Raw genomic sequence first — 114,244 nt, forward strand, 5'->3', positions numbered from 1 at the left:
CAACGACCGGGCCGACGCCCTCGACGACGCCGCGGACGACGGGCTGCTCTCCGCTCACCGGGTCCCCCGCGCCAAGCCGGTCCGGCGGCGCGACGGGCGGCTCACGGATGAGGAGGCCGAGGACGCGCTCTTCGACTGAGCCCGCCCTCCGCCTCGGCGGCCCGCGCACTCAGGCGAGGGTGATGAGGTCCCTGTAGTCGTCGTTCCAGAGGTCCTCGACCCCGTCCGGCAGCAGCACCACGCGCTCGGGGTCGAGCGCCTCGACGGCGCCCTCGTCGTGGGTCACGAGCACCACGGCGCCCTCGTACTGCTGCAGCGCGTTCAGGATCTCCTCGCGGCTGGCGGGGTCGAGGTTGTTCGTGGGCTCGTCCAGCAGCAGCACGTTCGCGCTCGAGGCCACGAGCGTGGCCAGCGCCAGGCGGGTCTTCTCGCCACCGGAGAGGACGCGGGCGGGCTTGTCGACGTCGTCGCCCTGGAAGAGGAACGATCCGAGCAGCGTGCGCGCCTGGGTGTCGCCGAGCTGCGGGGCGGCGTGGCGCATGTTGTCCAGGACCGACGCGTCCTGGTCCAGGGTGTCGTGCTCCTGGGCGAAGTAGCCCAGCTTGAGCCCGTGGCCCGCCTGGACCTCGCCGGTGTCCGGGGTCTCCTCCCCGGCGAGCATGCGCAGCAGCGTCGTCTTGCCGGCGCCGTTGTAGCCCAGGATCACCACGCGCGAGCCGCGGTCGATCGCCAGGTCCACTCCCGTGAAGATCTCGAGCGAGCCGTAGGACTTGGAGAGGTTCTCGGCGCGCAGCGGCGTCTTGCCGGAGGCCTGCGGGGTGGGGAAGCGGATCGCGGCCACGCGGTCGACCGCGCGCTCGCCCTCGACGCCGCGCATGAGCCGCTCGGCGCGCTTGATCATGTTCTGCGCGGCGGTGGCCTTGGTCGCCTTGGCACGCATCTTCTCGGCCTGGGCCATGAGGGCCGAGGCCTTCTTCTCCGCGTTGGCGAACTCCCGGCGGCGGCGCGCCTCGTCCTGCTGGCGCTGGGCGAGGTAGTTCTTCCACGTCATGTTGTAGACGTCCATGGTCTGCCGGTTCGCGTCCAGGTAGAGGACCTTGTTCACGGTCATCTCCATGAGCTCCACGTCGTGCGAGATCATCAGGAGGCCGCCGGAGTAGGTCTTCAGGTAGTCGCGCAGCCACACGATCGAGTCGTGGTCGAGGTGGTTGGTGGGCTCGTCCAGCAGCATGATGTCCGCGTCGGAGAAGAGGATGCGGGCGAGCTCCACGCGGCGGCGCTGGCCGCCGGAGAGGGTGTGCAGCGGCTGGTCCAGCACGCGGTCCGGCAGGCCGAGGTTGGACGTGATCCGGGCGGCCTCGGACTCGGCCGCGTAGCCGCCGCGGGCCTCGAACTCCGCCTCCAGGCGGGAGTAGCGGTTCATCGCCCGCTCCCGCTCGGCGTCGTCGACGGCGGCCATCCCGGCCTCGGCCTCGCGCATGCGCCGGATGGTCTGGTCCAGGTCGCGGGCGGAGAGGATGCGGTCGCGGCCGGACTGGTCCATGTCCTCGACCTTGGGGTCCTGGGGCAGATAGCCGATGCGCCCGGTCCGGGTCACGGTGCCCGCCGTGGGCTGCCCGCCGCCGGCCAACACCTTGGTCAGCGTCGTCTTGCCGGCGCCGTTGCGCCCCACGAGGCCGACCTTGTCCCCCTTGTCCACGCGGAAGTTCACCTCGTCCATGAGGAGACGGGCGCCCACGCGCAGTTCGACATCGGTGACGGTCAGCATGGGGGTGTCAGACTCCAAGGGTCGAGGGGGGAACAGGGGTGCATCGGCGGGGCCCGGCCGATCTCGACGGGCGGGGGCCAGCGCGGTGCCGGGCCAGTCTAGTCCGTCTACACTCTGGCCCCATGAGCTTCAACGAGAACGTGCAGATCGACGCCGGCCGGGCCCGATCGGGCGGTGGCGGCGGGCTGGGGGGCCGGGGCATCGCCATCGGCGGTGGCGGCGGCCTGCTCGCGGTGCTGCTCGCGATCTTCGCCCCCGGGCTGGCCGAGCAGCTCGGGATCGACACGGGTGGCGGGTCCGTCGGCCAGAGCCAGTACCAGCAGCAGACGGGCTCGGGCGGCCAGAGCCAGCCCCTCTCGGACGAGGAGTGCGCCAGCGGTGCGGACGCCAACCAGAACACCGACTGCCGCGTCGTCGCGACCACCGAGGCCGCGGACGAGTTCTGGGGCGAGTACCTCGCGCAGTTCTCGGACATCCAGTGGCGCCAGCCGCAGCTCACCCTGTTCCAGGGCGGCGTGAGCACCGGCTGCGGCAGCGCCTCCTCGGCCACGGGCCCGTTCTACTGCCCGGCGGACGAGTCCATGTACTTCGACACCGCGTTCTTCGAGACGCTGCAGACCGACTTCGGCGCCGAGGGCGGACCGCTGGCGGAGGAGTACATCGTGGCGCACGAGTACGGCCACCACGTCCAGCAGGTGACCGGCTACCTGCAGCACTCGAAGGACGGGACCACCGGCCCCACCTCCGGCGCCGTGCGCGCGGAGCTGCAGGCCGACTGCTTCGCCGGCATGTGGGCCGGGCACGCCGCCTCCACCGTGGACCCCGAGTCCGGTGCGCCGTTCCTGAAGCCGATCTCGCAGGGCCAGCTGCGCCAGGCCATCGACGCGGCCTCCGCCGTGGGCGATGACCGCATCCAGTCCACCCACACCGGCCGGGTGGACCCCGAGGCGTTCACGCACGGCACCTCGGAGCAGCGCATGGCCTGGTTCATGCGCGGCTACCAGAGCTCCCAGCAGGAGCCCGACATCCGCCAGTGCGACACCTTCCGGGCCTCCTCCCTGGACATCTGAGCCGGGAGCGCCGGGGCGCCTGCCGGCCCGTCCGCACTCCCCCACCACGACGGCGGCCCGTCACCTTCTGCGCGAAGGTGACGGGCCGCCGTCGTGGTCCGGGCCGGATCAGATGTTGAAGCCGAGGGCGCGCATCTGGTCGCGACCGTCCTCGGTGATCCGCTCGGGGCCCCACGGGGGCATCCAGACCCAGTTCAGCCGCCACTCGTCCACCATGGTGCCGATCGCGCGGGAGACCTGGTCCTCGATCTCGTCCGTGAGCGGGCAGGCCGCGGTGGTCAGGGTCATGTCCACGAGCAGCGCGCCGTCGTCGGCGTAGTGCAGCCCGTAGAGCAGGCCCAGGTCCACGACGTTGACGCCCAGCTCCGGGTCGATCACGTCCTTGAGGGCCTCACGGATGTCCTCCGTGGGCGCCTGGTTCGTGGTCTCCGTCATCTCAGGCCCCCGCCGCGGCCTTCTCGAAGCGGGCGTAGCCCTCGGCCTCGAGCTGCTCGGCGAGCTCCGGGCCGCCGGACTCGGCGACGCGGCCGTCCACCAGCACGTGCACGTGGTCCGGCTTGATGTAGTTGAGGATCCGCGTGTAGTGGGTGATCAGCAGGGTGCCCATCTCGTTCTGCGCCTGGGCGCGGTTGACGCCCTCGGAGACGATGCGCAGCGCGTCGACGTCGAGGCCGGAGTCGGTCTCGTCGAGGATCGCGAACTTGGGCTTGAACAGCTCGAGCTGGAGGATCTCGGCGCGCTTCTTCTCGCCGCCGGAGAAGCCCTCGTTGACGTTGCGGTTCATGAACGCCGGGTCGATCTGCAGGGCCTCGAAGGCGCCCTTGACGTCCTTGGTCCAGGTGCGCAGCGAGGGGGCCTGGCCGTCGAGCGCGGTCTTGGCGGTGCGCAGGAAGTTGGTCATGGTGACGCCCGGGATCTCCACGGGGTACTGCATGGCCAGGAAGAGGCCGGCCTGGGCGCGCTCGTCGACGCCCATCTCCAGGACGTCCTCACCGTCGAGGGTGATGGAGCCGGAGGTGACCTCGTAGCGCGGGTGGCCGGCGATGGTCGAGGCCAGGGTGGACTTGCCGGAGCCGTTCGGGCCCATGATCGCGTGGGTCTCGCCCGTCTCGATGGTCAGGGAGAGGCCCTTCAGGATCTCCTTGGGGCCGTTCTCGGTCGCGATCTGCACGTGCAGGTCGGTGATCTGCAGGGTTGCCATGGTGGTTCTCCTCGGGTGGAAGGCGGTGGGGTCTGCGGGGCGTCGGTCAGAGCTGCGCGATGCGGAGCTCGTCCTCCATGACGGCGGTCAGCTCGTCCTCGACGTCGCCGACACCGATCTTCTGGATGATCTCGTTGAGGAAGCCGCGCACGATCAGGCGGCGGGCCTCGGTCTCGGGGATGCCGCGGGCCATCAGGTAGAACAGCTGGGTCTCGTCGAAGCGGCCGGTCGCGGACGCGTGGCCCGCCCCCTCGATCACGCCGGTCTCGATCTCCAGGTTCGGCACCGAGTCCGCGCGCGCCCCGTCGGAGAGCAGCAGGTTCTGGTTCTTCTCGTACGTGTCCGTGCCCTCGGCCTCCTTGCGGATCAGCACGTCGCCCACCCACACGGTGCGCGCGTCCGTGCCCTGCAGGGCGCCCTTGTAGAGCACGTTCGAGACGCAGTCCGGCTGGTTGTGGTCCACGAACAGGCGGTTCTCGAGGTGCTGCCCGGCGTCGGCGAAGTACAGGCCGTACATCTCGGCCTCACCGCGCTCGGCGGCGAACCGCGCGGTCGGGGTCAGCCGCACCACGCCGCCGCCGTAGGACACGGCCACGTGCTTGAAGTGCGCGTTCGTGGCGACCGAGGCCTGCTGGGCCGAGACGTGCACGGCATCGCCCTCCCAGGCCTGCAGCGCGACCACGTTCAGGCGGGCGTCGCGGCGCACGTCGAACTCGACGTTCTGGGCCAGCACGGCGGTGCCGCGGTGGGCGATCACGACGTCGGCCTGCGCGTTCTCCTCCACGAGCACGGTCAGGTGCATCGCGGCCGGGTCGGCGGAGGAGCCGACGACGTCGATGCGCACCGGCTCGGCGACCTCGCCGGAGATCGTGACGACGGTGGCCTCGGAGACCGAGTTCCAGGCCGCGGCGGACACGCGGTCGTCGGGGGTCAGGACGGAGCCGACGCGGGCGTCGTCGCGGGCCACGGTCTCCACCGTGACGCCGGCCTGCTCGGCCACGGCCACGGCGGGCGCGGCACCGGTCAGGCGCGCGTCGTCGCCCTCGGGCAGGTGCAGCCCGCCCAGGCGCTTGAGCGGGGTGAAGCGCCAGTCCTCCTCGCGCCCCGTGAGCACGGGGAAGTCGGACAGCTCGAAGGAGCTGAGGCGATCGGCGCGCGAGCCCGCGGCGTTGCGCTCCCGGCCCCCGGCCCGGGCGGCCGGGTTCTGCGCGACGGTGAGCTTCTCGCCCTCCTCGCCCATGCCCGGGATCATGGTCCGCTGGGTGTTCTCCACGGTGTCGGTCATGTCAGCCCACCGATCCTTCCATCTGCAGTTCGATCAGCTTGTTGAGCTCGAGCGCGTACTCCATGGGCAGCTCGCGGGCGATCGGCTCGATGAAGCCGCGCACGATCATGGCCATGGCCTCGTCCTCGGACATGCCGCGGCTCATGAGGTAGAAGAGCTGCTCCTCGGACACCTTCGAGACGGTCGCCTCGTGGCCGAGGGTCACGTCGTCCTCGCGGATGTCGATGTACGGGTACGTGTCGGAGCGGGAGACCGTGTCCACGAGCAGGGCGTCGCACACCACCGAGTTCGCGGAGCCGTTCGCGCCCTCGGCGATCTGCACCAGGCCGCGATAGGCGGCGCGGCCGCCGCTGCGGGCCACGGACTTGGACACGATCGAGGAGTTCGTGTGCGGGGCCATGTGCACCATCTTGGAGCCGGTGTCCTGGTGCTGGTCCTTGCCCGCGAACGCGACGGAGAGGGTCTCGCCGGTGGCGTGCTCGCCGGTCAGGTACACGGCCGGGTACTTCATGGTCACCTTGGAGCCGATGTTGCCGTCGATCCACTCCATGGTGCCGCCGGCCTCGACCACGGCGCGCTTGGTCACGAGGTTGTACACGTTCGTGGACCAGTTCTGGATGGTGGTGTAGCGCACGCGGGCGTTCTTCTTCACCACGATCTCCACGACGGCCGAGTGCAGCGAGTCGGACTGGTAGATCGGGGCGGTGCAGCCCTCGATGTAGTGCACGTACGAGTCCTCGTCCGCGATGATCAGCGTCCGCTCGAACTGGCCCATGTTCTCCGTGTTGATGCGGAAGTAGGCCTGCAGCGGGATCTCCACGTGCACGCCCTTGGGCACGTACACGAAGGAGCCGCCGGACCACACGGCCGTGTTCAGGGAGGCGAACTTGTTGTCGCCGACCGGGATCACGGTGCCGAAGTACTCCTCGAAGATCTCCGGGTGCTCCTTGAGCGCGGTGTCGGTGTCGAGGAACACGACGCCCTGCTCCTCCAGGTCCTCGCGGATCTGGTGGTAGACGACCTCGGACTCGTACTGGGCGGCGACGCCGGCCACGAGACGCTCGCGCTCGGCCTCGGGGATGCCCAGGCGCTCGTAGGTGTTGCGGATGTCCTCGGGCAGGTCCTCCCAGGTCTTGGCCTGGCCCTCGGTGGAGCGCACGAAGTACTTGATGTTGTCGAAGTCGATGCCGGACAGGTCCGGGCCCCACGCCGGCATCGGCTTGCGCTCGAAGTACTTGAGGGCCTTGAGGCGCAGGTCGCGCATCCACTCCGGCTCGTCCTTCTTGCCGGAGATGTCGCGCACGACGTCCTCGTTCAGACCGCGGACGGCCTTCTCGCCGGCCGCGTCGGAGTCGGCCCAGCCGTACTGGTAGGCGCCGATGGCGTTGAGCTCGGGGTTCTTGTCGAGGATCTCCTGGATCACGCCGGGGTCGGCGGTCTCCGCGGAGTCCCGCTGGACGATCTGGTCGGTCATCTCAGCCTCTCTCACTAGTCACTGCGGTCGGGGTCGGTCGGGTGGTCGGCGGGAGCCGGGGCGTGGCCCGCGCGGCTCAGTCGCGGCCCAGCGGCACGTGTGTGGTGCACACGTGGGCGCCGGCGGCGAGGGTCGAGAGCCGGCGCACGTCCACCTCGAGCAGGCGGGCGAACAGCGCGGTCTCCTCTTCACAGAACTCCGGATGGCGGGCGGGAATTCCCTGGAACGGGCAGTGCCCCTGGCAGACCTGGTCCGCGCGGAGGGTGGGCGCCAGGCCCGCGCCGAAGTGGCGCAGCGTGCCGGCGTAGCCGGCCTCGTCGAGGACCCGCGCGAGGATCCGGGTGCGGTCCTGCAGCGCGGTCTCCCGGCCGTCGACGGCGGCCGTGAAGCGCTCCTCGATCTCCCGGAAGGCGTGGCGCGCGGTGCGGCGCACCTCCTCCTCCCCGCCGAGCTCCTCGAGGCGGGCCAGGGTGTCCAGGGCGACGGCGAGGTGGTCCTTGGGCAGGTGCTCCTGCGCGTGCGAGGTGACCACGTAGCGGCGGGAAGGCCGTCCCGCGCCGCGGGCCGCGGTGACCCGCTTGACCTCGACGAGCGAGTCCTCCTCGAGCGCGTCCAGATGGCGGCGCACGGCGGCCGCGGTCAGCTCCAGCTCGCGGCCGATCTCGGCCGCGCTCACGGGTCCACGCGTCAGGACCAGCTGCAGCACACGCTCGCGCGTGCCCTCGGCCGGGGCCGGAGCGGGGGGCGACGCAGACTGATCCGAATACACCACGCCATCATGACCTATTGATCTGGAACGGTTCAAGTGAGGCTCACCTGGCTTGATGACGCCCGCGGCGGAACCCGCCGCAGGCCCGGGCACCCCCGGCCCCACGAGCCGGGGTCGCAGGGCCCGAGGACTAGACTGGCACAGTGCCCCGACCTCCCCTGACCCCGGATCCCGTGCCGCGCGACGAGCCCGTCCTGCGCCTGAGCGACGTCCACCGGAGCCTCGGCCGCGGCCGGTCCCGCACCCCCGTCCTGCGGGGCGTCGACCTCACCGCCCGTGCCGGCGCCGTCACGGTGCTGCTCGGCCCCAACGGGGCCGGCAAGTCCACCACCCTCGGCCTCTGCCACGGCATGGACCGGCCCGACGCCGGCACCGTGCGCGTCTTCGGCGCAGACCCGTGGCGGGCCTCCGCCGACCTGCGCGCCCGCATCGGCGTGATGTGGCAGGAGGGCGGCCTGCCGCCCGCGATCCCCGCCCGCCGCTTCGTCGGCCACGTGGCGTCCCTGTACCGCGACCCGCTGCCCGTCGAGCCGCTGCTGGAGCGCCTGCTGATCGCCGAGGTCGCCGGCCGCCCCCTGCGCCGCCTCTCCGGCGGCCAGCGCCAGCGCGTCGCGCTCGCGGCCGCCCTCGTCGGCCGGCCGGACATGCTGTTCCTCGACGAGCCCACCGCGGGCCTCGACCCGGAGACCCGGCCCGTCGTGCACGACGTCGTGCGGGAACAGACCGACCGCGGCGCCGCCGTGCTGCTGACCACGCACCTGCTCGACGACGCCGAGCGGCTCGCGGACGACGTCGCCATCCTGCGCGCCGGCCGCGTGGTGCGCTCCGGCCCGCTGTCCGAGCTCACGCGCGTGGCCGAGGGCGACGTCGTCGACGTGGACTTCGGCGACGCCTCCCCCGACGCCGTCCGCGCCTGGGCGGACACCCTGCCCGCGCCGCTGCGCGCGGCCGGCCTCGGCGAGTCCGCCCGCCTGCGCGTGGCCGGCGTCCGCGGCCCGGACGACCTGGCCGTCCTCGCGGCGAGCTGGCGGGAGCACGCCCTGATGCCCACCCGATTCGAGCGCGCCGGACTGCGCCTCGAGCAGATCCTCCGGGAGACCGCCGCATGAGCACGCCCGTCGTCGACCACCGCGCCCCGGCCGGCACCGGAGCCCACGCGGGCGCCGCCCCGCTGGCCGCCCGCGTCCTGCGTCAGGCCGGCTACGAGACCGGCACCGCGCTGCGCAACGGCGAGCAGCTGCTCGTGACCGTGGTGCTGCCCCTGCTCGCGCTCGTGGGCGTGCACGTCACCGGCCTGCTCGACGCCCCGGGCCGATCGGGCCTGGACGTGGCCGTGCCCGGCGTGCTCGCCCTGGCCGTGATCAGCTCCGCGTTCACGGCCACCGCGATCGCCACGGGCTTCGAGCGTCGCTACGACGTGCTCGCCGCCCTGGCCACCACCCCGCTGGGCACGCTCGGCCTCGTCGCCGGCAAGGCCCTGGCGGTGGTGGCCCTCCTGCTGGTGCAGGTGAGCGTGATCGGCGGCGTCGGCCTGGCGCTCGGGTGGCGTCCGGACCCCGAGGGGATCCTGCCGGCCCTGGTCGCCCTCGCACTGGGGGCCGCCGCCTTCACGGCCCTCGGGCTGCTGCTCGCCGGCACGGCCCGGCCGGAGGCGACCCTCGCCGTCGCCAACCTGCTGTGGGTGCTGTTCGGCGCCGTCGGCGGCACGGTGTTCCCCGCCCGGGTCCCCGGCGTGGGCCTGCTCCCTTCCGGCGCGCTGGGCACGGCCCTGCGGGCCGCCCTCCTGGACGGGGCCTGGTCGCCCGTCCCCCTGCTCGTGCTCACCCTGTGGGGCGCCGTGGCCGTCGCGGCCGCGCTCCGCTGGTTCCGCTGGCGGCCCTGAGCCGTTCCCCGTCCCCCTGCATCGAACGATCGGAAGGACACCGTGTCCACCACCACCCCCGCGGCCCGGACCGCCCCGGCCGGACTCGCCGCCCGTCTGCCGCAGCGCCTCTCGAAGGCCACCATGGCCCTCGCCGTGGCGTCACTGGCGTCCGAGATCGGCATCATCGTCACCGGCGGCGCCGTGCGCCTCACCGGCTCCGGCCTGGGCTGCCCCACGTGGCCCAAGTGCTCGCCCGAGTCCCTCACCAACACCCCGGAGATGGGCATCCACGGCTACATCGAATTCGGCAACCGGACGCTGACGTTCGTCCTGGTGGTCATCGCCGCCGCCATGTTCCTGTCCCTGTGGAACCTGCGCGGCACCCACCGGAGCCCCTTCTGGCTCTCCGTGGGCCTGCTGGCCGGCATTCCCGCGCAGGCCCTCGTGGGCGGCGTCGTGGTCCTGACGAATCTGAACCCGTGGTGGGTGGCCGGCCACTTCATCGTGTCCTCGATCATGGTGGCCGTGGCGACCCTGCTCGTGGTGCGCATCGCCGCCGAGCGCCGTGCCGGCCGGGCGGGGGTGCCCCTCGTGGACGGCGCCACCACCGGCCGGTCCCGTGCCGCCGCCTGGGCGGCGTTCGCGCTGACGTGGGCCGCCGTGTACCTGGGCACCGTGGTGACCGGCACGGGCCCGCACTCCGGCGACCCCGGCTCGCCGCGCCACGAGTTCGACCCGCTGCTGGTCACGCGTGCCCACGTGGTCCCGGTGTACCTGCTCCTGGCGGCCGCCCTGGTCCTGTTCTTCACGGTGCGCCGCGCGGCCGGCGCCTCCCGCCTGCAGCGCGCCGCCGTGCTGCGGCTCCTGCTCGCCCTCGTGTTCCAGGCCGCCGTGGGCTACACCCAGCACTTCACGGGCCTGCCGATCGGTGTGGTCCTGCTGCACATGCTCGGCTCGGCACTGCTCGTGGCGTCGGCGACGGAGGCCTGGGACCGGCAGGTCGCCCGCTACGTCACGGCCGGACCCGGTGCCGCGGTCGAGACCGCCACGCCCGCGCGCACCGTCGCTGCGGGCTGACACCCCGCGCACGCGAACGGCCCCGCACCGGCTGGTGCGGGGCCGTCGTCGTCTGCGTCCCGGGGAGCGCCCGGGGCGGACCCGAGGTCAGGCGCCGAAGTGCATCAGCGGCGCACCCACGAACGGGTCCACGGCCAGGGCGATGAACAGCAGCGTCAGATAGGTGATGGAGAGGTGGAAGACCTTCATGGCCTTGCGGTCCTCGAAGTCCTCGCGCTGGGCCTGCACCTGCAGCACGTGGGACTCCCAGATGAACCAGCCTCCGACGACGAGCGCGACCGCGGTGTAGACGATGCCGGCCCAGCCCATCGGCACGAGCAGGAGGGAGCACGCCACGGTGGCCCACGCGTAGAGCACGACCTGGTTGGAGACGTGGCGCGCGGAGGCGATGGCGCCGAGCATCGGCACGTCGGCCTGCTGGTAGTCGCGCTTGTACTTCATGGACAGCGGCCAGTAGTGCGGGGGCGTCCACAGGAAGACCACGAGGAACAGCACGATGGCCGGCCACTCGACGGTCTCGCGCACGGCCGCCCAGCCGATCAGCACGGGGAAGCAGCCGGCGATGCCGCCCCACACGATGTTCTGCTCCGTGCGGCGCTTGAGCACGAGCGAGTACACGACCACGTAGAAGAAGATGGCGGCCACGCCCAGGCCGGCCGCCAGCCAGTTGGCGCCGAACCCGAGGATCAGGATGGACACGACCGTCTGCACCCACGCGAACACGAGGGCCTCGCGCGGGGTGACCTCGCCGGTGACGAGCGGCCGGTTCTCGGTGCGCTTCATGACCCGGTCGATGTCCCGGTCGATGTAGCAGTTGAAGGTGCCGGAGGCGCCGGCGGCGAGCGCACCGCCGACGAGCGTGGCGATCATGGTGAGCACGTCCGGGAAGCCGCGCTGCGCGAAGATCATGGTCGGCAGCGTGGTCACCAGCAGCAGCTCGATCACCCGGGGCTTCGTCAGCTCGACGTACGCCCGCACCTTGCGGCGCAGGGGCAGCGGGGACCGGTCGACGACGCCGGGCTCGGCGGCGGCGACGCGGGCGGCGGACGGCGACTCCAGGGAGGATGACATCTGCTTCTCACGGTGAGGGGACGGTGGGCGTGCCCGTCCCGGGGTTCGGATCGGCCACTCGGGCGGTCCGCCTGCGGTCAGGCCTTGACCCAGTCTACTCGTGTCAACGGCTGTTCGCCCGGGGGCGAAGCATGTCATGAGGCGCCCGGTCGGGCCCGCCCCGCCGTCGCGCGGCTAGGCTGGGACGACGGCCCCGCGCCGCGACGCCCCGGCGTCGGCCGGGGCCGCACCCCGACGCTCCCGATCCGCCAGGAGAGAACCCGTGACCGACGCCGCGCAGCCGTCCACCCCCCCGACCCTGGACCGGGTGGCCCCGGCCCGCGGGTTCGTCTACTCGGAGCAGGACCGCCGGATGGTGGACACGCTCAAGGCGCTCTCGGCGGACGCCGTGGAGAAGGCCGGGCACGGCCACCCCGGCACCGCGATCTCGCTGGCCCCCGTGGCGTGGCAGCTGTACCAGAACGTCATGCACCTGGACCCCACGGACGACCGCTGGGAGGGCCGGGATCGCTTCATCCTCTCCGCGGGCCACGCCTCGCTCATCCAGTACCTGCAGCTGTTCGCCGCGGGCGCCGGGCTCGAGATCGAGGACATCCAGGGGCTGCGCACCGAGGGATCCAGGACCCCGGGCCACCCGGAGTACGGCCACACCCACGGCGTCGAGGTGACCACGGGTCCGCTGGGCCAGGGCCTGGCGATGGGCGTCGGCTTCGCGTACGAGCAGCGCCGCGTGCGCGGGCTGATGGACCCCGACGCCGCCCCCGGCACCTCCCCGTTCGACCATCACGTGTTCGTGCTCGCCTCCGACGGGGACATCCAGGAGGGCGTCGCCGCCGAGGCCTCCTCGCTGGCCGGGCACCAGGAGCTCGGGAGCCTGGTCGTCGTCTACGACGCGAACCGCATCTCGATCGAGGACGACACGGACATCGCGTTCACCGAGGACGTGGTCCGCCGCTACGAGGCCTACGGCTGGCACGTGCAGGAGGTCGACTGGACCAACGGCGCCCAGGGCCACGCCGTGACCGAGTACACGGAGGACGTGGAGGCCCTGTACGACGCCCTCGTCGCGGCCAAGGCCGAGACCGGCCGGCCCTCGCTGATCAAGCTGCGCACCGTGATCGGCTGGCCCTCCCCCACGAAGCAGAACACCGGCGGCATCCACGGCTCCAAGCTCGGCACGGACGAGGTCGCCGGCCTCAAGGAGAGCCTCGGGCTGGACCCGACCAAGACCTTCGACGTCGACCCCGAGCTCCTGGCCCGCGCCCGGTCCATCACCGAGCGCTCGGCAGAGTACCGCCGCGGCTGGGAGGCGGCGTTCCAGGCCTGGCGCGAGGCGAACCCGGAGAACGCGCGGCTGTACGACCGACTGGCCGGACGAGAGCTGCCCGCTGGCTTCGCGGACGCGTTCCCGTCCTGGGACGCGGACGAGAAGGGCCTGGCCACGCGCGCGGCCTCCGGAGAGGTGCTCACGGCCCTCGCGCCGGTCATGCCCGAGCTCTGGGGCGGCTCGGCCGACCTCGCCGGGTCGAACAACACCACCATGAAGGGCGAGCCCTCCTTCATCCCGGCCCGCCGCTCCACCGCCACGTGGCAGGGCCACGAGTACGGCCGCACCCTGCACTTCGGCGTCCGCGAGTTCGCGGCCGGGGGGATCGTCAACGGCATCACGATCGGCGGCCTGACCCGTGCCTACATGGGCACGTTCCTGACGTTCTCCGACTACATGCGCCCCGCCGTCCGCCTGGCCGCCCTCATGGGCACCCCGAGCACGTACGTGTGGACGCACGACTCCATCGGCCTCGGCGAGGACGGCCCCACGCACCAGCCGGTGGAGCACCTGGCCGCCCTGCGGGCCATCCCCGGGCTCGACGTCGTCCGCCCGGCCGACGCCAACGAGACCGCGTGGGCGTGGCGGACGGTGCTCGAGCACCGGGACCGCCCGGCCGGACTCGTCCTGTCCCGGCAGAGCCTGCCCGTGCTCCCCCGGGACACGGACGGCTTCGCCCCCGCCTCGGGCGTGGCCCGCGGCGCCTACGTCCTCATCGACGCCACGGATGCCGACGGCGCGCCGACGCCGGCCCGCGCGCTGCTGATCGCGACCGGCTCCGAGGTCTCCGTGGCCGTGCGGGCCCGCGCGCTGCTGCAGGCCGACGGCGTCCCGACCCGCGTCGTCTCCGCCCCCTGCCTCGAGTGGTTCGCCGAGCAGGACGAGGCCTACCGGGCCGAGGTCCTGCCCGACGGCCCCGACGCCCCGGTCCGCGTCTCCGTCGAGGCCGGCATCGCGATGCCGTGGTTCGAGCACACGGTGACGGCCTCCTCCCCGGGCGCCCGCGTGAGCCTCGAGCACTACGGCGAGTCGGCCGACGGCGCCCGCCTGATGGAGAAGTACGGATTCACCGGTGAGCACGTCGCCGAGGTGACCCGCGGCCTCCTCTGAGGCCCGGCGCCCACGGCGCCCCGAGCACGTCCACCCCGAAGGGAAGGCACCCGCAGACCATGAGCACCCCGCAGAACCCGAACACCGCCGCGCTGGCCCAGGCCGGTGTGTCGATCTGGCTCGACGACCTCTCCCGCACGCGGCTGGACGAGGGCACGCTCGAAGAGCTGATCGCCACCCGCTCGGTCACCGGCGTCACCACGAACCCGTCCATCTTCGCGGTCGCCCTCGCGGACGCGGGCGCCTACCAGGGACAGCTGCGCGAACTCGCCGCGGCCGGCGCCTCGGTGGACGAGGCCGTCGTCGCCCTGACGACCGAGGACGTGCGCCGCGCCGCCGACGTGCTCGCGCCCGTCCACGAGCGCACCGGCGGGGCGGACGGCTTCGTCTCCCTTGAGGTCGATCCGCGCCTGGCCCGCGACGCCGCCGGCACCGTGGCGCAGGCCCGCGAGCTGGCGGCGGCCGTCGACCGTCCCAACCTCATGGTGAAGATCCCCGCGACCGTGGAGGGCCTGTCCGCCATCGCGGACGTGCTCGGCGCGGGCATCAGCGTGAACGTGACCCTGATCTTCTCCCTGCCCCGCTACCGCCGGGTGCTCAACGCCTGGCTCACCGGCCTGGAGAAGGCCCGGGCGAACGGGCACGACGTCCGCCGCCTCCACTCGGTGGCCTCCTTCTTCGTCTCCCGTGTGGACACGGAGGTCGACGCGCGGCTGCGCGCGATCGGCACCCCCGAGGCCGAGGCGCTGACCGGCCGGGCCGCCGTCGCCAACGCGCGCCTGGCCTACCGAGCCTTCGAGCAGGCCCTGGACTCGGAGCGCTGGCGCCTGCTCGAGGCGGCCGGCGCCCCCGTGCAGCGGCCCCTGTGGGCCTCCACCGGCGTCAAGGACCCCGCCCTGCCGGACACGCTGTACGTCACCGAACTCGTGGCACCGCACACCGTGACCACCCTGCCGGAGAAGACCCTCGAGGCGGTCGCCGACCACGGGGTGATCGCGGCGGACACCGTCACGGGCGCCTACGCCGAGGCCGATGCCCTGCTCGACGCGGTCGGCGCGGCAGGCGTGTCCTACCAGGACGTCGTGGACGTGCTGGAGACTGAGGGCCTGGAGAAGTTCGAGGCCGCGTGGGACGAGCTGCTCGGCTCGGTCCGCTCCGGGCTCGACGCCCATCGCTGACCGCACCCGCCCCCCGACCCCGCCGCCCGCTCGCCACGCGCACGGAAGGACCCCCCATGAGCACCCTCGGCCTCACCGCCACCGGAGCCGCCCTCGAGGCGATCGACCGCCATCTGCCCGCCCTCCTCCAGGACCGCGTCGCCTCCCGCCTCGGGGCGCAGGACGCCGACCTGTGGGGGGCGCCGGCCCGCGACGAGGCCGCCAAGCGGCTCGGCTGGATCGACCTGTTCGAGGACTCCCGCGCCCTCGTCCCGCACATCGCCCAGCTGACCCGGGAGCTGCGCGCCGAGGGCGTGGACCGCGTGCTCCTGGCGGGCATGGGCGGTTCGTCCCTGGCCCCCGAGGTGATCGCGGCGACGGCCGGCGTCGAGCTCGAGGTCCTGGACTCCACGGACCCGTTCCAGGTCTCCCGTGCCCTCGAGCGCGACCTCGAGCGGACCGTGCTGGTGGTCTCCTCCAAGTCCGGCTCCACCGTGGAGACCGACTCGCAGCGCCGCGTCGTCGAGGCCGCGTTCCGCGACGCCGGGATCGACCCCCGCACCCGCCTGGTCGCCGTCACGGACCCGGGCTCGCCGCTGCACGCCGCGTGCGAGTCCGCCGGCTGGCGCGCCGTCTTCACCGCGGACCCGACCGTGGGCGGGCGTTTCTCGGCCCTCACCGCGTTCGGCCTGGTCCCCACCGGCCTGGCCGGCGTGGACGTCGCGGCCCTGCTGGACGACGCGGAGGCCGTGCTCGACCTGCTGATCGCCGACGACGAGGACAACCCGGGCCTGCAGCTCGGCGCGGCCCTGGGCGGCACCCGCCCGCTGCGCGACAAGCTCGTCTTCGCCGACCACGGGTCCGGCATCGCCGGACTGCCGGCCTGGATCGAGCAGCTGATCGCCGAGTCCACGGGCAAGGACGGCACCGGGCTGCTGCCCGTCGTCGTCGCCCCCGGCGACCCCGAGACCGTGTGGGACGCCCCCGACCTGCTGCAGGTGCAGCTCGTCGGCGAGGACGACGTCGCGGCCCCGGGCCACGGCGTGCAGGTCGCCGGCTCGCTCGGCGCCCAGCTGCTGCTGTGGGAGGTGGCCACCGCGGTGGCCGGCCGGCTGCTCGGGATCAACCCCTTCGACCAGCCGGACGTGGAGGCCGCCAAGGCCGCCGCCCGCACCCTGCTGGACGGCCCCGCCGCCGAGCGGCCGGCCGACGGCGAGGTGGAGGGTGTCGAGGTCTCCGGCCCGGCGTCCGTGACCTCTGCCCCGGACCTGGCCGGCGTGCTGCGCGCCACGGCGGCACTGGTGCCCGAGGGCGGCTACCTGGCGGTCCACGCCTACCTCTCCCGTCATGACGACGCCGAGCTCGAGGAGCTGCGCGCGGACCTGGCGGACCTGGTCGGCCGCCCGGTCACGTTCGGCTGGGGTCCGCGGTTCCTGCACTCCACCGGACAGTTCCACAAGGGCGGCCCGGCCGTCGGCGTGTTCCTGCAGATCACCGGCGACGCCGGCCTGGACCTCGAGGTGCCCGGCCGCCCGTTCTCCCTGGGCAGGCTCATCGCCGCGCAGGCAGCGGGCGACGCCCGGGTGCTGGGCGATCTCGGCCGCCCCGTGGTCACCCTGCACCTGCGCCGCCGCGACGCGGGCATCGAGGCCCTGAGGAGCGCCGTCCGTGGCCGGTGAGTCCCGGACCGCCCCCCGCAACCCGCTGCGCGACCCCCGTGACCGGCGCCTGACCCGCATCGCGGGCCCGTCGGCGCTCGTGCTGTTCGGCGTGACGGGCGACCTGGCGAAGAAGAAGCTCCTGCCGGCCATGTACGACCTGGCCCAACGCGGCCTGCTGCCGCCGGCGTTCTCCCTCGTCGGCTTCGGTCGCCGCAGCTGGTCCGACGAGGAGTTCGCCGACTACGTGCGCGCCGCCGTCGAGGCCTCCTCCCGGACCACGTTCGACGAGACCGTGTGGGACCAGTTCCAGGGCGGTCTGCGCTTCGTCTCCGGCGCGTTCGACGACGAGGCGGCCTACGTCCGTCTCGACGAGGTGCTCGCCGAGCTCGAGACCTCACGCGGCACGCGCGGGAACACGGCGTTCTACCTCTCCATCCCGCCGGACTGGTTCGAGGCCGTCTCCCGCCACCTGGCCGACCAGGGCCTGGCCGACCGGTCGCAGCCGGCCGAGGGCCCGTGGCGCCGCGTGGTCATCGAGAAGCCCTTCGGCCACGACCTGGCCAGCGCGCAGGAGCTCAATGCTGTGATCGAGCGCGTCTTCCCCTCGGACGCGGTGTTCCGCATCGACCACTACCTCGGCAAGGAGACGGTGCAGAACATCCTCGCGTTCCGGTTCGCCAACCGGATGTTCGAGCCGCTCTGGAACGCGGAGCACGTGGACCACGTCCAGATCACGATGGCCGAGGACATCGGCATCGGTGGACGGGCGAGCTACTACGACGGCGTGGGCGCGGCGCGCGACGTCATCCAGAACCACCTCCTGCAGCTGCTCGCGTTCACCGCGATGGAGGAGCCGATCTCGTTCGACGCGGACCATCTGCGCGCGGAGAAGGAGAAGGTCCTCGAGGCCGTGACCGTCCCGGACACGCCCGAGGGACTCGCGGCGGCCTCCGCCCGCGGCCAGTACACCTCCGGCTGGCAGGGCGGCGAGCGGGTCACGGGATTCCTCGACGAGGAGGGCTTCAACCCGGCGTCCGTCACGGAGACGTACGCCGCGCTCAAGGTGGGCATCCGCACGCGGCGCTGGCAGGGCGTGCCGTTCTACCTGCGGGCCGGCAAACGCCTCGGCCGGCGGGTGACGGAGATCGCCGTCGTCTTCAAGAAGCCCCCGCACCTGCTGTTCCCCGTCCACGACGGGGACGAGTTCGGGCAGAACATCATCGTCATCCGGGTGCAGCCGGACGAGGGCGTCACCATCCGCTTCGCGTCCAAGGTGCCCGGCACGCAGACCGAGATCCGCGACGTCACGATGGACTTCGGCTACGGCCACGCCTTCACCGAGGACTCCCCCGAGGCGTACGAGCGTCTCATCCTCGACGTGCTCCTCGGGGAGCCGCCGCTGTTCCCGCGCCAGGCCGAGGTGGAGCTGTCCTGGCGGATCGTGGACCCGTTCGAGGAGCACTGGGCGAGCCTGGGCACCCAGCCCGAGCCCTACGCCCCGGGCACGTGGGGACCGCCCTCGGCCGACGCCCTCATGGCCCGCGACGGACGAAGCTGGAGGCGCCCGTGAAGATCCGCATGCACGACACCACCACCTCCCAGGTGGCCAAGCGCATCACGCAGCTGCGCGAGAAGAGCGGGGTCGTGGCCCTCGGCCGCGTCCTCACGCTCGTGATCAGCACGGACGACGCCGGCATCGAGTCCGCCGTTCAGGCCGCCAACGCGGCCTCGCTCGAACACCCGTGCCGCATCGTCGTCCTGGCCCTGGGCGACCCCGCGGCCCCCACCCGCCTGGACGCCGAGATCCGGGTCGGGGGCGACGCCGGCGCCTCCGACGTCGTGGTGCTGTGGTGCGCCGGGGAGAACGCCCACGCCGACGAGTCGCTCGTCTCCGGGCTGCTCCTGCCCGATGCGCCCATCGTCGTGTGGTGGCCCGGGGTGCCACCCGGGGTCCCCTCGGCGACGGCGCTCGGTCGCCTGGCCCACCGCCGGATCACGGACACGGCCTCGGCGTCCGCGGCCGAGCCCGCCCTGTGGGCTCTGCGCGCGGGCCACCATGAGGGGGACACCGACCTGGCCTGGACGCGCCTGACGCTGTGGCGGATCCAGGTGGCCGGGATCTTCGACACGCTCGACGTGGCCACCCTGCGCTCGGTGACGGTGGACGGGGCGCCGGACTCCCCCAGCACCATGCTGCTCGCGGCGTGGCTCACCCTGACCCTGAAGGTGCCCGTGACGATCGCGCACTCGAAGGTCGGCCACGGGATCCGTGCGGTGCGCCTGCGGTGCACGGACGGGGACGTGGTGCTCTCCCGCTCGCAGTCGCAGGTGGCCCGGCTCTATCAGCAGGGCCGGCCGGTGCAGCGCATCTCCCTGCCACGCCGGACGATCCAGGACTGCCTGGCCGAGGAGCTGCGCCGCCTGGACCCGGACGAGGTCTTCGGCGCCGTGCTCCACCAGGGCCTGCCGCGCACGGACCTCTCCCCCGTGCAGGCCTCCGAACGCTGAGGGGCCCCCGGCGCCCCACCGGTCCGGGACGCGCGAACGCCCCGCACGGATCTTCCGTGCGGGGCGTTCGCGTCGGGGCCCGGCGGGGCGGCCTCAGGACTCCATGGTCAGACGCGGCAGGACGCCGAGCAGGGCGATCACGACACCCCAGGCGACCACGGAGCCGACGGTCAGGCGGGTGAGCAGACGCTGGGCGGAGCCCGAGGAGCTCATCGAGCTGGTCACGCCGCCGCCGAACATGTCCGAGACGCCGCCGCCGCGGCCCTTGTGCAGCAGGATGAGCAGCACGATGACCACGCTGAGCACGACCACGAGGATCTGCAGGGCCAGGGTCAGGACGTCCACGGGAGGGCTCCTCGGGTCGAGGTGCGGCCCCGGCGCGCGCCGGGGCCGTCACGGAGAATGCGGTCGGTCGGGCCGGACGGATCAGGCCTGGTCGAACCGGACGATCTTAGCAAACTCGTCCGCGTCGAGGCTGGCGCCGCCCACGAGGGCGCCGTCCACGTCTGGCTGCGCCAGCAGCGCCGGCGCGCTGGAGGACTTCACGGAGCCGCCGTAGAGGATCCGCAGTCCGGCGGCGACGTCGTCGCCGTGCAGTGCGGCCACGCGGGCGCGCAGGGCCGCGCACATCTGCTGCGCGTCCTCGGGGCCGGCGACCTCGCCCGTGCCGATCGCCCACACGGGCTCGTAGGCGACGACGACGCCGGCCACGTCCTGCGCCGACAGGCCCGCGATCGAGCCCTCCAGCTGGGCGAGCGTGTGCTCGACGTGCCGGCCGGCCTGGCGCACCTCCAGGCCCTCGCCCACGCAGATCACCGGGGTGAGGCCGTGGCGCAGGGCCGCGGCGGCCTTGCGCGCGACGAGCGCGTCGTCCTCCCCGTGGAGGGTGCGACGCTCGGAGTGGCCCACGATCGCGTAGCGGCACCCCAGCGCGGCCAGGAACGCGCCGGAGACGTCGCCCGTGTAGGCGCCGGCGTCCTCGGGCGAGAGGTCCTGCGCGCCGTAGGCGAGGTCCAGGCGGTCGCCGGTGACGAGCGTCTGCACGGCCCGCAGGCCCGTGAAGGGCGGGAACACCGCGACCTCCACGGCCTCCTGGTCATGGTCCGCGTCCGTGAGGAGCCACGTGAGGCGCTGCACCAGGGTGACGGCCTCGAGGTGGTCCAGGTTCATCTTCCAGTTGCCCGCGATCAGCGGCACGCGTGTGGTCTGCTCCGCCATGCTCACGCCCGCCCCTCGCCGGCCAGGGCGGTGACGCCCGGGAGCTCCTTGCCCTCGAGGTATTCGAGGGAGGCGCCGCCGCCGGTGGAGATGTGGCCGAACGCGTCGTCGGCGAAGCCGAGCGTGCGCACGGCCGCCGCGGAGTCGCCGCCGCCGACCACCGACAGGCCGCCGGCCGCGGAGGCCTCGGTGAGGGCCCGGGCCACCGCCCGGGTGCCCTCCGCGAAGGCCGGGAACTCGAACACGCCCATGGGGCCGTTCCAGAACACGGTCTGGGCGCCGCGGATCTGCTCCGCGAACGCCCGGGCCGTCTCGGGGCCGATGTCCAAGCCCATGGCGGACGCGCCGTGCGCGCCCGAGGTGAGGGCGTCCACGGCCAGGACCTCGTGCTCGGCGTCGGCCGCGAAGCCGGAGGCCATGACGATGTCCGTGGGGAGCACGATGCGGGCGGCCCCGGCCTCGGAGCGGCGCAGGTACTCGCGGACGGTGTCGAGCTGGTCCTCCTCGAGCAGGGAGGCGCCCACCTCGTGGCCCTGCGCCTTGAGGAACGTGAAGAGCATGCCGCCGCCGATCAGCAGCGTGTCGGCCTTGTCCAGCAGGTTGTCGATCACGGCCAGCTTGTCCGAGACCTTCGACCCGCCCAGCACGACGACGTAAGGCCGCTCCGGGGACTCGGTCAGACGGGTGAGCACCTCGAGCTCGGCGGCGACCAGCGGGCCCTGGTGGGCCGGCAGCTGTGCCGCGACGTCGAACACGGAGGCGTGCTTGCGGTGGACCGCGCCGAAGGCGTCGCCCACGTAGGCGCCGTCGTCGCCGGCCAGCGCCGCCATCTCGCCGGCCAGTGCGGCGCGCTCGGCATCGTCCTTGGAGGTCTCGCGGGCGTCGAAGCGCACGTTCTCCAGCAGCAGCACCTGGCCGTCCTGCAGGGCGGCGGCCTTCGCGCGCGCGTCGTCCCCGGTCACGTCCGCGGCCAGGGCGACGTCGGCGCCCAGCAGCTCGGCCATGCGCGCGGCGACCGGACGGAGGGAGTACGCGGGGTCCGGCTCACCCTTGGGGCGGCCCAGGTGGGCCATGACGATCACGCGCGCACCGGCCTCGGCCAGGTCCCGGATCGCGGGCAGCGAGGCCCGGATGCGGCCGTCGTCGGTGACGGTGTCCCCGTCCAGCGGGACGTTCAGGTCGGACCGGATGAGCACGGTGCGGCCGGCGACGCCGGCCTCGAGCAGATCGGTGAGGGTCGGTGCGGGCATGATGCCTCCTGGGGTGCCGGAGCGGGGTCGGTTCACGGTGCAGTCTAGGCGGACGGCCCGGGCCGACGGAGGAACCGTCGGCCCGGGCCGTCGGGCGCCGTGCGGGCTCAGAGCTTCGAGCCGATGAGGTCTGCGAAGTCCATGAGCTGGGAGGTGTAGCCGTACTCGTTGTCGTACCAGCCGATGATCTTCACGGTCTGGCCGATGGACTTGGTCAGCGGGGCGTCGAAGGTGCACGCCGCCGGGGAGGTGATGATGTCCGAAGACACGATCGGGTCCTCCGAGTAGACCAGGCGGCCCTGCAGCGGACCGGACTCCGCGGCCTTCTTGAACGCCGCGTTGATCTCCTCGACCTCCACGTGGCGCGTCAGCTCCACGGTCAGGTCGGTGGCCGAGCCGGTGATGGTGGGCACCCGCATGGCGAAGCCGTCGAGCTTGCCCTTCAGCTCCGGGATGACCTCGCCGATGGCCTTGGCCGCGCCCGTGGAGGTGGGCACCATGTTCTGGGCGGCGGCGCGCGCCCGACGGCGATCCTTCTTGTGCACGTTGTCGTGCAGGTTCTGGTCGCCGGTGTACGCGTGGATCGTGGTCATGATGCCGTCCACGATGCCGAACTCGTCGTTGAGGACCTTCGCCATCGGGGCCAGGCAGTTCGTGGTGCACGAGGCGTTCGAGACGATGTGCATCGTCTCCGCGTCGTAGGTGTGCTCGTTCACACCCATCACGAAGGTGCCGTCGACCTCCTTGGCGGGAGCGGAGATGAGGACCTTCTTGGCCCCGGCGTCGAGGTGGGCCTGCGCCTTGGGGCCGGTCGTGAAGATGCCGGTGCACTCGATGACCAGGTCCACGCCGAGCTCACCCCACGGCAGCTTCGTCGGGTCGGCCTCCTGGAAGAACGCGACGTCGCGGCCGTCGATGCGGAACCCCTTCTCGGTCCGCTCCAGCTCGCCCGGGTAGCGGCCCAGGATGGTGTCGTACTGGGTCAGCCAGAACAGGTCCTCGGGGTCGGCGAGGTCGTTCACCGCGACCAGCTCGAGGTTCTCGTGGCCGCGGTCCCTGAGCACGCGCACGATGTTGCGTCCGATGCGGCCGTAGCCGTTGATGGCGATCTTGGTCATGGTGGTCTCTCTCATTAGTTCGCGTTGCGTGGTCCCCGTGGCGGTGGGTCCGGGGCGGTACGGTCGAGCGGTCGCGCCCGGTCCGGGCGCGCGGTGGGGACAGGGCCGGAGCGCCGAGCCCCTCCCCGCATCGGGGCGCTGACGTCGTGGGGCCACGACGTCAGCGCCCCGGTGCGCGGTGTGGATCAGGCCGGGAGGATCAGGCCGGAGGCGCCGGCGCGGGCGGCCTCGAAGCGGGCCTGCACGTCGGCCCAGTTCACGATGTTCCAGATCGCCTTGACGTAGTCCGCCTTGACGTTCTGGTAGTCGAGGTAGAAGGCGTGCTCCCACATGTCCAGCTGGAACAGCGGGATGGTGGCGACCGGCACGCCGTTCTGCTGGTCGTAGAACTGCTCGATCACCAGGTTGCCGCCGATGGGCTCGTAGGCCAGCACGGCCCAGCCGGAGCCCTGGATGCCGAGGGCGGCGGCGGTGAAGTGGGCCTGGAACTGGTCGAACGAGCCGAAGTACTCGTCGATGGCGGCGGCCAGCTCGCCGGTCGGCTTGTCGCCGCCCTCCGGCGAGAGGTTCTTCCAGAAGATCGAGTGGTTCGTGTGCCCGCCCAGGTTGAAGGCGAGGTCCTTCGACAGCTGGTTCACGGAGCCGAAGTCGCCGGCCTCACGCGCGGCGGCCAGCTTCTCCAGGGCGGTGTTCGCGCCCTTGACGTACGTGGCGTGGTGCTTGGAGTGGTGCAGCTCCATGATGCGGGCCGAGATGTGCGGCTCCAGCGCGGCGTAGTCGTAGTCCAGCTCCGGAAGGGTGTATTCGGTCATGCTTCCTCCTTGGTCAGGCGAGGCTGCGGGCAGGACGCCCTCGGCCTCCACCTCGGGCAACCTCGCGTCTCGGCGGCGTATTCCGTCCGTCTCCATTGTGATCGGGGGCGGAGCGCCGGGGCCAGATCCCGTCGACGGTGATCCCGCGCTCAGCCTTCGGAGGCCGCGTCCGTCCCGGGGATGCCCCGCTCGGCGGCCCGCTTGTCCGCCATGGCCAGTAGCCGGCGGATGCGCCCGGCGACGGCGTCCTTGGTCATCGGCGGGTCCGCGAGGCGGCCGAGCTCGTCGAGGGAGGCCTGCTTGTGCTCGAGGCGCAGCCGTCCCGCGTAGCGAAGGTGGTCGGGCACCTCGTCCCCGAGGATCTCGAGGGCCCGCTCCACCTTCGCCCCGGCCGTGACAGCGGCCTGGGCGGAACGGCGCAGGTTGGCGTCGTCGAAGTTCGCCAGGCGGTTGGCGGTGGCCCGGACCTCTTTGCGCTCGCGCCGCTCGCGCCAGAGGGTCGCGGTCTGCTCCGCGCCGACGGCGGCGAGCAGCGTGGCGATCGCCTCGCCGTCGCGGACCACGACGCGGTCCGACTGACGCACCTCGCGCGCCTTCGCCGCCACGCGGAGCCGACGCGCGGCCCCCACCAGCGCGAGCGCGGCCTCCGGGCCCGGCGTGGTCACCTCGAGGGCCGCCGAGCGGCCGGGCTCGGTGAGGGAGCCGTGGGCCAGCAGGGCCCCGCGCCACACGGCGGCGGTGGCCGCCGTCGTCCCGCTGACGAGGACCGGCGCGAGGCCACGCACGGGCCGTCCCCGCTGGTCGATGAGCCCGGTCTGCCGGGCGAGGTCCTCTCCCCCGCGCACGACCCGGAGCACGTACCGCTGACCACGGCGCAGGTTGCCGCCGGAGACCACCACGATCTCCGGGGCCAGGCCGTACAGCTCGGTGATGGCGGCGCGCAGGCGGCGCGCACTGGCGCCGTGGTCCAGTTCAACCTCCACGACGACGCGGCCGGCCACGAGGTGCAACCCCCCGGCGAACCGCAGCATCGCCGCGGTCTCCGCCCGCCGCTCCGGGGTCGCGGCGACCGGCACACGGGCCAGCTCCTCCTTGAGGGTCATGGTCAGCGCCATGCTCGTGCTCCTTCTCGGCGAGGTGCGCGCGTCAGTGGGTCATCGCCTCGTCGATCGCGACGGCCAGGCGCAGCGGGTCGTGGACCTGGGGATCCTGGGCACTGCTCACTCTACTGAACGCCACGCGCGCGCCCATCCGGGCCGCCTCGGCCTCCACCGCCGCCCGGTCGGTGACCGCGTCCACGTCGGCGATCACCACGTCCAGCCGGAGGTCCGGCGCATAGGAGCGCAGCACCTTGAGGTGGTCGGCGTGGGTGAGGCCGGTGGTCTCCTGGTCTCCCGTGCGCAGGTTCAGCACCATGAGGCGCCGGGCGGTGGTGGTGGCGAGGGCCGCGCGCACGTCCGGCATCAGCAGGTGCGGCAGCACCGACGTGTACAGCGAGCCGGGTCCGAGCACCACCCAGTCGGCCAGCTCGATCGCCGAGAGCGCCTCCGGGGTGGCGGGGGCGTCGGACGGGCTCAGGCGGACGTCGGTGACGCGCCCCTCGAACGCGGCGACCGCGAGGGCCACCTGGCCCTCCACGCATCGGGTGCGCAGGCGGCCGTCCGGGCCGGCGCTGAGCACGTCCCCGCCGATGGTCAGCGGCACCCGCGAGACCGGCAGGACCTCACCGTGCGCCCGCAGCAGGGCGCCGGCCCAGCGCAGCCCGTCCACCGGGTCGCCCAGCAGCTCCCAGAGGGCGACGATCAGGAGGTTCCCGAGCGCGTGGTTGTCCAGGGTGGCCTGGTCGGCGGGCACCTCGGTGGAGCGGAAGCGGTGCTGCATGACGTGGGCCCAGGTCCGACCCCAGTCGGTGTCGTCGCACAGGGCGGCCAGCGCCATGCGGAGGTCGCCGGGCGGCAGCACCGCCATCTCCCGGCGGATGGTGCCGGAGGAGCCACCGTCGTCCGCCACCGTGACGATGGCCGTGAGGTGCCCGGCCACGTGCCGCAGGGCCGCGAGGGACGCGGAGAGGCCGTGGCCGCCGCCGAGGGCGGTGACGCGGGCCGTGGGGCGGGACATGCCCGCACCCACCCCGCGCCCTTCCGAACCCATCCCGGGCGGCAGGGGCAGTTGGCCGGTGAGCGGGGACGTCATTCGCGCCCCATGTCCCGGTGCTGGACGTGCACCGTGACGTGGGGCACCTGGGCCAGGCGCCGGGCCAGCTCCTCGGCGACGGCCACGGAGCGGTGCTTGCCGCCCGTGCAGCCGATGGCGAGCGTAGCGTAGTGCTTGTTCTCCCGCCGGTAGCCCTCGAACACCGGCCCCAGCATGGCGACGTACGTGCGCAGGAAGTCCTCGACACCGGGGCGGGAGAGCACGTAGTCCGCGACCGCGGCCTCCGTGCCCGTGTGCGGACGCAGCGCCGGCACCCAGTGGGGGTTGGGGATGAAGCGCATGTCCGCCACGAAGTTCGCGTCCGCCGGGACGCCGTACTTGAACCCGAAGCTCATGATGGTCAGGCGCAGCGTGACGGGGCCGGACTCCGAGAACAGCTCGGTGATCTCCGTGGCCAGGCCGTGCACGTTCAGCTCGGTGGTGTCCACCACGACGTCGGCACGCGCCTTGAGCGGCTCGACGACGTCCCGCTCCGCGCGGATGCCGTCCAGCAGCCGGGCGTTGCCCTGCATCGGGTGGGGGCGGCGGCCGGCCTCGAAGCGTTGCAGGAGGACGTGGTCCTCCGCATCGAGGAACACGGTGCGATACTCCACTCCGCTGTTGGCCAGGTGCTGCAGGGCGGCGTACAGCTCCTCGAAGTAGGAGCGCGAGCGCACGTCCACCACGATCGCCAGGCGCGGGAACGCCTCCGGCGAGCGGGCGATGAGCTCGGCCAGCGTGCCGAAAAGGGCCGGCGGCATGTTCTCCACCACGTCCCAGCCGTGGTCCTCGAGCGCGTGCGCGGCGGTGGTCCGTCCGGCGCCGGACATCCCGGCGATCACGAGCACCTCGGATGTCGGCGGCTTCTCCGGCTGGAGGGTCTCCTCGGTCATGACTCCACTGTATCCGCGGGCGTGTCGGCCGTGAGCGCCGTGTGGACGGCCTCGGCCAGCCGCGGCCCGATGCCGGCGACCTCGGTCAGCCGGTCCACGCCGGCGGCCCGGATCTCGGCGACGGAGCCGAAGTGGTTCAGCAGCGCGGTGCGCTTGGCCGGGCCCAGGCCCGGGATCCCGTCCAGGGCGGAGACGGTCATCGCCTTGGACCGCCGGCTGCGGTGGCCCGCGATCGCGAACCGGTGCGACTCGTCACGGATGCGCTGGAGCAAGTACAGGCCCTCCGAGGTGCGCGGCAGGACCACCGGGAACTCGTCGCCCGGCAGCCACACCTCCTCGAGCCGCTTGGCCAGCCCGACCACGGGCAGGTCGTCCAGGCCCAGCTCCTCGAGGACCGCCGCGGCCGCGGCCACCTGGGGCGGGCCGCCGTCGACCACCACGAGCGAGGGCGGGTACGCGAAGCGGCGCCCCGCCTCCTGATCGTCCCCCTCGACCTGACCGGAGAGCGGGGCGCCCTCCGCGCGCTCCTTGGCCAGGCGGGCGAAACGACGCCGCAGGACGTCGCGCAGGGACGCCGTGTCGTCCCGGGCGGCCTCCCCCGTGACGTTGAAGCGGCGGTAGTCCTTCTTCTTCGGCAGCCCGTCCTCCATGACGACCATCGAGCCGACCACGTTGGTGCCCTGGGAGTGGGAGATGTCGTAGCACTCGATGCGCAGCAGGGGCTCGGTGATCTCCAGGGCCTCCTGCAGCTCCCGCAGGGCGGCGGAGCGGGTGGTGAGGTCCCCGGACCGCCGCGACTTGTGCAGCTTGAGGGCCATCTCCGCGTTCTCCCGGACGGTCTCCATGAGGTCCGCCTTCGAGCCCCGCCGGGGCACGCGCACGGCGACCCGGGACCCGCGCAGGCCCGAGAGCCACTCGGTGAGCTGTGCGGCGTCGTCGGGCTCGACCGGGACGAGGATCTCGTGCGGGATGCGCTCCGGCCCCTCGAGGTCGCCGTAGACCTGCTGGAGCAGGTGCGCGACCATCTCCGGCTCGGCGACGTCCTCCACGCGCTCCATGACCCAGCCGCGCTGGCCGCGGATGCGTCCCTGCCGGACGTGGAACACCTGCACCGCGACCTCCAGCTCGTCCGCGTGCAGGGCGAAGATGTCCGCCTCCGTGTTCTCCGGCAGCACCACGGCGTTGCGCTCGAACACGCGGCGCAGCGCGGCGATGTCGTCCCGCAGCCGGGCCGCGTCCTCGTAGCGCAGCTCCTCGACGGCACGGGCCATGGCCTTCTCCAGCTCGCGGATGAACCGGTTCGCGTCCCCGGCCATGAAGTCGCAGAAGTCCTGGGCCAGCGCGCGATGGTCCGCCGGGCTGATCCGGCCCACGCAGGGCGCCGAGCACTTGCCGATGTAGCCGAGCAGGCACGGCCGGTCCTGGGCGCGGGCCCGCTTGAACACGCCGGCCGAGCACGTGCGGACCGGGAAGACGCGCAGCATCAGGTCCACGGTCTCGCGGATCGCCTTGGCCGGGTGGAACGGGCCGAAGTACTTCACGCCGGGCTTCCGGTCGCCGCGCATCACCTGGACGCGCGGGAACTGCTCGTTCATGGTCACGGCCAGGTACGGGTACGACTTGTCGTCCCGGTACATGATGTTGAACCGGGGGCGGTACTCCTTGATCCACGTGTACTCGAGCTGGAGCGCCTCCAGCTCGGAGCCGACGACGGTCCACTCGACCGCGGCCGCCGTGAACACCATGGTCCGGGTCTTGGTGGCCAGCCGGGCGGGGTCCTGGAAATAGGAGCTCAGGCGGGCGCGCAGGTTCTTCGCCTTGCCGACGTAGACGACGCGTCCGTCCGCGTCGCGGAAGCGGTAGACGCCGGGCGACGTGGAGATCTCGCCCGGAGCCGGGCGGTAGGAGGCCGGATCAGCCACGGGCACCCGGGGCGGCGTTGTAGGCGTCCACCCGCTCCTGCCCCGAGAGCGCGCCGATGGCGTCCATGATCGCCGCCGTCGCGTCGCGGCGCTGCGGCAGGGTGTGTCGACGCCCGGGGTGGCCGAAGTCCAGGGGCGCGCCCACGCGCACGGAGAACCGGTGGGGACGGAAGCCGTTCGTGTCCGGCGGCTGGAGGTGCTGCGTGCCGACGAGGCCCACGGGCACCACGGGTGCGCCGGTGGCCAGGGCCAGCCAGGCCGCACCGGTGCGGCCGCGGTAGAGGCGGCCGTCGCGGCTGCGGGTGCCCTCCGGGTAGATGCCGACGCCCTGGCCGGACTCGAGCAGGCCCACGAGGGACTCGAGCGCGGCCACGGAGGCGGCCTGCTCGCCCCGGCGGACGGGGACGGAGCCCACGGACTCGAAGAACCGCCGCCGGACGCGGCCCCGCAGGCCCGTGCCCGTGAAGTACTCCTCCTTGGCGAAGAAGTGGACCGGGCGGGGGGCGAGGGCCTGGAGGATCACCGAGTCGACGAAGGACAGGTGGTTGGAGGCCATGACGAAGGGGCCCCGCGCAGGGACGTGCTCCATGCCGACGACCTCGGGGCGGCAGGTGAGCCGCAGGAGCGCGGCGGCGCTCCTGCGCACGGGCTCCGACGTCGCCATGGCTCTCCTTCGTCCGCGTCCTGCGTGGGCGGGGTCCATGCTACGCGAGCAGTTCCGCGAGGAACCGGCCCGTGTGGCTCTCCGCGACGTGTGCGACCTCCTCCGGCGTGCCCGCGGCCACGATCGTGCCGCCCCCGGAGCCGCCCTCGGGGCCGAGGTCGATCACGTGGTCGGCACTCTTGATCACGTCGAGGTTGTGCTCGATGGTGAGCACCGTGTTGCCCTTGTCCACGAGGGACTGGAGCACGTGCAGGAGCTTGCGGATGTCGTCGAAGTGCAGCCCCGTGGTCGGCTCGTCCAGCACGTAGATGGTGCGGCCGTTGGAGCGCTTCTGGAGCTCGGCCGCCAGCTTCACGCGCTGGGCCTCGCCGCCCGAGAGCGTGGTGGCGGGCTGGCCCAGGCGGACGTAGCCCAGACCGACGTCGACGAGCGTGTCCAGGTACCGCGAGATGCGGGTGTACGCGCTGAAGAAGTCCGCGGCCTCCTCGATCGGCATGTCGAGGACCTCGGCGATGTTCTTGCCCTTGTAGGTGACCTCGAGCGTCTCCCGGTTGTACCGGGCCCCGTGGCACACCTCGCACGGCACGTAGACGTCCGGCAGGAAGTTCATCTCGATCTTCAGCGTGCCGTCCCCCGCGCACGCCTCGCAGCGCCCGCCCTTGATGTTGAAGGAGAACCGGCCCTGCTGGTAGCCCCGGACCTTCGCCTCGGGGGTCTCTGCGAAGAGCTTGCGGATCGCGTCGAACACGCCGGTGTAGGTGGCGGGGTTGGAGCGCGGCGTGCGCCCGATGGGGCTCTGGTCCACGTGGACCACCTTGTCCAGGTGCTCGAGCCCCTCCACGGACCGGTGCCGGCCGGGCACGAGCTTGGCGCCGTTGAGCCGGTTGGCCAGGACCTTGTAGAGGATCTCGTTGATCAGCGTGGACTTGCCCGAGCCGGACACACCCGTCACGGCCGTGAGGACCCCGAGCGGGACCTCCACCGAGACGTCCTTCAGGTTGTTCTCCTGGGCGCCGCGGACCGTCAGCACGCGCCCCTTCTCCGGGACGCGACGCCGCTCCGGCACCGCGATGGAGCGGCGCCCGGAGAGGTAGTCGCCGGTGACGGACCGCGTGTTCGCCTTGAGATCCGCCAGGGAGCCCGAGTGCACGACCTCGCCCCCGTGCTCGCCCGCGCGAGGACCGATGTCCACGATCCAGTCCGCCTCGGCGATCGTGTCCTCGTCGTGCTCGACGACGATGAGGGTGTTGCCGAGGTCCCGCAGGCGCAGGAGGGTCTCGATGAGGCGGCGGTTGTCCCGCTGGTGCAGGCCGATGGACGGCTCGTCGAGCACGTAGAGGACGCCGACCAGCCCGGAGCCGATCTGCGTGGCCAGGCGGATGCGCTGGGCCTCGCCTCCAGAGAGGGTGCCGGCCGGCCGCTCCAGGTTGAGGTACTCCAGGCCGACGTCCAGCAGGAACGCCAGCCGGGCCAGGATCTCCTTGAGCACCTGGTCCGCGATCTGCCGCTCCCGGTCCGTCAGCCGCAGCCCCGAGAAGAACTCCATGGCCTCCCGCATGGGCAGGCGGGTGGCGTCCGCGATGGACAGGCCGCCCACGAGCACGTTCAGGACCGTGGGGTTGAGGCGGGCCCCGTGGCACGCCGGGCACGGGATCTCCCGCATGAACGACTCGTAGCGCTCGCGGGCGCCGTCCGACTCGGTCTCCCCGTGCTTGCGCATCACGTAGGGGATGACGCCCTCGAAGCCCGTGGTGTAGCGGCGCTCGCGGCCGAACCGGTTGCGGAACGTCACCTCCACCTTGAAGTCCTTGCCGTGCAGGACGGCGTCGCGCTCCGCCTCCGTCAGGTCCTTCCACGGGGTGTCCAGGGAGAAGCCCATCTCCTTGCCCAGCCCGCCGAGCACGCGCAGCCAGTAGTCCGAGGTGGACTTGCCGAGCGACCACGGCACGACGGCGCCCTCGCGCAGGGACAGCTCGTCGTTGGCGACGACGAGGTCCGGGTCCACCTGCAGACGGGAGCCGATGCCGGTGCACTCGGGGCACGCGCCGAACGGGTTGTTGAAGGAGAACGAGCGCGGCTCGATCTCGTCCACGGTCTGCTCGTGCCCGTTGGGGCAGGAGAGCTTCTCGGAGAACGAGCGGTACCGGGGGTTGCCCTCGGCGTCCCGCCCGCCGAACTCCGCGGTGTTCTTCCTGCCCTTCTCGGCGACCGGCTCCACGTCCACGAACTCGGCCACGACGAGGCCGTCCGCCAGCTTCAGGGCGGTCTCCACCGAGTCGGTGAGGCGCTGGCGGATGCCCTCCTTCATGGCGAGGCGGTCCACGACGACGGCGATGGTGTGCTTGACCTGCTTCTTCAGCACGGGCGGGTCCGAGAGCTGGACGGTCTCCCCGTCCACGACGGCGCGGGCGAAGCCCTGCGTGGACAGGTCCTTGAACAGGTCCACGAACTCGCCCTTGCGGCCGCGGACCACGGGCGCGAGCACCTGGAAGCGGGTGCGCTCGGGCAGCTCCTCGAGCTGGTCCACGATCTGCTGCGGGGTCTGCCGGCTCACCGGCTCGCCGCACTGCGGGCAGTGCGGCACCCCGACACGCGCCCAGAGCAGGCGCATGTAGTCGTAGATCTCGGTGATGGTCCCCACCGTGGAGCGCGGGTTGCGGTTGGTCGACTTCTGGTCGATGGACACGGCCGGGGACAGGCCCTCGATGAAGTCCACGTCCGGCTTGTCCACCCGGCCCAGGAACATGCGGGCGTAGGAGGAGAGCGACTCGACGTAGCGTCGCTGGCCCTCGGCGAAGATCGTGTCGAAGGCCAGGGAGGACTTGCCCGAGCCGGACAGACCCGTGAACACGACCATGGCGTCCCGCGGGAAGCTGACGTCCACGTCCTTCAGGTTGTGCTCGCGGGCGCCCTGGACGACGATGCGGTCCCGCTCGCCCGAGCGCGCGCCGCCGGGGCCGGAGGCGAGGCCGCCGGGGTGGGCCTCGACGGCGGAGGAGACGGTGGTGGAGGAGTTCTTGGGCACGCGGCCAGCATAGGGGCGGGTACGGACACGACACCGGGGTCTCGCCTGTGGGCGAACCCACCGCGGGCCGGGCCCGCCCTGGCGCCTCACCGCCCCGTCCGTACACTGTTGCGCATGCCCGAGACCGCCCGGAACCGCCTCCTGCACGATCTGCCCGCCGTCACGGTGCGCACCTGCTCCGTGTCGGAGATGGACAACAACGTGTACCTGCTCACCTCCAAGACCACGGGGGCGCAGGTGCTGATCGACGCCGCCGCCGAGGCCGAGGCCATCCGCGACCTCATCGCCTCGGCCGCGGACGACACCCCGTGCGAGCCGCGCCTCGAGATGATCGTCACCACGCATCGACACTGGGACCACGTGCGCGCGTTGCCGGCGCTGGCCTCCCTGACCGGGGCCCGCACGGCGGCCGGCGAGGACGACGCCGACGCGATCGCCGAGGCCACGGGGGTCGCCCCCGACGTGCGCCTGCGCCACGGGGACACCGTGGGGGCGGACGGGCTCCGGCTCGAGGTGGTGGCCCTGCGCGGCCACACGCCCGGGTCCATCGCGCTGGTGTGCCGCCCCGAGGCGGACGAGCCGGCCGTGCTCTTCACCGGCGACTCCCTCTTCCCGGGCGGGGTGGGCAACACCGAGGGCGACGACGGCCGGTTCCGTCAGCTGTTCACGGACGTGAGCGATCGGATCTTCGACGCGTTCGACGACGACGTGGTGGTCCACCCCGGCCACGGCGCCTCCACGACCCTGGGCGCCGAGCGCCCCCACCTGCCGGAGTGGGCCGAGCGCGGCTGGTGACGGTGCGCCCGGGCGGTCCCGGGCCCAGCGTCAGGCCGGCTTCTGCCCCGCCATGAACAGGCGCCGGGCCGGGAAGATCGTGACCGGGCCGCCGTCGTCGGCCGTGACACCGGGCACCGGCGGGTACGCCTCGCGCATGGCGGCGCGGTACCGGTCCACGAACGCCTCGAGCAGCCCGGCGCCCTCGGCGGCGCCCTCCTCGGCGTCCCAGCGGGCCAGGGCCTGCAGGCTCGGTCGCAGGGCCGCGCCGGAGGTCCACCGGAACACCGGGTCCTCGCCCGTCAGCACCTGCTGGTACTCCGTCTCCCAGACGACCGGGGACCACCCCGCCTCGAGGAATAGCCGCGTGTACTCCTCGGGCGGCGCCACGGTGCGGGTCGTCGCCACCCCGTGCAGCGGCTCGGAGAAGGCCGGGTCCTCCGCCAGCGCCACGATCGCCGCGTGGGAGGGCTGCTCGTAGGGCCGCGGGATCTGCGCCGCGAACCACGCCCCCGGCGTGAGGTCCCCGAGCCAGCGCCGGATCAGGCGACGGTGCGTCGGGATCCACTGGAGCATCGCGTTGGACACCACGACGTCCGTCGCCCCCGACGGGCGCCACTGCGAGGCGTCGACCGCCTCGAAGCGCAGGTTGGCGGGGGCGCCCGTGCGGGCCGCCTGCTCCCGGGCCCGCTCCAGCATGGCGGGCGAGTCGTCCAGACCGATCACCTCGGCGTCCGGCCAGCGCTCGGCCAGCGTCCGGGTCAGGGTCCCCGGGCCGCAGCCCAGGTCCACCACGACGCGCGGGGCCTCGGCGCGCACGCGCCCCACCAGGTCATGGAAGGGGCGGGCGCGGTGTTCGGCGAAGCCCTCGTACTGCGCGGGATCCCAGGTGAACCCCCCGCCCTGTCGGCCGGTCACGTCCCCCACGACGGCGTCGGTGTCCGGGTGCGGGCTCTCGGGCGCGATCTGACTCATGGCGGCACCGTATCGCGCGGAGCGGCCGATACCCTGGGGGCGATGACTTCTGCCGCCACGAACCCGCCCTCGCTGACCGACCGCATCGACGCGGTCCCGCCGGCCCCGGACGCCGACGACGTCTTCGGGGCCTTCGCGGCCTGGACCGAGGACCGCGGGATCTCGCTCTACCCCGCCCAGGAGGAGGCCGCCCTCGAGCTGGTCCAGGGCCGGCACGTGATCCTGGCGACGCCCACCGGCTCCGGCAAGTCCCTGGTGGCGCTGGCCGCGCACGCCGACGCGCTCGCCCACGACGCCGTCTCCTACTACACGGCGCCGATCAAGGCGCTCGTCTCGGAGAAGTTCTTCGCGCTGGTGGACGTGTTCGGCGCGGAGAACGTGGGCATGGTCACGGGTGACTCCACCGTCAACGGTGACGCGCCGATCATCTGCTGCACGGCCGAGATCCTCGCCAACCGCGCGCTGCGCGAGGGCTCGGGCATGGAGATCGGCACCGTGGTGATGGACGAGTTCCACTACTACGCGGACCCCTCCCGCGGCTGGGCCTGGCAGGTGCCCCTCCTCGAGCTGCCGCAGGCCCGGTTCCTGCTGATGTCGGCCACCCTCGGCGACACGACCCGCCTCGAGGCGGACCTGACCGAGCGCACCGGGCGCGAGGTCGCCGTCGTCGCCCACGCGCAGCGCCCCATCCCGCTGACGTTCGAGTGGTCCGAGGTGCCGCTGCAGGAGAAGGTCGAGGAGCTCGTGGGCACCCACCAGGCACCGGTGTACATCGTGCACTTCTCGCAGCTGGACGCCGTGGAGACGGCCCAGGGTCTGTCCTCGATCTCGGTGACGTCCAGGGAGGAGAAGGAGGCGATCGCCGCGCGGATCGCCGGCTTCCGCTTCTCCGCGGGCTTCGGGCACACCCTGAACCGCCTCGTCCGGGCGGGCATCGGCGTGCACCACGCGGGCATGCTGCCCAAGTACCGCCGCCTCGTGGAGAAGCTGGCCCAGGACGGGCTGCTCAAGGTCATCTGCGGCACGGACACGCTGGGCGTCGGGATCAACGTGCCGATCCGCACCGTGCTGCTCACCGCGCTCTCCAAGTTCGACGGCGAGAAGACCCGCCTGCTCCAGGCCCGCGAGTTCCACCAGATCGCCGGCCGGGCGGGCCGGGCCGGCTTCGACACCTCCGGCACCGTGGTGGTCCAGGCCCCCGAGCACGTGATCGAGAACAAGGCGGCCGAGCGCAAGGCCGCGGCGAAGTTCGCGAACGTCAAGGACGAGGCCGAGCGGGCCAAGCGCATGAAGCAGTCCGTGAAGTCCGGCAAGCGCAAGACCCCGCCGGCCGGCTTCGTCTCGTGGGGGCCGGCGACGTTCGAGCGCCTCGTCTCCGCCGAGCCGGAGCCGCTGGTCTCCCGCATGCGGATCACGCACTCCATGCTGCTGAACATCCTCGACCGGCCCGGCGACCCGGTGATCGCGGTCCGGCGCCTGCTGCGCGGCACCCACGAGACCCCGGCCCGCCAGGCGGTGCTCATGCGCCGCGCGCTCGGGATCTTCCGGGAGCTGCTGGCCACGGGCGTCGTCGAGCGTCTGCCCGAGCCGGACGCCGAGGGCCGCACCGTGGACCTCACGGTGGACCTGCAGCCGGACTTCGCGCTCAACCAGCCGCTCTCCCCCTTCGCCCTCGCCGCGCTCGACCTGCTGGACCCGGCCGATCCCGACCACGCGCTCGACGTGGTCTCCGTGATCGAGGCGACCCTCGACCCGCCGCGCCAGGTGCTCTCCGCCCAGGTCAAGCACGCCAAGGGCGAGGCCGTGGCCGCCATGAAGGCCGAGGGCATGGACTACAACGACCGCATGCGGGCCCTCGACGAGATCACCCACCCGCGGCCGCTGGCCGAGCTCCTCGAGCAGCAGTTCGAGCTCTACCGGCAGGACGCCCCGTGGCTCGCGGAGTTCGAGCTGACCCCCAAGTCCGTGGTGCGCGACATGTTCGAGCGGGCCATGGGCTTCGGCGACTACGTGCGGTTCTACGGGATCGCCCGGTCCGAGGGCGTGCTGCTGCGCTACCTCACGGACGCGGTCAAGGCGCTGCGCCACACGGTGCCCGAGGCGGCCCGCACCGAGGATCTCCAGGTGCTGCTGGACTGGCTCGACGAGATGGTGAAGCAGACCGACTCGTCCCTCCTGGAGGAGTGGGAGGACCTGGTGGCCGGGGACATCGACGAGCTGCGCCGGGACATGGAGGCGCTCGAGCCGCCGGCGCCGCCTCGCCTGACGGACAACGAGCCCGTGTTCCGGGTGATGGTCCGCAACGCGATGTTCCAGCGGGTGCGCCTGTTCGGCGACGAGCGGGACGAGGCGCTCGCGCGCCTGTCCGGCGAGCTGTCCGCCGACGACTGGGCCGACGCCCTCGACGCCTACTTCGACGACCACGAGGACATCGACGACGGCCCCGCCGCGCGCGGCCCCGAGCTGTTCCGCGTGGCCGCGGCCCCCGACGTCGCCGCCCCGCTGGAGCTGGCCGGCCCGCGCTGGTGGGCGGTGCGGCAGGTCCTGAAGGACCCGGACGGGGACCTGGACCACGGGATCAACGCCGTGGTCGACCTGGACGCCTCCGACGAGGCGGGCCATCCCGTGATCCGGGTGGTCTCCGTGGGCGCGCCCGAGTCCGGGTGGGGCCTGTGAGCGCCGGGGACGCTCGGGCGGCAGGACGGCCCGTGGCGGGCGACCCGCGCGGCTTCGCTCCCCTCGAGCCGGCCCGCCACCGCGTGGGCGAGCGCACCGAGCTCTACGACGGCACCGTCACGGTGGACCACTGGTTCTCGGTGCCGATCGACCACGCGCTGGGCCTCGCCGAGGCCGAGGCGCAGGACGCGGCGGGCACCGGCGTCGGGCCGCACGGGCGCGGCACGCTGACCGTCTTCGCCCGCGAGATCCGGGCGAAGGACGACCCCGAGGGCGAGCGCCCCTGGGCCCTGTACCTCCAGGGTGGCCCCGGCAGTGCCGGGCCCCGCCCGGCGCGCCTGAGCGGCTGGCTCGGCGCGCTGGCCGAGAGCCACCGCGTGCTGCTGCTGGACCAGCGCGGCACGGGGCGTTCGACCCCGGCCACTGTGGCGACCCTGACCGCCCCGGGCGCCTTCGCCACGGACGAGGCGCGCGCCGAGCACCTGGTGCACCTGCGGGCGCCCTCGATCGTGCGGGACGCCGAGATGCTGCGCCTCGCCCTCGGCGCCGGGCCGTGGACCACACTGGGCCAGAGCTTCGGCGGGTTCTGCACGCTGAGCTATCTCTCCTTCCACCCGGAGGGCCTGCAGCGCAGCCTGGTGACCGGCGGCCTCGCCCCGCTCACCGGCCACGCCGACCGGGTCTACCGGGCCACCTACGCCCGGATGCGCGCCCGCACCGAGGAGTTCTTCGACCGGCACCCGGCCGACCGCGACGCGTGGTCGGAGGCCGTGGGGCTGATCCGCGCCGCCGAGGCCGCGGGCGCCCCGATCCCCCTGCCCGGCGGCGGGCCGCTCACCGTGGGACGGGCCCAGGGTCTGGGCATGCTGCTGGGCGGCAACACCCGCGTGGACCGCCTGCACTGGGTCCTCGCCGAGGCCGTGGACCGCACCGGACCCGCGCCGCGCCTGTCCGAGACGTTCCTGGCCGCCGTCGCCGACCAGGACGACCGCCTCGTCAACCCGCTCTACACCGTGCTGCACGAGGCGATCTACGCGCAGCCGGCGGACCTGGCCGGCGGCCGGGCGGACACCGGCTGGTCGGCGTCCCGGATGCTCGCCGAGCACCCGGACTTCGACCCGGAGGCGACCACGGTCCCGCTGCCCACGGGCGAACACGTCATGCCCTGGTCCGTCGAGGTCGACCCCCGGCTGCGGCCCCTGGCCGGCACGGCGCGGCTGCTCGCCGAGCGCACGCAGTGGGGCCCGCTCTACGACGTGGCTGCCCTGGCGCAGAACACCGTCCCCGTGGCCGCCGCGGTCTACGCCGACGACGTGTACGTGGACCGGGACCTCTCGCTCGAGACGGCGCGGCGCGTCCGCGGCCTGCAGGTGTGGGAGACCGACGCCTTCCACCACGACGGCATCGCCGACGACGGGCCGGCGATCCTCGACCGGCTCCTGGCGATGACCGCGGCGGACGGCGCCGGGACGACGACGGCCCCCGACCCGGTCGACTGACCGGCCCGGGGGCCCGGGCGCCGGCGGAGCACTCCCCCGGTGCCGTGATCGGCTCAGACGGTGGGCCCGTCCTGTCGCACGATCTGCTCGGAGACCCCGCGCGCGTCGTCGTCACGGGGATCGGCGAGCCGGGTCTCGTGGGCCGTGCGGATGATGGCCGACCACGCGTCCTTGTGCTCGAGCAGCTGGTCGCGCCAGCGCTGGTCCAGGGCCTCGGCCCGGGCCGTCCAGCGGTCCATCAGGGCGGCGGCGCGCTCGCGCTCGGCCGGGTCGGCGTCCTCGGCCAGCTTCGAGTACCGATACGAGTACTTCTCGGCGTTCTGCAGCGCCCGCAGGGCCTGGCCCTTCGGCGAGGCCAGGGAGATCGCCACGGTGATCGCCAGGATCACGACGACGACCACGAGGGACAGCGTCGTGGGGATCTCGACGACGGGCACGTTCTCGCCGCCGTTGATGAACGGCAGGTTGTTCTCGTGCAGGGCGTGCAGGATCAGCTTCACGCCGATGAACGCCAGCAGCGCGGAGAGCCCGTAGGCCAGGTAGACGAGGCGGTCGAGCAGGCCGTCGATCAGGAAGTACAGCTGGCGCAGGCCCATGAGCGAGAACGCCGTGGCGGTGAAGACGATGTACGCCTCCTGGGTCACGCCGAAGATCGCGGGGATGGAGTCGAAGGCGAAGAGGATGTCCGTGGCGCCGATCGCGATCATCACGAGGAGCATCGGCGTCATGAGGCGCTTGCCGTCCACCGTCGTGAAGAGGCGGTCGCCGTCGAACTGCTCGGAGGCGGGCAGGAACCGCTTGACGAGGCGGACCATCACGTTGTCCGCCTCGTCCTGGGCGCCCTCGGCGTCGCCGGACATCTCGCCCTTGAGCTGGCCGCCGGCGATGATCAGCAGGAACAGGCCGAAGAGGTAGAACACGTCCGACCACGCGGCGATGACGGCGGCGCCCAGCAGGATGAACAAGGTGCGCGAGATCAGCGCGAACGTGATGCCGAACAGCAGCACCTTCTGCTGGTAGTCGCGGGGCACGCGGAAGCTGGCCATGATGACCAGGAAGACGAACAGGTTGTCGACGCTGAGCGCCTTCTCCAGCAGGTAGCCGGTGTAGTACTCGACCGCGTGCTGGGTGTCGCCGAAGGCGAAGAACACGAGGCCGAAGATGAGCGCGAGGCCGACGTAGACGCCGGACCAGATCGCGGCCTCCCGGATCGTCGGCGTGTGCGCCTTGCGGACATGGGCGAAGTAGTCGAATGCGAGGAGGCCGACGATCAGCGCGATCGTCAGGCCCCAGGTCAGGCCGTTGATTTCCACGGGTCACCTCTCGGCATCAAGGGTCGGGACGGTGCCGCAAGTCTCTCCGCCCGCCGCGACCGCGGCCCGGGCCCCTGTGTCCGGCCGACGGCGCGCTCTCGGCGGCCGCGGCGTGCTGACGTCCACAGTGTTCGGGATACTCCCCTACGTCGCCGGTCAGTCTACCCGGTCGCACGACGACGCCCCGACCCGCGGCGGGCGGAGCGGGGCGTCGTCGGGCCCGCTGGTGCGGGCCGCGGGTCAGCGACGCCACGGTGGCCAGCACCAGGGTGCCGACGATGACGCCGAGGGAGACGAACGTGGAGATCTCCGGGACGGCTGTCACCGGGTGGCCGCCGTTGATGAAGGGCAGCTCGTTCTCGTGCAGGGCGTGGAAGACGAGCTTGACGCCGATGAAGGCGAGGATGAACGCGAGCCCGTGCTTGAGGAACACGAGACGGTCCATGAGCCCGCCCAGCAGGAAGTAGAGCTGGCGCAGGCCCATGAGGGCGAAGATGTTGGCGGTCAGGACGATGAACCAGTTCTGGGTGAGGCCGAAGATCGCCGGGATGGAGTCCACCGCGAACATCACGTCCGTCAGGCCGATCGTGATGAACACGACCACCATGGGGGTGAACATGCGCCGGCCGTCCACGGTGGTGCGCAGTCGGTTGCCGTCGTAGTCGGGGGCCACGTTGAGGCGGCGGGTCAGGCGGGCCACGACGCCCGGCTCGGACTCCTCGTCCTCGCCGTCGTCCTTGAGCTGCTGCCAGGCGGTCCAGAGCAGGAAGGCGCCGAAGATGTAGAACACCCACGTCAGGTGCTCGATGGCGACGGCGCCGACCGCGATGAACACCGCGCGGGCGATCAGCGTGATGATGATGCCCACCATCAGCACCTCCTGCTGGTAGCGGCGGGGCACCTGGAACGTGGCCATGATGATGAGGAACACGAACAGGTCGTCCACGCTGAGGCTGTACTCGGTGACCCAGCCGGCGAGGAACTCGGTGCCGTGCTGTGCATCGCCCAGGGCGAAGAGCAGCCCCGCGAAGACCAGCGCCAGCGCCACGTAGAACCCGATCCACAGGCCGGCCTCCTACATGGAGGGCTCGTGGGGGCGGCGCGCGACGTACAGCAGGTCGAGCAGGAGGATGACGCCGAGGACCACAAGGGTCGTGATCTCGAAGACGGGACTGAGCACGTCCATGGAGGGGTTCCTTTCGTGGGGGCCGCGCCAGTCTAGACGGGTGCGGTCCCGCGCGCGGATGCGGGTGGGCCCGGTCTCAGGCTGCGCCGGGGGCGGTCAAGCCGAGGGCGAGCCAGACGACGACGGCGCCGGCGGCGGCCAGGCCCCAGCTGGCGAGGGAGCCGATGAGGAACTCCTCCGCGCGCGAGCCGGCGCCGCGGTCCGCCGAGATCTCCGGGAAGCGCACGATGCCCTTGGCCGCCATCAGGGCCGCGATCACCGGATAGGCCTGCGCGAGCCCCAGGACGACCATGAGCAGTCGCTCCATGGGCCCGATGTAGCGACCGCCGCGCAGGCCGTCGGCCGCGGGGTCCGTGGGCGCGGCGGACGGCACGGTCGTGGGCTCCGCCGCGGGGTCCTCCGCCTCCTCGTCGCCTCCGTCGGCGGGCCGGCCCGCCAGGGCGAGGACCGCGCGGGTGACCCGGTTGCCGGTCTCGGTCAGGGCCAGCGCCACCGCCAACAGCGTGAGGGCCGGGGGCGCGGAGCGCAGGCCCGCGGGCGCCAGGGTCGACTCGAGCACGGCCACCAGGCCGACCACGGCCACCACCGCGACCACCCCGAGCGGCCGGTCCGGGTGCAGCCACGTCCAGCCCATCAGCAGGCCGAGGGACACCAGGCCGCCGCCCACCGCGACGGCCACGCCGGTCGGCGCCAGCACGGCCACCAGCACCGCGGCGAGGACGGCGGCCACGGCCGCGCCGGCCCGGGCGAGCCACCGCCGCCGTGGGGCGGGCCAGGCGCCGGGCAGGACGGCGTCGAGCAGGTCGTGCAGCCCCAGGGCGAGCAGTGCGAGGGCGGTCACGGCGCGACCTCCGTCGCCGCGGCGGCGAGCTCGGCGTCCAGCTCGAGCAGCCGGCCGATCCCGGACCGCGCGACGGTCTGCGACACCGCGGACTGCGTGATCCGCTCCGCCCGTGCGGCCTCCGCCTGGGTCGCCCCGCCCAGCAGGGCTGCGGCGATCCGGCGTTCGCGGGCCTTGAGCCGGCCGAGGACGTGGTCGCGCAGCAGGGCGAGCCCGTCCACGGCGGCGGTGAGGGACGGGTCCGCGGCACGGAAGGCGGTCGCGGCGCCGGCGGCCCGCTCGTGCGCGTGCTCGACGGCCTCGCGGGCCCGATACCAGGCCGTGCCGTCCTCGATGCCGTCTCCGCCGGCGTCCAGGGCCCGCCGCTGCCCCAGGCCGATCCCGAAGCGCAGGTCGAGGCCCGGGGGCAGGGCGAGCGTGACGCGGACGGTCAGCCGGAGCGCGTCCGGCCAGGTGCGGTGCAGCGCCTGGAACTCGTCGCCGACGCTGGCCCAGGCGGGGCGCAGCGGCGGGACGTCCTGTTCCGCGGCCGCGAAGGCGGCCAGGATCTGCTCCTGCGCGCGCTCCCGGTCCGGGAGGGCGCGGGAGCCGACGATGTCCGCGATCACGGCCGCGACCGGGGGTGCTGCGCTCATGGCGTCACACTATCACTGATATGACGACATTCATCAGTGTTTTCATAACACCCTGGGTCGGCATCATGCCGGGTGGTCACTGCTCCCGCTTCATCTGCCGCAGCTCCTTCTTGAGCTCGCCGACCTCGTCGCGCAGGCGGGCGGCGAGCTCGAACTGCAGGTCCGCCGCCGCCTGGTGCATCTGCTTCGACATCTGCTCGATCAGATCGGCCAGGTCCTTGGCGGGCAGCGACGCCGGGTCCACCGCCGGAGCCTCGGTGCCCTCCCCTGTGGTCGCGTCCCGGTCCAGCGAGCTGAGGCCTCGGTGGCCCATGCCGAAGTCGAACCCGGACTTCACGCCGCCCATGCCCTTGAGGAAGTCGGCGGTGTCCGCGTCCTCCCGGGCCAGCTGGTCCGTGATGTCCGCGATGCGCTTGCGCAGCGGCTGGGGGTCGATCCCGTGCTCCTCGTTGTACGCGATCTGCACGGCCCGGCGCCGCTCGGTCTCGTCGATCGCCCGCCGCATGGAGTCCGTGACGTTGTCGGCGTACATGTGGACCTCGCCGGAGACGTTGCGGGCGGCGCGGCCGATGGTCTGGATGAGGGAGGTGGTGGAGCGCAGGAACCCCTCCTTGTCCGCGTCCAGGATCGCCACGAGCGAGACCTCGGGCAGGTCCAGGCCCTCGCGCAGCAGGTTGATGCCCACCAGCACGTCGAAGGTGCCCTTGCGCAGCTCCCGCAGCAGCTCCACGCGGCGCAGCGTGTCCACATCCGAGTGGAGGTACTCGACCTTCACCCCCGCCTCGAGCAGGTAGTCCGTGAGGTCCTCGGCCATGCGCTTGGTCAGCGTGGTCACCAGGACGCGCTCGTCCTTGGCCGTGCGCACGCGGATCTGCTCGAGCAGGTCGTCGATCTGCCCCTCGGTCGGCTTGACCACCACCTGCGGGTCCACCAGCCCGGTGGGCCGGATGATCTGCTCGACGTAGCCGTCCGCCTGGCCGAGCTCGTAGGCGCCCGGCGTCGCGGAGAGGTACACGGTCTGCCCGATCCGCTCGAGGAACTCGTCCCACTTCAGCGGGCGGTTGTCCATGGCCGAGGGCAGGCGGAAGCCGTGCTCCACGAGGGTGCGCTTGCGGGACATGTCCCCCTCGTACATCGCGCCGATCTGCGGGATGGTCACGTGGGACTCGTCCACCACGAGCAGGAAGTCGTCCGGGAAGTAGTCCAGCAGGCAGTGCGGGGCGGAGCCGGCGGGACGGCCGTCGATGTGGCGCGAGTAGTTCTCGATGCCGTTGCAGTAGCCCATCTGCTGCATCATCTCGAGGTCGTACGTGGTGCGCATGCGCAGCCGCTGCGCCTCGAGCAGCTTGTCCTGGGACTCCAGCTCCTGCAGCCGCTCCCGCAGCTCGTCCTCGATGGTGGTGATCGCCCGGCCCATGCGCTCGTCGCCGGCCACGTAGTGCGAGGCCGGGAAGATGTACATCTCCTCCTCCTCGCGCACCACCTGGCCGGTGAGCGGGTGCAGGGTCTGGATGGACTCGATCTCGTCCCCGAAGAACTCGATGCGCACCGCGAGCTCCTCGTACATGGGGATGATCTCCACGGTGTCCCCCCGCACCCGGAAGGTGCCGCGGTGGAAGTCGACGTCGTTGCGCACGTACTGCATCTGCACGAACCGCCGCAGGAGCACGTCCCGGTCCATCTCCGCACCGCGGCGCAGGGTGACCATCTGCTCGATGTACTCCTCGGGCGTGCCGAGGCCGTAGATGCAGGAGACGGTGGCCACCACGATCACGTCCCGCCGGGTCAGCAGCGCGTTCGTGGCCGAGTGGCGCAGCCGCTCGACCTCCTCGTTGATGGAGGAGTCCTTCTCGATGAAGGTGTCCGTCTGCGGGACGTACGCCTCGGGCTGGTAGTAGTCGTAGTAGGAGACGAAGTACTCGACCGCGTTGTTGGGCAGCAGCTCCCGGAACTCGTTGGCCAGCTGCGCCGCGAGCGTCTTGTTCTGCACCATCACCAGCGTGGGCCGCTGGAGGCGCTCGACGAGCCACGCCGTCGTCGCCGACTTGCCCGTGCCGGTGGCGCCCATCAGGACGACGTCCTTCTCCCCCGCCTCCACGCGCTCGGCGAGCTCGGCGATGGCCTTCGGCTGGTCACCGGAGGGCTGGTAGGGGGAGATGACCTCGAACGGGGCGACGACGCGGTTGATCTTCTGGGCCAGGCTCATGGCAGAACCCTACGTCGCGCCCCGGACACCCCGGCGGTCAGTCCGCCGAGGGCTCAGCCGCGCCGGGGGCGAGGAACCGGTCCCACACCTGGTTCGCCACGGACGCGAGCCGCTCGAGGTCGGCGTCGTTGACGATGACCACGTCCGCGACGGCGCGCCGCTGCTCGTCCGTGGCCTGGGCCGCGATCCGCGCCTCGGCGTCCGCGCGGCTCATGCCGCGGTCCTCCACCATCCGGCGCAGGCGCTCCTCGAGCGGGGCCTCCACCACGATCACGAGGTCGAACGCGTCCGCCTGCCCGGTCTCCACCAGCAGCGGCACGTCCTGGACCACGACGGCGTCCGGCCCGGCCTCGGCGACGATGCGCCGGGCCGCAGCCCGGATCCGGGGGTGCACGATGCGGTTCAGGCGCTGTCGGGCGCCCTCGTCCCCGAAGACGATGCGGGCCATCTCGACGCGGTCGAGCTCACCGTCCGCGGTGATGACGCGGTCCCCGAACTCGTCCTGGACGGCGGCCAGCCCGTCGGTGCCCTTCTCGAGGACCAGCCGGGCGAGGGCGTCCGAGTCCACCAGGAGCGCGCCACGCTCCTGCAGGACACGGGCCACCGCGGACTTGCCGGCGGCGATCCCGCCGGTCAGGCCCACATGGACGCGCGGCCGTTCGGCCACCGGGTCGGTCTCGGTCATACGCGCTCTCCTCGGGCGGCCTCGAGCTGAGGCTGGATCTTGGCCTCCCAGTATGCCCGGACGGCCTCCTGCAGGTCCTCGAGCGAGCCGTCGTTCTCGATCACGGTGTCCGCGATCTCGGCCCGCTCCTCGTCCGCCGCCTCCTCGTCGATGAAGGCCCAGGCCCGCTCGCGGGTCATGTCGTGGGACTCCATGAGCCGGGCGACGCGCACCTCGGCGGGAGCGGAGACGGCCAGCACCTGGTCGAAGTCCTGTCCGGAGCCGGTCTCGGCCAGCAGGGCCAGGTCGACCACCAGCACGGAGTCCTCGCCGATCTCGCGGGCCCGGCGGTTCGCCTCGTCGCGCACCGCCGGGGAGACGATCTCGTACATGCGCGTCCGGGCGGTCGAGCTCTCGGTGGTGAGCCGGTTGAGGGTGCGCGCGTCCAGGGTGCCGTCCGCGCGGACGATGTCCTCGCCGAAGACCGAGCGGAGCTCCTCGAGCACGGGGTTGCCGGGCACGAGGATCTCCCCCATCAGGTCGTCGAACTCCACGACGACGGCGCCCAGCCGCTCGAGCTCCGCGCCGACCTCGGTGCGGCCCGCGGCGATGCCGCCGGTCAGGCCGACGGTGACGAGGGCCTTGGCCGCGTCGATGCGCTGCTGGTGCCACGTCTTCGGGGTGTGCGTGTCGTTCTCCGGCTCGGTGCCGACCTCGAACTCGGGGCGGATCACGAAGTCCGAGACGTCCACGCCGTCCTCGGTGGCGCGGCGGCGGTACTCCTCGACCGGCAGCACCTGCTTCCACTGGCGGGTCCGCATGGGCCGCGCGGCACCCGCGTCCTCGCGCAGGGCCTGCAGCAGCAGTGCGGCCTGCGTGACGGTGATGAGCAGGATGGGCAGGCCGATCACGATGATGACCTCCTGCAGCGCCGCCAGGCCGTTCTCGCCCGCGGTGAGGATGATGGCCGCGCAGACCGCGCCGATGGACACGGCCCAGAACACGGACTGGCGGCGGGGCGCGGCATCCTCGTGGCCATTGGCCATCGCGTCCATCACGAGCGCGCCCGAGTCGATCGAGGTGATGAAGAACAGCGTGATGACCACGAGCGCCACGACCGCGGCCACCGTGTAGAGCGGCGTGCCCTGCAGGTGCTGGAACAGGGCGGCCTGGACGTTGCCGTCGGTGACGATCGTCTGCGTGAGGTCACCGCCCTGGCCCGGCGCCGGCGCGGTGGCGCGGTCCGACTGGAACGCGGAGTAGCCGTAGATGCCCATCCAGATGATGACGAACGCCGTGGGCAGGCCGAGGCCGGCCATGATGAAGGAGCGGATGGTGCGGCCGCGTGAGATGCGGGCGAAGAACATCCCCACGAAGGGCGCCCACGTCACGGTCCAGGCCCAGTAGAAAACGGTCCAGTCACCGGACCACTGGCCCGAGTTGTACGTGTCGTTGTAGGTGGAGAGCACGGGCAGCATGGAGGCGTACTCGCCGATCGCCTGCACGGTGCCGCGGATGACGTCCATGCTGGAGACGGCCCACATCAGGACGTACACGAGCAGGGCGATCGCCAGCAGGATGTTGGCGTAGGACAGCCGCTTGACGCCCTTGTCCATGCCGACCAGCACGGAGGCCGTGCCCACGGCGGTGACGACGGCCAGGATGAGCGCCTGGACCCAGCCGGCCACGGGGGTGCCCAGCACGTAGTTCATGCCCGCGTTGATCTGCAGGGCGCCCAGGCCCACGGACACGCCGAGGCCGAACACGGTGGAGACCACGGCGATGATGTCGATCGTCTTGCCGATGGGGCCGTGGATGCGATCGCCGAGGAGGGGCTGGAAGGCGGAGGACACGCGCGGGGGCAGCTTGCGCTTGTACGTGAAGTAGCCGAAGCACAGGCCCGGGACGAGCAGGATCGCCCACATGTGGATGCCGAAGTGGAAGTTCGCGATCGCCATGGCCTCCGAGGCCGCGCGGTCGGAGAACGGCTCCGTCCCCGCCATGGGCGGGTTGGCATAGTGGTTCATCGGCTCCGCGATGCCCCAGAACATCAGCACCGCGCCGACGCCGGCGGCGAACATCATGCCGAACCAGGTCAGGCCGGAGTACTCCGGCACCGCGTCGTCGTCGCCGAGCTTGACCCGGCCGTACCGGGTCACGGCGAGGATGAACAGGAACGCCACCAGCAGGGTCAGGCTGAGGGTGTAGATCCAGCCGACGTCGTAGCGCAGCCAGCTCGAGACCACGCCGAAGGCCGCCTGGACCGGGCCAGGGAACAGGCCCATCGCGGCGGTGAAGAGCACGACCGCGGCGGCCGAGCCGAAGAAGATCGCCGGACTCGTGCGGAGCCCCAACGTGTCGTGCAGGCGAGTGAGCGGGGAAGTCATGAGTCTCCCGGGACAGGGTCGTGGGAGGCCCGCGGCGGCACGCGTGCTCGCTCACCGGTGGGCCGGTGCCGGGTGGCACGGTCTTCCACTGTACCGAAGCTCACGTCCGGGCTCGACGGCGTGCCCGTCCTCGGCCAGCCCCTAGGGTGGGGTCATGCCCGATCCCGCCCCCGCCCCGACCGCGCGCTGCACGGTCCTGCCGGCGTCCGCCCGCGACCCCGACGGCTGGCTGGAACGGGAGGTGGAGATCCGCCGCAGCCGCTTCCTCACCTACCTCGGGCGCGTCGAGGACGAGGCGCAGGCGCGCGAGATGGTCGCCGTCCTGCGGCGCCGGCACCACGACGCGCGGCACGTGTGCAGCGCGTTCGTCCTCGGCCCCGCCCGGGACCGGATGCGCTCCAGCGACGACGGCGAGCCCGCCGGCACGGCCGGCGTCCCCATGCTCGAGGCCGTCCTCCAGCGCGAGACCGCGCCGGGCCGGACCGACCTGACGGACGTGTGCGCCGTCGTCGTGCGCTGGTTCGGGGGGATCAAGCTGGGCGCCGGGGGCCTGGTGCGCGCCTACTCGGACTCGGTGTCCGGGGCACTCGACGCCGCCCCGCTGCGCACCCGCTCCCGGCTGGCCCTGCTCGCGGTGGAGGCGCCCCACACCGACGCCGGCCGGTGGGAGAACGAGCTGCGCGCGGCGGGCGTGTCGGTGCTGGAAGCGAGCTACGGCGCCGCGGCGGTCCGCCTGACGGTCGGCGTGCCGGACACCGAGGAGGCCCGCGCGGCGTTCGCGGCGCGGCTCGCGGACGTCACGGCCGGCGCGGGGCGTGCGGAACGGATCGGAGAGGACTGGGTGGACCATGAGTGAGCCGTTGCCCCGGGGGGTCACCCCCGATGTCGCCCGTGGCGGGCTGCCGGACGACCTCACCGCGGGCGTGGACTTCGCGGCGCTGGATCGGTGGCCGCTGCCGACCGAGCCCGACCGCCAGGCCCACGACGCGGCGGACCTGCTCCTGCTCGACACCCTGGCCGGGTGGATCGCGAGCGGGCACGTCCCCGGCCCGGTGGCCGTCCTGGAGGACCGGCACGGCGCGCTGACCCTGCCCCTGCTCACGGCCGGCCACGACGTGCGGATCCACCAGGACGACGCCTCCGCCGAGCGCTCGCTGGACGCGAACCTCGCCGCGTGGCGCGCCGCCGGTCGCCTCGGCGGGGAGACGGGCGAGCTCGAGCGAACGGCCACGCCTGAGGAGGCGGCCCGGGGCGCCCGGACGGTCCTGCTGCCGCTGCCCCGCTCGCTCGACGAGCTCGACCGGCTGTCCCGGATCGTGTCGGCCGCCGCCGACCCCGGCGTGGTCCTGCTGGCCGGCGGCCGCGACAAGCACATGAGTCCGCGCATGAACGCGGTGCTGGGCGCGGCGTTCGAGGACGTCGTCGCCGGACGGGGACGCCGCAAGGCGCGCGTGCTCACGGCCCGGGGCCCACGTCCCGGCGTGACCGCCCGGCCGCCGGAGGAGGCCGACCGCGACGTCCCCGGCGTGGGGCGCCTGCACCTGGTGGCCCACGCCGGCACCTTCGGCGGAGCCGCCGCCGACCCGGGCTCCCGTCTGCTGCTCGCCTCGCTCGCCGACGACCCGCGCCCGCCGGGGCGCGTCGTGGACCTGGGCTGCGGCAACGGGCTGCTCTCGGTCGGGGCAGCGCGGCTGTGGCCGCACGTCACCGTGGTGGCCACCGACCAGTCCGCCGTGGCGGTGGCCTCGACGCTGGCCACGGCCCGTGCGAACCGCGTGGCGGACCGCGTCCGGGCCGTGCGCGACGACGCGCTGGCCACGTGGCCGGACGGGGAGGAGGAGTGCGTGCTCCTGAATCCCCCGTTCCACGACGGCAACGCCGTGGACCCCTCCGTGGCGCACCGGCTGGTGGCGGCCGCGGCGCGGGTGCTGGAGCCGGGCGGCCGGCTGTGGTGCGTCTGGAACTCGCACCTGCGGTACCGGTCGGTGCTGGAGGACCTCGTCGGGCCGACTCGGCAGACGGCGCGCGACCGCACGTTCACCGTGACGGTCTCCGAGCGCCGCTGAGCGCGGCCGCCGGGTCCCGTCCGCTCCCCCGCGGCCAGTCCCCCGGGACACGACGACGCCCCGCCCCTCCGGAGGGAGGGACGGGGCGTCGGGTGCTCGGCGCGGGCCGTCAGGGACGACCACGCACGGCGGCGATCAGTTGCCGGTGAGCTTCTCGCGCAGGGCGGCGAGGGCCTCGTCGGAGGCCAGGGTGCCTCCGTCCGAGGACGGGGCCTCGGAGGAGTAGGACGAGCCGCCCAGGCCCGCACCGGCGTCGGCGCCGGCGGTGGCCTCCTCCTGGAGGGAGCGGCGCACCTGCTCCTTGTGGGCCTCCCAGCGGGCCTGAGCGTCGGCGTACTGCTGCTCCCAGGCGGCGCGCTCGGTCTCGAAGCCCTCCATCCACTCGTTGGTCTCGACGTCGAAGCCCTCGGGGTACTTGTAGTTGCCCTCCTCGTCGTACTCCGCGGCCATGCCGTAGAGCGCCGGGTCGAACTCGGTGCCCTCGGGGTCCACGCCCTCGTTGGCCTGCTTGAGGGACAGGGAGATGCGGCGACGCTCGAGGTCGATGTCGATGACCTTGACGAACAGCTCGTCGTTGACCGACACGACCTGCTCGGCGGTGTCGATGTGGCGCGAGGCCAGCTCCGAGATGTGCACGAGGCCCTCGATGCCGTCCTCCACGCGGACGAACGCACCGAACGGCACGAGCTTGGTGACCTTGCCCGGCACGACCTGGCCGAGGGCGTGGGTGCGGGCGAAGAGCTGCCACGGGTCCTCCTGGGTCGCCTTCAGCGACAGGGAGACACGCTCGCGGTCCATGTCCACCTCGAGGACCTCGACGGTGACCTCCTGGCCCACCTCGACGACCTCGGACGGGTGGTCGATGTGCTTCCAGGACAGCTCGGAGACGTGCACGAGGCCGTCCACGCCGCCCAGGTCCACGAAGGCGCCGAAGTTGACGATGGAGGACACGGTGCCGTTGCGGACCTGGCCCTTCTCCAGCTTGTGGAGGAAGTTGGAGCGGACCTCGGACTGGGTCTGCTCGAGCCAGGCGCGGCGGGACAGGACCACGTTGTTGCGGTTCTTGTCCAGCTCGATGATCTTCGCCTCGAGCTTCTGGCCGATGTAGGGGGCCAGGTCGCGCACGCGGCGCATCTCCACGAGGGAGGCCGGGAGGAAGCCGCGCAGGCCGATGTCGAGGATGAGGCCGCCCTTGACCACCTCGATGACGGTGCCCTCGACGACGCCGTCCTCCTCCTTGATCTTCTCGATGTCGCCCCAGGCGCGCTCGTACTGGGCGCGCTTCTTCGAGAGGATCAGGCGACCCTCCTTGTCCTCCTTGGTGAGGACCAGGGCCTCGACGGTGTCGCCCACGGCCACGACCTCGTCCGGGTCCACGTCGTGCTTGATGGACAGCTCGCGGGACGGGATGACGCCCTCGGTCTTGTAGCCGATGTCGAGCAGGACCTCGTCGCGGTCCACCTTGACGACGGTGCCCTCGACGAGGTCGCCATCGTTGAAGTACTTGATGGTCGCGTCGATGGCGGCGAGCAGGTCCTCGGCAGAGCCGATGTCGTTGATGGCGACCTGCGGGGCGTTGGAAGTGGTGGTCATGTAGGAGGGACTCCGTTGGGATCGGGGGTCACGTCGGGATCGATGCCGCCGGTGGGCGGCATCCGGGCACCAGAGGGGCCCCACCCGGCGTGGGTCGTGATGGACATGTATCAAACGCGCACGAATGTGCTCGTCCAGCGTATCAGAAGCCGACGAGGGTGTGCAGGGGTCGGCTGGGTCGCACAAGCCCGTCGAACGCCTCCGCCGCGCCGGCCCGCAGCTCCGCCACGACACCGGCCTCCGCCAGCACCGCGGCGCCGGCCCCGCGGGAGTGCCCGCCGAGCCAGAGCGCGGAGAACCGGGCCGCGTCGAGCCGGAGCCCCGCGCCCATGCGGACGGCGTCGGCCGCGGGGCCCAGCCGCTCGGCGGCGCCGCGCCCCTGGCGGACGGTGAGCCGCCACGTCCCGTCGATCGCGCCGAGCGCGTCCTCGACGGCGACGACGACCTCCCCGTCGCCCGCCCAGCCACGGGCCGCCATGGCGGCGGGCAGGTTCAGGACCCGCAGGTACAGGTCGTCGGAGCCGCGGTGCCGGCTCACCCGCCGCTCGTCGACGAAGAGCGCCTCGAGCCAACCGGGCTCGGGTGCGCGGCCCCACTCGATCCGCTCGACCAGGTCCAGCCGGGCCAGGTGGTGGACGAGCCCGCGCCGCGCGTCGGCGGTCGCCGCGAGGAACGCGGTGACGGTGATCGTGGGCGGCTCCTTCTCCCAGCCCTCGAACCGATACAGCGCGACGCCCTGGACCCGCCCGTCGTCGTCGCGGTGGACCGCCGCGTACAGCCCCGAGCCGCGCCCCTCGTTCCGACTCGCCTCGCGGTCCTCCCAGCGAGGCACGCTGAACGAGGTCCGCTGGACCGAGCCCGGGGTGGCCGGCAGCACCCGCCCGTACAGCTCGTCCACGAGGCCGGGGATCTCCCGCGGCTCCTCGACCGTGACCCGCCCGCCGGCCGGGGCGCCCGTGAACGCGGGGGCGCCCGAGACGTCGATCCGCACGGCGTGCCACCGGGTGGCGGCCCCGAAGCCGAAGCGGCCGTAGATGGCGGCCTCGGTCGCGGTCAGGGCGGCCGCGCACAGGCCGGCGTCGCGGGCGTCCGCGAGGGACCTGAGCATCATGGCCCGCAGCACGCCGCGCCGGCGGGCGTCCGGCGAGACGGTCACGTCGGTGATCAGCCAGGCGTCGACGGTGCGGCCGGGCCACGTGGTCAGCGGCTGCACGAAGTCCTCGAAGGTGGCGGCGGGGCGGCGGGCCGCCGGGTCGTCCCCCGGCGCGTAGACGCCGAGCCGGCGCCGTCCGTCGGCCGCGTGGGCCTCGAGCTGCTGGCGGAGCGCGGCGCCCGTGGGCACCGTCTCGTAGAAGCCCCGTTCGACCGCGGCCGCGAAGTGCGATGCGGCGGGGTCCTCGGGGCCGAGGACCCCGAGGTCGCGCAGCGCGAGGCCGTGCTCGCCGAGCCGGTCCTCGGCGGCGTCGGCCAGCCGCCGCAGCGACGGACCCTCCGGCGCGTCAGTGTGCGGCGTCATGCCAGCTCCTTCCCTGGCCGACGTGCACGTCGAGCGGCACGGAGAGCTCGGCGGCCCGGCCCATCCGCTCCTTCAGGAGCGCCGTGGCCTTGTCGAGCTCGGCGGCCGGGACCTCGAGGATGAGCTCGTCGTGGACCTGCAGCAGCAGGCGCGAGGCCAGCCCGTGCTCCTCGAGGCCGGCCTGCACGTCGAGCATCGCGCGCTTGATGATGTCCGCGGCCGAGCCCTGGATGGGGGCGTTGAGCGCGGCGCGCTCGGCCATGTCCCGCAGCTGACGGTTGTCCGAGCTGAGGTCCGGGAGGTAGCGGCGGCGCCCCTCGATCGTCGAGGTGTACCCGTCCTGTCGGGCCTGCGCGACGACGTCGCGCAGGTAGTCGCGCACGCCGCCGAAGCGGTCGAAGTAGCCCTTCATGAGGCCGCGCGCCTCGTCCACCGAGATCTTCAGCTGCTTGGACAGCCCGAAGGAGGACAGCCCGTAGGCCAGGCCGTAGCTCATCGCCTTCACCTTGGCGCGCTGCTCGGCGGTGACGTCGTCCGGGTCCACGCCGAACACCTGCGAGCCGACGAACGAGTGCAGGTCCTCGCCCTCGCTGAAGGCCTGGATCAGCCCCTCGTCCTCGGACAGGTGCGCCATGATGCGCATCTCGATCTGGGAGTAGTCGGCCGAGAGCAGCACGGCCTGCTCGCCGGCCACCTCGTCCGCCACGAACACCTCACGGATGCGGCGGCCCGCCTCGGTGCGCACCGGGATGTTCTGGAGGTTCGGGTGCAGCGAAGACAGCCGGCCCGTGGCGGCGGCGGTCTGCGAGTAGGTGGTGTGGATGCGGCCGTCCGGGGCGACGGTCTCGAGCAGCCCCTCCACGGTCTGCCGGAGCTTCGTGGCGTCACGGTGGGCCATCAGGTTCTCGAGGAACGGGTGCCGGGTCTGCTCGAGCAGGTCCTGCAGCGAGTCCACGTCCGTGGAGTAGCCGGTCTTCGTCTTGCGCGTGCGCGGCATGTTGAGCCGCTCGAACAGCACCTCCTGCAGCTGCTTGGGCGAGCCGAGGTTGACCTGCATCCCGCCGGTCTCCTCCGCGACGGACGCCCACGCGGACTCCTTGGCGGCGTCGGCGGCGTCGGTGAAGTCCTCGCGCAGGCCGGTCAGGGCGTCGACGTCGACGGCGATGCCGGTCAGCTCCATCCGGGCGAGCAGCCGCGAGAGCGGGATCTCGAGCTCTTGCAGCAGCCGCTGGGCCCCGCGGTCGAGCACCTGGGGCGTGAACTGGGTGGAGAGACGGCGCACCACCCAGGCGGCCCGCACGGCGTCCGCGGCGCGGTCCGCGCGTTCGGCGGCGGCCTGCCCGCCGTCGAGGTCGAACGTCCCCTGCGCCCGCTGCTGCGCGGGCTCGCGCGGGGCGGTGAGGGGGGTGTGCAGATGCGCCTCCGCCAGCGCCTCGAGCGAGGTGTCCCGCCGGTCCGGCTGGATCAGGTAGGCCGAGAGCAGCACGTCGTCCACCACGCCGTCCAGGGCCGCGTCCGGGCCGAGCCCGTCGCCCTCGGTGGGCGCGGCCAGCGCCTTGAGCGTGCGCTTGAGGTCGTGCACGGCCTTGGCCAGTCCGCCCTCGCCCAGGGCCTCGCGCACGGCGGCCACCAGCGCCGGGTCCGGGGCGTCGCCGTCGAGGGTGACGTGCAGGCCCGCGTGCTCGCCCACCAGCGCGACGCCGACGGGCGTGCCGAACGTGCCGGGCACGGGCACCTTGCGGCGGGGCAGCAGGGCCGGGCCCTCGACGTCCACGTGGACGCCGAGCAGGTTGCCGGCCTCGGCGGCGAGGAAGGATCGCACGTCCTCGGCCGTCGTCGCCTCGGTGAACTCCGGGGCGGCCTCGACCTCGGGGGGCGGCGCGTCCTCGCCCACCCGCTCGCCGAACACCTCGAACACGCGCTCCCGGATGCGGTTGAACTGCAGCGCGTCGAACAGCTCCTCCACGGGCTCGCGCTCGGGCATCTCGAGCCGCATCGCCTCGAGCCCGATCGGCAGGTCGAGGTCGCGCACGAGGGCGTTGAGGCGGCGGTTGCGGCGCACGTCCTCGAGATGCTCGCGCAGCGCCTCCCCCTTCTTGCCCGTGATCTCGTGCGCGTGTGCGAGCACGCCGTCGAGGTCCCCGTACTGCTTCAGCCATTTCGCGGCGAACCCGGGACCGACGCCGGGGACGCCGGGCAGGTTGTCCGCGGCCTCGCCGACGAGGGCCGCGAGCTCGGGGTACTGGGCGGGGGCGACCCCGTACTTGGCCATGACGGCGTCCGCGTCCATCGGCGGGATGTCGGAGACGCCCTTCTTGGGGTAGAGCACGGTGGTGCGCTCGGAGATGAGCTGGAACGCGTCCCTGTCACCGGAGACGACGACGGCCTCCCACCCCGCCTCCTCGGCGCGCGCGGACAGCGTGGCCACGATGTCGTCGGCCTCGTAGCCCTCCAGCGTGAGCGTGGGGATGCCCAGGGCCTCCATGACCTTCACGGTCAGCTCGATCTGGCCCGCGAACTCCGCGGGCGTCTCGGAGCGGCCCGCCTTGTACTCACCGTACTCCTCGGAGCGGAACGTGGGCCCGGAGAGGTCGAACGCCACGGCCACGTGCGTGGGCCGCTGCTGCCGGATCATGGTCAGGAGCATGGCGGTGAAGCCGTACACGGCGTTCGTGTGCTGGCCCGTGTCCGTGGCGAAGTTCTCGGCGGGCAGCGCGTAGAACGCGCGGAACGCCATCGAGTGTCCGTCCAGGACCAGCAGCCGCTGCGGGGCCTCTGGGGTCGGATCTGCCGCCATGGGTGCTCACGTCTCCTCTCGGCGCGCGGCGCGGGGCGCGCCGGTCGCGTGTGCCAGCCTAGTGCTCATGAGTGAGCACACCGAGACCACCCCCGCCGCCTCCGAGCGCGTGTACCGCCCCGGCGTCACCCCCGAGCTGAGCCCCGCCGAGCTGGAGGCGGCCTGCGCCGAGGCCGGTCTGACGCCCGAGCTTGTCACCGCCCTCGGCGGCGCGGCGATCAGCCCCCTCGCCCAGAAGATGGGTCTGCGCTTCCTCGAGCTCACGGCCGAGCGCGCCGTCGCCACGCTGCCCGTGGCGGGCAACGAGCAGCCCGTCGGGCTGCTGCACGGCGGCGCCCACCTCGTCCTCGCCGAGTCCCTGGGCTCGATGGCCGCGAAGATCCACGCCGGGCCGGACCGCAACGTCGTCGGGGTCGAGATCAGCGCCACGCACCACCGGGCCGTCCGCTCGGGCCTCGTGACCGGCACCGCGACCGCCGTCCACCTGGGCGGCACCCTCGTCACCCATGAGGTGGTGATGATGGACGAGCAGGGCCGGCGGCTCTCGACCGTGCGCATGACGAACATGCTCCTCGACGCGCGCTGAGGCACGCCGCCCGGGCGGGCCGGCCCGTGCCTCAGTCCATGTCCGGAAGGCGCGGGGCCGCTCGGCCACCCTCGCGGCCGGGGGTATCCTCGGCGAGCTCGTCGTAGTGCCCGGGGTTCATGGGCACCCCGGTGAGGTAGGCCGAGCGGCCCAGGGCCATGGTGGCCACCGAGGCCGAGCCCAGCTGCAGCACCACGATCAGGGCCACCTTCACGAACGCGGCCACCCCCGGGGCCAGTAGCAGGGCGCCCACCACGATCAGGATCATCCCGACGCCGCCGGCGGTGCCCACGGCGGAGACGCGGGTGTAGGGGTCGGGGAACCGGATCAGACCGAGTCCCGCGGTGACGAACGCAAGGGCTCCGATCACCACGAGCACGGAGCCGGCGGCGGTCAGGACGACGTCCACGGGTGCGACCTCCTCAACGCTTGCCGCGCGTGAGCGCGCGGGCCAGGGACATGCCGGACAGGAAGGCCACGACCGCGGCGATCAGGACCAAGTCGAACGTCCACGGGTTGTCCGCCCGGACGCCGAACAGCACGAGCATCCCGAGCACGCTGAACGTGAGCAGGTCGCCCGAGACCGCGCGGTCCGCGTCGAGCGGGCCCACCACGATCCGGTACGCGGACACGAGCGCCGACACGGTCAGCAGCGCGATGGCCAGGTCGATCCCCACCAGGGACCAGTCGTAGGCGAAGGGCATCATGCCACCCCCGTCTTCCGCATCGCGTGGAGCATGCGCGCCTCCATGTCGTGGATCTCCGCGCGCAGGGCGTCGGCGTCGTCAGCGTACAGGCCGTGCACGTAGAGCAGGCGCCGCGCGTCCGGGTCACCGTCCTCGTCACCGACGGCGCCGGCACGCCGGGTGCCCAGCGTCAACGTGCCGGGCGTCAGGGTGATCAGCGCCGAGAGCAGGGTGACCTCGGCGTCCGTGCGGCAGTTGCTGCGCACGCGGGCGATGCCCGAGCGCGCCTGGACGCCGGGGGTGACGAGGTCCTTGATGACCGCCTTCGAAGAGGTCACCAGGGCCCACGCGTACCAGCACCAGAACACGAGCCACCGCCAAGGCCAGGACACGGCGGAGGCCGTGCCGGGCGCCAGGTCGACGGTCCCGTCGGCGGGGGCGACGGTGTGCATGGGGGCGTCTCCTTCCGGAGGCTGCGGGAGTGCGGTGCTCATGGGTTGAGCACCGCCTCGATGTACCTGCTGGGGTCCATCAGGCCCTGAGCCGCGAGGTCGGTGACGGTCCACAGGGCCTGACCGCCGAGCCCGAGGGCGAGGGTGGCCATAGCTAGGACGACGGCGGGGGCGGCCAGCCGGCCTGGGATGCGGGAGCGCGTGACGTCCTCGTCCGGATCCACGGTCACCGGCAGCACGCCCGTGGGCGGATCGAGGGTTTCCTGCGAGGCCCACGACTCGGTGCGCTCGTGGTCGGTGCTCGAGCCGCGGCCGGAGGGCGACGGCACGGAGCCCGCCCGGCCCACGATGGGCATGGCCGCGGTGGCCAGGCGCTCGCGGTGCCCGTGTGGGGCCGTCGGAGCGCCCCAGAACCAGGCGTCCCACACCCGCAGCAGAGCCCACAGGCTCACCAGGGAGGCGCCCAGCACCAGCGCAGCGGTGACACCGCGGCCGGCGTCCAGGCCGGCGCTGACGAGCATGAGCTTGCCCACGAACCCGGAGAAGGGCGGGATGCCGACCAGGGAGAGCAGGCCCACGAAGAAGGCGACGGCGATCAGCGGCTCGCGCCGGGCCAGGCCCTGCAGGTCCGCGAGACGGCCGGTGCCGTAGCGCACCTCGATCGCGCCGGCCGCCATCAGGAGGCAGCCCATCGCCACCATGTGGTGCACGAGGTAGAACAGGCCCGCCGCGAGACCCAGGCGCGTGGAGAGCCCGAGTCCGACGAGGATGCCGCCGATGCCGCTCACCATCTGCCACGACAACACGGCGCGCACACCGTGCTCACCGACCGAGGCGAGCGCACCCACCACGAGGGTGGCGAGGGACAGGACCAGGATGAGCGGCAGCAGACGCGCATCGCCGTCGTACATGACGGAGTAGATCCGGTAGAGCCCGTACACGGCGACCTTGGTGTGCAGGGCGGCGAAGAGGGCCGTCACCGCCGGGGAGGTCGAGGAGTACGCCCAGGCCAGCCAGCCGTGCAGCGGGGCCACCGAGGCCTTGATGGACAGTGCGAACAGCACCATGCCCGCGGCGATCGCGATGCGTGGGTCCGCCGCGGCGGACCCGGCGAGCATCGCGAGGTTCACCGAGCCGGTCAGCCCGTAGACGAAGCCGACGCCGACCAGGAGGATCGTGGAGGTTAGCAGGTTGAGGGTGACGTACAGCCGCGCCCCGTCCACTCGGCGCAGGGGCTCACGGCGGTTGGCGGAGAGGACGTAGAGGCCGTAGCTGGGCACCAACATGACCTCGATGAACACGAACAGGTTGAACAGGTCCGCCGTCAGCAGGGCGCCGTTGACTCCGCCGATGAGGATCAGGAGCAGCGGGGCGAAGAACTGGGAGTTAGCGACGCGGGAGCCGTAGGCGAACGCCGCGCCCACGATCGTGAGGGCGCTCGTGAGCACGAGCATCAGGGCGGACAGCATGTCCGCTGCGAAGCCGATCCCGATGCCCCCGGGCCAGCCGCCCAGCGAGGTGGCGAGCACGGACCCGTCGAGGGCGTGGACGCCCAGGGCCAGCCCGCCGGTGGTGACGAGTCCGAGCACCGCGAACAGGACTGCCCGGTGGAGGCGGGGACGCTCCCCCGCCAGCACGAGCAGACCGGCGGACAGCAGCGGGACGGCGGCGAAGAGGGGCAGCAGCTGGCCCAGCGGGACGGCGCTCATCGACGCACCTCCGGGCCCTGGCCGGCGTAGTGCTGCGCGATCCGGCCGGCCGCGGCGTGCCGCTCCTCGCGCGGGAAGCGTGCGTCGGCGGCGGCCTGCTCCAGGGAGTCGCGGGTCTCCCCCGGCGAGGCCACCGCGTCGTCCGCGCGCCCGGTGACGGCCAGCGCGAGCAGCAGCACGGTGATCGCGAAGGCGATCACGATAGCGGTCAGGACGAAGGCCTGCGGCAGGGCATCGGCCTGCACCTCGACGTCTGAGGTCCCCGCGAAGGGCAGCCCGCGGCGGTCGGTGCCGCCCGCGGCGATGATGGCCAGGTTGGCGGCGTGGCCCAGCAGGACCATGCCGAGGATCACGCGCAGCAGCTCGCGCTTGGAGAACAGGTAGAACGCGCCGAAGGTCAGAAGTCCCACGGTAAGGGCGACGGTCATCGGGTGACCTCCTCTCGTGCAGTCGTGGTGGTCGGGGCCGAGGGATCGGAGGACGGGGCCGCCGGCGCGACGCCGGGGTCACGGCTCGAGGCGCGGAGCGGGTCCTCACCCGGCCGCTCGGGGCCGAGCAGGGAGAACGCGGCCACGATCAGGCCGATCACGGCCAGGTACACGCCCATGTCGAACGCGAGCGTGGTGGAGAGCCCGTAGTCCAGGACCTTCACTCCCGCGGCTCCGAGGAAGCCCTTGCCGGTGAGGTAACCGACGATCCCCGTCGCGGTGCCGACGGCGATGCCCGAGCCGATGAAGGCCAGGTACGGCCACCGCAACTCCGGGGCCGTGTCCGAGTCGGCGGCCAGGTAGAGCAGGGCGTAGCCGGCACCGGCGACCAGTGCGGCGATGAAGCCGCCGCCGGGCTCGTAGTGCCCGCGCAGCAGCAGGAACGCGGACAGCAGGATGATCAGCACGCCGAAGACACGGCCGAACACCCGGATGTGGACGAGGTTCTCGCGCACGTGGGCGAGTGGGGAGCGCATGTCCACGGCGGAGGGCTGTGGAGGCGTCGGCCGACGGTTGAGCAACAGGGCCGCGATGGTCAGCGCCGTCGCCCCGAGCACGGTCATCTCGCCCCACGTGTCCACGGCGCGGAAGTCCACGAGGATCACGTTCACCACGTTGGTCCCCCCAGCCTGGGCATAGCTCTGGGTCAGGTAGAAGTGGGCGATCTCCGACATGCTGGAGCGGCCGGTGAACGCGAGCACGCCCAGGGTCGCGGCGACGCCGGCGACGGAGGCGGCGAGGACCGCCTGCATCCTGCGCGGGGTCGGCTCGTCGCTGAAGCGGGCGGGCAGGCGGCGCAGCAGCAGCACCATGACGCACACCGTGAGCACCTCGACCATCAGCTGGGTCAGGGCCACGTCCACGGCGCCGAGGGTGAGGAACCACAGGGTCATGCCGAACCCTACGACGCCGACCACCACCATGGCGGCGATGCGCGTCTTGGCGCGGATGGTGGCGATCACGCCGGCACCCACCAGGACGACCAGCACCCAGTCGTGCCAGCGCGAGGGCTGGCCGACGACGGCGGGCAAATCCTCGATCGTGGCGACACCGGCCACGGCGAGGAGCCCCAGGACCAGGGCGGGGATGAGGAGGTGGGGGCGGGGAGCCAGGGTGCCGGAGGCGCGCGAGACGACCGCGCCGACGCCGATCAGCCGGTGCCGAACCTCGTCCACCGCATCCAGGGCGGAGAACGGCAGGGCGGCGTGGGAGGCCACGCGCTCCACCGGGCGGCGCAAGGCCACCAGCAGCAGACCGAGCACGATGATGGCGGCGGAGACGAGCAGGGCCGTGTTCACGCCGTGCCACAGCGCCAGGTGCGCGTGCACCTCCGCGCCGGAGGCGGCCTCGGCCGCGTAGGAGACGGGGGTGTCCAGCACACCGGGCAGCAGGCCCAGGGCCACGCCCGCGGCCGCGGCCAGCACGGGCACGCCCCAGAAGGTGGCAGGAGCCTCGTGGACCTCGTCCTCCCGGCCGGTCGGCCACGAATGGGCGGCCCCGTCCGGGCTTGGACCCCAGAGGCCCAGGGCGCCGAGCACGAGACGGCCGGAGTAGGCCACGGTGAACACGGAGGTCAGGGCGATGCCGGCGGTGACGAGGACGGGGAGCCATGCGGGACCGGGGGTCCCGAGAGCGGCCTCGACCAGGCCCTCCTTGGAGATGAAGCCGAACAGCGGCGGGATGCCCGCCATCGACAGGGCGGCGACGGCGATCGCCGTGCCGGTGACCGGCATGCGCACGTGGCGGGCCGCGAGCTCTCGCAGGTCGCGGGTGCCGGCCTCGTGGTCGACCACGCCGATCAGCATGAACAGCGCCGACTTGAACAGCGCGTGCGCCACGGTGTGCACGATCGCCGCGGTAAGCGCGACGGGGGTGCCGATGCCGATGGCGGTCACCAGCAGGCCCAACTGGCTCATCGTGGAGTAGGCCAGCAGACCCTTGAGGTCGTGGCGACGGATCGCGGAGACGGCGCCCAGCAGGGCCGTGATGAGGCCCGAGCCGATCAACAGCGCGGACCACACCGGGTTCCCGGCCAGGACCGGGCTGAACACCAGCAGCAGGAAGATGCCGGCCTTGACCATCGCCGCGGCGTGCAGGTAGGCGGAGACCGGGGAGATGGCCACCATGGAGTCCGGCAGCCACGCCTGGAACGGGAACTGGGCGGACTTGGTGAACGCGGCCACCGCCAGCAGGACGGCGACCGTGGTGGTGAAGCCCGCCTCGGACCACACGTCCGAGGCCAACACCCCGGACAGCGAGGCAGTGCCGGTCCGCACGGCCATGAGGGCGACGGCGGCCAGCAGCGCGAGGCCGCCGCCCACGGTCACGAGCAGGGTCCGGATCGCGGGGTCGCGGGCATGGTCCCCCGAGCGCCCGATGAGGAAGAAGGAGGTGAAGGAGGTGAACTCCCACGCGACGAAGAGGACCACGATGTTGTCGGCGAGCACCAGCAGCAGCATCGACGCCGCGAACGCGGTCATCAGCAGGTAGAAGGAGCCGGGGCGGCTCTCCGTGCGGTCCCGGTCGAGGTACCGGCTGGAGTAGGCGAGGATCGCGGCGCCGATGACGAGGACGATCGTGGCGAACACCAGGGCCAGGCCGTTGAGCCGGAGGTCGAGGTCCACCCCGACCGCCGGGATCCACGGATGGTGCTCCGTCCGGACGTCGCCCGTCCACGCCGCGACCAGCACGCCGGCGGCGGCGAGCAGGGGTGCGGCCAGGACCCAGCCCGCGTCCCTGCCCAGCGCGCGGGAGGCCGGGACGGCCGCCACCACCGAGAGGAGGGTCAGCAGGAGGCTGGTCAGGAGCACAGGACACCACTCAGCTCGGGTCGATCGGTCACGGACACGGCGCACACGGCGGGTGGCCGCGCGCCGACGGTGCCCGAAGTGGGACTCGAACCCACACGCCTCTCGGCACCGCATTTTGAGTGCGGCGTGTCTACCGATTCCACCATTCGGGCAGTGCCGCCCGGAGGCGGGACTCGATCACCCTATCAGCGCCCCGACCCGGCGTCCTCGGCCTTCCGGCGAGGGTCCCCGCCGCCGCGCCCGCGCCGCGCCCATCGCGCACGGTAGCCTGGTGGACCACCAGCGGCGCCGCACCGACGCCGTCCCGGCCCGCACGAAGGAGCTGCCGTGTCCACGCTGACGCCTCCCGAGGAGACCGGCCTGCGGGCCGTCGTCGCCGAGGACGAGACCCTGATCCGCCTCGACCTGGTGGAGGTGCTCACCGGGGCGGGCTACCGGGTGGTCGCCGAGGCCGGCGACGGCCGGGCCGCCGTCGAGGCCGTGCGCGAGCACCGCCCGGACATCGTGGTGATGGACGTGAAGATGCCCGTGATGGACGGCATCGCGGCCGCGGGCGAGATCGCCGGGGAACGGCTCGCCCCCGTGGTCATGCTGACCGCCTTCAGTCAGCGCGAGCTGGTGGAGCGCGCCCGGACTGCCGGGGCCATGGCCTACGTGGTCAAGCCCTTCACCGAGGCCGACCTGGTCCCCGCCATCGAACTGGCCGTGGCCCGCTTCGACGAGCTGCGCAGCCTCGAGGCCGAGGTGCGGGACCTGGGCGACCGCCTGGAGACCCGCAAGATCGTGGACCGGGCCAAGGCGCTGCTCCAGGAGCGGATGCGCCTGACCGAGGCCGAGTCCTTCCGCTGGATCCAGAAGACCTCCATGGACCGGCGCCTGACCATGCGGGAGGTCGCGCAGGCCGTCATCGACCAGGTCGGCTGAGCGGCGCCCGCGCGCTCGTCAGAGCGGGGAGCGGGCCGGCCAGAAGCCGACGGGCTCGCGCGTCTGCGGCGAGGCGGCGGACGAGCCGCCCGCGGCGTCGTCGCCCACGCGGTGCACGCGCAGCGTGTTCGTGGAGCCCACGGCCCCGGGAGGGGACCCGGCGGCGATGACCACGAGGTCGCCGTGCTGGGCGATGCCCTCCGATGTGAGCGACTGCTCCACCTGGAGGGTCATCTTGTCCGTGGAGTCCTGGAACGGGACCATCTTCGGGTAGACGCCCCAGGTCAGGCACAGGATGTTGTGCGTGTGCTCGTGGTGGGTGAACGCGTAGATCGGCTGACGCGGCCGCAGGCGGCTGAGCCGACGGGCCGAGTCGCCGGACTCGGTGAACGTGGCGAGGAACGGGATCTCGAGCTGGTTCGCGACCTCGACGGCGGCCCGGGTGATCGCGCCGCCGCGCGTGCGGGGACGCGAGCCGAGCGGGTGGATGAGCTCCAGGCCGTGGGTCTCGGTGGACTCGATGATCCGGGCCATCGTCTGGACCGTCTCGACCGGATATGCGCCCACCGAGGTCTCGCCCGAGAGCATGACGGCGTCCGCGCCGTCGAGCACGGCGTTGGCGCAGTCCGAGGCCTCGGCGCGCGTCGGGCGCGGGCTGTCGATCATCGACTCGAGCACCTGCGTGGCCACGATGACCGGCTTCGCCCAGCGGCGGGCGAGGTCCACCGCGCGCTTCTGCACCACGGGCACGTCCTCGAGCGGCAGCTCCACGCCGAGGTCGCCGCGGGCCACCATGACGGCGTCGAACGCGTCCACGATGGCCTCGAGGTTCTCCACCGCCTGGGGCTTCTCGATCTTGGCGATGACCGGGACCCGGCGCTCCTCCTCGTCCATGATCTCGTGCACCCGGTCCACGTCCGCGGCGTCCCGCACGAAGGACAGCGCCACCATGTCCACGCCGGTGCGCAGCGCCCAGCGCAGGTCCCGCGCGTCCTTCTCGGACAGGGCCGGCACGTTCACCGCCACGCCGGGCAGGTTGATCCCCTTGTTGTCCGAGACCATGCCCGGCACCTCGACCTCGGCCAGCACGTCCGTGTCCGTGACCTCGACGGCGCGCAGGCGCACCTTGCCGTCGTCCACCAGGAGCACGTCACCGGGGGCGACGTCCCCGGGCAGCCCCTTGTGGGTGGTGCCGACCAGCTCGCGGGTCCCGGGCACGTCCCGGGTGGTGATGGTGATCCGATCGCCCCTCTCGAGCAGATGCGGGCCGTCGGTGAAGCGGCCGAGGCGGATCTTGGGGCCCTGGAGGTCCGCGAAGATCGCGACCGGGCGGCCCTCCTCCACGCTGAGGCGGCGCACCCGCTCGAAGGAGGCCGCGTGCACCTCGTGGTCCCCGTGGCTCATGTTGAGGCGGACCACGTCCGCCCCCGCCCGGATGATCGAGCGGGTGGTCTCGTCGGAGTCGGTGGCGGGCCCGAAGGTGGCGATGATCTTGGCGTGTCGCATGCGACCCACGATAGGGGGCGGGCCCGCCCTCGGTGGAGGGCGGGCCCGCGTGGCGTCGGAAGATGAGACGGAGGACTCAGCCGAGGACGAGGCCGCGGTCGTCCGGGTCCACGGGGTGCGGCAGTCGGGACCAGCGCTCGAGCGACTCGTCGACCTCCTGCGCGCACGCACGCCCCTCGGCGATGGCCCAGACCACCAGGGAGGCGCCGCGCCCGGCGTCGCCGCACGCGAACACGCCCGGCTCGTCGGTCTCGTACCCGTCCTTCCGGGCCACGAGCCCGCGTGTCACGTGCACGCCGAGCTGCTGCGTGAGCAGCCCCTCCTCGATGCCGGTGAAGCCCAGCGCCAGCAGCACCAGGTCCGCCTGGACCTCGCGCTCGGTGCCCGCCTTGGGCCCGCGCGTGCCGTCCTCGCGGTACTCGGTCTCCGCCACGCGCAGGGCGCGCACGCGGCCGTGCTCGTCGCCGAGGAACTCGACCGTGGAGGCAAGGTGCGCGCGGGCGCCGCCCTCGGCGTCGGCCGTGGTCTGCTGGTGGACCTTGGGGATCGTGGGCCACGGCTGGTGGACGGGGCGCTCGACCGGCAGCTGCTGGCCGATCGCCAGCGTCGTCACGGACGCCGCCCCCTGGCGGTGCGCGGTGCCGATGCAGTCCGCGCCCGTGTCGCCGCCGCCGAGGATCACCACGTGACGCCCCTCGGCGGAGATCTGGTCCGGGACCTCGTCGCCGGCGACCGCGCGGTTGGACTGCACGAGGTAGTCCATGGCGAGGTGGATCCCGTCGAGGCCGCGGCCGGGGACGGGCAGCTCGCGGGCCACGGGGGCGCCGGTCGCCACGATCACGGCGTCGAAGCGGGCCTTGAGCTGGTCCCAGGGCAGGTCGACGCCGATCTCCACGCCGGTGCGGAACCGGGTGCCCTCGGCCTCCATCTGCGCCAGGCGCCGGTCCAGGACGTCCTTCTCCAGCTTGAAGTCCGGGATGCCCAGCCGCAGCAGGCCGCCGAGGCGCTCGTCGCGCTCGTAGACCACCACGGTGAAGCCGGCGCGGGTGAGCTGCTGCGCCGCGGCCAGTCCCGCCGGGCCCGAGCCGACGACGGCCACGGTGTGGCCGTTCAGGCGGGCCGGCACGACCGGCTCGAGCCAGTCGTTGTCGAAGATCTGCTCCGCGATCGCCACCTCGGTCTGCTTGATGGTGACCGCGGGCTGGTTGATGCCCAGGGTGCAGGAGTCCTCGCACGGGGCGGGGCAGATCCGCCCGGTGACCTCGGGGAAGTTGTTGGTCGAGTGCAGTCGCGCGGCGGCCTCGTCCCAGCGTCCCCGCCGGACCAGGTCGTTCCACTCCGGGATGAGGTTGCCCAGCGGGCACCCGGAGTGGCAGAACGGGATGCCGCAGTCCATGCACCGGCCGGCCTGGGTGCGCACGATCGCCTCGTCCTGGCGGACGTACACGTCCTTGAAGTCCATGATGCGCACCGGCACCGGACGCGTGGGGCGCTCGACGCGCTCCCGGTTCTTCAGGAATCCGCGCGGATCAGCCACGGGTCACCTCCAGCAGTCGGCCCCAGACGGCCTCCCCGTCCGGGTCGAGTCCCTCGGCCGTCGCGGCCTGACGGGTGCGCAGCACGAGGTCGTACTGCCGGGGCAGGACGGTCGTGAAGCGGTCCCACGCGGCGTCGGCGGCGTCCCCGCCGGCCCGCAGGTCGGCGAGCAGCGCGGCGGCGACGGCGGAGCCCGTCTCCGCGCGGTGCAGCTCCAGCAGCTCGGCGATCCGCAGCCGGTCCTGCGCGGACGGCGCCTCGAGGATCAGGGCGTCCTCGCGGACGGCGAGTGGGTTCAGGTCCTCCCGGTCCAGGTCCAGCACCCAGGCCCGCCCGCCGGACATGCCGGCGGCGAGGTTGCGGCCGGTCTCGCCGAGGATCAGCGCCTCACCGCCGGTCATGTACTCCAGGCCGTGGTCGCCGATGCCCTCGGCCACCGCGGTGGCGCCGGAGTTGCGCACGAGGAACCGCTCCCCCACGCGGCCGCGCAGGAACAGCTGGCCCGAGGTGGCGCCGTAGCCGATCACGTTGCCGGCCACGGTGTTCTCCTCGGCCACGAACGGGGCCTCGGCGTCGGGGCGGACGATCACGCGTCCCCCCGACAGGCCCTTGCCGACGTAGTCGTTGGCGTCGCCCGAGAGCCGCAGGGTGACGCCGGCGGGCAGGAAGGCGCCGAGGGACTGGCCGGCCTCGCCCGTCAGGCGCACGGTGATCGTGTCGTCGTCCAGCTCGTCGGCGAGCCGCGTGCTCGTGACGTGGTAGCCCAGCAGCGTGCCCACGGACCGGTCCGTGTTCACGACGGCCTCGTCCATCACGACGGGCGTGCCCGTCGTGAGCGTGTCCCCCAGCCGGGCGATGAACCGGTGGTCGATATGGGAGGCGAGGTCGTGGTCCTGCTCGGTGGTGCGGCGCATGGGCGCGTCCTCGTGGCCCGGACGCCGGCCGACGGAGGGGTCCGCGAGGATGCCCGAGAGGTCCAGGCCCTCGGACTTCCAGTGGTGCAGGGCCGCGTCCACGTCGAGCAGCTCGCGGTGGCCGATCGCCTCGTCGAGCGTGCGGAAGCCCAGCTGCGAGAGCAGCTCGCGGACCTCCTGCGCGATGAACTCGAAGAAGTTGACGACGAACTCGGGCTTGCCCGTGAAGCGCGCGCGCAGCTCGGGGTTCTGGGTGGCCACGCCCACGGGGCACGTGTCCAGGTGGCACACGCGCATCATGATGCAGCCGGAGACCACGAGCGGGGCGGTCGCGAAGCCGAACTCCTCGGCCCCGAGCAGTGCGGCGATCACGACGTCCCGGCCGGTCTTGAGCTGCCCGTCCACCTGGACGGTGACGCGCTCGCGCAGGCCGTTGAGCATGAGCGTCTGCTGCGCCTCGGCCAGGCCGATCTCCCACGGGGTGCCCGCGTGCTTGAGGGAGTTCAGCGGGGAGGCGCCCGTTCCGCCGTCGTGGCCGGAGATGAGCACGACGTCGGCGCGCGCCTTGGCGACGCCCGCGGCCACCGTGCCCACGCCGGACTCGGAGACGAGCTTGACGTGGACCCGCGCGGTCGGGTTGGCCCGCTTGAGGTCGTGGATCAGCTGCGCCAGGTCCTCGATCGAGTAGATGTCGTGGTGCGGCGGCGGCGACACCAGGGAGACGCCCGGGGTCGAGTGCCGCGTGCGGGCGACCCACGGGTACACCTTGGTCCCCATCAGCTGGCCGCCCTCGCCGGGTTTGGCGCCCTGGGCCATCTTGATCTGCAGGTCGGTCGCGGTGGCCAGGTACAGGCTGGTGACGCCGAACCGGCCCGAGGCGATCTGCTTGATCTTCGAGCGGCGCTCCGGGTCCAGCAGGCGCTCGGGGTCCTCGCCGCCCTCGCCCGAGTTCGAGCGGGCGCCGAGGCGGTTCATGGCGATCGCGAGGGTCTCGTGCGCCTCCTGCGAGATGGAGCCGTAGGACATCGCGCCGGTGGAGAAGCGGCGCACGATCGACTCGACGGGCTCCACCTCGGAGACGGGCACCGGCGGCCGCTCGCCCGTGCGCAGGCGCATGAGCCCGCGCAGGGTCATGAGCTCCTCCGCCTGGTCGTCCACGCGACGCGTGTAGTCCTTGAAGACGTCGTAGCGCCGCTCCCGCGTGGAGTGCTGGAGGCGGAACACGGTCTCGGGGTTGAACAGGTGCGGCGCGCCCTCGCGCCGCCACTGGTACTCGCCGCCCACCTCGAGCTCGCGGTACGGGTTGATGTCGTTGCCGTCCGGCGGATACGCGAACTCGTGGCGCGCCTGGATCTCGGCGGCGACGACGTCGATGCCCACGCCGTCGAGCGGGCTCGTGGTGCCCACGAAGTAGCGGTCCACGAAGCGCCGGGACAGGCCGAGCGCCTCGAACGTCTGGGCGCCGGTGTAGGAGGCGACCGTGGAGATGCCCATTTTGGACATGATCTTCTGGACGCCCTTGCCGAGCGCCTTGATCAGGTTCGCCACGGCCTGCTCGGCGGTGACGCCCGAGACCTCTCCCGTGCGCACGAGCTCCTCGGCGGACTCCATGGCCAGGTACGGGTTGACCGCGGAGGCCCCGTAGCCGAGCAGGACGGCCACATGGTGGACCTCGCGCACGTCGCCCGCCTCGACGATCAGCGAGCTCTTGGTGCGGTTGGCCGAGGCCAGCAGGTGGTGGTGCACGGCGGAGGTCAGCAGCAGGGACGGGATCGGCGCCCACTGGGCGGTGGCGCCGCGGTCGGACAGCACCACGTACTCCACGCCGCGGTTGACGGCGGCCGAGACCTGCTCGCAGATCGCCTTCAGCTGGGCGCGGAGCTCCTCGACGCCTCCGGCCACCCGGTACACGCCGTTCACCTTGAGGGTCAGGCGGGTGCCGTCGGCGTCGCGCAGGTGCTGGATGCGGGCCAGCTGGTCGTTGTCGATCACGGGGAACGGGACGTCGACCTGGCGGGTGCGCACCTGCTCGAGGGAGAGCACGTTGCCCTGCGGGCCGATCGCGGTGCGCATCGAGGTCACCTGCTCCTCGCGGATCGCGTCGAGCGGCGGGTTCGTCACCTGGGCGAAGGACTGCACGAAGTAGTCGAAGAGCAGCCGGGGCCGCTTGGCGAGGACGGCGATGGGCGTGTCCGTGCCCATCGCACCGAGCGGCTCGGCGCCCGTCTGGGCCATCGGCCCGACGAGGATGCGCAGCTCCTCCGAGGTGTACCCGAAGATGCGCTGACGCTGCAGGATCGACTCGGAGGTGTGGCGGACGTGCTCGCGCTCGGGGAGCGACTCCAGGTCCAGGAGGTTCTGGCGCACCCAGTCCTCCCACGGCTGGGCGGAGGCGACCTCGGCCTTGATCTCGTCGTCGCCGATGATCCGGCCCTGCTCGGTGTCCACGAGGAACATGCGCCCCGGGGCCACGCGCCCCTTGCGCACCACCGCCGAGGGCTCGATCGGCACGACGCCGACCTCGGAGGCCAGGACGACGAGGCCGTCGTCGGTGACCCACCAGCGGGCGGGGCGCAGGCCGTTGCGGTCCAGCACGGCGCCCACCTGGGTGCCGTCGGAGAAGGCGACGGCGGCCGGTCCGTCCCAGGGCTCCATGAGCATGGAGTGGTACTGGTAGAAGGCGCGGCGGGCCGGGTCCATGGTCGCGTGGTTCTCCCACGCCTCCGGGATAATCATCATGATCGCCTGGGTGAGCGGGCGCCCGGAGAGCATGAGCAGCTCCGCGACCTCGTCGAAGGAGGCCGAGTCCGAGCCGATGGGGCTGATCAGCGGGAACAGGTCCTCGGGGACCTCGCCGAGCATCGGGTGCTTGAGCTGGCCCTGACGGGCGCGCATCCAGTTGCGGTTGCCCTTGACCGTGTTGATCTCGCCGTTGTGCGCGATGGTGCGGAACGGCTGGGCCAGCGGCCACGAGGGGAAGGTGTTGGTGGAGAACCGCGAGTGGACCACGCCCAGCCGGGTGGTGAACCGCTCGTCGGAGAGGTCCGGGTAGAACGGCTCCAGCTGGGCCGTCGTCAGCATGCCCTTGTAGACGATCGTCTGGGACGAGAGCGAGGGGAAATAGACGCCGGCGCGGGACTGGGCGCGGCGGCGCACCCGCCACGCCCGCACGTCCAGCGACTGCCCCGGCTCGGTGCCGTCCTGACCGTCCGCCAGGGACAGGAACAGCTGCTCGAACGCGGGCATGGCCGCCCGGGAGCCGACGCCCAGGGCCGAGGGGTCGGTGGGCACCTCGCGCCACGCCAGGACCTGCAGCCCCTCCTCCTCGGCCAGCCGCTCGACGGCCTCCTTCGCCTCGGCGCGCTCGCCGTCGACGGGCGGCAGGAAGGCGGTGCCGGCGACGTACTCGCCCACGGGGGGCAGCTCGGCGTCGACGACGGCACGGAACAGCTCGTCGGGGATCTGGGTCAGCAGGCCGGCGCCGTCACCGGTGCCCTCGTCGGCGCCCACCGCCCCGCGGTGCTCGAGCGCACGCAGGGCGGTCAGCGCGTGCTGGACGATGTCGTGGCCCGGGGTGCCCCGCAGGGTGGCGATGACGGCGAGGCCGCAGTTCTCGGTCTCCCGGGACGGGTCGTAGAGGCCCTGGGCGGCGGGGACGTCCGCATAGCGGACGAAGGGATCCACCGGTCCCCCCGCGCGGGGGGCCGAGGCGGGCGAGGATGCCACGGGCATGGTGCCGTCCTTTCCGGAGAGCAGGGGCTCGGACGGGGACGGCGCTGGCCCCGACGCTCGGGGCCGACGGCCCCGAGGTGGAAGAGACGCTACCGGGCGCGACGTCCCACTGTGCGGAACCGGACGTTCTGTGACACGCCGAATGTCCACCATGTGGGACACCGGGGCCCCGGGCGCCCCTCGCGGGCGCGCCGGGGAGCGGGTCAGCGCCGGACGGCGTCGTCCTCCGCCGCGCCCACGGCGTGGGACCCGGAGCGGCCCGCGGCGACGGCGACGCCGTCGTCGCCCTCGGGGGCGTGCCCGGCGCGCCACACGCTCTGGTGGGCGTGGGGGCCGGCGGCCGCGCCGCGATGGCGCAGCAGGATCCCGACGATGAACGCGAGGGCGATGACGAACACCAGCAGGGACGTCCACACGTTGAGCCGCTGGGTGACGCCGAAGAGCGTGACCATCTCGGCGTCGTCGATGCGCAGCATCTCGATCCACGTGCGGCCCGCGGTGTACCAGGCGACGTAGGACCACAGCATGAGGCCGTGGCGCAGGTGCAGCGCGCGGTCCACGAGGAGCAGCAGCGCGACCCCGGCCAGGTTCCACAGGCACTCGTAGAGGAACGTGGGGTGGAACAGCGTGTCCGGGGCGTAGCCGGCCGGGAAGTTCGGGCTGGCCGGGTCGACCTCGAGCCCCCAGGGCAGGGTCGTCGGGCCGCCGAAGAGCTCCTGGTTGAACCAGTTGCCCCACCGGCCGATGGCCTGGGCCAGCAGGATGCCCGGCGCGACGACGTCGCCGAAGGCCGTCAGCCGCAGCCCGTAGCGGCGGCACGCGATCCACGCGCCCACGGCGCCGAGGGCGATCGCGCCCCAGATGCCCAGTCCACCGTTCCACACGTACAGGATCTGGATCGGGTCGCCCGTGCCGTCGAAGCCGGGCCCGAAGTACCGGTCCGGTGAGGAGAACACGTGGTAGAGCCGACCGCCCACGAAGCCGAACGGGATGGCCCACAGGGCGATGTCGAGCACACGGTCCTCGGGGCCGCCGCGGGCGCGCCACCGACGCTCGGCGAGCCACAGCGCCAGGACGATGCCCAGGATGATGCACAGCGCGTACGCGTGGATCTTCACCGGGCCCAGCTGGAACCCGTCCCACCCGGGGGCGGGGAAGGCGGCGAGCGGGGCCAGGGCGGCGGTCACCCTCAGCCCTCTCGGACCGTGCCGGCGGCGAGCTCGCGGGTCAGCGTGCCCACGGCCTGCGGCCCGCCGTCCGTCAGCGCGCGCACCAGGGCCGTGCCGACGATCGCGCCGTCGGCGTAGGCGCCGATCTCGCGGACGTGCGCCGCCTGGGAGACGCCGAGGCCGACGCACACGTGCTCCGCCCCGGCATCCTGAGCCCGGCGGACCACGGTCTCGGCGACGGTGGACACCGCGTCGCGGGTGCCGGTGACGCCCATGACCGACACGGCGTACACGAAGCCGCGGGAGGAGTCGACGGTGAGGCGCACCCGCTCGTCCGTGGACGAGGGCGCGGTGAGGAACACGCGGTCCAGGCCGTGACGGTCCGAGGCCTCCATCCAGGCGCCGGCCTCCTCGGGCACGAGGTCAGGGGTGACGAGACCGGCGCCCCCGGCCTCCGCGAGGCGGCGCGCGAACTCGTCGACGCCCATGCGGTCCACGAGGTTCCAGTAGGTCATCACCAGCACCGCGGCGTCGGTGCGCTGGGTCACCCGTCGGATGATGTCGAAGACGTCGGCCACGCGGAAACCCGCCTGCAGCGCCGTCTGGGTCGCGGCCTGGATCACGGGGCCGTCCATCACGGGGTCCGTGTAGGGCAGGCCCAGCTCGATGACGTCGGCGCCGTTCTCCGCGGCGGCGACGACGGCCTCGACGCACTCGTCCACGGACGGGTAGCCGGCCGGCAGGAAGGCGACGAGGCCGGTGCGGCCGGCCGCCTTCGCGGCGTCCAGGGCCGCGGCGGTCTTGGAGTGCACGGTCATGCCGGTCACTGCTCCTCTCCGGGGGTCATCTCCTCGAGCGGGTCCTTCTCCTCCGCGGCCGTGCCGAGGCCGAACCAGGCCGCCGCCGTGGCGACGTCCTTGTCCCCGCGGCCGGAGAGGTTCACGATGATGATCCGCTCCTCCCCCTCCGGGGCGTCCGGCCCCACGAGGCCCTCGTCCGCCCAGCGGCGGGCCAGGCGCAGCGCACCGGCCAGGGCGTGGGCCGACTCGATGGCGGGCGTGATGCCCTCGGTGCGCGTGAGCCGGAGGAAGGCGTCCATGCACTCGGTGTCCGAGACCGGCTCGTAGACGGCGCGGCCCGTGTCGTGCAGGAAGGCGTGCTCCGGGCCGACGGCCGGGTAGTCCAGGCCGGCGGAGATCGAGTGGGAGTCGATCGTCTGCCCGTCCTCGTCCTGCATCAGGTACGTGCGGGCGCCGTGCAGCACGCCGGTGCGTCCGAGCGTGATGGACGCGGCGTGGCGACCGGTCTCGAGGCCCTCGCCCCCGGCCTCGAAGCCGTAGAGCTCCACCTCAGGGTCGTCGAGGAAGCCGTGGAACAGGCCCATCGCGTTGGACCCGCCGCCCACGCACGCCGCGACGGCGTCCGGCAGGCGGCCGGCCTGCGCCAGGATCTGCTCGCGGGCCTCCTCGCCGATCACGGAGTGGAAGTAGCGCACCATGGCGGGGAACGGGTGCGGGCCCGTGACCGTGCCCATCAGGTAATGCGTGTTGTCCACGGAGGCGACCCAGTCCCGCAGGGCCTCGTTGATCGCGTCCTTCAGGGTGCGGGCGCCGATCGCCACGGGCACCACCTCGGCGCCGAGCATCTGCATGCGCGCCACGTTCAGGGCCTGGCGGCGGGTGTCCTCCTCCCCCATGTACACGGTGCACTCCATGCCGAACAGCGCGGCCGCCGTCGCCGTGGCCACGCCGTGCTGGCCGGCGCCGGTCTCCGCGATCAGACGCGTCTTGCCCATGCGACGGGCGAGCAGCGCCTGGCCGATCACGTTGTTGATCTTGTGCGAGCCGGTGTGGTTGAGGTCCTCGCGCTTGAGGAAGATGCGCACCCCGGGGGTGTCCGCGGCGAACCGCGGCACCTCGCTCAGCAGGGAGGGCCGGTTCACGTAGTCCCGGAACAGGGTCCGCAGCTCGGCCTCGAAGGCGGGGTCCTGCCGCGCCTGCTCGTAGGTGCGGGTGAGCTCCTGCAGCGCGGCCATGAGGGACTCGGGCATCCACTGCCCGCCGTAGTCGCCGAAGTAGGGCCCGGCCTGACCCTGATACGGCCCCTCGAACTCGATCGCGGGCTCGGTGCTCGGACGGTCGGCGCTCATGGCGACCACGCTCCTCGGGTCTGGTTCGGTCAGCGGACGGTGAGGGACGCGGCGCGGAACGCGCGCAGCGCCTCCTCGGGGGCGCCGTGGCGCACGAGGGCCTCGCCCACGAGCACGACGTCGGCGCCCGCGGCGGCGTAGGCCTTGATCTGCGCCTCGGACTCGACGCCCGACTCGGCGACCCGGACGACGTCCTCGGGCAGCCCGTCGGCCAGCGCGGCGTAGCGGGCCGGGTCCACGTCCAGGGTCTTGAGGTTGCGCACGTTGACGCCGAGGATGCGGGCGCCGGCGGCGACGCCGCGCTCGATCTCCTCGGGCGTGTGGGCCTCCACGAGGGCGTGCATGCCCAGGGACTCGGTGAGCTGCAGGAAGCCGGCCAGCTCGGCGTCATCGAGGGCGGCCACGATCAGCAGGACGAGGTCGGCCCCGTGGGCGCGGGCCTCGTGGATCTGGTACTCGGTGACGGTGAAGTCCTTGCGCAGGACCGGCAGATCGACGGCGGCGCGCACGGCGTCCAGGTCGGCCAGGCTGCCGCCGAAGCGGCGGGCCTCGGTGAGCACGGAGACGGCGCTGGCGCCGCCGCGCTCGTACGCGCGGGCCAGGGTGGCCGGCTCGGGGATCTCGGCGAGCGCGCCCTTGGAGGGGCTCGCCCGCTTCACCTCGGAGATCACCCGGATCCCCGCGGGGTCGGTGCGTCCGCCGAGCAGGGCCGCGTGGGCGTCGCGCGGCACGGGGGCGGCGGCCACTAGCTCGGCCAGGCGCGCCTCGGGCACGGCACGGCGACGTGGCTCGAGGTCCTCGCGGACGCCGTCGATGATCTCCTGGAGGACGGACACGCGGATCAGTGACCGTGCTGGCCGCGACCCGCGCCGGCCTTGCCGGCGACGATGCCCACGACGACGCCCACGGCCATCAGGGCCAGGCCGATCCACACGACGACGCTCCAGTCGGCGAGCAGGCCGACGCAGCCGGCCACGAAGCCGACGAGCACGAGCGCCACCATGGCCCACGCGCCGGGCGAGTTGCCGTGGCCCGGCAGCTCGAGGTGGGTCGGGTCGTTGAGCACCAGGCCGTCCTCGGTGACGACGACGTCCTCGACGGCGCCGCGGCGGGCGGCGCGACGGGTGGTGGGCTCGGTGTGCGCGGTGTTCGCGGTGTGGCTCATGGCTGTCCCTCACTGGTGCGTGGTGTACATGACGACTGTCCCTCATTGTGCCATGCGGGCACGGGACCGGGCCCGCGTGACCCGGGACGACCCGGGCGGTGCGGGGCGGTCCGAGAGACGGGCGCTCACGTGGGGTCGTTGCCGCGGGACAGCTCGTCCCACGCGTCCATCTGGTCCACGCGCCGGCGCTGGGCCGCCTCGCGGGCGGACTGCGCGGGCTGCTCCCCGGCGGCGGCCGGGCCGGGCTCGGAGGCCGCAGGCGCCTTCTCGTAGCGCCGGGACGAACGCCAGCCACGGCCCGCCAGTGCCGCCACGACGCCGCACAGCGCCGCGAGCACGCCGCCGGCCGCCGCGACCCACGGCCACGCCGTCACGGCGTAGTCCTGCGCGAGCGCAGTGGTCCCGGTCGCGTCGGCGACCGCGGCGGCCGCCGTCGTCGCCGGATCCAGGGCGGCGGTGACCGAGGTCGAGGCGATCACGACCCCAGCCAGCGCCATGAGCACGCCGACGATCACGGCGCCGAGGCGCCGGGCGGTGGTCAGGGCGAGGGCACCGGCCATCACGACCAGGGCCATGGCGGTGGCGACGGGCGCGGCGGCGCCGCCCGACGTCGTCGCCTCGGAGGCGATCCCGCCGGACAGGCCCGTGGCGGTCACCCAGGTGCGGCCCGCCGTGAGCAGCACGAGCCCGCCGGCGGCCAGCGCGGCGAGGACCACGGTGCGGCGGCGCATCACGCCTGCCCCAGCTCGCCCGCGGTCAGCACGGACCGCAGCGGCGCCGTCGCCTTGGTGACGGTCTCGGCGGTCTCGGCGTCGGGATCGGAGTCGGCGACGATGCCGGCGCCGGCCTGCACGTGCGCCTGGCCGCGGTGCAGCGTGGCCGAGCGGATGTTGATCGCCATGTCCATGTTGCCCGCCAGGTCGAAGTAGCCGACGACGCCGCCGTAGGGCCCGCGCTCGGTCGGCTCCCACTCGTCCAGCAGCTGCAGGGCGCGGGGCTTCGGGGCGCCGGACAGCGTGCCGGCGGGGAAGGCGGCGCGGAGGACGTCGAGCGCGTCGACATCGTCGCGCATGCGGCCCTCCACGTGGGAGACCAGGTGGAGGATGTGGCTGAACGCCTCGAGCTCCATGAACTGGGTGACCTCGACGGTGCCGGGGCGGCACACGCGCGAGAGGTCGTTGCGGGAGAGGTCCACGAGCATGAGGTGTTCGGCCCGCTCCTTCTCGTCCTCCACCAGGTCCTTGCCGAGGAGGCGGTCGTCCTCCTCGGTGGCCCCGCGCCGCCGTGAGCCGGCGATCGGATGGGTGACCACGCGGCGGTCCCGCACGGTGACGAGCGCCTCGGGCGAGGAGCCCACGATCTCGTACGGCTCCCCGTCCGGGGTCTCGAAGGAGAAGAGATACATGTAGGGGCTCGGGTTCACCATGCGCAGGACGCGGTACACGTCCAGACCGGTGGCGTCCGTGGTGACCGAGAGGCGGCGGGAGACGACGGCCTGGAACACGTCGCCGTCGCGGATCGCCCGCTGGGCCTTCGCGACGGCCTCGCGGAAGCCTTCGGCACCCCACCGGTCCTCGGCCTGGGCGGCGACCTCGTCCGCGTCCGCCTCGAGCCAGCGGCGCGGGACGTCGCTGACCGGGTCCGCGGCCGGGGCGGCCAGGCGCTCCACCATGGCGTCCAGGCGGGCGAGCGCGTCGTCGTAGGCGCGGTCCGCGCCGGTGGCCAGGCCGTTGCCGTTCACCGCGTTGGCGATCAGCGTCACGGTGCCGTCCAGGGCGTCGTGCACGGCCAGGTCGGTGACGAGGTTCATCGCGAGGTCGGGCAGGCCGAGGTGGTCCTCGGGCGGGTGCGGCAGGCGCTCCCACGCGCGGACCGTGTTCCACCCCAGGAAGCCGGCCATGCCGGAGACGAGATGCGGCAGGACGCCTCCGACCTCGGCGCGCACGTCCGTGCTCAGCAGGCGCAGGCACGCCGCGAGCACGTCCAGGGCGCGGCCCTGCGTGGGCAGCCCCTCGGGCGGGGTGCCCTGCCAGTGCGCCTCGCCGTCCCGCGAGGTCAGGGTGACGGCGGAGCCGGCCCCGATGAAGCTGTACCGGGACCACGCCGCGCCCGGGGTGGCGGACTCCATCAGGAAGGTGCCGGGGCGGGAGCCGGCCAGGCGCCGATGGATCGCCAGCGGCGTGAGGCCGTCCGCCAGCACCGTGCGGACCACGGGGATCACGCGGGCGGTGTCCGCCAGACGCAGGAACTCCGCACGGGAGGGAGTGGTGGCGGCGGTCATCGGGCGGCCTCCTCAGGGTCGACGGCGGCCGGCGGCATGACGAGCTCGCGGCCGGTGAAGCAGGTGCGGGTGCCCGTGTGGCAGGCGGGGCCGGTCTGGTCCACGGTGAGCAGCAGGGTGTCGCCGTCGCAGTCCGCGTGGACCGCGCGCACCCGCTGCAGGTGGCCCGAGGTCTCCCCCTTGCGCCACAGCTCGCCGCGCGAGCGGGACCAGTAGGTGGCCCAGCCGGTCTCGAGCGTCGCGCGCAGGGACTCCTCGTTCATCCACGCCATCATGAGCACCTCGCCGGTGCCCTCCTGCTGGGCGATGGCGGGCACCAGGCCCCGGTCGTCGAAGGTCACGGAGGCCACGAGGTCGTCGGGCGGGGAGAGGCTCATGGAGGTCCAGTCTAGGGAGCCGGAGCGGGGCGTGGCCGCCGGGGTCAGCGGACGGTGTGCCCCGCCTGCCGCAGGGCGTCCTTGACGCGGGCGAGCATGTCGTCCGGGCCGAAGTGGAACAGGGAGGCGGCGAGCACCGCGTCCGCGCCGGCCTCGACGGCAGGCGGGAAGTGCTCGGGCTCGCCGGCGCCGCCGGAGGCGATCAGCGGCACGCGCGTCACGGCGCGCACGTCCCGGATCATCTCCAGGTCGAAGCCCTCGCGGGTGCCGTCCGCGTCGATCGAGTTGAGCAGGATCTCCCCCACCCCGCGCTCGGAGGCCTCACGGCACCAGGCGACGGCGTCGATGCCCGTGCCCCGGCGGCCGCCATGGGTGGTGACCTCGTAGCCGGAGGCGCAGCCCGGGTCCTCCGTGCGCCGGGCGTCGAGGGAGAGCACGAGGACCTGGGACCCGAAGCGGCGGGTGATCTCCGTGATCACCTCGGGCCGGGCCACGGCGGCGGTGTTGACGGAGACCTTGTCCGCCCCCGTGCGCAGCAGCCGGTCCACGTCCTCGACGGTGCGTACGCCGCCGCCCACGGTCAGCGGGATGAAGACCTCCTCGGCCGTGCGGGTCACGACGTCGTAGGTCGTGGCGCGGTCCGAGGTGGAGGCGGTGACGTCGAGGAACGTGATCTCGTCGGCGCCCGCGGCGTTGTAGCGGCGAGCGAGCTCGACCGGGTCGCCCGCGTCCCTCAGGTTCTCGAAGTTCACGCCCTTGACCACGCGCCCGGCGTCCACGTCCAGGCAGGGGATGACACGCACGGCGAGGCTCACGTCGGCTCCTTCGTCTCGGGGGGCTCGGGCGGGACGGCGCGGGCCGTCAGAGGCGGATCGCGTGGATCGCGGAGATCAGGATGCCGCGGGCGCCCAGGGCGTACAGCTCGTCCATGACGCGGTTGGCGTCCAGCTTGCGGACCATGGAGCGCACGGCGACCATCGTCTCGTCCCGCAGCGGGGAGACCGTCGGTGACTCCAGCCCCGGGGTGACCGCGGTGGCCGCCTCCAGCAGGTCACGGCGGATGTCGTAGTCGATCATGACCCAGCGGCGGGCCACGAGCACGCCCTTGAGGCGGCGCAGCAACACGTCGAGGCCCTCGGGGCGCTCCCCCGCGCGGCCGATCAGCACGGCCTCCGAGTCGAGGATGGGCTCGCCGAAGACCTCCATGCCGGCGGCGCGCAGAGTGCTGCCGGTCTCCACGACGTCGGCGATCGCGTCCGCCACGCCGAGCTTGACGGAGGACTCCACGGCGCCGTCGAGGTGGACCACCTCCGCGTCGAGGCCGGTGCGCTCCAGGTAGGCGTGCAGCAGCCCGTCGTAGCTGGTGGCGATGCGCCTGCCGGCCAGCTCGGACTCGGAGGAGAACGTGCCCACGGGCGCGGCCAGTCGGAACACGGACCGGCCGAAGCCGAGCGCCATGATCTCCTCCGCTGTGCCCTCGACCTGGGCGTCGCGGAACAGGTCCCGCCCGGTGAGGCCGACGTCGAGGGTGCCCTTGCCCACGTACACCGCGATGTCTCGGGGACGCAGGTAGAAGAACTCCACCTGGTTCTCGGGGTCCACGAGCACCAGCTCGCGGGAGTCGCGGCGCTGGCGGTAGCCGGCTTCCTGCAGGATCTCACGGGCGGCCTCGGCGAGGGCGCCCTTGTTCGGAACGGCGATGCGCAGCACGCGTCGGTCTCCTCGGGGTGCGGTGGGCGGGGAACGGGGCCGGCGGCCTCAGAGGTGGCGGTAGACGTCCTCGAGGCTGATGCCGCGGGCGATCATCATGGTCTGCACGTGGTACAGCAGCTGAGAGATCTCCTCGGCGGCGGCCTCATCCGACTCGTACTCGGCGGCCATCCAGACCTCGGCCGCCTCCTCGACGACCTTCTTGCCGATCGCATGGACGCCGGCGTCGATCTGGGCCACGGTGCCGGAGCCCTCGGGGCGCTCTTGCACCTTGCGCGTCAGTTCCGCGTACAGCTCGTCGAAGGTCTTCACGTGACCACCCTAGCTGTTGTGGGTCATGAGGTTCTTGCCACGGGGTACGGGCTGAGATGAGACGAGCGGGCCCCTGCCGCAGGATGGAAGTTCCTCAACAACCCACCTGCCAGAAGAGACCCGCTCATGACTCACGCTAACGCACCCCTGACCCCGACCGGCCGGCTGCGCATGGTCCAACGCCACCTGCACGACGGGATCCCGCAGTCCCACGTGGCCGCGGAGTTCCGCGTCAGTCGGCCCACGGTGGCCACCTGGGTCGCCCGCTACCGTGCCGAAGGCGAGGCAGGACTGCAAGACCGGTCGAGCCGGCCCCATCGCTCACCTGCCCGGCTCGACCCCGCGATCGTGGCCGAGCTGGAGGCCCTGCGCCGGGCCGAGAAGTGGTCCGCCCGGCGCATCCATCACCACCTCGTCTCCGAAGGCCACCAGCTGTGCTTGCGCACCGTGGGGAGGTGGATGCACCGGCTGGGCATCTCCCGGTTGCGAGACCTCGCGCCCACGGGTGAGGACCTGCGCCAACGACCACAGAAGATCACCGCCCGCGGCCCGGGGCACATGGTGCACATGGACGTGAAGAAAATCGGGAAGATCCCAGACGGGGGAGGCTGGCGTGCTCACGGCCGGGACTCCGAGAACGCGCGAGCGGCCAAACGCGGGCCTGGCCGACGGGTCGGGTACACCTACCTGCACTCGGCGATCGACGGGTACACCCGGCTGGCCTACACCGAAGCGTTGGAGGACGAGCGCGCGGTGACCACGATCGGGTTCTTCTGCCGGGCGAGGGCGTTCTTCGCCGCCCACGGCATCACCGTGGACCGGGTGATCACGGATAACGGGAACAACTATCGGGCCGTGGACTTCACCGCGAAGGTGGTCTCGCTCGGGGGCCGGCACCACCGGATCCGCCCCTACACCCCGCGTCACAACGGGAAGGTCGAACGGTACAACCGGCTGATGGTCGATGAGGTCCTCTACGCCCGCCCGTACTCCTCAGAGCAAGCTCGGCGTGAGGCCCTGCAGGTGTGGGTGAACCACTACAACTACCATCGGCCTCATACCTCCTGCGGAGACGCTCCTCCGGCCTCACTGGCACCGACCCGAGTCAACAACGTCATGCCCTCCTACACCTAGCGACCCGACCAGTCCAGCCGGGACCGCAGTCGGTCATTGTGACGGACGGGACGGCGGGGTCTTCGCCACGCGCTGCACCTGGATGCATCCTTCTTCCACGAGAGTCAGATTCCAGGGGAACCGTCTTGCAGGCCGAGACGCCCACATCACTGTCGGAGTTCTGAAAAGCCCCCCGCTGCATCAACAATCCATGTCGCTTTTTACGCAGAATAAATTACCCTCTCTTCAATTTCTGCGATTTTCCCAAGTGAGGATGATGGGATGAACCAAGGTCTGGTCAAGTGGTTGACGACCGATCGCGCGGCTTCCTCGAAAAGCGTCCGAATCAACAACGGATGGAAACGCTCGGATGGAGATCCACACCACCGCGGGTCGTCGGCATACCCCAGTGGTCGATGGGCCTGACCAAGCGGGCAAACTATTCAGGCGATGTGAGTCAATAACATTTGATAAACGCCGAGTAGATTTGGCGGACATTTCTCATGCAACTTTAAGTCTATGCGCCCGAGGATTAATTAAAAGCCAGGTAAGGTATCTTCTGGCTGACATCGAACCTGTGCGCCATCTCGGCCGTTGAGATACCCATCTCAGCAATCGCCTTCGATTGCCTCGCACGGGTACACCCGATGGGACATCGTGGCGGGCAGAGGCGGGATGCCGGCTGCGAGGCCACACCCCCATCTTGCCCTGAGACCGATTACCGGTGGTAGCGTACCGCCATTATTCATTCGACCCCTTATGGAGCCCCTGAATACATGAGCGACGGCCCAGCCGCCTGCCCTGGTGACAGTCCGAGCGTCACCCCCACCCCACCCCGCAGCTGGCGGGGTCGCCTGCACCTCGTGGGGAGGTGACTCAGGCATGGATCCAGTCCTGACACTGATCCTCGGATCCCTCATCATCCTGGCGATCATCGCCGCCAACGGCTTCTTCGTGGCCCAGGAATTCGCGTACATGTCTGTAGACCGCGTCCGCCTGCAGACCGCCGCCAAGGCCGGCGACCGCGCCGCCGCCCGCGCACTGCAGGTCACTCGCCGCACCTCCTTCATGCTCTCCGGCGCGCAGCTGGGGATCACGGTCACAGGCCTCATGGTGGGCTACGTGGCAGAGCCGATGGTGGGTGCGGCCCTGACCGAGTTGCTCGGCGGCACCGCACTGCCTTCTGAAGTGGTCATCGCCATCTCCACGCTGGGCGTACTGGTGGTGGCCACCCTGGTGCAGATGATCATCGGCGAGCTGTACCCCAAGAATTTGGCCATCGCCAACCCCGAGCCCCTGGCCCGCGCTCTGGCCCGGCCCACACAGATCTACCTCGGCCTGTTCGGCTGGCTCATCTGGGTCTTCGACAAGGCGGCCGAGGTGCTGCTCAAGCTCCTGCGCATCGAGCCAGTGCACGACGTCGACAGCACCGCCTCCGCCGAGGACCTGGACCGCATTGCCCTGGACTCCAGAGCTTCCGGATCCTTGCCCGCGGAGGTCTCCGTCCTGATCGACCGGGTGCTGGACTTCCCAGACCAGGACGTGCAGCACGCGATGGTGCCCCGCTCGCGTGTGGACGAGGTTCAGCCCCAGACCTCCCTGGCTCAGGTGCGCGACCTGATGGCCACCGGCCACACCCGCTACCCGGTGATCTCGAACGAACACGAACCGCTCGGGGTAGTCCACCTCACCGACCTGCTCGGTGAGACCCGGATGGCCCCGGACACCCCCGTGTCCGCCCTGATGCGCCCTGCACTGGTGCTGCCCACGATGATGTCCCTGCCCGACGCAGCCCGGGAGCTCGACGGCTCAGGGCAGCAGATGGCGTGCATCGTGGACGAGTTCGGCGGCTTCGTCGGCGTGCTCACAGTGGAAGACCTCGCGGAGGAGCTCGTGGGCGAGCTCACGGACGAGCACGACCTGCACCCCCAGGAGGAGATCACCGCCACAGGCCTGCACTCCTGGGTCCTGAGCGCAGAGGCCCACCTGGACGAGCTCGAGCGCCTCGTCGGGCACCCCCTGCCCGTGACCGAGGCCGAGTCCGCCGCCGGTCTGACCATCGACGCTCTGGGCCGTCTGCCCCGGGAAGGCGAGGTCATCACGATCGACCTGCCCGAGGACCCACGAGACTTCGGGGCTGAGGAGGTCTACGACCGCCACCTGCAGGTCGAGGTCCTCTCCATCCAACGCAGGGTCCCGGCTCGACTGCGGATCCACCTCATCGAGGTGCCCCGCTCTGACACCGCCGGCAGCCATGCCGCCCACGAGGCCCAGCCCGACGCCACCACGGACGAGGAGCGATGATGCACGGTCCACTGATCGTCATGCTCGTGACCACAGCGCTGATCGTGCTCAGCGCGATCTTCGTCATCATGGAGTTCTCCCTGCTGGGCGCCCGCCGGCACCGGCTAGAGGCCGAGGCAGGACGCAGCCGCGCCGCGCGGGCCGCTCTCAAGGGAGTCGACGAGCTGACCCTCATGCTCGCCGCAGCCCAGTTGGGCATCACCTTGTGCACCTTCGCCCTGGGGGCGATCACCAAGCCGGCCGTCGACGCATGGCTCGGCCCCGTCCTGGAGGACTGGGGCATCCCCGCAGCGGCAGCCGGAACCGCCTCCTTCGTCCTGTCCTTGCTGGCCGTGACCTTCCTTCACCTGGTCATCGGGGAGATGGCCCCCAAGTCCTGGGCCATTGCCCACCCCGAGACCGCAGCCAAAGCCGTGGCCGTGCCCGCACGCGCCTTCGTCTGGACCGTTCGCCCCCTGCTGCTGCTGGCCAACCGGCTGGCCAACCGCCTGGTGACCCTCAGCGGCGTCACCCCCGTGGACCAAGCCGCCGTGGGCGGCTACGACGCAGCGGCCATTCGTCAGCTGGTTGAGCACTCCGCCGCCGCCGGCACCCTGGACCGGCAGAACCATGAAGCCTTGGCCGGTGCCCTGGACCTTCAGACCCTCACTCTCGGGGACCTCCTCCCCCAGGGTCAGCACCCGGTCAAGGTCGCCCCCGACGCCGACGTCGAGGCGGTCCAGAATGCCGCTGCGTGCTCAGGGCACTTGCGTATCCTGGTCCAGCCGGACCATACCCCTGAGAGCGTTCCGGGCGTCGTCCACGTGCGGGACACCCTCACGATGGAGCCTTCTGCGCCAATCCAGCCGCTTATCCAGCAGGCTCTGACGCTGCCCTCCACCACACCGTTGCACGAAGCACTTGCCTCCATGCGCCGCAACAGCCGCCAGCTGGCCGCAGTAACCCAGGACAACCGGTTCACTGGGGTCGTCACCCTCACCGACGTCTTGCGCGGAGTGTTGCCCCGCGCGGCTTGAGTCCACACCTCGGCAACACCACCGCGGGGGCCGCTGAAACGGCCCCCGCGGTGGTGTGGACAAAGAATCAGAATCGGCACAGTGGCCTCGCCCCCCATTCCGGCCTCAATGGACTCAGTCATGCTCCGACTCACGGGCGTGTAACGGCTAAATCGGTCGTTTGTGGCGGCTGCTCGGTGTGCCGCCCGGTGTCATGTGTGGCTTGCGCCGCTATATGGCGGGGTTCTGTCGGAGCTCAGTGGCGCCTCCAAGCACGCGGGCAAGAGGGCGCTGCGAGTGAGGCTCACGTTCCGCAAGCCGATCCTTCACCGGGACAGCGGCCGACGGCAGGCCGGAGGAATAGGCGTCGCGATAGGGTGCACCCCGCGCAACAGAACCGTTGCGAAAGGTCTAACACCCCAACGCAACAGAGTGGGCCGCCATGCGCTGCCACGGGCCCGTGAACTTCGGTGTCACAGGTAGCGGCAGACATCCTCGGGGGAGCACGTGGCCGGGTCGCCGGCGGCGGCGTCCTCGCGCAGGTCGGCGATCGTGGTGCGTAGCTGCGCGAGCTCGGCGAGTTGCCGGTCGATCACATCAAGGCGGGTGTCGAGCAGGTCGGTGACGTGCCGGCAGGGGGCCTGCCCCCGGTCGCGGATGTCCAGCACCTGACCGATCTGGGCCAGGGTCAGCCCGGCCGCTTGCCCCCGGCGGATGAAGTCCAGCCGGTCGAGCACCTCGGCGCCGTAGTCCCGGTAGCCCGCCGGGGTGCGGTCCGCGGCGGGTAGCAGCCCGACCTCCTCGTAGTACCGCAGGGTCTTGCTCGTCGTGCCCGACGCCCGAGCCACCTCACCGATCCGCATGCCACTCATTCTCCCCCTTGACCTTCCAGTGCACTGGAAGGTCGATCCTGAGGGCGATGAAGGAGGAGTTCATGACGGCAACGGCTAACAGCAGGTCGTATGACCTGGCAATGATCGGGTTCGGTGGGGCGGCGTTCGCGGCCGCGATCCGCGCCACCAACCTCGGCAGACGGGTGGTGATGATCGAGCGTGGCACCGTCGGCGGTACCTGCGTGAACACCGGGTGCGTGCCCTCCAAGGCCTTGCTCGCGACCGCCGAGGCCCGCCACGTCACACTCGACGCCTCCCGGTTCCCCGGCCTGCCGCTCCCCGAAGTCCGGCCGGTCGACATGCCCGCCTTGATCGCCGGCAAGGATCGGCTCGTCGGGTCACTGCGTGGCGAGAAGTACCTGGACCTGGCCACCGAGTACGGATGGGATCTCCACCCCGGGGACGCCACGTTCGTCGGCACACCCAGCGAGCCGGCACTGCGCGTGACCGGCCCTGACGGCACGGTGGAGACGGTCCGGGCCGCGCACTACCTCATCGCCACCGGCTCCAGGCCCTGGGCGCCGCCGGTCCCCGGCCTGCAGGAGGCCGGTTACCTGACCTCGACCACCGCGATGGAACTGGACCACGTCCCGGAGTCGCTGCTGGTCATCGGCGGCGGCTACGTCGCGATGGAGCAGGCCCAGCTCTTCGCTCGGCTCGGCGTCCGGGTCACCATGCTGGTCCGCTCACGGCTGGCGTCCCAGGAAGAACCCGAGGCGTCCACCGCCCTGGATGAGATCTTCACGGACGAAGGCATCCAGATCATCCGCGGCGCGGTGCCCAGCGCGGTCCGCCGCGACCCGGCCACCGGCGAGGTCACGGTCACTGCCACCACCACTGACGGCTCACAGGAACTCCGGGCGGCCGAGGTACTCGTCGCCACCGGGCGCCGCCCGGTCACCGCCACGCTCGGTCTCGACACCGTCGACGTGCGCACCGGCGACCACGGCGAGGTGGTTGTCGACAGCCATCTGCGCAGCACCAACCCGCGCGTCTGGGCTGCCGGTGACGTCACCGCCCACCGTCAGTTCGTGTACGTCGCCGCGGCCCACGGCGCCCTCGTCGCCGACAACGCCCTCACCGGCGCCGGCCTCGAGGTCGACTACCGCCACCTGCCCCGGGTCGTGTTCACCAGCCCCGCCCTGGCCGCCGTCGGGATGACCGAACGGCAGGCCTCCGCTGCCGGGATCCGCTACGACAGCCGTGTCCTGTCACTCGCGCACGTCCCACGCGCGATCGTCAACCGCGACACCCGCGGGTTCATCAAGATGGTCACCGACGCCGACACCGGCCGCATCATCGGCATTACCGCCCTGGCCCAGGACGCCGGCGACCTCGCCGCCGCCGGGGTCTACATGCTCGAGGCCGGCATGACCACCAGCCAGGTCGCCAACCTCTGGAGCCCCTACCTGACCATGGCCGAAGGCCTCAAGCTCACCGCGCAGGCCTTCACCACCGACATCGCCAAGCTCTCCTGCTGCGCGGCGTGAACCTGCCCCGCACACAGGGACACCGATAGGGGACCGCCTCGCCCCGGGGCGCGAGACAAGAAAATGGGCGCCGATCAGCCCTACTTACTGGCACCCCTGCGTATCGGACCTGCAACCACCGGGGAGTTCAGTCGATGCAAGAACTCCCGTCCCAGGCCTATATCTGGACGTCTTCACGACCTCTACGTGCTCGACCCGACGAGGACAGCACTGGACGACGCGATGACCGCCTTGCGGCGCCGCCATGAGGCCGCGGTCCGTTTGGGCCGCGTCACCGCACCACCATGACCACGATCGTCACCACGTAAGCCGCGGCGACCAGACCGATCCCCAGCAGGGTGAGCACCACCCCGCGCCGGGCCGGCCGCTGGCCCTCGTCCGGCCCGGGGCCCTTGCCGTGCTTCGCGGTCATCGCGCGCTCCTAAGACGTTGCTCAAGCATGTGCGGCTCTCGCGAGCGGGCTTCCGTGCCGAGTGCTACCAGCTCAGGTCGTGACAGCCGTCGCTGTCGGCGCCCTCCACCTGCAAGGTGGCATGGGCGATACCGTAACGGTCGCGCAGCACCCGGCGCGCGCCGGCAAGCACGGCGCCGTGGTCCGCGCCCTGGTCAGCGACCAGGTGGGCCGTGGCCACGTTCATCCCCGACGTCAGGGTCCACAGGTGCAGGTCGTGGACCTCCTCCACCCCCTCGACCGCGTCCAGGTCACCGGCGACGTCCTCCGGGTCCACCCCTTCCGGGGCGTGCTGGCCCAGCACCGCGATCACCTGCCTGCCCAGAACCACCGCCCGGATGATGACGAAGACCGCGATGAGCGCCGCGACCACGACGTCCCAGATCGGCTGGCCGGTGAGAATGATCAGCACGCCGGCGACCATGACACCCACCGACCCGGCGGCGTCGGCGATCACCTCGTAGTAGGCGCCCTTGACGTTCAGGCTGTCCTTGGCCCCGCTGCGCAGCAGCAGCATGGAGATGATGTTGATCACCAGGCCGGCGAAGCCGACCGCGAGCATGGCGCCGGAGGCCACCTCCGGCGCGTCGCCCAGCCGGCTGATGGCCTCGACCACCACGTACACCCCGACCGCGAGCATCGCCAGCACCGCCAACGCCGAGGCGAACACCTCGGCCCGGTAGGAGCCATAGGTGCGTCGCCCCGTGGAGTCCGGCCGGCTCGCGATGCGCGTCGCCAGCAGCGCCGCACCCAGCACCACCACATCGGCAGCCATGTGCCCGGCATCCGACAGCAGCGCCAACGACCCCGACACCAGCCCCGCGACCAGCTCGATCAGGAAGAAGCCCGCCGTCAGGGCGAACGCCCCCGCCAGCCGCCGACGGTAGCGGCCACCGGCATGCCCGGTCGCCGGGGCATGGCTGTGTCCCGCCCCCATCAGCCCTGCCCCTCGTGGCGGGCGTGCTCACGGGAGACGTCCAGCAGCATCCGCACATGCCCGTCAGCGAGGCGGTAGTACACCATCCGCCCCTCCCGGCGGTTCTCGACCACCCCAGCGGAACGCAGCACCCGCAGCACCTGGGACACCGACGCCTCCGCGACATCGACCGACGCCGCCAGGTCACACACGCACAGCTCGCCGGCCTCCAGCAACGCATACAGCGCCCGGGCACGGCGCGGGTCCCCCAGGAGCTTGAACAGCCCGGCCAACCTGCCGGCCTCGCGCTCGTCGGGGATCCTCTCCCAGGTCAGCGCCACCTTCTCCGGATGGATGGCGGTGACCTGACACGAATCCAACGGCGTCACACTCATGCCACGACCATACACCTATGCAGATGTGCAGATATCAGCAGCGGGAGCCACACACGAGAGGTCAGCAGGTTCTGTATGCTCAGCGCATGCTGACTATTGCTTCGCGGCTGGACGTGATGAACCGGCTGGGCCGGGCGATGGCCGACCCGACCCGCTCCCGCATCCTCATGACACTCCTCGAGGGCCCGAGCTACCCGGCGGTACTCGCCCGCGACCTAGGGCGTGTCTGAGAATAGATGCACGAGTCAGCTGAGACCCTGGGGACATGTCCCGGTTCCAGATGCTCTCTGACACCCAATGGGAGTTGATCGCCCCGATGCTCCCGACCCGGACCGGCCGCGCCGGCAGGCCGTTCGCCGACGCCCGCACCATGGTGGAGGCGATCATCTACCGATACAGGTGCGGAATCGCTTGGAGGGATCTGCCCGAGGTCTACGGGCCCTGGCAGACCGTGTGGACCTGGCATCGGCGCTTGGCCGAAGAAGGCACATGGGACACGGTGCTGGCCACGCTGACCGCCGCCGCTGACGCCGAAGGCCTGATCGATTGGTCGGTCGCGGTGGACTCCACGATCGCCCGCGCGCATCAGCACGCGACGAACATCACCCGCCTCACAGGGGGATGGGTCGAACTACAAGAATCCGCGTGAGGAACCGGCCGATCACGGCATCGGGCGCTCCCGTGGCGGGCTGAGCACGAAGATCCATCAGCTCGTCGATGGGACCGGGCTGCCGCTGGTCAGCCTGATCACCCCCGGCCAGGCAGGGGACTCCCCGATGCTGCTTCCTCTTCTGGAGCAGCTGCGCGTGACCCGGCCAGTAGGGCGGCCCCGGACCCGCCCTGCGGCGGTGCTGGGCGATAAGGCGTACTCCTCCCGGGCGATCCGCACCCACCTACGCGCCCGTGGGATCAAAGCGGTCATCCCTGAACCGGCCGACCAGCAGGGCCACCGCAGACGGCGCGGTGCCCGCGGCGGGCGCCCCATTGGCCTCGACGCGGCCGCCTACAAGGGCCGCAATGTCATCGAGCGTCAGTACGCGCACCTGAAGCAGTGGCGGGGCCTGGCGACCCGGTATGACAAGTACGCGATCGTCTACCGGTCCGCTGTGGTGCTGAATGCTGTGATCGCATGGTCCAAACGATTGTCAGACATGCCCTAGGGCTTCGATGACCGCGGCCTGGCTGGGCGTTGCCGGGTTCGTGGCGGCCTCTCGACGCACCGCGTCGCGGATCGCTTCGGGCACTCGCACGTTCAGGGCCACGGTCGGCGCCCCACGCCGCGCCAGGGGCGCATACCCACCGGCCGGGTCCGAGGTCGTTGCCGGTTCTGCGGGGATCACCGCTCCGGGAGCCGGGGTCTGGGGGGCCGGGGTGGGCTTGCGTCGCTGTGCTCGCAGACTCAGGTCGGGCTCAAGCTGCTTCTCGTTCATGCGGTGATCCTTTCGAAGATGAGGCCGGCCAGGTCGGCGTAGGCGGAGGCGACGGGTTCGCGCTTCTCATAGTGGCCCAGCCAGTCGCAGGCCAGACGTGCACCGGGGACGATGGAGCGGGCCGGCACCAGGGGGGTGAGCAGCAGCCCGGTCTCGCGCAGCTCCCAGCAGGGCCATGGACTGTTTGAACGCGGCCACGCTGCGGCAGGCTCCGTGCACCCCGACGCAGTCGTCCGAGGCGGGGCGGGCCGCATAGATCACCCGTCTGCGGCGGTGAACGCGTTGGGGGTCAACGGCCCGCCCTGACGGTCGGGGCAGTGGACGACGAGCTGTGGATGCCGCGAGCGAGACGAAGGGCGGGGGCTTCGCGTCTCCGCCTCTATCGTCGGGTCCCCGCGCCCTCCGGCCGACCCCATCCATGACGGCGCGGGGCTGCCGGCGTTCCGGACGGGCCCGGTTGACCGGCCTGCGATCACCCCACCGGCCCCGGGGACAGGGTCCACGTCGAGAGCAGCCGACCCAGCAGGCAGCCCCGCCCGGCCACCCTCAGTCCCGTGGCGTGACCGAGCGCAGCGCGAGCTCGGTGAGGACGGCCGCCTCGAGGGCCTCGCGTCCCTTGTCCTCTCGGGATCCGGGCAGGCCCGCCCGGTCGCGGGCCTGCTGGTCGGTGTCCACGGTGAGCACGCCGAAGCCCACGGGAACGCCGGTGCGCACCGAGACCTCCGTCACGCCCTGGGTCACGGACTGGCACACGTAGTCGAAGTGCGGGGTGTCCCCGCGCACCACGACGCCGAGGACCACGACGACGTCGAAGCGCTCCGCCAGCCGCGCCGCAGCGACGGTGAGCTCGACGGTGCCGGGCACGCGCACGAGCACGGGCTCCAGGCCCAGGTCGGCCGCGGCGGCCTGCGCCCCGGCGATCAGCCCGTCCATGATCTCCGTGTGCCACTGGGCGGCGACGATCGCCACGTTCAGGCCGCTCGCAGCGGCGGGGTCGGGGGTGAAGGTCGGGGCTCCGGCGCCGCTCATGGGGTGTCCTCCTGGTGGGTGGGGTGGGTCGGGTCGGTGGTCGGGTCATCGGCCGGCGTGGCGGGGCCGCCGGTGGCCGTCGGCGGTTCGAGCACGCGGTCCGCCAGGGCGTGGGCCATGCGGTCCCGCTTGGTGCGCAGGTAGACGACGTTGTGCTCGGTGACGGGCGTGGGGGCCGGGACACGCTCGACGACGTCGATGCCGGCCGCCCGCAGCCCCGCGACCTTCGCGGGGTTGTTGGTGACCAGGCGGATGCGCCGATGGCCGGCGGCCGTGAGGACGGCGGCGGCCCCGGCCCAGTCGCGCGCCTCGGCGGGCAGACCGAGGGCGAGGTTGGCCTCGACGGTGTCCATCCCCTCCTCCTGGAGCCGGTAGGCGCGGATCTTGTTGGCCAGGCCGATGCCGCGTCCTTCGTGGCCCCGGAGGTAGAGGACGGCGCCGCCCTCGGCCGCCGCGCGGGCAAGTGCGTCCTCGAGCTGGGGGCCGCAGTCGCAGCGCAGGGAGCCGAGCACGTCGCCGGTGAGGCACTCCGAGTGCACGCGGACGGTGAGGGGACGCTCCGGGTCGGTCTCCCCCGCCACGAGCAGCAGGTGCTCAGCCCCGGTCTCGGCGTCCACGTGCACGCTCACGCGGAACAGGCCGTGCCGGGTCGGCAGGGTGGCCTCGGCGGGGACGGCGGTCAGGGTCGGCGTCGTCTCCTCCAGGTGGGCCACGAGGTCCTCGATGGAGATGAGCACGAGGCCGTGCTCATCGGAGAACTCCCGCAGGGCGGGCAGGCGCATCATGGTGCCGTCGTCGTGGACGAGCTCGGCGATGGCGGCCACGGGCGCGACGCCGGCCAGGCGGCACAGCTCGACGCCGGCCTCGGTGTGGCCGCGGCGGGCCCGGACGCCGCCGGGGACGGCGCGCAGGGGGAACACGTGACCGGGCCGGGTCAGGTCACCGGGGGCGGCACCGGGGTCGGCGAGCACGCGGAGGGTGCGGGTGCGGTCGGCGGCGGAGATGCCGGTGGTGACGCCGGCGGCGGCGTCCACGCTCACGGTGTAGGCGGTCCCCTTGGGGTCCTCGTTGACGGTGGTCATGGGCGGCAGGGCCAGGCGGTCGGCCAGGCCGGCCGGCAGGGGCGCGCAGATGACGCCCGAGGTGTGGCGGACGGTGAAGGCGGTGACCTCGTCCGTGGCCAGGGCGGCCGCGTAGATCAGGTCGCCCTCGTTCTCGCGGTCGGCGTCGTCCACGACGACGACGGGCCGGCCGGCGGCGATCGCGGCGATCGCCGCGGGGACGGGGTCCAGACGGATGTGCTCGCTCACGGGCGGGCCTCCTCGGTGGGTGCGGCGGGGGCGGAGGGGATGAGCGCGAGGCGCTCGGCGTACCGGGCGAGCACGTCGGTCTCGAGGTTGACGCGGTCGCCCGGCCGCAGGGCGCCCAGGGTGGTGGCCTCGAGTGTGGCCGGGATGATGCCGACCTCGAACCAGTGCGCGGCCGCACCCGGGTCGGAGACGGCGGTGACGGTGAGGGAGACGCCCTGCAGGGCGATGGCCCCCTGCGCGGGGACGTAACGCGCCAGGCGGGCGGGCAGGCCGATGCGCAGGGTGGTCCAGGCCCCGTGCGGGGTGACCGCGAGGACCTGGCCGGTCCCGTCCACGTGGCCCTGGACCACGTGCCCGTCCAGGTGGTCGGTGGGGCGCAGACAGCGCTCGAGGTTGACCCGGTCCCCCGGGGCGCGGTCGCCGAGGCTGGTCATCCGCAGCGTCTGGCCCATGAGGTCGGCACGGAACACGCCGGGGCGCCCCGTGGGCTCGTCGAGGGCCGTGAGGCACACGCCGTCGACGGCGAGCGAGCCGCCGGCGGGCAGCCCGTCGAGGGCGCCGCCGGCGTCGAGGGTCAGCAGGGCGGTGTCGGCGGCCGCGTCGTGCTCGAGGGCGACGACGGTGCCGAGATGGGTGACGATGCCGGTGAACACTCAGTCCTCCTGGAAACGGGTCGGGGCGGGGGCGGTGGGCAGGCGCGGGGCCGGCACCGGGCTCAGGTGGGTCCAGACGTCGTCCCCGAGGGCACGGACGGGGCCACCCTCCGCGGGGTCGGGGTGCCAGCGCAGTGCCTCGGACAGCGTGGCGACGTCCAGGCCGGCGACGGCGGCGCGGCCCGGGCCGAGCAGCAGGGGCGCGGTGTAGACCATGAGCTCGTCCACGAGGCCGGCGCGCAGCCACGCGCCGAGCACGCGGGGCCCGCCCTCGATGAGCACGTGCTCGGCACGGCGGCCGTGGGGCCAGGGCCCGGGGTGGGCGGCGAGCGCGGCGAGGACGGCGTGCGGATCGTGGTCGGGCACGTGCAGCAGGACCGGGTGGGCGCGCAGGGCGGCGCCGTCGGGCACGGGCCGGTGGCCCTGGACGACGGGCACGGGCTGGTGCGCGAGTTCGGCGCCGGCGGCGTCACGGGCGGTGAGGCGGGGGTCGTCGGCCAGGACGGTCCCCGTGCCGACGACGATGGCGTCGACGCGGGAGCGCACCTCGTGGGCGTGGACGCGGGAGTCCGGGCCGGTGATCCACTGGCTCGTGCCGTCGGCGGCCGCGGCGTGGCCGTCGAGGGACTGGGCGAGGTGCCCGGTCACCCACGGGCGGCCTGCGTCGCGGACCTCGCGCCAGCGGGCGGTGAGTGCGAGCGCGGCCTCCTCGCCGGTGGGGCCGGTGACGCGCACCCCGTGCGCGGCGAGGCGGGCCGCGCCGCCGCCGTCGTGGCCGGTGGGGTCCGCGACGGCGTAGCGCAGTGCACCGATCCCCGCGTCCAGGACGGCCTGCGAGCAGGGGCCGGTGCTGCCGGTGTGGTCGCAGGGCTCAAGGGTGACGTGCAGCGTCAGGCCGGCGGGGTCGAGGGCGGCCAGGGCCGGATCCGTGGTGCGGGCGGCCCGCCAGCGGGTCAGGGCGTCGACCTCGGCGTGGGCGGTCCCCCGTCCGCGGTGGTGCCCGACGGCCAGGATGCGGCCGGCCGCGTCGGTCAGGACGGCCCCGACGAGGGGGTTGGCGCCGCGCACGCCGCGCAGCGCGGCGCCGACGGCGAGGTCCATGGGGTCGGCGGACGGGGTCTCGGCGGCGTTCATCGGGCGACGTCCCCCTCGGGGCCGTCCGGCAGCAGCGTCTCCACGGCGGGCTTGTCCCGGTCTGTGGCGCGCAGCCACACGAAGAAGCCGATCAGGGTGAAGGCGCCGTAGAAGGCGTACATGACGGCCGAGGCGTAGTAGCCGGTGCTCCACAGCAGGGGCACGCCGACGACGTCCACGGCCACCCAGATCAGCCAGAACTCCACCCAGCCGCGCGCCATGCCGTAGGTCGCCAGCAGCGATCCCACGAACGTCCAGGCGTCCGCCCACACCGGCTCCCACGAACCCAGCGCGCGGAACACGGGGGTGAGGGCGACGGTGCCGACCGCCATGGCCGTCACGAGGAACACGCGCCCGCGCCAGCCGGCCCACTCCGGGGTGATGGCGGGAGCGTCCTCGGCGTGGCCCCGGCGGGCCTGACGCCAGCGCACCCAGCCGTAGACGGAGACGGCGATGAACATGACCTGTCGGCCGGCCTGACCGAGCAGGGTGGCGTGATCGGCCCCCGTGAACAGGGAGGCGAGGAAGACCGTCAGCAGGATGAGGTTGCCGAGGATGCCCACGGGCCAGGCCCAGACCCTGCGCGCCATGCCGCCCAGGGCGGAGGCGAGGCCGAAGACGTTGCCCAGCACCTCGCGCATGAGCAGGCCGCCGCCGGCGACCGGGATGGTCCAGTTGAACGCGTCCACCAGCCAGTCCATGACCGTGACGCCACCTCCTCGGATCGGGACTCCGAGGGGTGCGCTCCGCAGCCCTCCCGCGCAGGGCGCGGAACGGCTCCGCCGCGTGCCTCTCCCATCCCGACTGTACGGTCGGCACCGGAATTCCACCGGTCAGGCCGCCCGGCACCGCCTCGGATGAGGACGGGCCGCGCGGTTAGCGGGCTGTCACCGCCGGTGCGGATTTCCACCGCATCTCGGAGCACGTTGCTGTCCAGCAGTATCGCACGCCCGGCCGGCCGCGCATGCCGGACGTCGCCGGGCGACGTCCGGCGCGGCGGGCGGGCGCGTCGCCGGGCTAGTGGCAGGCGCGGGCGGCGGCGGTGCGCAGGCCGACGAGCGCGGCGTCGGGGTCCTCGGCGCCGAACACCGCGGAACCGGCCACGAACACGTCCGCCCCGGCCTCGGCCGCACGCTCGATGGTCTCCCGGTTCACGCCGCCGTCGACCTGGAGGGCCAGCGGGGCGGACCCGCCGTCGAGGGCGCGGCGGGCCCGGCGGATCTTCGGCAGCACGACGTCGAGGAACGCCTGCCCCCCGAAGCCGGGCTCCACGGTCATCAGCAGAAGCATGTCCAGCTCCGGGAGCATGTCCAGGTAGGGCTCGACCGCGGTCGCCGGCCGCAGCGCCATGCCGGCCCTCGCTCCGGCCGCGCGCAGCTCCCGGGCCAGCCGGACGGGCGCGGCCGAGGCCTCGGCGTGGAAGGTGACGGACTCGGCCCCCGCCTCCGCGTAGCCGGGCGCCCAGCGGTCGGCGTCCTCGATCATCAGGTGGAGGTCCAGCGGCAGGTCCGTGGCGCGTCGGATCGCCTCGACCACGGGCAGGCCGAGGGTGAGGTTCGGGACGAAGTGGTTGTCCATGACGTCCACGTGCACCGCGTCTGCGCTGGGGATGCGGGCCAGCTCGTCGGCGAGGCGGGCGAAGTCCGCGGACAGGATCGAGGGGTGCAGGCGCGGGGCGCGGGCGGTCATGGGCGGGTCCTCTCGGTCAGGCGCCGGGGGCGCGCAGCAGGGCCAGGAACATGGCGTCGGTGCCGTGCCGGTGCGGCCAGAGCTGGGCCGTGCGGGCGACCACATCGGCTGGCTCCGGCGCGCCGGCGGGTTCGGCCTCGTCCAGGCGCAGGTCGTCGAGCGCGACGGTGTCGAGGGCGGTGCGGGCGTCGAGCAGCTCCAGCTCGGGGTGGCGGCGCACGAGGTCCTGGACCTGGACGACGGTCTCCGCGACGTGCGGGGAGCAGGTGACATAGGCGAGCACGCCGCCGGGGGCGAGGACGGAGACCGCCGCGTCGAGCAGCTCGGCCTGCAGGCCGGTGAGCTCGGCGAGGTCGGCCGGAGTGCGGCGCCAGCGCGACTCGGGTCGGCGGCGCAGCGCCCCGAGGCCGGTGCAGGGGGCGTCCACGAGGACGCGGTCGAACGCCGGGGCCGCCTCGGGGGCGTCGGCGATCGTGCGACCGTCCCCGGCCCGGACGGTCCAGGCGTCGGCGGGCACGGCGGCGAGTGCCTGCCGGACGAGGTCGCCGCGGTGCGGGGCGACCTCATTGGCCACGAGCGTCGCCCCCCGCTCGGCGGCGAGGGCGGCCAGCAGGGCCGCCTTGCCGCCAGGGCCGGCGCACAGGTCGAGCCAGCGCTCGGCCCGCCCCTCGGCCGCGGGGACGGGTGCCTGGGCCAGGGCACGGGCGGTGAGCTGGGAGCCGGCGTCCTGGACGCGGAGCACGCCCTCGCGCACCCCGGGCAGACGGCCGGCGTCGCCACCGGAGTGCAGGGCGGAGTCCGGGGCCAGCGGCCCGGGCTCGGCGCCGTCGTCGAGGGCCGCGGCGAGCGCCTCGGCCCCGCCGGCCACGGGCAGGGCGACGAGGTTGACCACGGGCGGGGCGTTGTCCGCCTCGAGCAGGGCGGCCAGCTCGGCGTCGCGGTCGGCGGTGTGGCGGGTGCCGCGGTGGGCGGCCAGGGCCTGGCGCAGCGCGCGGACGATCCACACCGGGTGCGAGGCTCGGACGGCCAGGGCGGCGTCGCCGCCGTCGGCGGGGGCGACGTCGGCCAGCCACTCGTCGAGGGGGCGTTCGGCGACCCGACGCAGCACCGCGTTCACGAACCCGGAGGCGCCGGCCCCGATCTCGGCGCGCACGAGGGAGACGGTGGCGTCGAGGGCGGCGTGGGCGGGCACGCGCATGCCCAGCACCTGGTGGGCGCCGAGCCGCAGGGCGTCGAGCACGGGTGGGTCGATCTGCTCGAGCGGGCGGTCCACGCAGCGGGTCAGGATCGCGTCGTACAGGCCGAGCCCGCGCAGGGTGCCATAGGCGAGTTCGGTGGCGAAACCGGCGTCGCGCCGGTCGAGGCGGGCCTGGCGGATGCGCGCCGGGAGGACCAGGTTCGCGTACGCGTCCTCGGCGTGGACGGAGCGGACCACCCCGAACGCGACGCGGCGGGCCGGGTCGGCGGTGCGGGAGCGCTGGGACGGCGCCTGCGCCGAGTACTTCCGTCCCGCGCCCGAGCGACCCCGGTTGCGGGTGCGCCCCTGCGCGTCGCGGCGGTCCTGGGCGTCCGGCCGGGGTGCGCGGCCGCGTTCCCCGCGGGCCCCTCGCTCGCCCCGGCCCTGTCCTGCCTGTCCTTCGCGGCTCATGCGCGTGCCTCCTCGTCCTGTGCCGCGGCGTTCCGCGCGGCCTCGCGTGCCGCCGCCCGGGCGGCGGCCTTCTGGCGGGCCTGTTCTTCGTGGTGGGCGAGCGCCTCCCCGGCCAGCAGCGCGGCCCCGGCGGCGGCGCCGCGCGCCCAGTCGGCGGCCGGCATCAGCTTCCTGCCCGCCGGCTGGACGCGGGAGAGCCGGACGGCCCCGCCGGACGTGCGCAGCCAGGCGGCCTTCGCGGCCACCAGGATCTGCCCGGGAGCCGCGGCGTCGAGTACGGAGGGCCAGCCGTCGTCGCCGGCGCGGACCGGGGCGACGCCGTCGAGCTTGAAACGGGCCGGGGCGGCGCCGTCGTCCGCGGTCAGCCAGCCCCAGGCGCCGGGCTCGGGGGTGACGCCGTTGATCCGGGCGGCCACCTCGGCCGCCGGGCGGGCGGGGTCCACCAGGCCGTCTGCGGCCGTGAGCTTCGGCGCGTGGGTGGGTTCGCCGCGCTGGGGCGTGGCCGTCGCGGTGCCGGCCGCCAGGCGGTCGAGCACGTCGATCACGAGCGGGCCGCCGCGCTCGGCGAGGTCGGTGAGCACGGTCCCGGCGGTCTCGTCGGCCGCGACGGGGCGGGTGAGTCGGGCGAAGACGGGTCCGGTGTCCAGGCCCTCTTCGAGCTGGAACACGTCGGCGGCGATCTCGGTCTCCCCGGCCATCACGGCGCGCTGAACGGGGGCGGCGCCGCGGTAGGCCGGCAGCGCGGAGAAGTGCAGGTTGAGCCAGCCGTGGCGCGGGATCTGCAGGGCCTCGGCGGGCACGAGCGCCCCGTAGGCGACGACGGCGGCCACGTCCGCCTCGAGCGCGCGGATCGCCTGGAGGGCATCGGCACCCTCGGGTCCGCGGAGTCGGTCGGCCTTGAGCACGGGCAGGCCGGCCTCCTCGGCCACGACCGCGACCGGCGACGGGGTCAGCACCCGCCGGCGCCCGACCGGGGCGTCCGGCCGGGTGAGCACGCCGACGACCTCGTGGGGCGAGTCGAGCAGGGCGCGCAGCACGGGCACGGCGGTCTCGGGCGTGCCGGCGTAGAGCACGCGCAGGGGCGTCGGGGCGGTCATCGGGCGGCTCCTGTTCCGGCGGCGGGGGCGGCGGGGGCGCCGAAGACCGAGCTGACGGCGGCCGCGCGCTCGGCCCCGATGCGGCGGGCGGCGCGGTCCACCTCGCCGGCGCGCATGCGGCGGCGGGCCTCACGGCGTTCCTCGCCGTCGAGGCGGTCGACGTAGAGGATCCCGTCGAGGTGGTCGGTCTCGTGCTGGAGACAGCGGGCGAGCAGGCCGGTCCCCCGGTGCTCCACCGGGTTCCCGTCGACGTCGGTGCCGCGGACGACGGCTTCGGCGGCGCGCGCCGGGTGGTAGCGCAGCCCCGGCACGGACAGACACCCCTCGCCCGGCTCCCGCAGCGCCTGGCCGGCGGTCTCGAGTACGGGATTGACCACGTGCCCGGCGACGCCGGCGACGTCGAACACGAAGACGCGCAGGCCCACGCCCACCTGGGGCGCGGCCAGGCCCACGCCCCCGACGGCGTGCATCGTCTCGATCATGTCCGCCACGAGGGCGCGCACATCCGCGCCCGGGGGCACGGGCGACGCGGCGGTGCGCAGGACGGGGTCGGGGATGGTGCGGACGGGCAGGACGGTCACGCCGTCACCCTATCGCCGCCCTCGGCAGACGCCGGGCGCGACGACGACCCGTCGGGCGCCACGTCCGGGGCGGCGTGGGAGCCGCCGCCGAACGCCGCGGCGCGCACGGCCTGCAGTCCGGTGGCCGCCGACGCCGGGACCGACGGCGGAGGCGGGCCGATGACGCGGAGCGCGGGGCCGGCGTCGTCCACGGCCTGCGCGTGCTTCCAGACCTGGCGCAGGGCCCAGAACTTGTGCCAGTGGCGGGGCAGCACACCGGGGTTGGCCTGGTGCACGGCGACCTCGGTCTCCCCCAGGGCGACGCCGAGCAGCATCTCGGCCTGGCCGTGCCGCCACTCTTCCCAGGTGCCGGCCTCGGGGTCCACCAGGGACTCCTCCGCCTTCAGGCCGGCGGTCAGCTGCATGACCACCTTGGGATCGAGCGCCTTGACCCGTCCGTCCCGCCCCGTGCCCTTCGTCTTGTAGTCGATCAGGCACAGCCGGCCGCCGATCCGGGCGACGAGGTCCAGCGTGCCCGCGTAGCCCACCGTGTGGTTCCAGACGGTGATCTCGGCCGCGATCGGCCGGACGTCGTAGAGGTCCCACCACTCGTCGAAGCGGTCCGCGTAGGCGCCCTCCCCGTGCTCGATCAGCCGGGCCCGGGCCTCCGCCATGGTGTGGGGGCGGCCGAGGGCGCGCTGGGCGACCTGCTCGGCGTAGTCGTGCACGCGGTCCCCGCGCTCGGCCGCGGCGTCCCGGTAGCGGGCGGCGGCGTCGGCGGACTGGCGGGCCACCTGCTTCAGGCGCGCCGCGGAGCCCACGGATTCCGCCAGGCGCGGATCCTGGGTCACGGACTGGGCCGCCATCCACCCGACCCAGCCGTCCAGGTCCGTCTTCTCCATGCCGATCACGGTGGTGATGGACGGGACCTCGGGCAGGCCCGAGAGGGAGCGCGCGTACATGCGTCCGTGGGGGGTCTGATGCGCGAGGCGTGGCTGGGTCATGGTCAGCCATTCTGGCAGGGTCCGCGGACCCCCGACGGGGTGGCCCGACACGCCTCCGGACGCCGATTTTGCATCCGGGCGGAGATGGCCTAGAGTTCTTTCTCGTTGGAAAACGCAGGTGAGCGGCTCGGACGAGCGGATCCCGGCGGCACCGACACGCGGATGTAGCTCAGTTGGCTAGAGCGCCACCTTGCCAAGGTGGAGGTCGCGAGTTCGAATCTCGTCATCCGCTCGCTCAACCTTCACCCCTGGTCGGGTGGCCGAGAGGCGAGGCAGCGGCCTGCAAAGCCGTATACGCGGGTTCGAATCCCGTCCCGACCTCGCAGGCTTCTCCGACCGGGAGTGGCGGCATGTTCACCACCTCCTCGGAGGTGGACGAGCGCGATTGGCGCAGCGGTAGCGCGCTTCCCTGACACGGAAGAGGTCACTGGTTCGAACCCAGTATCGCGCACGGAGACGATCCGTGAGGATCGACTCAGGCGGATGTAGCTCAGTTGGCTAGAGCGCCACCTTGCCAAGGTGGAGGTCGCGAGTTCGAATCTCGTCATCCGCTCCACACACGAAGGGCCCCTCCTGGCGGAGGGGCCCTTCGTCGTTCCGGGGCGTGCGGTCGGCCTCGTGCTCGGAGCACGGACGCCGACCGTCGGACGGGATCAGAGCCGCGGGCCGTCCACCCGCCAGTAGCCGCTGAACATGATCGCGCGCTTCGGTGCGATGCCGCGGCGGACGATCACCCGCCGCGCCGCCGTCGCGAGCGACTGCTCGCCGCACGCCCACACGTGGTCGCGGGGCGCGGCGGGGAGGTCCTCGAGGTGCGGCGTGAGCAGGGCGCCCGGCACGGCGTCTCCGCGGTGCAGGACCGTGAGCGTGGCGCCCTCCGGGACCTCGAGGGCGGGGACGTGGTCACGGCCGGGCACCTCCAGGACGACGTCCATCCGGCCCCCGCGCGGCGTGCGACGCTGCGCGGCGAGGGCGGCGGCGATGCTCGGGACTGCGGTCTCGTCCCCCACCACGAGGTGCGACTCCCCCGCCGCCGGCAGACGATAGGCGCCCGTCCCGGTGCGGAAGCCGGCGACGTCGCCCGGACGTGCGGTGCGCGCCCACGTGCCGGCGGGGCCCGCATGGTCGTGCACGACGACGTCGACGTCGATCTCACCGACGGAGGGCCGGTGCTCGGCGACCGTGTACCACCGCAGATCCGGCCGCACGTCCTCGGGGATCCGCCCGACCGCTCGCCGCGCATTGAGCGCCGCGGGATCGGGCATCACGAGCGCCCGCCCCGGGGGCGGGGTGAGCAGCCCGAAGTACTCGTCGCAGCCCTGCGGGGTGAACGTGCGGAACTCCTCCGCGGCGAACGTGAGACGACGCAGCCGGGGGGCGAGCAGCCACGTGGCGCGGACCGTCATGGTCCACTGCGGATACTCGTCGCGGTCAACGGGCATCGCCTGGCCGAGGGCCGCGAGCCCGCGGTAGGCCTTCATCTGCAGGGCCTCGACACGCGAGGGACGGGCGGCAGGCGGGGGGAGGACGGAGGAGCTCGTCATCCGGTCAGCATAGGTGAGCCTCACCTTTGCTGGAGTCCTCCCTTTGAATACGTCACGTCATTGTTGCGTATTTGCTTTCTTAGGTAAGGCTTTCCTACTGTGCGGGACGTCCGTGGCGCACGCCGCCCGGAGCCGACGACCCCCTCACGGAAGGCCCTCCCATGCTCCCTCGCCTGTTCGGACTCGGCGATCCCGCCGCCTACCTCGACGCCACCGGCAGGGCGGCCCGGGTGGCCGTCGACACCGCCTACGACCGCGCGGGGGTCCACCCGGACACCCCGTCGACGCACCTGGCCGACGCCGTCGGCGCCGTCGACTTCTCGCAGCCGACGGGCAGCCTCGACGACGCCCTCGCCGAGGTCGCGGAGCTCTACGCCCACCAGACCACCGCCTACCACCACCCGCGCTATGCCGCTCACCTCAACTGCCCGGTCCTGCTCTCCAGCACCGCAGCGGACACCGTGCTCGGGGCGCTCAACACGGCGGTCGAGTCCTGGGACCAGGCCCGCTCCGCGGCGCTCATGGAGCAGCGGCTCCTGGCCGAGGTCGGACGCTGGTGCGGGTTCGCCGCGGGCGACGGCGTCTTCACCTCCGGAGGGTCGGCCTCCAACCTGCAGGCCATGACGCTGGCCCGCGGCCGCGCCGTGCAGCGCCTCACCGGCCACGCCGGGCTCGCCGACCTGCCCGCCGAGGTGCTCGGCTCGCTGCGCGTCTTCGTCAGCGCCGCCACGCACTACAGCATCGCCAAGGCAGCCGGCCTGCTCGGGCTGGGTCGCCACGCCGTGGTCGTCGTCCCCACCGACGCCGCCGGGCGTCTGGACCCCGGGGCCCTGGCCGAGGCGGTCGAACGTGAGGTGGCCGCCGGTGCCGTGCCGATGGCCGTCGTCGCGACGCTGGGGACCACCGACCGCGGCGCCATCGACCCGCTGCCGGCCATCGCCGACGTCGCCGAACGCCACGGGATGTGGGTCCATGCGGACGCGGCCGTGGGCGGGATCCTCGCCGCGAGCGCGGCGACGCGCCACGAGCTGCCGGGGCTGCACCGTGCGGACTCGGTGACGATGGACTTCCACAAGACGTTCTACGTGGGGCTGGCCTGCAGCGCGCTGGTGGTGCGGGACGCCGAGAGCCTGCGCCATGTGACGGTGCATGCGGACTACCTGAACCCGGAGGACAGCGTCCATCCGAACCTGGCGGATCGGTCCTTGCAGACGAGCCGCCGGTTCGACTCGCTCAAGCTGTGGCTGACGCTGCGTGAGCATGGGGCCGAGGCGGTGGTGTCCCTGTTCGCGGGGGCGCGCGAACGCACGCGGCAGGCGTGCGGGATCCTGCGGGCCCGGCCGACGTTCGCGGTGCTGGAGGATCCGACGCTGGTGACAGTGCTGTTCCGGGTGCGGGCCGAGGGACTGTCGGAGGAGGAGTGCACGGCGGTGCAGGCGGCGACGCACCGGGAGCTGGTGGCCGGCGGGCGCGCGCTGATCGCGACGACAGTGGTGGACGGGGTGCCCCATCTGAAGTTCACGATCCTGAACCCCGCGGTCACCTCGGGCGAGCTGGAGGAGCTGGTCGACGTCGTGGAGGAGGCGGCGCTGCGGCACGTCGACGCGGTGCGGGCGAGCCGTCATCGGTGTCGCGGGGTGGCGCGGACCCGTCCGCATGGCCCGTCGGTCGCCGTGTCCTGCACGCTCCCCGCTTCGGCGGGGCCACGTCCGTCCGCGGCGCGCGTGGACGAGCACGGAGAGCAGGTGTGCGCATGAGCCCGGCGTCCACGTCCCCCCGCCGCGTGCTCGCGATCGGGCTGGGCCCGTTCAACCTGAGCCTGGCCGCGCTGGCCCACCCGCTGCCCGACGTCGAGGTGGAGGTGGTGGAGAGCCGCGACGCGTTCGTGTGGCACCCGGGCATGATGCTGCCGGGCGCGCAGATCCAGGTGCCGTTCCTCGCGGACCTGGTGACGTTCGCGGACCCGACCTCCCCGTACTCGTTCCTGGCGTATCTCAAGGCGATGGGCCGGCTGCACCGCTTCTACATCCGGGGTTCCTGGTACCCGCTGCGGCGGGAGTTCTCGGACTACTGCGCGTGGGTGGCAGCCCAGCTGCCCGGCATCGCCTACGCGACCACGGTGACGGCGGTGCGGTGGGACGATCAGGCGGACGAGTTCGTGGTGGAGGCGGCCTCCGCGGCCGGGACCAGCACGCACCGGGCCGACCACGTGGTGGTGGGCACGGGCACGGTGCCGTCCCTGCCCGCGCCGCTCGCGCGCGTCGCGGAGGAGTCGGCCCGGGTCGGCGCGTCCCCCGTGGTGCACACGGGTGAGTACATGGGCCGTCGCGAGGACATCGCCGGGGCCGGGTCGGTCCTGGTAGTGGGCAGCGGCCAGTCGGCGGCGGAGTGCGCCCTGGACCTGCTGAACGCGGGCCACCCGGACCTCACGTGGGTCACGCGCTCACCCCGGTTCTTCGGCATGGAGGTCGGCCAGCTCACGCTCGAGCTGACCTCGCTGGACTATGAGCGGCACTTCGCCACTCTGCCCCGGGCGCGGCGGGATGAGATCAACGCATCCCACCGGTCCCTGTACAAGGGGATCAGCGAGTACACGATCGAGGACGTCTACCACGCGCTGTACGAGCGCCAGGTGGGTCCGCTGGACCCGGCCCGGCTGTGGCCGGGCACGTCGGTGGCGGACGCCCGCCTGGTCGCGGGCCCGGGTGCGCCCCGGGTGGAGGTCACCCTGCGCGACGAGGAGACCGGGGTGACCGGGCGGCACGTGGTGGACCGTGTCGTCGCGGGCACGGGCTACCGCCACCCGGACCATCCGTTCCTGGAGCCGGTGCGGCACCTGCTGCGCGCGGAGGACGGTCGGACGACGGCGAACGCGGACCACGCGATCGACGTGAGCGGCCGCCGGATCTTCGTGCACAACACCGCCGAACAGCCCCTGGGGCTCACCGGCCCGGACCTGGGCATGGCGGCGGAGCACAGCGGCCGCATCCTCAGCACGATCGCCGGCCGTGAGGTCTACGCGCAGGCCGAGTCGATCGCGTTCCAGGACTTCGGTGCCGTCGCGGCGGGCGTCCGGTGAGCGCCGTGACGCCGCCGCAGACCACCGTGGACGGTGCGGCCGCGAGCGCGGCCCGTCGTGTGGAGCTCCGTCCCGTGGGCGCGCAGGACCATCCGCTGCTGCACCGGTGGGTGACGTCCCCGCACGCCGTGTACTGGGAGATGACGGAGGCGGGTCTGGCCGACGTCGTGGCCGAGTACGAGGCGATCGCCGCGCACCCGCACCACCACGCGCACGTGGGGCTCGTGGACGGGACTGCGACCTTCCTGGTGGAGGTCTACGACCCGGCCCACTCGGAGCTGGCCGGACGGTATGCGGGCGCGCCGGGCGACGTCGGCCTGCACGTGCTCGTCGCCCCGACGGACACCCCGGTGCCCGGGACCACGGACCTGGTGATGGCCGCGGTGGTGCGCTGGTGCCTGGCCCAGCCGGGGGCGCGGCGCGTCGTCGTCGAGCCGGACGAGCGCAACGCCGCCATCCGGGCGAAGAACCTGGCCGCCGGGTTCACGGAGCTCGGTCCCGTGGCGCTGGGATCCAAGACGGCGATGCTCTCGATCGCCACGCCCGAGTCCTTCACTGCCAGCCGGATCGGCGTCCTCGCCGCCGGGCTGGACCTCACCCTCCCCGAGCCCCCGCTCCTCCTCACCCCCGACAGGCAGGTGTCCGCATGACCCCCGTCCCCCCGTCCTCCCCGTCCCGCCTGGACGCGCTGACGGCGCCGACCGCCCGGCACGCCCACCGGCTGCTCGTCGCCAAGGCGATCCGCGAGTTCACCCATGAGCGGCTCCTGACGCCGGTGCGCGGCGAGCGGGTCGACGACGCCGGCCGCCACGCCTACACGCTCACCCTGGGCGGGGTGCGGTGGACGTTCACCGCGCGTGCCCTCCCGCTCGAGCACCTCGGCGTGGATCCGGACTCGGTGTGCCGTGCCGGGGATCCGGACGCGGTGGCCGTCGACCGCTTCGTCCTCGACGCGGCCGAGGTGCTCGGGCTGGCCGGCGAGGCGCTGGACGTCTATCTCGAGGAGCTCGCCTCCACCTTCGCCGCCCGGTGCCACACCCTGGCCGGCGAGCGCCCGTCCGCCGCCGACCTGGTGGACGCGGACTACACGGCGGTGGAGGCCGCCATGAGCGAGGGACACCCGGGCTTCGTGGCCACCAACGGCCGCATCGGCTGGGGGGCCACGGAGTACGCGATGTTCGCCCCCGAGGGCGGGCGGGCGCTGCACCCGGTGTGGCTCGCGTTCCCCTCCGAGCTCGGGGGACGGTGGACCTGGCCCAAGACCGCGAGCGCGGGCGCCGCCGTGCCGGCGCCGCCCCCGCCGATCACCGAGGCGGTGGCGGGCCTGTGGGCGGAGCGGGCGGCGGCGCTCGACGTCGATCCGGAGGCGTACACGCTGATCCCGGTGCACCCGTGGCAGTGGGAGCACCGGATCCAGGTGGCGTTCGCCCCCGACCTCGCCGCGGGGCGGCTGGTGCACGTGGGCGAAGACCCGGACGCGTTCACGGCCATGCAGGCGGTGCGCACCCTGTTCAACGCGAGCGACCCGCACGCCCCGCAGCTGAAGACGGCGTTGTCCGTGCAGAACATGGGGTTCGTGCGCGGCCTCTCCCCCGCGTACATGTCCGTCACCCCGGCGATCAACGCGGTGGTGGCCGACCTCGTGGACTCCGACCCCCTGCTCGCGAGGTGGGGCTTCGGGGTGCTGCGGGAGTACGCCTCGGCCGGGTACACCGGGGACGCCTTCCATGCCGTGGGCTCGAAGGGTCCTCACACGAAGATGCTCGCCGCCCTGTGGCGGGAGAGTCCGCTGCCGCGCCTGGCGGAGGGCGAGCGGGTCATGACCATGGCGGCGCTGCTGCACCGGGACGGCGGGGGCCGCTCCGTGGCGGGGGCGCTCGTGGAGCGCTCGGGGCTGACGGCGGCGCAGTGGCTGCACGGGGTGGTGACGGCCTACGTGACCCCGCTGGTGCATCTGGCCGCCGCCTACTCGACCGTGTTCATGCCCCACGGGGAGAACATCGTGCTCCGCCTGCGGGAGGGACGGGTCACCGGCGCCTTCCTCAAGGACATCGGGGAGGAGGTGGTGGTCGGCGCGGACGGCGTCCCGCTCACGGAGCAGACCCGGCGCATCCGCATCGACCTCACCGACGAGGACCTCTCCCTCTCCTTCTTCACGGACATGCTGGACGGCGTGCTGCGCCATCTGGCCGACGTGATGGACGCGGACGCCCTGCTGCCGGCGGAGGAGTTCTACGCCGTGGTGGGGCGGGTCCTCGCCGAGTACACGGCCCTGGGGCTCGCGGATGTGGAGCGCCTCGGCCTGGACGCGGAGGACTTCGCGCACTCGTGCCTGAACCGGTTGCAGCTGCGGAACGCCACGCAGATGGTGGACCTGACGGACCCGTCGGGCTCGCTGCTCTACGCCGGTCGCCTGGCCAACCCGGTGGCCGCGCCGCTGCGCCGCGCGCTGGCGGAGCTCCGGCAGGACGCCGCGGCATGAGCGCGGACGCGTGGACCGGGACGGCGACGGGTGACGTGGCGGGCCGTTGCCACCGGGACGCGCACGGCGTGCCGACGCTCGTGGCCGCGTCCCTGCCCGAGCTGGCCTACCTCCAGGGGTGGCACGTGGCGACGGAGCGGGCCTGGCAGGTCGACTGCGAGCACCGCCGGGTCACCGGCATGAGCGCCGAGGTGTTCGGCCCGCCGGCGGTGGCGAACGACGTCGCCGCCCGGCAGATGGACCTGGACGGCGCGGCCCGCCAGGCGTTCAACGCCCTCGACGACGCGGAGGACCGGGCCTGGTTCACCCGGTTCGCCGACGGCGTGAACGCGGGGCTGGACGCCGGGGCCCGGCGCGCGCCCGAGTTCGCCGCCCACGGGGTGAAGCCGCTGCCGTTCGACCCGCACACGGCGCTCGCCCTGCACCTGGGCTACAACGTCTGGCTGACCAACGCGCCGGCCGCCCTGTTCCGCACCCTGCTGGCCGAGCGCTTCCCCGCGCTCGCCGCGGCGCTGATCTCGCCGCGCCCCGACGCGGACGGCTCGAACGCCTGGGCGGTGCGCGTCGGCGCCGAGGGCGCTCCGCTCGTGGCCGCCGACCCGCACCGGCTGCTCGAGCTGCCCGGCGTCTACCAGCAGGTGCGCCTCGTGGTGGAGGCCGAGCGTCCCCGGGACCGCGTCGACGTCGTCGGCCTGGCCTTCCCCGGTGTGCCGGGCGTCCCGCATGTGGGGCAGTCCGAGCACGTCGCGTGGGTGACGACCTCGGCGATGGTGTCCTCGCTCGAGATGGTCCTCGAGGACGCCCCCGAGGGGCCGGAGGTCCTCGACGCCCGGACCGAGCGGGTGCACGTGCGCGGCGGCGACCCCGTGGACGTGCGGGTGGCCCACACCCCGCGCGGGCGGCTCGTGGACGTGCCCGGCGCCGGCCCGGTGAGCATGCGGTTCCCCGCCTGGGACCGCGCCGACACCGGCCTGCCGAGCGCGCGCCGGCTGCTCACGGCCGCGAGCGCCGCGGAGGCCTGCGCGGTGCTGGACGGGCACGTCGAGCCGGTCAATCGCGTGATCGTCGCGGACCGGCGGACGGTGCTCACCCGGCACGCCGGGGCCGTGCGGCGCCGGGATCGACGCTCGGCCTGGGGTGCGGCGCGGGCCTCCGCGCTGGGCCGGGGCTCCGCCGACGGGTCCCTCGATCAGCGCTGGGTGCGCTGGCCCGCGCCGGCCGCGGCGGACGACGTCGTGGTGGCGGCCAACGAGCCCCACCCGGACACCGCCTGCCTCACCGTGGACGCGTGCGCGCCGTGGCGGTCCCGCCGCATCCGGGAGGCCCTCGAGGCGCTGGCACCGCAGGAGCGGACCGTGGACGCGATGGCCGCCCTGCAGACGGACACCCGGACCCCGGGCGCGCCGCGGGCCTGGCTCGCCGACGCCGTCGACGCGCTCGTCGCGGACGACGTGCTGGCCGCGGAGTCCGTCCCGGCGTGGGCCGGCGACGCCGCCGCCGGATCGGCCGCGGCCCGCTGGTGGCTCCTCGTGGAGCACGAGGTGGCCGCCGCCCTGATCGCGCACCTGCCGCCCGCCTCGCGGGCCCTGCTCGGCGGCCCGTGGGCACCGTGGGGCGACGCCGCCGCATGGGTCGGCGCGGCGCTCGCCGAGCGCGGGCCGGAGCCGCTGCGCGCGGCCCTGGGGGTCGCAGCGTCGACGAGGGACCTCGTGCGGGCCGCCGTCGCCGCCGTCGGCGACGCCGCTGAGCCGCCGGGCCCCGACGACACGGCTCGGACGTGGGGTGCGGCGCATGCCCTGACCCCGTTCCTGTTCACGCACGAGCATCCCGGCGGGCCGGATGTGCCGGGGCTCGCCGACGTGCTCGACACGATCGGGTCCGTCCGGGTGGGCGGCACCGCGGACGCGGTCTGCGCCACCTCGCACGCCCCCGGCCTGGCCGTCGGCACCCACCGCGGGCCAGTGGCCCGGGTCGTGTTCGACCTCGGCGACCGCACCCGCAGCCGGTGGGTCGTCCCGTTCGGCGCCTCCGGTCTCGGAGGCGGGCACGTGACGGATCAGCTGGACGCGTGGGCCGCCGGCCGCCTGCTGCCCGTGCCGTCCGGTCCCGTCCCCCCGTCCGCCGGCAGCGGCGTCGCACCCGCCCGCTCCGTCCCCGGCGGGGCCCCTCCGGGACGCATCGTGGCCGAGGTCGGCGTCGGGGCGTTGGGCCTGACCATGACGCGCGTCCGCCCGGCCCTGGACGCCCCGCTGATCCACGCACTCGTCACGGAGCCGCGGGCGGAGTTCTACGGGATGCGCGGGCACAGCGTGCAGGACGTCGAGGAGGTCTACGACTTCCTCGAGTTCCAGCCCACCCACGCGAACCACCTCGTGTGGCACGGCGGGACCCTCGTGGCCCTCGTGCAGACCTACGACCCTCGCGCGGAGGAGGTCGGCGGCGCCTACGAGGTGCGGGACGGGGACCTCGGATTCCATTTCATCACCGCCCCCGGCGGCCTGCAGGGGCGCGCCCGCGCCACGGCCTACCGGAGCATTGTGGACTGGTTGGGCGCACGCCCCGGCACGCGTCGGCTCGTGATCGAGCCGGACGTCCGCAACACGCGGGCCGTGAAGACCGCCCGGGCTCTGGGCTTCACGGTGGACCGGGAGGTCGAGCTGCCGGGCAAGCGGGCGGCGCTGTGCTTCCGCGCCGTGCACTGACCCTGCCCCGCACACGGCGACGGCGCGCACCCGCCTCGGTGCGCGCCGTCGTCGTGCCGGTCAGGGGCGGTGGCTCACTTGTGCTCGGCCACGCCCGTCTGGCCCTCCCGGACCAGGGCGGTCATGCGGGAGACCGTGCGGAAGTACTTCTTCATGTAGCCGCCGTGCATCATCTCCTGCGTGAACAGGGCGTCGAAGGGCACACCGGAGGCGAGGACGGGCACGTCCTTGTCGTACAGGCGATCCGCGAACACCACGAAGCGCAGGGCCGTGGCCTGCTCCGTGATGGTGTGCACGTCGTGGAGGGCGAGCACGTCCACGTCCTTGACGAGCTCGCGGTAGCGGGAGGGATGCACGCGGGAGAGCATCGCGGTGAGGTCCGCGAAGTCGTCCACGGCGAGCACACCCGCGTCGGGGAAGTTCTCCTGGGCGGTGGCCTCGACGGCGGCGTCGTCCAGCGGCGACGGGGCGGCGGAGAGGCCGCGGTGGCGGTAGTCCTCGCCGTCCACGCGGATGACCTCGAACTGGTCGGCCAGGACCTGGATCTCGCGCTTGAAGTCCTGCGCCGCGAAGCGCCCCTCGCCGAGCGAGCCCGGCAGGGTGTTGGAGGTCGCCACCAGGCGCACGCCGGCGTCGGCCAGCTCGCGCATGAGGCGGGACATCAGCACGGTGTCCCCCGGGTCGTCGAGCTCGAACTCGTCGATGCACACGAGGGTGTACTCCTTGAGCTCGTCCACCGCCTTGCGGAAGGACAGGGCGCCCACGAGGTTGGTGTACTCCACGAACGTGCCGAACGCCTTGGGCCCGGGGGCCGCGTGCCACGTCGAGGCCAGCAGGTGGGTCTTGCCGACGCCGAAACCGCCGTCGAGGTAGATGCCGGCCGGCCCTGCCGCCCGCTTCTTCCCGCCGAACAGGCCGCCGAGGAACCCGCCGCCCGAACCGCCCCGGCCGAGGTCTGCCGCGAACCGGCGCAGCCGCTCCACGGCCTGTGCCTGCGAGGGGTGCGCGGGGTCCGGGATGTAGGTGTCGAAGGACACCGTGCCGAAGCGGTACGACGGGTGGAAGCCGGACAACAGCTGGTCCGGGGTGACCTGCGGCGAACGGTCGGCGAGGTGGACGATCTGAGCCACGGGACACTCCCAGGGTCGACGACGGGGATTCCGGGCCATGCTATCGGGCCGCGGACCCGACCCATGTGACCTCGCGTGTCCCGGACTGAGGGGCCCCTACCCTCTTACGTGACACCGACGTGCCGTAATCTGGCGCGCAGGGCACGGACACGGAACCCGCCGTCGTCGTGCCGCCCGCCCCGGGCCCGTGCGGGCCCGCCCCGACGCGAAGGAAGGCAGTGCCATGACCGATACCGCCGCGAAGTTCTCCGAGTACGCCCACCCCGAGAAGCTGGTGTCCACGCAGTGGGTCGCCGACCATGTCGGCGACGAGGACGTCGTGGTCCTCGAGTCCAACGAGGACGCTCTCCTCTACTCCACCGGCCACATCCCCGGCGCCCAACGCGTCGACTGGCACACCGAGCTCAACGACCCCGTCACCCGCGACTTCGTCGGCCCCGAGGCCTTCGCCGAGTTCGCCGCCTCCAAGGGGATCTCCCGGGACACCACCGTGGTGTTCTACGGCGACAAGTCCAACTGGTGGGCCGCCTACGCCCTGTGGGTGTTCACCCTCTACGGCCATGAGGACCTGCGCCTGATGGACGGCGGCCGTGACAAGTGGATCGCGGAGGGACGCGAGACCACCCGCGAGGTCCCGACCGTGGCCCGCGCCGAGTACCCGGTGATCGAGCGCGACGACCACACAGATCGTGCCGCCCGCGAGGACGTCCTGCAGGCCATCGGGACCACCCCGCTGATCGACGTCCGCTCCCGTCCCGAGTACACGGGCGAGACCACGCACATGGCCGGCTACCCGCAGGAGGGCACCCTGCGCGGCGGCCACATCCCCACGGCGGCGTCCGTGCCGTGGGCGTCCGCGGCCAACGAGGACGGCACCTTCAAGTCCCGCGCCGAGCTGGAGCAGGTCTATCGCGCCGGCGCCGGGCTGCAGGAGGGTGACGACGTGATCGCCTACTGCCGCATCGGCGAGCGGTCCTCCCACACCTGGTTCGTGCTCAAGTACCTGCTCGGCCACGAGGACGTCCGCAACTACGACGGCTCCTGGACCGAGTGGGGCAACGCCGTGCGCCTGCCGATCGCCGTCGGCGAAGAGCCGGGCGAGGCCCCCGCGCGCTGAGCCCCCGGCACGGCGTGGATCACTAGACTGGGACACCATGACCGAGAACCACGCCGTGCCCGCCGCCCTGGCCGAGATCATCGACGACTTCGCCGGGGTGCCCGATCCCGAGAAGCTCGAGCTGCTGCTGGAATTCTCGGACGAGCTGCCGGCGCTGCCGGAGCGCTACGACGGCCACGAGGCCGAGATGGAGCAGGTCGTGGAGTGTCAGACCCCGCTGTTCCTGGCCGTGGAGCTCGAGGGTGAGCCCGGTCCGCAGGCCCCGGTCCGCCTCTTCATCACCGCTCCCCCGGAGGCGCCCACCACGCGCGGTTTCGCCTCCGTGCTCACCCAGGGCCTGGACGGGCTGAGCGCCCTCGAGGTCCTGGACGTGCCCGAGGACATCCCCACCCGCCTCGGTCTGGCCAAGGCCCTCACCCCCCTGCGCCTGCGCGGAATGTCCGCCATGCTCGGCCGCATCAAGCGCAACGTGCGCGAGCAGGCCGGGATCGCCTGAGTCCGCCGTGGGCCAGCGCAAGAAGGATCGCAGCGCCCGGCACGGGGCGGCCACACCGGCCGTCGCCGCCCTCGAGGCCGCCGGGGTCCCGTACCGGCTGCACACCTTCGACGTGGCCCTCGACGCCGGCGGCGAGCGGTTCGGCGTCCAGGTCGCCCGGGCGCTCAGCGTGCCCGCCGACCGACTGTTCAAGACGCTGATGGTGGCGGACCCCGACGGCGCGCTCGCCGCGTGCGTGGTGCCCGTGTCCGGTCAGCTGGACCTGCGGGCCGCCGCCGCGGTGCTGGGCGTCAAGCGACTCGCCCTGGCCGATCTGGCCGTCGTCGAACGCCGGACCGGCTACGTGCGGGGCGGCGTCTCTCCCCTGGGCCAGCGCCGGCCCCACCCCGTCGTCCTGGACTCCTCCGCCCTCGACGCGGAGCTCATGTACGTCTCCGGCGGGCAACGCGGCCTGGATGTGGAGATCGCGCCCGCCGACCTCGTGCAGGTGACGGGCGCCGTCGTCGCGGAGATCGCGGCGGACTGACGGGCGGGTCCTGCGGCCGGGCCGGTCAGACGTCGTCGCGCGCCTGGCGGCGCACCACAGCCATGCGCTGGCCGACGGTGACCAGGGAGGCTGCGGCGAGCAGCCCCAAGGTGACGGCCAGGACGACCGGGGGCAGACCGAGGCCGGTGAGGCCGGCGACCACGAGGGTGGCCACGAGCCGTTCGGCGCGCTCGGCGATGCCCACGTGCGCGTCCCAGCCGAGGGCCTCCGCCTTGGCGCGCACGTAGGAGACGAGCATGCCCAGGGCCAGGCAGGCCCCGGAGAGCGCGCCGACCGCGGGTGCGGCGCCGACGCCGAAGCCCCACAGGCACAGCCCGAGGAACACGGCCGCGTCCTGCACGCGGTCCAGGGTGGAGTCGAGGAACGCGCCCCAGCGGCCGGTGGACCCGGCCTCGCGCGCCATGATCCCGTCCACCAGGTCCGAGAACACGAACGCGGTGATGAAGAGCGTGCCCCAGAACAGGTGCCCCAGGGGGAAGAGCACGAGCGCGCCCAGGCTCACGCCGAGTGTGCCGACGACCGTCACGGTGTCCGGACTGACCCCGGCCCGCAGGAGCGTACGGGCCACCGGGGTGAACAGGCGGGTGGTGACGCCGCGCGCGTGACGGTCCAGCATCAGGCGGGGTCTCCGGCCCCCGGGCGAGGATGCTCGGCCGCGGCACGGGCGTTGGCCGCCCGGCGCGCGGCGTGGTCCCGGGCGGCCCGGTCCCAGACGCCCGCGAGGATCTGCCGGGTCTCCCCCAGGGTCTGCGACATGTTCTTGGTCCGAGCGATGATCGGCAGGAAGTTGCCGTCGCCGGTCCACCGCGGCACCACGTGCTGGTGCAGATGGGCCGCGATCCCGGCGCCGGCCACCGCCCCCTGGTTCATGCCGAGGTTGTAGCCGGACGCGCCGGCGGCCTGGCCGAGGGCGAGCATCGCCGTCTGGGTCAGCTCCGCCATCTCGGCGGCCTCCTCCGTGGTGG

General features: G+C 73.0%; 97 protein-coding genes, 5 tRNA genes, 2 pseudogenes and 1 riboswitch (2 of these 105 cut by a window edge). Of the genes and pseudogenes, 35 read left to right on the plus strand and 69 right to left on the minus strand.

The features are described from left to right. A protein-coding gene (locus HDA34_RS01220) for an SURF1 family cytochrome oxidase biogenesis protein (RefSeq protein ID WP_127435199.1) crosses the window boundary here: on the plus strand, positions 1-139 show its end. It extends 776 nt beyond the left edge of the window; the window shows 139 of its 915 coding nt (coding positions 777-915); the start codon falls outside the window, past its left edge; its stop codon occupies positions 137-139. Positions 140-169: 30 nt separating this feature from the next. On the opposite strand, the gene abc-f is transcribed toward HDA34_RS01220, so the two are convergent. After that, positions 170-1,768: a ribosomal protection-like ABC-F family protein gene (gene abc-f, locus HDA34_RS01225; RefSeq protein WP_060974284.1), complete on the minus strand. Its 1,599-nt coding sequence runs from the start codon at positions 1,766-1,768 to the stop codon at positions 170-172. A gap of 122 nt (positions 1,769-1,890) precedes the next feature. Here abc-f and ypfJ point away from each other — a divergent pair, with 122 nt between their 5' ends. After that, entirely contained in the window at positions 1,891-2,838 is a 948-nt protein-coding gene (ypfJ, locus tag HDA34_RS01230) for a KPN_02809 family neutral zinc metallopeptidase (RefSeq protein WP_127435200.1), read from the plus strand. A 108-nt stretch (positions 2,839-2,946) separates the two neighbouring features. Here the strand turns inward: ypfJ and HDA34_RS01235 are convergent, their stop codons facing one another. The 5 genes from HDA34_RS01235 to HDA34_RS01255 form a co-directional block, all read right to left on the minus strand. Continuing rightward, a complete protein-coding gene (locus tag HDA34_RS01235; RefSeq protein ID WP_002855327.1) occupies positions 2,947-3,273 on the minus strand; it encodes a metal-sulfur cluster assembly factor in 327 nt (108 codons plus the stop codon). Position 3,274: 1 nt separating this feature from the next. Beyond that, positions 3,275-4,039 carry a Fe-S cluster assembly ATPase SufC gene (gene sufC, locus HDA34_RS01240; RefSeq protein ID WP_127435201.1) on the minus strand — a complete coding sequence of 255 codons (765 nt, stop codon included), beginning with the start codon at positions 4,037-4,039 and terminating at the stop codon, positions 3,275-3,277. A gap of 46 nt (positions 4,040-4,085) precedes the next feature. Continuing rightward, complete coding sequence (gene sufD / locus HDA34_RS01245) at positions 4,086-5,324, minus strand: Fe-S cluster assembly protein SufD (RefSeq protein WP_095695708.1); 1,239 nt, start codon at positions 5,322-5,324, stop codon at positions 4,086-4,088. A 1-nt stretch (position 5,325) separates the two neighbouring features. Beyond that, on the minus strand, positions 5,326-6,798 hold the full coding sequence (sufB, locus tag HDA34_RS01250) for a Fe-S cluster assembly protein SufB (protein ID WP_036315257.1): 1,473 nt from the start codon (positions 6,796-6,798) through the stop codon (positions 5,326-5,328). Between the two features lie 76 nt (positions 6,799-6,874). After that, positions 6,875-7,660 (minus strand): helix-turn-helix transcriptional regulator, encoded by a 786-nt coding sequence (locus HDA34_RS01255; protein WP_255420488.1) that lies wholly within the window; start codon positions 7,658-7,660, stop codon positions 6,875-6,877. Between the two features lie 50 nt (positions 7,661-7,710). On the opposite strand from HDA34_RS01255, the gene HDA34_RS01260 reads away from it, so the two are divergent. Genes HDA34_RS01260 through HDA34_RS01270 form a run of 3 tightly spaced genes read left to right on the plus strand, consistent with a single transcriptional unit; the run spans position 7,711 to position 10,508 of the window. Next, positions 7,711-8,676, plus strand: coding sequence for an ABC transporter ATP-binding protein (locus HDA34_RS01260; RefSeq protein ID WP_230277980.1), 966 nt, complete (start codon positions 7,711-7,713; stop codon positions 8,674-8,676). Then, complete coding sequence (locus HDA34_RS01265; RefSeq protein WP_134377164.1) at positions 8,673-9,449, plus strand: ABC transporter permease; 777 nt, start codon at positions 8,673-8,675, stop codon at positions 9,447-9,449. The genes HDA34_RS01260 and HDA34_RS01265 overlap by 4 nt, the downstream gene beginning before the upstream one ends. 42 nt (positions 9,450-9,491) lie before the next feature. Then, a complete protein-coding gene (locus HDA34_RS01270; protein WP_049147877.1) occupies positions 9,492-10,508 on the plus strand; it encodes a COX15/CtaA family protein in 1,017 nt (338 codons plus the stop codon). An 87-nt stretch (positions 10,509-10,595) separates the two neighbouring features. Here the strand turns inward: HDA34_RS01270 and HDA34_RS01275 are convergent, their stop codons facing one another. Then, positions 10,596-11,579: a heme o synthase gene (locus HDA34_RS01275; protein WP_049147876.1), complete on the minus strand. Its 984-nt coding sequence runs from the start codon at positions 11,577-11,579 to the stop codon at positions 10,596-10,598. Between the two features lie 262 nt (positions 11,580-11,841). Here HDA34_RS01275 and HDA34_RS01280 point away from each other — a divergent pair, with 262 nt between their 5' ends. Genes HDA34_RS01280 through HDA34_RS01300 form a run of 5 tightly spaced genes read left to right on the plus strand, consistent with a single transcriptional unit; the run spans position 11,842 to position 19,342 of the window. After that, complete coding sequence (locus HDA34_RS01280) at positions 11,842-14,016, plus strand: transketolase family protein (protein ID WP_134377163.1); 2,175 nt, start codon at positions 11,842-11,844, stop codon at positions 14,014-14,016. Positions 14,017-14,075: 59 nt separating this feature from the next. Beyond that, the gene (gene tal / locus HDA34_RS01285; RefSeq protein ID WP_036338557.1) at positions 14,076-15,194 is read left to right on the plus strand and encodes a transaldolase; all 1,119 of its coding nucleotides are present in this window, start codon (positions 14,076-14,078) and stop codon (positions 15,192-15,194) included. Positions 15,195-15,250: 56 nt separating this feature from the next. After that, entirely contained in the window at positions 15,251-16,852 is a 1,602-nt protein-coding gene (locus tag HDA34_RS01290; RefSeq protein WP_041105186.1) for a phosphoglucose isomerase-related protein, read from the plus strand. Beyond that, complete coding sequence (gene zwf, locus HDA34_RS01295) at positions 16,842-18,404, plus strand: glucose-6-phosphate dehydrogenase (RefSeq protein WP_036315281.1); 1,563 nt, start codon at positions 16,842-16,844, stop codon at positions 18,402-18,404. Before HDA34_RS01290 ends, zwf begins: the two co-directional genes overlap by 11 nt. Then, entirely contained in the window at positions 18,401-19,342 is a 942-nt protein-coding gene (locus tag HDA34_RS01300) for a glucose-6-phosphate dehydrogenase assembly protein OpcA (protein WP_036315284.1), read from the plus strand. The genes zwf and HDA34_RS01300 overlap by 4 nt, the downstream gene beginning before the upstream one ends. Positions 19,343-19,435: 93 nt before the next feature. Here HDA34_RS01300 and secG read toward each other — a convergent pair whose 3' ends face one another. The 11 genes from secG to uvrA all read right to left on the minus strand — a co-directional run bounded on the left by secG (position 19,436) and on the right by uvrA (position 32,437). Continuing rightward, positions 19,436-19,687 (minus strand): preprotein translocase subunit SecG, encoded by a 252-nt coding sequence (secG, locus tag HDA34_RS01305; RefSeq protein ID WP_036315286.1) that lies wholly within the window; start codon positions 19,685-19,687, stop codon positions 19,436-19,438. A gap of 81 nt (positions 19,688-19,768) precedes the next feature. Next, the gene (tpiA, locus tag HDA34_RS01310) at positions 19,769-20,560 is read right to left on the minus strand and encodes a triose-phosphate isomerase (RefSeq protein WP_036315288.1); all 792 of its coding nucleotides are present in this window, start codon (positions 20,558-20,560) and stop codon (positions 19,769-19,771) included. A gap of 2 nt (positions 20,561-20,562) precedes the next feature. Further along, a complete protein-coding gene (locus HDA34_RS01315; protein ID WP_049147874.1) occupies positions 20,563-21,810 on the minus strand; it encodes a phosphoglycerate kinase in 1,248 nt (415 codons plus the stop codon). Positions 21,811-21,917: 107 nt separating this feature from the next. Then, positions 21,918-22,928, minus strand: coding sequence for a type I glyceraldehyde-3-phosphate dehydrogenase (gene gap, locus HDA34_RS01320; RefSeq protein ID WP_041105191.1), 1,011 nt, complete (start codon positions 22,926-22,928; stop codon positions 21,918-21,920). 185 nt (positions 22,929-23,113) lie between these two features. Continuing rightward, the gene (locus tag HDA34_RS01325) at positions 23,114-23,740 is read right to left on the minus strand and encodes a superoxide dismutase (protein ID WP_036315296.1); all 627 of its coding nucleotides are present in this window, start codon (positions 23,738-23,740) and stop codon (positions 23,114-23,116) included. A 149-nt stretch (positions 23,741-23,889) separates the two neighbouring features. Next, positions 23,890-24,855 (minus strand): DNA-binding protein WhiA, encoded by a 966-nt coding sequence (gene whiA, locus HDA34_RS01330; protein WP_036315298.1) that lies wholly within the window; start codon positions 24,853-24,855, stop codon positions 23,890-23,892. Positions 24,856-24,886: 31 nt separating this feature from the next. Next, positions 24,887-25,933, minus strand: a complete 1,047-nt coding sequence (locus HDA34_RS01335) for a gluconeogenesis factor YvcK family protein (protein WP_134377162.1) — start codon at positions 25,931-25,933, stop codon at positions 24,887-24,889. Next, positions 25,930-26,826 carry an RNase adapter RapZ gene (gene rapZ / locus HDA34_RS01340; RefSeq protein WP_036315303.1) on the minus strand — a complete coding sequence of 299 codons (897 nt, stop codon included), beginning with the start codon at positions 26,824-26,826 and terminating at the stop codon, positions 25,930-25,932. The genes HDA34_RS01335 and rapZ overlap by 4 nt, the downstream gene beginning before the upstream one ends. Continuing rightward, positions 26,823-28,748, minus strand: a complete 1,926-nt coding sequence (gene uvrC, locus HDA34_RS01345) for an excinuclease ABC subunit UvrC (protein WP_036315391.1) — start codon at positions 28,746-28,748, stop codon at positions 26,823-26,825. Before uvrC ends, rapZ begins: the two co-directional genes overlap by 4 nt. After that, positions 28,741-29,412, minus strand: a complete 672-nt coding sequence (locus HDA34_RS01350) for a lysophospholipid acyltransferase family protein (protein WP_036315306.1) — start codon at positions 29,410-29,412, stop codon at positions 28,741-28,743. The genes uvrC and HDA34_RS01350 overlap by 8 nt, the downstream gene beginning before the upstream one ends. A gap of 40 nt (positions 29,413-29,452) precedes the next feature. Beyond that, positions 29,453-32,437 carry an excinuclease ABC subunit UvrA gene (gene uvrA / locus HDA34_RS01355; RefSeq protein ID WP_036315307.1) on the minus strand — a complete coding sequence of 995 codons (2,985 nt, stop codon included), beginning with the start codon at positions 32,435-32,437 and terminating at the stop codon, positions 29,453-29,455. Positions 32,438-32,551: 114 nt separating this feature from the next. On the opposite strand from uvrA, the gene HDA34_RS01360 reads away from it, so the two are divergent. After that, positions 32,552-33,232, plus strand: a complete 681-nt coding sequence (locus tag HDA34_RS01360; protein WP_036315309.1) for an MBL fold metallo-hydrolase — start codon at positions 32,552-32,554, stop codon at positions 33,230-33,232. 30 nt (positions 33,233-33,262) lie between these two features. Here the strand turns inward: HDA34_RS01360 and HDA34_RS01365 are convergent, their stop codons facing one another. After that, positions 33,263-34,186: a methyltransferase domain-containing protein gene (locus HDA34_RS01365; protein WP_036382741.1), complete on the minus strand. Its 924-nt coding sequence runs from the start codon at positions 34,184-34,186 to the stop codon at positions 33,263-33,265. Between the two features lie 42 nt (positions 34,187-34,228). Between HDA34_RS01365 and HDA34_RS01370 the strand changes: the two genes are divergently transcribed. Next, complete coding sequence (locus tag HDA34_RS01370; protein ID WP_134377161.1) at positions 34,229-36,862, plus strand: DEAD/DEAH box helicase; 2,634 nt, start codon at positions 34,229-34,231, stop codon at positions 36,860-36,862. Positions 36,863-36,894: 32 nt separating this feature from the next. Further along, a complete protein-coding gene (locus tag HDA34_RS01375) occupies positions 36,895-38,361 on the plus strand; it encodes an alpha/beta fold hydrolase (protein ID WP_036315316.1) in 1,467 nt (488 codons plus the stop codon). A gap of 53 nt (positions 38,362-38,414) precedes the next feature. On the opposite strand, the gene HDA34_RS01380 is transcribed toward HDA34_RS01375, so the two are convergent. From HDA34_RS01380 to coaE (HDA34_RS01415), 7 genes and pseudogenes are all read right to left on the minus strand, one after another. Next, entirely contained in the window at positions 38,415-39,674 is a 1,260-nt protein-coding gene (locus tag HDA34_RS01380; RefSeq protein WP_041102710.1) for a TerC family protein, read from the minus strand. Positions 39,675-39,888: 214 nt separating this feature from the next. After that, a pseudogene (locus tag HDA34_RS01390) lies at positions 39,889-40,860 on the minus strand (TerC/Alx family metal homeostasis membrane protein); the annotation flags it as partial. Positions 40,861-40,936: 76 nt separating this feature from the next. After that, complete coding sequence (locus HDA34_RS01395; protein ID WP_122054304.1) at positions 40,937-41,701, minus strand: hypothetical protein; 765 nt, start codon at positions 41,699-41,701, stop codon at positions 40,937-40,939. Continuing rightward, positions 41,698-42,336: a SatD family protein gene (locus HDA34_RS01400; protein ID WP_044658956.1), complete on the minus strand. Its 639-nt coding sequence runs from the start codon at positions 42,334-42,336 to the stop codon at positions 41,698-41,700. The genes HDA34_RS01395 and HDA34_RS01400 overlap by 4 nt, the downstream gene beginning before the upstream one ends. Before the next feature lie 76 nt (positions 42,337-42,412). Beyond that, positions 42,413-44,542, minus strand: coding sequence for an excinuclease ABC subunit UvrB (gene uvrB / locus HDA34_RS01405; RefSeq protein WP_100058001.1), 2,130 nt, complete (start codon positions 44,540-44,542; stop codon positions 42,413-42,415). A 37-nt stretch (positions 44,543-44,579) separates the two neighbouring features. Next, positions 44,580-45,227 carry a dephospho-CoA kinase gene (gene coaE / locus HDA34_RS01410; protein ID WP_036315330.1) on the minus strand — a complete coding sequence of 216 codons (648 nt, stop codon included), beginning with the start codon at positions 45,225-45,227 and terminating at the stop codon, positions 44,580-44,582. After that, positions 45,224-47,593, minus strand: coding sequence for a dephospho-CoA kinase (coaE, locus tag HDA34_RS01415; RefSeq protein WP_041102705.1), 2,370 nt, complete (start codon positions 47,591-47,593; stop codon positions 45,224-45,226). Before coaE (HDA34_RS01415) ends, coaE (HDA34_RS01410) begins: the two co-directional genes overlap by 4 nt. Positions 47,594-47,747: 154 nt before the next feature. Between coaE (HDA34_RS01415) and HDA34_RS01420 the strand changes: the two genes are divergently transcribed. Together HDA34_RS01420 and HDA34_RS01425 are read left to right on the plus strand one after the other, a co-directional pair. Continuing rightward, positions 47,748-48,449: an IMPACT family protein gene (locus HDA34_RS01420; RefSeq protein ID WP_041102704.1), complete on the plus strand. Its 702-nt coding sequence runs from the start codon at positions 47,748-47,750 to the stop codon at positions 48,447-48,449. Next, on the plus strand, positions 48,442-49,659 hold the full coding sequence (locus HDA34_RS01425; RefSeq protein ID WP_233437074.1) for a class I SAM-dependent methyltransferase: 1,218 nt from the start codon (positions 48,442-48,444) through the stop codon (positions 49,657-49,659). Before HDA34_RS01420 ends, HDA34_RS01425 begins: the two co-directional genes overlap by 8 nt. A gap of 135 nt (positions 49,660-49,794) precedes the next feature. On the opposite strand, the gene rpsA is transcribed toward HDA34_RS01425, so the two are convergent. From rpsA to polA, 3 genes are all read right to left on the minus strand, one after another. Beyond that, the gene (gene rpsA / locus HDA34_RS01430; protein WP_036315338.1) at positions 49,795-51,252 is read right to left on the minus strand and encodes a 30S ribosomal protein S1; all 1,458 of its coding nucleotides are present in this window, start codon (positions 51,250-51,252) and stop codon (positions 49,795-49,797) included. 142 nt (positions 51,253-51,394) lie between these two features. Further along, complete coding sequence (locus HDA34_RS01435) at positions 51,395-52,768, minus strand: GNAT family N-acetyltransferase (RefSeq protein WP_134377160.1); 1,374 nt, start codon at positions 52,766-52,768, stop codon at positions 51,395-51,397. Beyond that, positions 52,752-55,565 carry a DNA polymerase I gene (gene polA, locus HDA34_RS01440; RefSeq protein ID WP_134377159.1) on the minus strand — a complete coding sequence of 938 codons (2,814 nt, stop codon included), beginning with the start codon at positions 55,563-55,565 and terminating at the stop codon, positions 52,752-52,754. Before polA ends, HDA34_RS01435 begins: the two co-directional genes overlap by 17 nt. 67 nt (positions 55,566-55,632) lie before the next feature. Here polA and HDA34_RS01445 point away from each other — a divergent pair, with 67 nt between their 5' ends. Then, on the plus strand, positions 55,633-56,151 hold the full coding sequence (locus HDA34_RS01445) for a hotdog fold thioesterase (RefSeq protein ID WP_041102712.1): 519 nt from the start codon (positions 55,633-55,635) through the stop codon (positions 56,149-56,151). Between the two features lie 31 nt (positions 56,152-56,182). On the opposite strand, the gene HDA34_RS01450 is transcribed toward HDA34_RS01445, so the two are convergent. The 7 genes from HDA34_RS01450 to HDA34_RS01480 all read right to left on the minus strand — a co-directional run bounded on the left by HDA34_RS01450 (position 56,183) and on the right by HDA34_RS01480 (position 62,448). Then, entirely contained in the window at positions 56,183-56,560 is a 378-nt protein-coding gene (locus HDA34_RS01450; RefSeq protein WP_010078746.1) for a cation:proton antiporter, read from the minus strand. A 13-nt stretch (positions 56,561-56,573) separates the two neighbouring features. Next, positions 56,574-56,858, minus strand: coding sequence for an MrpF/PhaF family protein (locus HDA34_RS01455; protein ID WP_010078747.1), 285 nt, complete (start codon positions 56,856-56,858; stop codon positions 56,574-56,576). Further along, positions 56,855-57,289 carry a Na+/H+ antiporter subunit E gene (locus tag HDA34_RS01460; protein ID WP_010078748.1) on the minus strand — a complete coding sequence of 145 codons (435 nt, stop codon included), beginning with the start codon at positions 57,287-57,289 and terminating at the stop codon, positions 56,855-56,857. Before HDA34_RS01460 ends, HDA34_RS01455 begins: the two co-directional genes overlap by 4 nt. A 38-nt stretch (positions 57,290-57,327) precedes the next feature. Next, complete coding sequence (locus HDA34_RS01465) at positions 57,328-58,998, minus strand: monovalent cation/H+ antiporter subunit D family protein (protein WP_010078749.1); 1,671 nt, start codon at positions 58,996-58,998, stop codon at positions 57,328-57,330. Next, positions 58,995-59,426, minus strand: coding sequence for a cation:proton antiporter subunit C (locus HDA34_RS01470; RefSeq protein WP_010078750.1), 432 nt, complete (start codon positions 59,424-59,426; stop codon positions 58,995-58,997). The genes HDA34_RS01465 and HDA34_RS01470 overlap by 4 nt, the downstream gene beginning before the upstream one ends. Further along, positions 59,423-62,296, minus strand: coding sequence for a DUF4040 family protein (locus HDA34_RS01475; RefSeq protein ID WP_134377158.1), 2,874 nt, complete (start codon positions 62,294-62,296; stop codon positions 59,423-59,425). Before HDA34_RS01475 ends, HDA34_RS01470 begins: the two co-directional genes overlap by 4 nt. A gap of 70 nt (positions 62,297-62,366) precedes the next feature. Then, positions 62,367-62,448 (minus strand) — tRNA-Leu (locus HDA34_RS01480). A 175-nt stretch (positions 62,449-62,623) separates the two neighbouring features. Here HDA34_RS01480 and HDA34_RS01485 point away from each other — a divergent pair. Then, on the plus strand, positions 62,624-63,220 hold the full coding sequence (locus tag HDA34_RS01485; protein ID WP_010078752.1) for an ANTAR domain-containing response regulator: 597 nt from the start codon (positions 62,624-62,626) through the stop codon (positions 63,218-63,220). Positions 63,221-63,238: 18 nt separating this feature from the next. Here the strand turns inward: HDA34_RS01485 and pyk are convergent, their stop codons facing one another. The 14 genes from pyk to HDA34_RS01555 form a co-directional block, all read right to left on the minus strand. Further along, positions 63,239-64,726: a pyruvate kinase gene (pyk, locus tag HDA34_RS01490; protein WP_134377157.1), complete on the minus strand. Its 1,488-nt coding sequence runs from the start codon at positions 64,724-64,726 to the stop codon at positions 63,239-63,241. Positions 64,727-64,802: 76 nt separating this feature from the next. Next, a complete protein-coding gene (locus tag HDA34_RS01495; protein ID WP_010078754.1) occupies positions 64,803-66,263 on the minus strand; it encodes a glutamate synthase subunit beta in 1,461 nt (486 codons plus the stop codon). Further along, positions 66,256-70,908 carry a glutamate synthase large subunit gene (gltB, locus tag HDA34_RS01500; RefSeq protein WP_134377156.1) on the minus strand — a complete coding sequence of 1,551 codons (4,653 nt, stop codon included), beginning with the start codon at positions 70,906-70,908 and terminating at the stop codon, positions 66,256-66,258. The genes HDA34_RS01495 and gltB overlap by 8 nt, the downstream gene beginning before the upstream one ends. 203 nt (positions 70,909-71,111) lie before the next feature. Next, complete coding sequence (gene lgt, locus HDA34_RS01505; protein WP_069941449.1) at positions 71,112-72,095, minus strand: prolipoprotein diacylglyceryl transferase; 984 nt, start codon at positions 72,093-72,095, stop codon at positions 71,112-71,114. A 2-nt stretch (positions 72,096-72,097) separates the two neighbouring features. Then, a complete protein-coding gene (gene trpA, locus HDA34_RS01510) occupies positions 72,098-72,904 on the minus strand; it encodes a tryptophan synthase subunit alpha (protein WP_073116851.1) in 807 nt (268 codons plus the stop codon). After that, on the minus strand, positions 72,901-74,226 hold the full coding sequence (gene trpB / locus HDA34_RS01515) for a tryptophan synthase subunit beta (protein ID WP_122054299.1): 1,326 nt from the start codon (positions 74,224-74,226) through the stop codon (positions 72,901-72,903). Before trpB ends, trpA begins: the two co-directional genes overlap by 4 nt. Positions 74,227-74,255: 29 nt before the next feature. Then, positions 74,256-75,062: an indole-3-glycerol phosphate synthase TrpC gene (trpC, locus tag HDA34_RS01520; RefSeq protein WP_134377155.1), complete on the minus strand. Its 807-nt coding sequence runs from the start codon at positions 75,060-75,062 to the stop codon at positions 74,256-74,258. 5 nt (positions 75,063-75,067) lie between these two features. Then, positions 75,068-75,391 carry an HGxxPAAW family protein gene (locus HDA34_RS01525; RefSeq protein WP_010078761.1) on the minus strand — a complete coding sequence of 108 codons (324 nt, stop codon included), beginning with the start codon at positions 75,389-75,391 and terminating at the stop codon, positions 75,068-75,070. Positions 75,392-75,516: 125 nt separating this feature from the next. Further along, on the minus strand, positions 75,517-76,122 hold the full coding sequence (locus HDA34_RS01530) for a Trp biosynthesis-associated membrane protein (RefSeq protein ID WP_044658968.1): 606 nt from the start codon (positions 76,120-76,122) through the stop codon (positions 75,517-75,519). Beyond that, positions 76,122-77,672, minus strand: a complete 1,551-nt coding sequence (locus HDA34_RS01535) for a chorismate-binding protein (protein WP_134377154.1) — start codon at positions 77,670-77,672, stop codon at positions 76,122-76,124. The genes HDA34_RS01530 and HDA34_RS01535 overlap by 1 nt, the downstream gene beginning before the upstream one ends. Further along, positions 77,669-78,049 (minus strand): phosphoribosyl-AMP cyclohydrolase, encoded by a 381-nt coding sequence (hisI, locus tag HDA34_RS01540; RefSeq protein ID WP_041102690.1) that lies wholly within the window; start codon positions 78,047-78,049, stop codon positions 77,669-77,671. The genes HDA34_RS01535 and hisI overlap by 4 nt, the downstream gene beginning before the upstream one ends. A 44-nt stretch (positions 78,050-78,093) precedes the next feature. Beyond that, positions 78,094-78,864: an imidazole glycerol phosphate synthase subunit HisF gene (gene hisF, locus HDA34_RS01545; RefSeq protein ID WP_134377153.1), complete on the minus strand. Its 771-nt coding sequence runs from the start codon at positions 78,862-78,864 to the stop codon at positions 78,094-78,096. A 46-nt stretch (positions 78,865-78,910) separates the two neighbouring features. Further along, positions 78,911-79,759 (minus strand): ATP phosphoribosyltransferase, encoded by an 849-nt coding sequence (gene hisG / locus HDA34_RS01550; RefSeq protein WP_049146867.1) that lies wholly within the window; start codon positions 79,757-79,759, stop codon positions 78,911-78,913. A gap of 48 nt (positions 79,760-79,807) precedes the next feature. After that, positions 79,808-80,071 carry a phosphoribosyl-ATP diphosphatase gene (locus tag HDA34_RS01555; RefSeq protein ID WP_010078767.1) on the minus strand — a complete coding sequence of 88 codons (264 nt, stop codon included), beginning with the start codon at positions 80,069-80,071 and terminating at the stop codon, positions 79,808-79,810. A gap of 126 nt (positions 80,072-80,197) precedes the next feature. Between HDA34_RS01555 and HDA34_RS01560 the strand changes: the two genes are divergently transcribed. From HDA34_RS01560 to HDA34_RS01570, 3 genes are all read left to right on the plus strand, one after another. Next, a complete protein-coding gene (locus HDA34_RS01560) occupies positions 80,198-81,205 on the plus strand; it encodes an IS481 family transposase (RefSeq protein WP_182496696.1) in 1,008 nt (335 codons plus the stop codon). An 861-nt stretch (positions 81,206-82,066) separates the two neighbouring features. Continuing rightward, positions 82,067-83,488: a hemolysin family protein gene (locus HDA34_RS01565; protein ID WP_036337238.1), complete on the plus strand. Its 1,422-nt coding sequence runs from the start codon at positions 82,067-82,069 to the stop codon at positions 83,486-83,488. After that, positions 83,488-84,504, plus strand: coding sequence for a CNNM domain-containing protein (locus HDA34_RS01570; protein WP_036337237.1), 1,017 nt, complete (start codon positions 83,488-83,490; stop codon positions 84,502-84,504). The genes HDA34_RS01565 and HDA34_RS01570 overlap by 1 nt, the downstream gene beginning before the upstream one ends. A 452-nt stretch (positions 84,505-84,956) precedes the next feature. Here HDA34_RS01570 and HDA34_RS01575 read toward each other — a convergent pair whose 3' ends face one another. Further along, entirely contained in the window at positions 84,957-85,346 is a 390-nt protein-coding gene (locus HDA34_RS01575) for a heavy metal-responsive transcriptional regulator (RefSeq protein ID WP_036382791.1), read from the minus strand. Positions 85,347-85,402: 56 nt separating this feature from the next. Here HDA34_RS01575 and merA point away from each other — a divergent pair, with 56 nt between their 5' ends. Further along, positions 85,403-86,866, plus strand: coding sequence for a mercury(II) reductase (merA, locus tag HDA34_RS01580; protein ID WP_049146770.1), 1,464 nt, complete (start codon positions 85,403-85,405; stop codon positions 86,864-86,866). Positions 86,867-87,137: 271 nt separating this feature from the next. On the opposite strand, the gene HDA34_RS01585 is transcribed toward merA, so the two are convergent. The 3 genes from HDA34_RS01585 to HDA34_RS01595 form a co-directional block, all read right to left on the minus strand. After that, entirely contained in the window at positions 87,138-87,278 is a 141-nt protein-coding gene (locus tag HDA34_RS01585; RefSeq protein ID WP_002854087.1) for a hypothetical protein, read from the minus strand. 64 nt (positions 87,279-87,342) lie between these two features. Then, on the minus strand, positions 87,343-88,254 hold the full coding sequence (locus HDA34_RS01590) for a cation diffusion facilitator family transporter (protein ID WP_134377151.1): 912 nt from the start codon (positions 88,252-88,254) through the stop codon (positions 87,343-87,345). Beyond that, on the minus strand, positions 88,254-88,628 hold the full coding sequence (locus HDA34_RS01595; RefSeq protein ID WP_134377150.1) for an ArsR/SmtB family transcription factor: 375 nt from the start codon (positions 88,626-88,628) through the stop codon (positions 88,254-88,256). Before HDA34_RS01595 ends, HDA34_RS01590 begins: the two co-directional genes overlap by 1 nt. Positions 88,629-88,714: 86 nt before the next feature. Between HDA34_RS01595 and HDA34_RS01600 the strand changes: the two are divergent. Further along, a pseudogene (locus HDA34_RS01600) lies at positions 88,715-88,846 on the plus strand (ArsR family transcriptional regulator); the annotation flags it as partial. A gap of 47 nt (positions 88,847-88,893) precedes the next feature. After that, positions 88,894-89,788, plus strand: a protein-coding gene (locus tag HDA34_RS01605; RefSeq protein ID WP_182496697.1) for an IS5 family transposase whose coding sequence is annotated in 2 segments (ribosomal slippage) — positions 88,894-89,250 and positions 89,252-89,788 — 894 coding nt in all. Because the reading frame shifts where the segments join, the coding sequence is not laid out codon by codon here. Here HDA34_RS01605 and HDA34_RS01610 read toward each other — a convergent pair. From HDA34_RS01610 to HDA34_RS01660, 11 genes are all read right to left on the minus strand, one after another. After that, positions 89,774-90,058 (minus strand): hypothetical protein, encoded by a 285-nt coding sequence (locus tag HDA34_RS01610; protein ID WP_080696003.1) that lies wholly within the window; start codon positions 90,056-90,058, stop codon positions 89,774-89,776. The two genes, HDA34_RS01605 and HDA34_RS01610, sit on opposite strands and share 15 nt — an antisense overlap. A gap of 546 nt (positions 90,059-90,604) precedes the next feature. Continuing rightward, positions 90,605-91,087, minus strand: coding sequence for a 6,7-dimethyl-8-ribityllumazine synthase (ribH, locus tag HDA34_RS01615; RefSeq protein ID WP_036383758.1), 483 nt, complete (start codon positions 91,085-91,087; stop codon positions 90,605-90,607). Further along, on the minus strand, positions 91,084-92,397 hold the full coding sequence (locus tag HDA34_RS01620; RefSeq protein WP_020624533.1) for a bifunctional 3,4-dihydroxy-2-butanone-4-phosphate synthase/GTP cyclohydrolase II: 1,314 nt from the start codon (positions 92,395-92,397) through the stop codon (positions 91,084-91,086). The genes ribH and HDA34_RS01620 overlap by 4 nt, the downstream gene beginning before the upstream one ends. Then, the gene (locus tag HDA34_RS01625; RefSeq protein WP_036341523.1) at positions 92,394-93,050 is read right to left on the minus strand and encodes a riboflavin synthase; all 657 of its coding nucleotides are present in this window, start codon (positions 93,048-93,050) and stop codon (positions 92,394-92,396) included. Before HDA34_RS01625 ends, HDA34_RS01620 begins: the two co-directional genes overlap by 4 nt. Continuing rightward, positions 93,051-94,184, minus strand: a complete 1,134-nt coding sequence (gene ribD, locus HDA34_RS01630; RefSeq protein ID WP_134377149.1) for a bifunctional diaminohydroxyphosphoribosylaminopyrimidine deaminase/5-amino-6-(5-phosphoribosylamino)uracil reductase RibD — start codon at positions 94,182-94,184, stop codon at positions 93,051-93,053. Further along, positions 94,181-94,885 carry a nicotinamide riboside transporter PnuC gene (pnuC, locus tag HDA34_RS01635; RefSeq protein WP_095695671.1) on the minus strand — a complete coding sequence of 235 codons (705 nt, stop codon included), beginning with the start codon at positions 94,883-94,885 and terminating at the stop codon, positions 94,181-94,183. Before pnuC ends, ribD begins: the two co-directional genes overlap by 4 nt. An 82-nt stretch (positions 94,886-94,967) precedes the next feature. Further along, positions 94,968-95,112, minus strand: a riboswitch (FMN riboswitch). Between the two features lie 89 nt (positions 95,113-95,201). Beyond that, positions 95,202-95,873, minus strand: a complete 672-nt coding sequence (gene rpe / locus HDA34_RS01640) for a ribulose-phosphate 3-epimerase (RefSeq protein ID WP_060973834.1) — start codon at positions 95,871-95,873, stop codon at positions 95,202-95,204. Between the two features lie 16 nt (positions 95,874-95,889). Next, complete coding sequence (locus HDA34_RS01645) at positions 95,890-97,521, minus strand: RsmB/NOP family class I SAM-dependent RNA methyltransferase (RefSeq protein WP_060973833.1); 1,632 nt, start codon at positions 97,519-97,521, stop codon at positions 95,890-95,892. Further along, positions 97,518-98,600: a methionyl-tRNA formyltransferase gene (locus HDA34_RS01650; protein WP_230278126.1), complete on the minus strand. Its 1,083-nt coding sequence runs from the start codon at positions 98,598-98,600 to the stop codon at positions 97,518-97,520. Before HDA34_RS01650 ends, HDA34_RS01645 begins: the two co-directional genes overlap by 4 nt. A 14-nt stretch (positions 98,601-98,614) precedes the next feature. Continuing rightward, positions 98,615-99,199, minus strand: coding sequence for a peptide deformylase (gene def, locus HDA34_RS01655; RefSeq protein ID WP_044659674.1), 585 nt, complete (start codon positions 99,197-99,199; stop codon positions 98,615-98,617). Beyond that, positions 99,196-100,182, minus strand: a complete 987-nt coding sequence (locus HDA34_RS01660; RefSeq protein ID WP_044659673.1) for a PD-(D/E)XK nuclease family protein — start codon at positions 100,180-100,182, stop codon at positions 99,196-99,198. Before HDA34_RS01660 ends, def begins: the two co-directional genes overlap by 4 nt. Positions 100,183-100,340: 158 nt before the next feature. Here HDA34_RS01660 and HDA34_RS01665 point away from each other — a divergent pair. The 4 genes from HDA34_RS01665 to HDA34_RS01680 all read left to right on the plus strand — a co-directional run bounded on the left by HDA34_RS01665 (position 100,341) and on the right by HDA34_RS01680 (position 100,738). Beyond that, positions 100,341-100,414: transfer RNA gene (locus tag HDA34_RS01665), tRNA-Gly, on the plus strand. Positions 100,415-100,432: 18 nt separating this feature from the next. After that, positions 100,433-100,503 (plus strand) — tRNA-Cys (locus tag HDA34_RS01670). A 58-nt stretch (positions 100,504-100,561) separates the two neighbouring features. Next, positions 100,562-100,633 (plus strand) — tRNA-Val (locus HDA34_RS01675). Between the two features lie 28 nt (positions 100,634-100,661). Further along, positions 100,662-100,738: transfer RNA gene (locus tag HDA34_RS01680), tRNA-Gly, on the plus strand. 97 nt (positions 100,739-100,835) lie between these two features. Here HDA34_RS01680 and HDA34_RS01685 read toward each other — a convergent pair. Continuing rightward, positions 100,836-101,726 (minus strand): siderophore-interacting protein, encoded by an 891-nt coding sequence (locus HDA34_RS01685; RefSeq protein ID WP_049147987.1) that lies wholly within the window; start codon positions 101,724-101,726, stop codon positions 100,836-100,838. Positions 101,727-101,887: 161 nt separating this feature from the next. On the opposite strand from HDA34_RS01685, the gene HDA34_RS01690 reads away from it, so the two are divergent. Genes HDA34_RS01690 through HDA34_RS01710 form a run of 5 tightly spaced genes read left to right on the plus strand, consistent with a single transcriptional unit; the run spans position 101,888 to position 109,989 of the window. Next, a complete protein-coding gene (locus HDA34_RS01690; RefSeq protein ID WP_070708689.1) occupies positions 101,888-103,483 on the plus strand; it encodes a pyridoxal phosphate-dependent decarboxylase family protein in 1,596 nt (531 codons plus the stop codon). Continuing rightward, complete coding sequence (locus HDA34_RS01695) at positions 103,480-104,805, plus strand: lysine N(6)-hydroxylase/L-ornithine N(5)-oxygenase family protein (protein ID WP_043279265.1); 1,326 nt, start codon at positions 103,480-103,482, stop codon at positions 104,803-104,805. The genes HDA34_RS01690 and HDA34_RS01695 overlap by 4 nt, the downstream gene beginning before the upstream one ends. A gap of 5 nt (positions 104,806-104,810) precedes the next feature. Continuing rightward, positions 104,811-105,455, plus strand: a complete 645-nt coding sequence (locus tag HDA34_RS01700; protein WP_223246401.1) for a GNAT family N-acetyltransferase — start codon at positions 104,811-104,813, stop codon at positions 105,453-105,455. After that, positions 105,452-107,287 carry an IucA/IucC family protein gene (locus HDA34_RS01705; RefSeq protein WP_020624757.1) on the plus strand — a complete coding sequence of 612 codons (1,836 nt, stop codon included), beginning with the start codon at positions 105,452-105,454 and terminating at the stop codon, positions 107,285-107,287. Before HDA34_RS01700 ends, HDA34_RS01705 begins: the two co-directional genes overlap by 4 nt. After that, positions 107,284-109,989 (plus strand): GNAT family N-acetyltransferase, encoded by a 2,706-nt coding sequence (locus tag HDA34_RS01710; RefSeq protein WP_049147983.1) that lies wholly within the window; start codon positions 107,284-107,286, stop codon positions 109,987-109,989. Before HDA34_RS01705 ends, HDA34_RS01710 begins: the two co-directional genes overlap by 4 nt. A gap of 74 nt (positions 109,990-110,063) precedes the next feature. On the opposite strand, the gene zapE is transcribed toward HDA34_RS01710, so the two are convergent. Continuing rightward, positions 110,064-111,119 carry a cell division protein ZapE gene (zapE, locus tag HDA34_RS01715; RefSeq protein WP_080981737.1) on the minus strand — a complete coding sequence of 352 codons (1,056 nt, stop codon included), beginning with the start codon at positions 111,117-111,119 and terminating at the stop codon, positions 110,064-110,066. A gap of 223 nt (positions 111,120-111,342) precedes the next feature. Here zapE and HDA34_RS01720 point away from each other — a divergent pair, with 223 nt between their 5' ends. From HDA34_RS01720 to HDA34_RS01730, 3 genes are read left to right on the plus strand one after another with little or no spacing between them, the layout of a single operon-like run. Continuing rightward, positions 111,343-112,236, plus strand: coding sequence for a sulfurtransferase (locus HDA34_RS01720; protein ID WP_044659665.1), 894 nt, complete (start codon positions 111,343-111,345; stop codon positions 112,234-112,236). Positions 112,237-112,273: 37 nt separating this feature from the next. Then, a complete protein-coding gene (locus tag HDA34_RS01725; RefSeq protein WP_004167585.1) occupies positions 112,274-112,732 on the plus strand; it encodes a SufE family protein in 459 nt (152 codons plus the stop codon). A gap of 7 nt (positions 112,733-112,739) precedes the next feature. Then, complete coding sequence (locus HDA34_RS01730) at positions 112,740-113,258, plus strand: aminoacyl-tRNA deacylase (RefSeq protein WP_044659664.1); 519 nt, start codon at positions 112,740-112,742, stop codon at positions 113,256-113,258. Positions 113,259-113,283: 25 nt separating this feature from the next. Here HDA34_RS01730 and pgsA read toward each other — a convergent pair whose 3' ends face one another. Beyond that, positions 113,284-113,895, minus strand: a complete 612-nt coding sequence (gene pgsA, locus HDA34_RS01735) for a phosphatidylinositol phosphate synthase (RefSeq protein ID WP_044659663.1) — start codon at positions 113,893-113,895, stop codon at positions 113,284-113,286. Then, positions 113,895-114,244, minus strand: the 3' portion of a protein-coding gene (locus HDA34_RS01740) for an HIT family protein (protein WP_044659662.1). It continues 331 nt past the right edge of the window; the window shows 350 of its 681 coding nt (coding positions 332-681); its start codon lies beyond the right edge, outside the window; its stop codon occupies positions 113,895-113,897. Before HDA34_RS01740 ends, pgsA begins: the two co-directional genes overlap by 1 nt.

Source organism: Micrococcus luteus, from assembly GCF_014138885.1.
GTDB lineage: Bacteria > Actinomycetota > Actinomycetes > Actinomycetales > Micrococcaceae > Micrococcus > Micrococcus luteus.

Excerpts from the sequence above, each read along its gene's own strand:
- abc-f (WP_060974284.1), bottom strand. The coding sequence starts at position 1,768 with ATGCTGACCGTCACCGATGTCGAACTGCGCGTGGGCGCCCGTCTCCTC.
- ypfJ (WP_127435200.1), top strand. The coding sequence starts at position 1,891 with ATGAGCTTCAACGAGAACGTGCAGATCGACGCCGGCCGGGCCCGATCG.
- HDA34_RS01235 (WP_002855327.1), bottom strand. The coding sequence starts at position 3,273 with ATGACGGAGACCACGAACCAGGCGCCCACGGAGGACATCCGTGAGGCC.
- sufC (WP_127435201.1), bottom strand. The coding sequence starts at position 4,039 with ATGGCAACCCTGCAGATCACCGACCTGCACGTGCAGATCGCGACCGAG.
- sufD (WP_095695708.1), bottom strand. The coding sequence starts at position 5,324 with ATGACCGACACCGTGGAGAACACCCAGCGGACCATGATCCCGGGCATG.
- sufB (WP_036315257.1), bottom strand. The coding sequence starts at position 6,798 with ATGACCGACCAGATCGTCCAGCGGGACTCCGCGGAGACCGCCGACCCC.
- HDA34_RS01265 (WP_134377164.1), top strand. The coding sequence starts at position 8,673 with ATGAGCACGCCCGTCGTCGACCACCGCGCCCCGGCCGGCACCGGAGCC.
- HDA34_RS01275 (WP_049147876.1), bottom strand. The coding sequence starts at position 11,579 with ATGTCATCCTCCCTGGAGTCGCCGTCCGCCGCCCGCGTCGCCGCCGCC.
- tal (WP_036338557.1), top strand. The coding sequence starts at position 14,076 with ATGAGCACCCCGCAGAACCCGAACACCGCCGCGCTGGCCCAGGCCGGT.
- HDA34_RS01290 (WP_041105186.1), top strand. The coding sequence starts at position 15,251 with ATGAGCACCCTCGGCCTCACCGCCACCGGAGCCGCCCTCGAGGCGATC.
- tpiA (WP_036315288.1), bottom strand. The coding sequence starts at position 20,560 with ATGGCGGAGCAGACCACACGCGTGCCGCTGATCGCGGGCAACTGGAAG.
- HDA34_RS01315 (WP_049147874.1), bottom strand. The coding sequence starts at position 21,810 with ATGCCCGCACCGACCCTCACCGATCTGCTCGAGGCCGGCGTCGCCGGC.
- gap (WP_041105191.1), bottom strand. The coding sequence starts at position 22,928 with ATGACCAAGATCGCCATCAACGGCTACGGCCGCATCGGACGCAACATC.
- HDA34_RS01325 (WP_036315296.1), bottom strand. The coding sequence starts at position 23,740 with ATGACCGAATACACCCTTCCGGAGCTGGACTACGACTACGCCGCGCTG.
- whiA (WP_036315298.1), bottom strand. The coding sequence starts at position 24,855 with ATGGCGCTGACCATGACCCTCAAGGAGGAGCTGGCCCGTGTGCCGGTC.
- HDA34_RS01335 (WP_134377162.1), bottom strand. The coding sequence starts at position 25,933 with ATGACGTCCCCGCTCACCGGCCAACTGCCCCTGCCGCCCGGGATGGGT.
- rapZ (WP_036315303.1), bottom strand. The coding sequence starts at position 26,826 with ATGACCGAGGAGACCCTCCAGCCGGAGAAGCCGCCGACATCCGAGGTG.
- HDA34_RS01350 (WP_036315306.1), bottom strand. The coding sequence starts at position 29,412 with ATGGCGACGTCGGAGCCCGTGCGCAGGAGCGCCGCCGCGCTCCTGCGG.
- HDA34_RS01360 (WP_036315309.1), top strand. The coding sequence starts at position 32,552 with ATGCCCGAGACCGCCCGGAACCGCCTCCTGCACGATCTGCCCGCCGTC.
- HDA34_RS01365 (WP_036382741.1), bottom strand. The coding sequence starts at position 34,186 with ATGAGTCAGATCGCGCCCGAGAGCCCGCACCCGGACACCGACGCCGTC.
- HDA34_RS01370 (WP_134377161.1), top strand. The coding sequence starts at position 34,229 with ATGACTTCTGCCGCCACGAACCCGCCCTCGCTGACCGACCGCATCGAC.
- HDA34_RS01400 (WP_044658956.1), bottom strand. The coding sequence starts at position 42,336 with ATGAGCGCAGCACCCCCGGTCGCGGCCGTGATCGCGGACATCGTCGGC.
- uvrB (WP_100058001.1), bottom strand. The coding sequence starts at position 44,542 with ATGAGCCTGGCCCAGAAGATCAACCGCGTCGTCGCCCCGTTCGAGGTC.
- coaE (WP_036315330.1), bottom strand. The coding sequence starts at position 45,227 with ATGACCGAGACCGACCCGGTGGCCGAACGGCCGCGCGTCCATGTGGGC.
- coaE (WP_041102705.1), bottom strand. The coding sequence starts at position 47,593 with ATGACTTCCCCGCTCACTCGCCTGCACGACACGTTGGGGCTCCGCACG.
- HDA34_RS01420 (WP_041102704.1), top strand. The coding sequence starts at position 47,748 with ATGCCCGATCCCGCCCCCGCCCCGACCGCGCGCTGCACGGTCCTGCCG.
- HDA34_RS01425 (WP_233437074.1), top strand. The coding sequence starts at position 48,442 with ATGAGTGAGCCGTTGCCCCGGGGGGTCACCCCCGATGTCGCCCGTGGC.
- rpsA (WP_036315338.1), bottom strand. The coding sequence starts at position 51,252 with ATGACCACCACTTCCAACGCCCCGCAGGTCGCCATCAACGACATCGGC.
- HDA34_RS01435 (WP_134377160.1), bottom strand. The coding sequence starts at position 52,768 with ATGACGCCGCACACTGACGCGCCGGAGGGTCCGTCGCTGCGGCGGCTG.
- polA (WP_134377159.1), bottom strand. The coding sequence starts at position 55,565 with ATGGCGGCAGATCCGACCCCAGAGGCCCCGCAGCGGCTGCTGGTCCTG.
- HDA34_RS01445 (WP_041102712.1), top strand. The coding sequence starts at position 55,633 with ATGAGTGAGCACACCGAGACCACCCCCGCCGCCTCCGAGCGCGTGTAC.
- HDA34_RS01455 (WP_010078747.1), bottom strand. The coding sequence starts at position 56,858 with ATGATGCCCTTCGCCTACGACTGGTCCCTGGTGGGGATCGACCTGGCC.
- HDA34_RS01460 (WP_010078748.1), bottom strand. The coding sequence starts at position 57,289 with ATGCACACCGTCGCCCCCGCCGACGGGACCGTCGACCTGGCGCCCGGC.
- HDA34_RS01465 (WP_010078749.1), bottom strand. The coding sequence starts at position 58,998 with ATGAGCGCCGTCCCGCTGGGCCAGCTGCTGCCCCTCTTCGCCGCCGTC.
- HDA34_RS01470 (WP_010078750.1), bottom strand. The coding sequence starts at position 59,426 with ATGACCGTCGCCCTTACCGTGGGACTTCTGACCTTCGGCGCGTTCTAC.
- pyk (WP_134377157.1), bottom strand. The coding sequence starts at position 64,726 with ATGCGACACGCCAAGATCATCGCCACCTTCGGGCCCGCCACCGACTCC.
- gltB (WP_134377156.1), bottom strand. The coding sequence starts at position 70,908 with ATGCCCGTGGCATCCTCGCCCGCCTCGGCCCCCCGCGCGGGGGGACCG.
- trpB (WP_122054299.1), bottom strand. The coding sequence starts at position 74,226 with ATGAGCGCCGACCGTCCGAGCACCGAGCCCGCGATCGAGTTCGAGGGG.
- HDA34_RS01525 (WP_010078761.1), bottom strand. The coding sequence starts at position 75,391 with ATGAGCCACACCGCGAACACCGCGCACACCGAGCCCACCACCCGTCGC.
- HDA34_RS01530 (WP_044658968.1), bottom strand. The coding sequence starts at position 76,122 with ATGCGCCGCCGCACCGTGGTCCTCGCCGCGCTGGCCGCCGGCGGGCTC.
- HDA34_RS01535 (WP_134377154.1), bottom strand. The coding sequence starts at position 77,672 with ATGACCGCCGCCACCACTCCCTCCCGTGCGGAGTTCCTGCGTCTGGCG.
- hisI (WP_041102690.1), bottom strand. The coding sequence starts at position 78,049 with ATGAGCCTCTCCCCGCCCGACGACCTCGTGGCCTCCGTGACCTTCGAC.
- HDA34_RS01560 (WP_182496696.1), top strand. The coding sequence starts at position 80,198 with ATGACTCACGCTAACGCACCCCTGACCCCGACCGGCCGGCTGCGCATG.
- HDA34_RS01565 (WP_036337238.1), top strand. The coding sequence starts at position 82,067 with ATGGATCCAGTCCTGACACTGATCCTCGGATCCCTCATCATCCTGGCG.
- HDA34_RS01570 (WP_036337237.1), top strand. The coding sequence starts at position 83,488 with ATGCACGGTCCACTGATCGTCATGCTCGTGACCACAGCGCTGATCGTG.
- HDA34_RS01575 (WP_036382791.1), bottom strand. The coding sequence starts at position 85,346 with ATGCGGATCGGTGAGGTGGCTCGGGCGTCGGGCACGACGAGCAAGACC.
- merA (WP_049146770.1), top strand. The coding sequence starts at position 85,403 with ATGAAGGAGGAGTTCATGACGGCAACGGCTAACAGCAGGTCGTATGAC.
- HDA34_RS01585 (WP_002854087.1), bottom strand. The coding sequence starts at position 87,278 with ATGACCGCGAAGCACGGCAAGGGCCCCGGGCCGGACGAGGGCCAGCGG.
- HDA34_RS01590 (WP_134377151.1), bottom strand. The coding sequence starts at position 88,254 with ATGGGGGCGGGACACAGCCATGCCCCGGCGACCGGGCATGCCGGTGGC.
- HDA34_RS01595 (WP_134377150.1), bottom strand. The coding sequence starts at position 88,628 with ATGAGTGTGACGCCGTTGGATTCGTGTCAGGTCACCGCCATCCATCCG.
- HDA34_RS01610 (WP_080696003.1), bottom strand. The coding sequence starts at position 90,058 with ATGAACGAGAAGCAGCTTGAGCCCGACCTGAGTCTGCGAGCACAGCGA.
- ribH (WP_036383758.1), bottom strand. The coding sequence starts at position 91,087 with ATGAGCGGCGCCGGAGCCCCGACCTTCACCCCCGACCCCGCCGCTGCG.
- ribD (WP_134377149.1), bottom strand. The coding sequence starts at position 94,184 with ATGAACGCCGCCGAGACCCCGTCCGCCGACCCCATGGACCTCGCCGTC.
- pnuC (WP_095695671.1), bottom strand. The coding sequence starts at position 94,885 with ATGGACTGGCTGGTGGACGCGTTCAACTGGACCATCCCGGTCGCCGGC.
- rpe (WP_060973834.1), bottom strand. The coding sequence starts at position 95,873 with ATGACCGCCCGCGCCCCGCGCCTGCACCCCTCGATCCTGTCCGCGGAC.
- HDA34_RS01645 (WP_060973833.1), bottom strand. The coding sequence starts at position 97,521 with ATGAGCCGCGAAGGACAGGCAGGACAGGGCCGGGGCGAGCGAGGGGCC.
- HDA34_RS01660 (WP_044659673.1), bottom strand. The coding sequence starts at position 100,182 with ATGACCCAGCCACGCCTCGCGCATCAGACCCCCCACGGACGCATGTAC.
- HDA34_RS01685 (WP_049147987.1), bottom strand. The coding sequence starts at position 101,726 with ATGACGAGCTCCTCCGTCCTCCCCCCGCCTGCCGCCCGTCCCTCGCGT.
- HDA34_RS01690 (WP_070708689.1), top strand. The coding sequence starts at position 101,888 with ATGCTCCCTCGCCTGTTCGGACTCGGCGATCCCGCCGCCTACCTCGAC.
- HDA34_RS01695 (WP_043279265.1), top strand. The coding sequence starts at position 103,480 with ATGAGCCCGGCGTCCACGTCCCCCCGCCGCGTGCTCGCGATCGGGCTG.
- HDA34_RS01705 (WP_020624757.1), top strand. The coding sequence starts at position 105,452 with ATGACCCCCGTCCCCCCGTCCTCCCCGTCCCGCCTGGACGCGCTGACG.
- HDA34_RS01710 (WP_049147983.1), top strand. The coding sequence starts at position 107,284 with ATGAGCGCGGACGCGTGGACCGGGACGGCGACGGGTGACGTGGCGGGC.
- HDA34_RS01720 (WP_044659665.1), top strand. The coding sequence starts at position 111,343 with ATGACCGATACCGCCGCGAAGTTCTCCGAGTACGCCCACCCCGAGAAG.
- HDA34_RS01725 (WP_004167585.1), top strand. The coding sequence starts at position 112,274 with ATGACCGAGAACCACGCCGTGCCCGCCGCCCTGGCCGAGATCATCGAC.
- pgsA (WP_044659663.1), bottom strand. The coding sequence starts at position 113,895 with ATGCTGGACCGTCACGCGCGCGGCGTCACCACCCGCCTGTTCACCCCG.